Source organism: Levilactobacillus tangyuanensis (assembly GCF_003946545.1).
Lineage (GTDB): Bacteria > Bacillota > Bacilli > Lactobacillales > Lactobacillaceae > Levilactobacillus > Levilactobacillus tangyuanensis.
This window is the reverse complement of record NZ_RHOA01000003.1, coordinates 1-115343: the sequence shown is the minus strand read 5'-3', so window position 1 is coordinate 115343 and position 115343 is coordinate 1. Positions and strand designations below refer to the sequence as shown.

The window sequence follows — 115343 nt, the reverse complement described above, 5'->3', positions numbered from 1 at the left end:
AACAATTTGGGACCCATCCCAATTGAAAATTCACGGACCAGGATGCCGCCGCGCTTGGCAAAATAAAAGTGGCCAAACTCGTGGACAATAACCAAGATTCCGAAAACAATGATAAAGGTAATAATCGTTGTAATCACAGATGTCGTCCCTTCTTCAGTCTTGCAGTGTGCAACAAATTTGTCTGTTCCTTAGCATACCCTAAGCACCCCGGGCGGCGCAAGCACCACCCCTGCCTAAGGCCTAAATCAAACCGAAGAGGTGAATAACTGGTAAGACTAAGAGGAGACTATCGAATCGGTCCAAGATGCCCCCATGACCGGGAAGGATCTTGCCGGAGTCTTTAACCCCGTAGTACCGTTTGAGGGCCGACTCAACCAGGTCCCCAAATTGACCAACGACGGAAAAACCTAACGTCAGGATAATCATGACAGGCAGGTTAAAGTGACCGATTGGGAAGAAGTACCAGAAGACACTCCCAACAATGGTGGCCACTAATGAGCCCCCAATCGACCCTTCCCAGGTCTTATTCGGACTGATGTGGGGCGCCAGCTTATGCCGCCCAATCTTCCGGCCAATCATGTAGGCCCCGGAATCGGTCGTCCAAACAATGAATAAGGCATACAATAATGCCGTTAAGCCAACCCCACGAGCGGCAATAAAGAAATGGAAACCAATCCCAATGTATAACATGCTTAACGTAATGACACTCGCATCATCAAATGAAAAACGATTTCGTGAAACGACCGTCCGCATTAACAATAACAGGATAAACAGGTACACGATGTACCAGGGATCTAAGAAATGGGGTAAGTGATTCCACCAATTCTGTGGGGCGATCACCACAAGAATCCCAACACCAGAGATAATGGCCTCTGGACTCACTAACAATTTCTTTCGCATGACCAAGATTTCTGACAAGGCCACTAATCCCAAGGCAAAGCCGGCGATATCGATCCAGATGCCACCCGCGATGATGATGGGTATGAAAATAATCAAGGCGATAACCGCCGTAATAACCCGTTGTCTCATTTTAATTGCTCCTCAATTCTCTAAATTAACTTTTTTTCGGGGCCAGGCCGCCAAAGCGACGGTGGCGCTGTTGATACTCGTATATGGCACTCTCTAGCGACGTCTGATCGAAGTCGGGCCAATGTTGTTCAGTAAAGACAAATTCACTGTAGGCCACCTGCCAGAGCATGAAATTCGACAGTCTAAGCTCACCACTGGTCCGGATCAATAAGTCCGGATCTCGCAATTCGTCTAGGTCGGCCGTCATCAGTCGGTCACTGATTAATTCGTCATCAATGTCATCAGGTTCGAGCTCGCCGTTCTTTACCTGTTGCGCCAGTCCATGAACAGCCGTCACGATCTCGGCCCGGCCACCATAGTTTAAGGCAAAGTTTAAGACCATCCCCGTGCAATGCGCGGTATCCGCAATGGCCTGGTGAACGGCCTGCTGCGTTGAGGCTGGCAACTGATCCGTGTACCCCATGACCTTAACGCGAATATTGTTTTTCACTAAGTCCGGCACAAAGGTACTGAAGAAATCGACGGGCAACTTCATCAGGTAATTCACCTCTGCCGTCGGTCGTTTCCAGTTTTCCGTTGAAAAGGCATAGAGGGTTAACACCTTAACCCCCAGATGACTGGCGGCCTTGGCCACCGTTTTAACCGTATTCATCCCTTGCTTATGACCAGCAATGCGGGGCAAATGCCGTTGTTGGGCCCATCGACCATTACCATCCATAATGATTGCAATGTGCGCTGGAATCTTAGACTCGTCTAGCGCCTGCTCGGCGACTTCGCCGGTAACTTGATCTTTATTTAAAAATGAAAACACAGTGCACCTCCATTGGTCGCTACAACCCCTAATCATAACAAAAAAAGAACCGGGAAACTATCCCGGCCCTCAAATTGAGCGAAATCTTTAAGATTACTCGATTAGCCGCCATTCCCCACGCTTGGCATCAACTAAGGTCCCGAAGTAGCTCAACAAGTTGTTGGCGTCATCGGCACTAGCATCACCTAACATGTTCAGACCTTCACCGGTTGGGATTGGGTCGGAAAGATCGGTAATTTCGTTATCGTTTTCAATCGTTGCCTTAGAGAAGGCAATAATCCAGTCATCCCCGATTAATTGGGTAACGACGAAGAATAAGTTAAATTCATCACTAACAAAGGCTGGTTGCGCGTATACGCCATCTTGAATTTCTTCAAGTTCTGCCCCGTTGTAGTTTAAGCTAGAAACGTTTTCCGCATTTACTGGGTTGTTTAAACGGAAGACCATCTTGCCAAATTCCTTGGAACCTGGGGTGATTTCAATGTTATCCTGGTTATTTTCTTCTGCCATTCTAAGCACTCCTCACTTTTTAAATGAAAATTTAGTCGGTCATAACTTCTTTTTCTTTGGCTGCGGCGATCGCATCGACACCCTTAATCGCCTTGTCCGTCACCTTTTGAACCTGGTCCTCCAGGTTGTGAAGGTCGTCATCGGTATAATCCCCGTTCTTGTGGCCCTTCTTGATGCTATCCATGGCATCGCGACGAACGTTACGAACGGCAACCTTACCTTCTTCTGCCTTAGCCTTAACGGTCTTAGCAATTTCCTTACGACGTTCCTCAGTCAATTGAGGAATAACCAAGCGGATGGCGGTCCCATCGTTAGCTGGCGTAATCCCGACATCGGATTCCATGATACCCTTTTCGATATCTTCCAAGGCGGACTTGTCGTATGGCGTTACCATCAAGATCCGTGGTTCTGGAATCGTGATTGAAGCCACTTGGTTCAGTGGTGTCGCGGCGCCATAGTAATCCACCATGACCCGGTTCAAGATGCTAGCGTTGGCCCGACCGGCCCGGATTGTCCCTAATTCGCGGGTCAGGGCATCCTCAGCCTTCTTCATCTTATCTTGAGCATTCGTAATTATCTGATCTGCCATTATTATTTACCCCTAACTGTCGTCCCAATATTTTCGCCCTCGACAACTCGTCGGATGTTTCCTGGTTGGTTCAAGTTGAAGACGACGAATGGAATATCATTATCCATTGAAAGTGAGCTAGCCGTCGTGTCCATGACGTCTAAGCCCTTGTTGATGATGTCCAACTGTGTCAGTTGGTCAAACTTAACGGCCTTGGGATCCTTGTTTGGATCGGCTGAATAGATCCCATCAACCCCGTTCTTTGCCATTAAGATGGCATCGGCATTGATTTCTGCCGCCCGCAACGCAGCCGTCGTGTCAGTGGAGAAGTATGGGCTCCCCGTTCCACCGGCAAAAATCACGACGCGTTCCTTCTCAAGATGCCGAATGGCCTTGCGCCGAATATAAGGTTCGGCAATTTGCCGCATCTCAATAGAAGTCTGAACACGCGTTGGCACCCCAATCGATTCCAAGTTATCTTGAAGTGCTAAGGCATTCATGATCGTCGCTAACATGCCAATGTAGTCGGCTTGAGCGCGTTCCATGCCCATTTGCGCGCCAGCTTCACCACGCCACATGTTACCGCCACCAACCACAATAGCGATTTGAATGCCGAGTTCATAGACATCCTTTACTTCTTCCGCTACGGTTTTAATTACTGGCGGATTGATGCCAAATCCTTTGTCACCGGCTAGTGCTTCGCCGCTGAGCTTTAACATAATCCGCTTATACTTTACGTCCGCCATTGTGTTTCCTCCTATTGTATTCTGACAACAATTTTATCATAAACCCCGGATGAGTGATAGTAACGCAACAGGAAAACCCTTGATTTCTAACAAATTACTGTCCAAATCTGGCATTTCACCGTCCCATATCCGACTCCGCCGCCAAATTCACAAAAAAAGCGTGGGTCTCCCAAAGGAAATCCACGCCGTAAAAAGTTTAAATTAGCCGTTGATTTGGTCTTGAACTTCTTGAGCCAAGTCAACCGTCTTCTTTTCGATACCTTCGCCAACTTCGTAACGAACGAAGCTAACTAACTTGCCACCCTTGCTGGCAACAAATTGGCCAACAGTCTGGTCGCCATCCTTAACGAATGGTTGGTCAGCTAAGCTGATTTCTGACAGGAACTTGTGAAGACGACCTTCGACCATCTTTTCAACGATCTTTTCAGGCTTGCCTTCGTTCAATGCTTCTTGCTTCAGGACTTCACGTTCGTGGTCCAAACGGTCGGCAGGAATGTCATCCTTAGAAACGAATTCAGGGTTGATAGCAGCAACGTGCATGGCAACATCCTTGGCAGTGGCTTCATCAGCACCGTCTAAGACAACAACGGCAGCGATTTGGCCACCTTGGTGTAAGTAAGCGCCGAATACTTGACCGTCAGTCTTGTTAACAACGGCGAAACGACGTAACTTAACGTTTTCACTCGTAACTTGAGTGGTCTTGATGATGGCTTCGTTAACCGTGTCCCCATCGGCAGTTGGTAATGCCAAAGCGGCATCCATGTCGGCTGGTTGGTTAGAAGCAATGGTGTTAGAGATAGCATCAACTAAACCGTTGAAGGTATCGTTAGTTGCCACGAAGTCGGTTTCGGAGTTAACTTCGATGATGGCAGCGGTGTTACCGTCTACCTTCACGCGAGCTAAACCGTTAGCAGCAATGTTGCCGCTCTTCTTCTTAGCCTTAGCAATCCCTTTTTCACGTAAGAAGTCGATGGCCTTGTCCATGTCGCCTTCAGAAGCAACAAGGGCCTTTTTAGCATCCATCATCCCAACTTGAGTCTTGTCACGTAACTCTTTAACTTGTGCTGCAGTGATCTTACTTGCCATGTGTAATGGCCTCCTTATTTTCATTTCATTCAAGGCATCAAAAAAGACTGACTCAATATCTCAGGCCATCAACGGTCCTAAACATTAAGCCAGCCTAAGGTGCTTTAAATCTAGTATTTGGAAAGTACCGTTACCGGTACCTTGCATTTAATTACTTGTTGTCGCCTTCAACAGCGTTGACGATGTCTTCCATCGAGTTGTCAGCAGCCTTCTTGTCGCCATCAGCGGCAGCAGACTTTTGACCATCGAAGGTCTTTTCGTCAACTTGGTCTTCACCCTGACGGCCTTCAACGATAGCGTCAGCCATCTTAGAAGTGATCAGACGAACGGCACGGATAGCGTCATCGTTAGATGGGATAACCACGTCAATTTCATCTGGGTCAGTGTTCGTGTCAACCATAGCAACAATCGGAATGTTCAACTTTTGTGCTTCGTGAACAGCGATTTGTTCCTTACGAGGGTCAACGATGAACATAACGTCAGGAAGCTTAGGCATATCTTCGATACCGCCTAAGAAACGTTCCAACTTATCTTGAGACTTCTTAAGCAAGGAAACTTCCTTCTTAGGAAGAACATCAAACGTCCCGTCAGTAGCCATCTTCTTCAATGACTTAAGACGCTTGATCCGCGTTTGGATGGTTTCCCAGTTAGTCAAAGTCCCACCTAACCAACGGTGGTTAACGTAGTATTGACCAGCACGGGTAGCTTCTTCTTCGATAGAGTCTTGTGCTTGCTTCTTAGTCCCAACAAACAGAACAACGGCGCCCTTAGCAGCTTCGTCCTTCATGTAGTTGTAAGCAGCATCGATTAACTTCACCGTCTTTTGTAAGTCGATGATGTAGATACCGTTACGTTCCGTGAAGATGTATTGCTTCATCTTAGGGTTCCAACGACGAGTTTGGTGACCAAAGTGGACACCGGCTTCGAGCAGTTGTTTCATTGAAATAACAGCCATGATAAAATGCCTCCAAATAGTTTTTGATTTCCTCCCCCATGCTCACACGACCAAAGAACTCTTCCGAGCACCCCTTCAGTCATCACATGAGGTGTGAATTGGCGCATACGCACCGAAAGTAATTATACAAAACTAGCCGTCTAAACACAAGTTAAAATCTGACTTTTGTCAAATTTTCATTCAGACAAGCCAAAGGGCCCGAAATGACTGGCTCGGGCCCTTCCTTCAATTAAATAATAGTGTCGTTGATTCAGTGGCTCTAGAACTCGACTTGGTTTTCGGCATGACCCGATTCAATCAATTGCTTATTGTTATTCAAAGCAAATTGAACCATGTTCTTAACGGCCGTCTTGGTGTAGAAAGCGATGTGTGGGCTAACCAGCACGTTATCTCGCCGCATCAAGTTCTTCAGGCGTTCGTCCGGAATATCCTCAAAGCTCTTGAAGTCGGCATTAAAAAGACCAACTTCGTCTTCGTAGACATCCAGGGCCGCCCCGGCGACCTTGCCGCTGTCCAGCGCACGAATCAGGGCATCGGTATCGATTAAGGCCCCACGGGCTGGGTTCAAGATCCAGACGCCGTCCTTCATCTTGGCGAAGGCCGCATCATCAAGCATCTTGTTATTATCCTTCGTTGCGGGCGCGTGTAAGGAAATAACGTCGGCTTGGGCATAGAGATCATCCAGTGAGTCAACGTAAATCCCGGCCTTTTCCAATTCCGGATTGTGGTAAACATCGTAAGCAATCACCTTAGCACCGAAGCCTTGGTAAATCTTCATCGCCGCGCGACCGATCCGTCCAGTAGCCACAATCCCAACCGTCATCGAATTGAGTTCATCGGCAATGTCGGGGGCCCAGGTTAAGTCCCCAGCGGCCTGCTTGCGATCGAAGGTTGGTGTTCGCCGTAACAACCGCATTAATTCCGTCACCGTAAATTCGGCAATGGCAGCTGGTGAATAGGCTGGCACGTTAGTCACCTTAAAGCCATTACGCTTAACCGCGTCGGCATCGACGTTGTCGACCCCCACGTTACGTAAGGACAGGTTAGTAATGCCATTGGCAGCTAACTTATCAAGGACGTCAGCCGTGTAAGGCTTTTGTTGGTAAACCACTGCCCCGTCATAGCCCTTAGCAAGATCCACCGTCGAGTCATCTAATAACTCCCCGACAGCCTTAACCTCAATCCCTTGGTCCTTGGACCATTGATCTAAGTATGGGCGTTCATCGTCACGGATGCCATAAGCAATAATTTTCACAGTAAGCTCCTCCTTAATTAGGTCATAGGTGTTTCATTAATCGGTACCGCTTCATTCTAACACAGCCCGAGTTGTTTGCTTAGTCAAAGACCTACTTGGTTAAGTGAACCCCTTGTTCCGCCAGGAAGGCCAGCTTGCGCTGACGAGTTTGGTGCTTGAATGCCCATTCGGCATGCAGGGCGTCATGCTTGTTATCGAACCCCTGACTGAACAGAACCTTTACTGGCCGGTGAACCCGAGTGTATTTGGCCCCCTTGCCAGCCAAATGAGTGGCAAATCGCTTGGCCACATCGGTGGTAAAGCCGCCATACAACGAGTCATCCTCGCATAGCAACACGTAGAAAAAATAATTATCGGCCTCAATGGTTGCCATAGAGCAACGCCTCCACTTCCGCCGAATACGCCCCTTTCTGGTCATAAACCGTCAGCGGTGACAGGAAGCGCATGCCGCCCGAATGGCCATCCTTAATCGCCTCGACAAGGACCATGTTGGCCTCCTTACCCGGCTTAGGGTGAACCAGTCGAACCCGCTTGGGCGCGAGCCGATTGGCCGCCATCAACTGCGTCAATTCTAAGAACCGGTCTGGCCGATGGACAAAATAAGCCTTCCCGTTCATCTTAAGTAGGCCACTCGTTGTCGCCACAATTGTCGCCAGGTTGGTCGTGATCTCATGGCGCGCGATGGCTAAATATTGATTAGGATTCTTCTGACTATCCGGCAGGTCGGCAAAGTATGGCGGATTACAGGTCACCACGTCGGCCGAGTCCTTGGGAATCCAGTCGTTGACGTTGGCCAGGTCACCCTCATAGACCGTCATTTGGTCGTCCAAATCATTCAGGGTGATACTCCGTCTGGCCATATCGGCCAAGCGTGGCTGTAGCTCCACCTCAGCAATCTTGCCATGCGTTTTCCCACTCATGAACAGGCCCACGGCACCATTTCCCGCACACAGGTCGACCGTTTGGCTGGTTGCTCGGGCAGGTAATGTGGCAAAGTCCGCTAGTAAAACGGCGTCCAACGAGAAGGCAAAAACGCTGGGGCTTTGGATGATTTGAACATCCTGACTATAAAGTTGGTCGATTCGTTCATCGGCTTTTAAGCTGGTCATTCTACTCTTCCTCTCGGCAAACCCTCGCAGATCACTTGCAACGCCAGCATTTTTTTTGCATACTAGTCTAATATAGAAACGCTGCGAGAGGAGTGCACTCATGTTTTATTCGTTTTTGCGCGGGATTATCCGCGCCTTACTCTTTCTAATTAACGGACGGGCCACCTATCAACACCGTGACGATCTGCCCGACGGCCCCTACGTCTTGGTGGGCCCCCATCGGACTTGGTTCGACCCCGTCTACTTTGCGCTGGCCGCGAGCCCGCGCAAGTTTAGCTTCATGGCTAAAGAAGAACTCTTCCAAAATCCAATTTTGCGATGGATTTTGGTTCGCGTCAATGGTTTTTCTGTAAATCGTGATCATCCCGGCCCGTCGGCCATCAAAACACCTGTCCGTATTCTACGCCAGGGCGACCTGTCCTTAATCATGTTTCCCTCGGGGTCGCGTCACTCGGCCGAGCTCAAGGGTGGTGCCGCCGTCATTGCTAAGATGGCCCGCGTGCCCCTCGTTCCCGCCGTTTACCAGGGGCCATTGACCTTCAAGCGGCTCTTCTCGCGCCAACGGGTGACTGTTGCCTTTGGCAAGCCAATCACCATTGACCGGAAGCTCAAGCTAGACGAAGACGGCCAAAAACAAATTGAACAACAGATGCAAGCTGCCTTTGACAGCCTGGATAAAGAAATCAATCCGGACTTTCACTACGTGGACGTCACCGGGGAAGAAAAAGCCGCCAAAGAACAATCTAAGCTCAAATAACCTCAAATAAAAAAGGGAACCGGAGATTGTCTCTGGTTCCCTTTTTGCATACAACAATTAATGGTCATGTGCGGCATTCTGGAGTTGAATCATGTCGTAGTAATAACCCTTTTGGGCCATCAACTCATCATTGGTTCCCCGTTCCATGATCTGGCCTTGGTGCAACACCAGAATCTGGTCGGCATTCTGAATCGTGGATAACCGGTGAGCAATGGCGATGGTCGTCCGGTTCTCTTGAAGCTTGTTGAGACCCGTTTGAATCATCGTTTCCGTCTCGGTATCGACGTTAGCCGTCGCCTCATCCAGAATTAAAATCTTGGGATCGGTCACCACGGTCCGAGCAAAGGTAATCAGTTGCCGTTCCCCGGCAGAATACTCAGTCCCCCGTTCGAGCACGGGCGTTGTATAGCCTTGTGGCAGCCGCTCAATGAACTCGTCCGCTTGAACAAATTGCGCCGCCTGCCGAACTTCCTCATCGGAAATCGAGGTATTATACATCCGAATATTGGTCTGAATATCACCGTAGAACAACTGTGGCTCTTGAAGAACCAAACCGAGCTTTGAACGCAATTCTTCTGCTGGATAGTCCCGAATGTCTCGGTCATCGACCAAGACTTCGCCGGACTGAAATTCATAGAAGCGCATCAAGACATTAATCGTCGAGGTCTTCCCCGACCCAGTCTGGCCAACTAATGCCACCGTCTGTCCGGGTTCAACCACGAACGACACGTCCTTCAGCACTGGATGCTCCTGGTCGTAGGCAAAGGTCACGTGACGAAATTCAACTTTCCCGCGCGTAATCGTTGCCCCGGCAACAGGATGTTGCTTGGGTGCCAGTGTCTGATCATCCACAATCCGCAGAACCCGAGAGCCGGCAACCATCCCATTTTGAAAGTCACTGAGGCTGTCCATCATATTACTCATTGGGCTGTAGAAATTGTTCAGGTACGTGATAAAGGCATAAATGACTCCGGCCGCCACAATTTCATGGAGGCCACGGACACCGAATAACCCCAAGACCAGGGCTGTGCCCAGCGCATAGAACAGATTAATCATTGGGCTTAATAGTAAGGTGTTGGTCTTAATCATGGCCTTGCGCGTGGCGTAATAGGCCTGATTGGTTTTTTCAAATTGCTTCGACGTTCGATCTTCCTGCCGAAATTCCTGAATAACGGTAATCCCAGTAATGGCTTCGGCCAACTTGGTATTCAACTGGCTCAAGCGTTCCCGCATTCGCCGATAGACTTTGGAACTGTAGTGCTGATAATACCAGATCGTCACGACCAGGAATGGCACTAAGACCAGCGTCCACAGCGCCACCTTAACATCGGTGAGGTACATGGCGATGAAGGACGACACGACGGCAAACAGGGCCAGGATCAGCGTGTTCAGTAACGCCCAGAAGTTAGCAAACGTCATGGTGTCGTTCATCAATCGTGACAGAATCGATCCACCTGGCGTCTGATCGAAGTACCGCATCCCCTTCGTGTGGAGCTGGCTAAACAACTTCCGGCGGACATTTTCCAACATGTATTCGGCACCCATCGTACTCGAATAGTTCTGCCAGAATTGCATGATGGCCCGCACCAACATCCCACCAAAGTAAAATCCGGCAAACATCCACATGATTTGAATCGTGGCATTACTGGTTCTCAAGTAGCGGTCCATATAAGTTTGTAACAGCCAAGGAAGAAAAACATTGACCGCGCTGATGGCGGCGGAGAGCACCACCGACCAGATGAAGAACCACTTGTAGGGTCCCGCGAAGCCCATCAGGCGACGGACCACGGTCAGCTGTTCCTTCGTGGTCATGCTCTTGGCCCACGCAGATTGATGAGCTTTATCAGCCATTGGTGATCCCTCCCTTCGCTTGGGTCTCTAACTGTTGTTCAGTAAACATTCTTTGATACCAACCGCCCTTGGCCATGAGTTCTGCGTGAGTCCCACGCTCGGCCACGGCGCCTTCGTCTAATACCAGAATTTCATCGGCGTTCATCACCGAGCTCAGTCGATGAGCCGAAATAATCGTGGTCTTGTTGGCCCGTTCTTCCTTTAAATTCTGTAAAATTTCGGCCTCCGTCTCCGCATCAACCGCGGACAAGGCATCATCCAAGATTAACAATTCCGGGTCAATTAAGAGCGCCCGCGCAATTGCCAATCGTTGTCGTTGGCCCCCGGAAAGCGAAATCCCTTGCTCGCCAACCTGGGTTTCATAGCCATCCGGTAACTGGTCGATTTGCCCGGCCAGGTCACTCTTGGCCGCGGCCGCTTCAACCGTCTCCTTGCTGGCGTCGGGCCGAGCGAAGCGGATATTTTCGAAAACAGTGCTCGAAAATAGAAAACTCTCTTGTGGCACATACCCGATGGCGGGCAGATAGCTGTCTAAGGCATAGTCCTTGATGGAATGCCCACCGAATGAAATATTGCCATCGTATTGATCAAACTCACGTAGCAATAGCTTCATAATGGTAGACTTTCCGGCGCCAACCCGACCGACAATCCCTAAAGTGTGGCCAGCCGGCAAATCAAAATCAATTTGCTTGAGACTAGCACCCGCATTGTCGGGGTAATCGAACCGATTGATATGATAGTCAACCGTCCCGGTTGGCCGAACCGTTAAGCCATTCTTCCGGTCGATGATATGAGTCTTCTGTTCCAGAAGCTCCATGACCCGGTCATAACTGGCATTGCCCCGTTCCATGGTATTAAACAGCATCCCCACGGCAAACATCGGCCACACCATCATGGCCAAGTAACTGATAAAGGAAACCAGGTTCCCAATCGTAATCACGTGATGCGTGACAAAGAGCCCCCCAAGAACGATGGTGGCGACATAGGAAATCGAAATGACCAGTGTGATGGCTGGGTCAAACATGGAATCCAGCCGGTTGACCCGCCGATTAATCTTAATGGTTTCGTCAACCTGTTCATCAAAGTCAGCGACATCGGCCTCACCTTGTCCCAGGGCCTTGATGACCTTAATCCCACTAATACTTTCCTGAGCCTTGTTATTCAGCCGTGAGAAAGCCGCTTGGGAAGCACTGAAGGCCCGATGAATCTTTTGACCTAAGTAACGGGAAATAACCGCTAGGAATGGGAAAGGAATAATAGCTAAAAGTGTCAACCGCCAATCAATCAGCGTCATCATGGCAATCAGTGTCGTCCCACCGGTAATGATGGCATCGGCAAATTGCAAGATCCCACCACCGGCCACCCGCTGGATGGCCTCAAGGTCATTCGTGGCGTGGGCCATTAAATCCCCCGTCCGATACTTCTGATAGAAGACCCGGTCCATTTGCATAAAGTAATTAAACAGCCGGTTTCTGAGGAGCTGCTCCAAATGAGCTGCGCCGCCCCAGATAGCATTGCGCCACATGTACCGTGTGGCATATTGGCCAACGGCCGCCAGAACTATAAAGCCGATGTCGGTGGCTAATTGCCGCCCCGTCATCGATTGGCCGTGAATACCATCGACCAGGTTCCCAATAATCCGTGGCGGGATAATCGCAATGATCGCGGTCAGTAAGAGACCCACGATCCCTACCAGGTATTGCCGCCATTCAAGCCGGAAATACCACGCTAGTTTGCGAAAAATACTCATGTCGATCCCTCCTTAAATTAGAATACGATTAAAATTATTACAGACTTAATAAGTTTACCCAACTTTCTGCAAAATGCAACTAAAAAAGCTCACCGCGCCAGAACTGGCATGGTGAGCCTCAAGAAGTCAACGCCTACTTGTCGTGAGCGTTTTGTTTCATAGCCGTCATCATTTGATGCAGCTTACGTTGAGATGGTTTTTGACCCATCTGCAGCATCATTGCCCGCAGCTGGTCTTCATTAATTGGTGGATTATCTTTTAAGTAATTTTGCATGTACTTACGGGCGCCGAAGAATCCGGCAACCGCACTTGCAATCGCAACCACAATAATAATCAAAATCCAAATCCAAGGTGCAATATTAGCCAAAGCGTGTTCCTCCTCGCTTGAAGTCATTCAACTCCCAATTTTACACAAATCTAACGCAAAATAAAAGAGTGAATCTTCAAAAAAAGACTCACTCAACCATTTAATTGTCGCGAAGTCCCTTGGCCCGCTGTAGATCTTGGACTTTTTTAGGGGTAACTTCATTCCCATCCTTATCAAAGACCGCCATCGTTTCAATCTGACTCTTAAAGCTTTCACGAAAAAGTTTTAGGTATTGTTGACGAAGATCGGCCCGTTCTGCCGTTTCGGCATCCGTTAATCCTTCATCCTTTGCCTTATGTGCCAGTTCGTTAATCCGGACCAACAGGGTATCCATCGTGGTTTCAGCCATCAAATCTACTCCTCTACGTCAAATTTATTATTTTCACTGATTTTTCACTAGCTCATATCATATCAGGGTTGATTCGTGAATTCAACCAATCTACCCGAACATCTGTTTGAAAAAGCCGTAACCCTATGCTACAATTGCTTTAAACCAAACTATGACTGACGAATGAGGTGGCAAAATAAGATGAGCAAAGCTTCAGAAAGTAAACAACTCGCGGTTCTGCGCTTCATTTGGGAACGCGTTAACGAAAAAGGATACCCGCCAACGGTTCGTGAAATTGGCGAAGCCGTTTCCCTGTCTTCGACGTCGACCGTTCACGGTCACATCGCCCGACTGGAAAAGAAAGGCTTACTGACGAAGGACCCCACGAAGCCACGGGCCCTCGAAGTTACCCCTGCCGGTTTGGACGAACTAGGCGTCCACGAAAAGCAAACACAAATTCCTGTGCTGGGGACGGTTACCGCCGGGGAACCCATCCTGGCCGTGCAAGAAGCGACGGACTACTTCCCCATTCCACCCGAATTTGAACGTGACGATGATCAATTGTTCATGCTCACCATTCGCGGTGAAAGTATGATTAACATCGGCATCTTGAATGGTGACCAAGTCATCGTTCGCCGGCAACAATCCGCTGACAATGGCGACATCGTCATTGCCATGACGGAGGAAAATGAAGCAACCTGCAAACGTTTCTTTAAGGAAGCCGACCATTTCCGTCTGCAACCGGAAAACGACACCATGGCGCCAATCATCTTGAACCACGTTAGCGTGTTGGGTAAGGTTGTCGGGCTGTTCCGCGACGACGTCCACTAAATGTAAAAAAATAAGGCTGCTACCAATATGGTAGCGGCCTTTTTAATGACTCGAGTTTAGATAACCTTGCCTTCATAATGGCTTTCAGGCAGCGTAGAAAAGTCATACGTTGCCAATTCAGCAGCATCAGTCAGGTGGGCGTGGAGGCTTTCCGCCAGCATCAAGTTCAGAATTGTTTTCTTCTCATGCAGAAGCACGACCGGCTTCTTACTGTGGAAGGCGTAGCCAATTTCAAAGGCCGTACCGGAATCCACTTGGTCGTCGACGAAATCTGACAAGGCCACGACAACGTCGGCCTTATCGATCTGCGAAACGTCCATTTGGAAGGTTTGCGTGGCCCATTCGGGCGTGCCCATGGTCAGCCCTGGGATCTCGTCTAGACGAGGGCTAAAGACATGGCCGATTGTCGGGTTGGCAGCTAAGGCCTTTTCTACCCGTTCGATTCGCTCAATCTGTTCATCATCAAAGAATGGTCCTGCTAAATAGATATTGGTCACACTAATCTCCTCTTTTCTCTGGTATACGAATATTATACTGGAAAGATTAACTTTTGGCGACAACTTTAACATTAATATTCGGTTATAATTCGCTTAGGCCGTCATAATTACATTTATATTGGAAATAATTCGACTTTAATTCAAATTTACTAACCGAGGGTCTCGCGCTTTATCAACGTGTTATACTTGATTTAAATTGTGTTGTGGGAGGTTTACTATGTTTCTTGGTTTTGCTATTTTTGGGGCGATTATCGCCATTATCGCAGCCTTTTCCCTAATGACTGCCATTCAGCAACATGATTCCTGGATTGGCGCCACCCTGCTACTCACGGTGGCCGTTATCGGCACGGGGCTTTCTATCTGGAAGCTCCCCTACTGGTCGAATTCGGATTCAAAACCGGCGACATCCATGTCGCAAAAGCCATCGATGAGTTCTAGCGGTAGTCAAACCTTTGGCGCCTCATCGAGTTCAACCATGACTCGGCCCGAGGCCGAAAAAATCATTCGTCAGCAACTCGGTAAGGCCTTAAAATCAATCGGAACTATCAGCTTCAACAGCGACAACAAGACCTATGCCATCACCGTGACCAATAAGGATCTGATCAAGACCATCCAAGCACTTGAGAAGGACCCTAGTCAGGCCAAGCAGGCCAAATGGCCCCGCTTCACCAGCAACTTCACAAAGACCAGTAAGTCCATTCAAAAATCACTCGGGGATGGGTACACCTTAACCCTCGGCCTAAAGAACGAATCACCGGTATTGGTCTTTAAAGACGGTGCCGTGACGAAAAACGAATTTGATTAGAACATGACTTAAACAAGGGCGGCCGCGATAAATTCTCAGCCGCCCTTGTTGATCAATCGTTTCATTTAACAAGTTGTTTGTTGCCGATACAACCGTTGTTCGCCACGACGGCCAGCCAGGTAGTACCGTGCATGTTCCGTGCCAACCGGCAAGCGCACGTCCTCAGCATCGTTGGGCAACTGTTCATTGAAGAGTTCCTCATACTCATCGACGGTAACCGCCGTCCGCTGGTCCAGCATCGCCGCAATTTTGGCTTCGGCGAACCCCTTACGATAGGTTGGTTCTACGGTACCGCTAAAGAACTCGCCCTCGGCGCCCGAACCATAACTAAAGAACCCAACCGTCTCGCCACCCTGTAGCTGGCCATGACGCAGCAGGGACAAGAAACTCAAGTACAGAGATCCGGTGTATAGGTTCCCGACATTGCGGTTGTCCTCCTGGCTAGCCTCAAAGTTAGCCGTTAGACTCGCCTGCTGGTCAGCTGATGCGGTGGGCAGAATTTGCCGCAGCCCCTTCCGTCCCATTTTAGTGAATGGTAGATGGAAAACAAAGGCCGTGAAGTCGGCAATGGTTTTGCCAGTCTGACGTTGATAGTCCTGCCAAACCGTCTCGAAAAACTTGAGGTAGACATTGGTCGAGTACCGACCATCGACCAGGGCTTCCGTTCGATAGACTGGCCGCCAAAAGTCCATCACGTCTTCGGTATGGTAACTGCTGACGGCATCCAACGTTAAGACCCGTGGGTTGGCCGTGACCATCATCGCGATGGCACCACCCCCCTGAGTCACCTCACCGGCGCTGTGCAAGCCGTACCGGGCAATATCTGCCCCAATCACCAGCACCTTGGCCGCTGGGTGAACCCGGACAAAGTCCGCCGCAATTTGTAACCCGGCCGTTGCCCCGTAGCAGGCCTGCTTCACTTCGATTGCCCGAGTATTGGTTGGGAGCCCGAGCAAGTGTGCCAGGTAAACGGCACTCGCTTTGGAGTTGTCGACCCCGGATTCGGTGCCAAAAAGCACCATGGCAATTTCAGATTTAGTTGTATCAGACAATATCTGTTCTGCCGCATTTGCCGCCATCGTCACAACGTCCTGAGTAGGCGGAATCACCGCCTGTTTCGTTTGGCCAATGCCAATCAGGTACTTGTTGGGATCGTCTCCCCGAGCCACCGCTAAATCGGCTAATGGTAAATACTGGTCGGGCGTGTAAAACCCAATCTGGTCAATTCCGACCTTGACGCTCATCAACTGACGCCTCCTTGTGCCCAAACGGGCTAACTTCATTAAGGTCAACTCTAGCATTAAAGGCCGGTTCTCGGCAACTGTTCACTAGTTGTAGCTAACAATCTTATTAATTTATCAACATTTGTATTCCTGCTGGTTGGCAAATTGTTAGTTACAATTTGCCGGATTTCAGGTCTTTTAAAATGTCATCCAGCCGCTGCCGTTCATCATCACTCACGGCGGGATATTGCGGGTTCAGGTCCTTCAATCGTTTAACCAGAATGTTAGAAACGATAAGCCGGGCAATGCCCTTGTCGTCTGCCGGAATCAGATACCACGGATTCTTCTTGGTCGCGGTATTCTCTAGCATCTGTTGATAGGCCATTTGATAATCGTCCCAAAACGCGCGTTCCTTCATGTCACTGGGCGAGAATTTCCAATTCTTGCTGGCAATCTGTATCCGGCGTTCGAAGCGCCGGGTCTGTTCTTCTTTCGACAAGTGTAAGAAAAACTTGATTGTCACGAACCCTTGGTGTCGCAAATACTTTTCGAAGTGACGGAGATCATGGTAACGCTTCTGGAAGAAGGCATCGTCCACATCCGTCAACTCATTAACGCCTGGGAGATTTTGGTGTAGCAGCATTTCCGGATGTACGCGGCTAATCAAGACATCTTCATATTGCGACCGGTTGAAGACTCGAATTTCCCCCCGCTCGGGCAGCGCCTGGTTAATTCGCCACAAGAAGTCATGGTCGAGTTGAACCTGCGTGGGTTGCTTAAAGCTGACCACGCTGGTCCCAGAGGGATTCAATCCGGTAAAGACGTGCCGAATTAAACCATCCTTACCAGCGGTATCCATCCCCTGTAAAATGATAATCACGCCAGTCTGTTTCTCCGAATACAGGCGGCCCTGCAAGTCGGCGAGTTTCACCCCATTAGCCTGGAGCGCATTTTCAATAATGGCTTGTTCAGGAACGCGCCCGACCTGGGTGGCCAACTGACTAAGGTCGATGCCTATCTCACCGGTATACCGATAACTTGCTTCCGTGCTCATACCAATCATCTCCTGTTATGCCATAACTGTAGCATGTTCCACCCGACTTGAAAAGGCTTGCATGTTTGAATGATTGACCATTGAAAATTTATGGCAAAAATTTCGCAATCCCGGCGGTGGCTTGCTATACTGAAAGTGGATTCATTGATGAAGTTCCATGAAAGGAAGTCGTTAGGCTATGAAAAAAGTCACTGCGTACTTTGTTCGTCACGGACAAACCATGCTCAATCATTACAATAAAATCCAAGGGTGGATTGACTCCCCCCTAACTGAAAAGGGTCGTGCCGATGCGAAACGGGCCGGCGAACAACTCAGCAACATCCCCTTCGCCGCTGCCTACAGTAGCGATTCCGGTCGAGCCATCGAGACGGCGCGCATCGCCCTTCGCGAAAATCCGAATAATATGAATATTGTGAGTTACCAATACCCCGAGTTCCGGGAACAATGTCACGGTTACTTTGAAGGCAACGATGCCAATCAAATGTGGCAATTCGTCGGTGAACAGGTCAAGATGACCTCCGAATCCGATGTCTTAGGCACCTACGGCCTGGAACGGGCCCGGGATCTCATCCACAAGGCCGACCTGTATGGCGACGCCGAGGATAACGCCATGTTCTGGAAGCGATTGGACCGGGGCTTCGACAAATTACGGGCCAACTCAAAGGATGGCGATGAAGTCTTGGTTGTCTCCCACGGCATGACCATCCGCTCCATCGTGGACCGCTACACACCGGAACTCGATGAAGGCATCGCCACTATCAACGGCAGTATTACCAAATTGGAAATTACTGATGACAATATTCGCGTCATCTTCTTTAACAAGACGGACTTTCAATCCTAGGAGGCGTTCTTATGAAAAATATCCATCGTTCAAAAGATAATCGGATCTTCGCCGGTGTGATTGGCGGCATCGCCGAACACTATGGCTGGAACGTTGGCGTTGCCCGGCTGTTATTTATCGTGCTCGCCATCACCCCAGTTTTCCCTGGCTTAATCGCCTACCTCATTCTGTGGATGATTATGGGTGATCCCGAATAATCCTCACTGGGCGTGCTGGTTAACACTGGCACGCTTTTCTACTGAACATAGTTGACTGTGGAAGCGTTTTCATTTACAATTTAAGATAGCAACTTGTTGAAAGCTAAACGATTGCCTTTGCATTGTTTAAAAATTCAAGGGGGTTTCTGTCATGGCAAATTCTGAAAAAACGTTACTGTTAGTCAAACCGGATGGGGTCGCTGAAGGCCACATTGGTGATATCATCAGCCGTTTGGAACATAAACATTATCAGATTACCGCGCTCAAGGTGGTTAACGCGACTTCCGACCAATTGAAGAAGCACTACGTTGACCAAGTCGACAAACCATTTTTCCACGAAATTGAAACTTACATGCAAGAAGGTCCACTGGTCGCTATTATCGCCACTGGAACCGACATCGTCAAGGCGGTTCACAATCTAGCTGGCAAGACTCGCCCAAACGATGCGCAACCAGGGACGATTCGGGGCGACTACGCCCACTCCTACCCTGACGGTGTTCTCCGTAACGTGGTCCACACGTCAGATAGCCGTGAAAACGCCCACCATGAAATTGCCATCTGGTTCCCTGAATTAGCGGTAGCCGCTCATGAAAAGAGTGCTGGGAAGAAATAAAATAGTGTTGAATGACTAAGGGCGGCCCTGTTGAGGCCACCTTTTTTGTAAGTAGGTTCAAATGATTATAAGTAATTTCATCAAACTCTCCTTGCATTTAGTGTCATTATTGGTAAAATATATTAGTAGTCACTTGGAGAGTTGGCAGAGTGGTAATGCAACGGACTCGAAATCCGTCGAACCGGCTAATACCGGCGCGCAGGTTCAAATCCTGTACTCTCCTTAATTTCTAAAAATAATGATAGATTAGCTTCAGATTTATCCTGATAGAACAACATCTATCAGGATTTTTTATTGATTTTTAGTATGCATCCTAATGCCTAAATATATATTCATTCAAGTCCTCACACTTGAAATGTTTTTCTTACTTACACGCACTAAACCATCTCAAGAAAGATCCTTCTGAAGAAGACTATAACCAGTAATCAAGTTCAACTCTCCTCAATGATAATTTACGAAAATTTCTTAAATAACATTGATTACATAAACTATGGGCCTCGCAAACATACTAGCTAATCCTCTAATCCTGAAGAAACTTGTCCTTATCCTGCGTTAATTACGCAATATTAAAGCCATATCACTTAGACTTAAAAAACTATCTTTGGTTCAATTCGTGGAAAATCTTGAAATAATCGTGTACATTCTGAACAATTATCCTCATGATGATTTTGTTGCACGTTCCTTATTCCTTTACACTCTTCCTTGGATAATCCTGCAAAACTAGTTTTACCGTCCAAAACTGATGACGTAAAAAGCCGTACATAATAAGCGGGGAGAATTTATCATGCACAAAAAAGCAATGAGTTCCATACTCAGTATCCTATTGTTACTAAGTATATTAACTGGCTGTGGTTCAAACAAACCTAAAGCAACCACCAAACTTTCCATTGACGGGACACATCTTGCTGAAATTGCTACAGATGATTCAGGATTTTATACTGTCACGGGTGAAACCAATCCAAACGCTCATGTTAATTATAAATTCGATAAATCAAAACAAATACGTTCTGGGAAAACCAAGGCTAGTTCCAAAGGCCACTTCTCTTTCCTAATCAAACTAGGAGATAAACAAAAGAGTAGCGTAGTCACTATTAAAGTTCAGGCCGATTCAAAGAAAGCTTACGATGACAGTATTCTTGTTACTAACTATTCCACCACATATTTAAAGTATGCTTCTTCGATAAGTAGCAAAGACAGAAAAGCATCTAATAAAAGCACCTCAATTTCCGAATCAAAGAAAAGTTCTGTAAGTAAAAGACACTCCATTGAAGAGTCTAAAACATCCAGTTACCTTTCTAAACAAAGCTCAAGGGATAAGGCCGCAAATGCCGTCTACTCTTCTACCAAGCCAAGCTATCGTTCTCGTTATAAACGTGTCTCCTTAGATTCTTTCATTAATGATCCTGAACATTATAATGGCAAAGATATCAAAACCACAGGAAATGTTTCTTATATCCAACACAAACCCAATGACCGTACCATAGATTATGTTATTCTCAATAATGGGGATTATACCCTTGGCACCGTAACTGAAGTTGAAACGGAAAAGCTGCACACACATCATATTTCAGTTGGTGACAAAGTCACTATCAAAGGTAGTGGTCTGACGAAAACTGTGAAACTTAATGGAAAAACACTTAGGTCGGATATCATTGTCGACAGTATCAGCCAATAGCTTCAGTCTGGTGACTCGCCTAGGTTCGATTCCGAGGTGAAGCATTTAATCTCTAATTTTGAAACTATAAATACTAGAATTTCACAGAAACAAATCATAATAAGTAGGAGGAAACAATTTTGTCAGATTCAAAGCGACGGTGGTTCCTGATCGGCATGATGCTCATTGCTGCCAATCTCCGACTACCCATCACCATTATTCCACCCCTGTTGCCCGCCATCGAGCGCGACCTCGGGTTACCCAGCAGCATGGCCGGTCTAATCACGTCCATCCCGCTGGTGACCTTTGCCATCTGCTCACCCATCATCGTGAAGATTGCCCAACGATGGGGCAACGAGCTCACGGTATTTGGGCTCTTTACGCTCCTGGTCATCGGTTCCTACGTGCGGATTATTCCCACGACACTGGCCCTATTTCTGGGAACCTTCCTCGTCGGTATTGGGATCGACAGCGGGAATGTCCTGGTCCCCGCCCTCATCAAGGACCACATGCCCACGCAATTGCGGTTGGGCATGAGCCTGTACACCTTATCCATGTTACTGGTCGGCGCCATCGGGACCGCCGTGGCCGGCCTGCTTATCTCACACACGTCATTTGGCGTGACCCAAGGTCTACTGGCCACCATCAGCATCGTGGCGTTAGTGGCCTGGGTCCCAAACTTGCGGGCCAACCAACGCGACACCGACCCTGATCATCCGATTGAGCGCCCCCACTATCACAGTGTGTGGACGCAGCGTCAAGGCTGGTTAATCACCCTGTTCTTCGGGTTACAGTCGTTGGTCTACTACGCCATCATCACCTGGTTGCCGGCGATTCTCACCACCCATGGTGTTTCAACCATCGCCGCCAGTAATCTACTCACGTTACTACAGCTCAGCGGCCTGCCATTATCCTTCATGGTGCCACTGCTTTATGGCCAGCGCCACGGCGTCACCATCCTCCTGGGCATCATGAGCCTGGGCTACGTGATTGCGCCATTATCACTCATCATCCACACGCAATCACTGGTCATCCTGACCATCACTGCGTTAGTCATCGGCTTTGGTTCCGGTGCTGCCTTTAATCTGGCCATTCTCTTCTTCACAGAGAAGACCACCAATCCCTATCAAACAGCCGCGGTATCCGGAATGGCCCAATCGGCCGGCTACCTCTTGGCCGCATTTGGCCCACTGGTCTTTGGGTTCATTCACGGCTTCACTCAGTCATGGGTCCTGGTCCTCGCGATCATGGCGGCCTGTGCCGTTGCCCTAACCGCGACCGGCGTGCTGATTCAACGGCATGGTTCAATTACCGAATAAATTTTAAAATAACGCAAGATCGCCAGTGGCTGCCACGCAGCTCTGGCGATTTTTTTGTCAAAAAAAAGACGACCTCCCATCTCTGGGAAATCGCCGTCAACTCATTTTTAGTAATCCATTAAAGTAAAGATATCGTAACCCTTAAGCTTGTCGCGGCCGTGCAGGTCAGCCAATTCGATTAGGAAGGCCGTCCCAACAACGATACCACCAAGATCCTCGACCAATTGAATCGTTGCTTGAATGGTCCCACCGGTAGCCAGAAGGTCGTCGGTCACCAGAACCCGTTGGCCTGGCTTGATAGCGTCCTTATGCATGTACAAGGCGGATTGACCGTATTCCAAGTCATAGGTTGCCTTGACCGTTTCGCGAGGCAACTTCCCTTGCTTACGGGCAGGAGCAAACCCGATGCCCATTTCGTAGGCAACCGGGCAACCAACGATGAAGCCCCGGGCTTCTGGTCCAACGACCATTTCAACGCCCTTATCCTTCGCATAGGCCACAATTTCATCGGTAGCGGCATGAAAGGCCTTACCGTCTGCCATCAATGGGGAAATATCCCGGAACATGATGCCCTTTTCAGGATAGTCCGGAACGCTTGCAATAAACTTCGTAAAATCAGTTGCCATAAGAATGTGTAGCTCCTTTATTTTAGTTCAATGGGGCATGGAGACGCTGCAATAAGTCAGCGCTTGAACAGAGTAATAGATCTTTTTCAGTTTGCATCTGTTGTTGCCGAAGTTGGTAACTCGGTGCCGTGGCCAAATCTCGATGTTCAGGATGGGCCACGCCATTCATCATACCATGATCGATTGTCACAAAACCACATTCAAAGAAGACTTGAATCATGAATACCAACTGGGTTCGCGGAATCTGCAAAAATTTGACCAATTCCGCCAATTGATGCCCCACATCAACCTGTTGATGGGATTCAACGAACTTAAATAGTTTAGCATATTGTTCGCGGGTTGGCATCCCTAATTGCTCAAGACTTTCCTTTTTATAAAGGTAAGCCGTCACCTGTTGCGGTTGTAATTGATTAAGAACCTGTTCCAAATCAGTTGTCGCATCTGGACAATCGACCAAGAACAGCGTCCCACCAGTTTGTTCGGTCAATTGACGACCATCGTATAGAACCGCCTGAGCGCTCGCTGGTAGCTGTTTAACTAATTGCTGATAGATATTGCGATGGAAGAATAAATAGGTCCCTGGTGCTTGAAATAACCCCGCTGAGAGCTGTTTTGTTCTAGCATCCACCACCGGTGGCAAACTTACCTTCAGGTCTTTCACCATCAATTGTAAGGTGTGACGACCTTGCCACACGTTGTCCTCAATCGCACCGACCACGGCCGTCTGACTATTGGCGTCATTGAGTGCCACCACCGCAGCCGCAGCCCCAGCCCCAAATTGAATGGCATTAAGCTGGTGAGTTCCCTCCTGCAATTGAAACTTCAGGTGGGTGTGATCCTTGCCGATGGCCTTTACCTGGGTCACATTAGCCGTTTCAAAGGCAAACAGTGGCTGGTCATTGTCCGTCCCAAAGGGCGCCAATTTGGCCAGCTCCTGATACAGGCTCGTCGTGACCTGGTCAACCTTCAAGGTTGCGGCCACCGTCAATTCGCTGGGACCACTCTCGGTCAGCTTCTGCGTCGCCGCCTCTTGATCTAAGGCGTCCGCTAAGGGACCTAGCTGGTCGCTTGGGACCGTTAGTCCGACAGCCATGTGATGTCCCCCAAACGCCGTCATCAGGTCACGATGGCCGTCTAAGGCCGTAAATAGGTTAAAGGCCGGCACACTGCGGCCAGACCCTTTGGCCCGACCGTCATCGTTCACATTTAAGACCAACGTTGGCTTCCCAGTTGCTTCGACCACCTTGCTGGCGACAATGCCTAAGACCCCTTCGTGCCAGTCATGACCACTAATGACCAAGGCCGGCCGATCCAGGTGATCGGCATCCTGGGCCTGCTCAAGGGCACTCGTACTAATCGACTTGACCAGATCCTGGCGTTGCCGGTTCTTCTGTTCCGTCGTTGACGCCAGTGCTTCGGCCTGGGTATCGTCCAGGGTCGTCAATAGCTCAACTGCAGGACTGGCATCGTCCAAGCGGCCAAGGGCATTCAACCGTGGGGCGATGCCGAAGCCAATCGATTGTTCGGTCAACTCTGCCGGATTCAGTCCGGCCCCCTTCATCAGCGCCTGTAAGCCTGGCCGTTCGTCCTGTTGTAAGAGTTGGAGGCCAAAATGAACCAGCACGCGATTCTCATCGACGAGTGGTACCAAATCGGCCACGGTACCAATGGCGGCCAAATCAAGGACATCCTGGGGAATCTCTTCTCGAATCGCCTGAGCCACCTTGAAGGCCACCCCAGCCCCGGAAAGCCCACCGAATGGATATTCGGCACCCGGATATCGGGGGTGGATAATCGCATATGCCGCCGGTAATTCTGCCGGTAACTCATGGTGATCGGTCACGACGACATCCACGCCGGCCTCATTAGCCGCCGCAATGGCCTCGTTGCCGGCCACCCCATTGTCAACGGTGACAAACAATTGCGTCCCCGCTTCGATGAGTCGCTTAAAGGCCGCCGTATTCGGACCATAACCGTCGGTGAATCGATTAGGAATATAGTAGTTCACCTTGGCACCCATCTCATTCAATGTCTCGTAGAGAATGGCCGTACTGGTGACCCCATCCGCATCATAATCACCATAGATCGTGATCTGTTGGTCATCCCCAATCGCCTGTTCAATTCGTTCAATCCCCTTCTGCATGTCATGCAGTAAGTTTGGGTCATGAAGCTGCTCTGGCCCTGGGTTTAAGAACTCATGTGCGGCGGATTGGGACTGATAACCGCGATTCCACAGGATCTGAGCCACCAACGGCGAAATACTTTCCGCCGTTGCCAATTCTTGAGCCGCGGAACTCGGCTGATCGACATTCTTAATCTGCCAACGGTACTGTGGCGTAATCACCAGCAAAACATCCTTTCTAACTTGAAAGAGTGGTGCTCACCACACCACTCCACGCTTGTTGCCTATTTAGCGGCCAATTGCTCTTTCAAACTGGCAACTTCACTTTGTAATGACTCAATTTGCTTCGTTTGCTGACCGTTAGCCTGCTTGCTCGAAGAATTTTGCAACCGCATCTTTAACCGGTCATTCTCATCCGTCAGGTTGGCAATCTTGGTGTCGGTCGTTTGTTCTAATTCTTTATAGGCCCGATTCCGTTGGACGCTGGTAATGGCCGAGAACAACAGGACCAAGACGGCACCAATCAAAATGGAGACCAGTAGCAATAGAATTAGCGGCCAGCGGACGGTCGTAAAGCCAAAGGAAACCGGCACGCTTTCCACATTAAGAATAGCAAAGATAGCCACAACAATAATTAACAGAATGGTGACGACGATCCGCCATTGATTTTTCATGATTTAGCCTCCTGGGCTGGTGACTTCTGAAATGGCACGGTAACCTCATCAAAGTCCTTCACAACCCGCGTATTCTTAAAGACATCACGGGCTTGCTGCTGGAGCTCAACCGCCATCTTCCCGGTATAACGGGCCGAGATGTGGTTCAGCAACAACATCTTCACGTGCATCCGCTTGGCCAATTCCGCCGCCTGAATGTTGGTAGAATGGTAGTAGGAATGCGCCAGCTTACTTTCACCCTTGGCAAAGGTACTCTCGTGAACCAAGACATCGGCATCCTTCACCAGTCGTTCGGCATTCGGTGTCTGTCGGGTATCACCAAGAATGGCGACAATCCGCCCTGGTTGAGCAGGCCCTAAGTAATCCTGGCCATTGATTTGCCGGCCATCCGGTAACGTTACCGTCTTCCCAGCCTTCAAATCGCCATAGATGGGGCCAGAGGGAACTTGGTCGGCCCGTAACTGGTCAACCTGCAACTCACCCGGATGGTCCTTCTCAACAATGCGGTATCCAAAACATTCAATCCGATGATCTAAGTGTTGCGCGTAGACCCGGAATTTTTGGTCTTCGAAAATCATGCCGTCAGTACTCAACTCTTGATAATGAATCTTATAGGAAAGCTTTGTCTCGGACACCCGTAGGCTGACCTCCACAAAGTTGCGGATTCCCTTTGGTCCGTATATCGTCAGTGGTTCATTGCCGCCCTGAAACGAACGACTACTTAACAAACCGGGCAACCCAAAAATATGGTCACCATGTAAGTGGGTAATAAAAATTTTATCAATCTTTCGTGGTTTTAATGTGGTTCGTAAGATTTGATGCTGCGTTGCTTCACCAACGTCGAACAACCAAACCGAGTTACGTTCGTCAAGCAAACGCAACGCCGTACTGGTCACATTGCGAAACTTTCCGGGAGAGCCAGCGCCCGTCCCTAAAAATTCAATTTCCATATTTTTTCGATCCTATTCTATAATTAAAGTCCGTTCACTATTTTAGGGGATTTCTGCGTAAAGCGCAACTTTTCCCCCGTTTGATCGTTTTGGTCAAAATATCATTAGGGTTCCACGAAAAAATTAGGTATACTTGACCTAGAAACAAGTTCAATTCGGGGGAGTCCCACTATGCAACTAACCGACTTCAATCTCTCAACCATTGACCTGCATCCCAGTCTAAAACTATTCTGGGAGCATGCCGGTCAGCAATTGCCGATTACGGATCTTCAGGTACAACCCGGTCAGCTCCAGCTCTCGACTGACGGTCAGACACCGTTAACGCTCGACCAGTTTCGGGCCCGCGTGCAACAAGTAAGCGGTCACGCTAACCTCTTCATCGCTGGAAGCCCACCGCAACGCCTCTATGGCTATCGTTTGGTCCCCCATCAAATTTTGTTTGGCTGAAAGGAGTTTATTTTCATGCGTTTTTCAAAAGTAATGGTTCTCGCGGGAATTAGTCTCTTGACTCTGGGTTTAACGGCCTGCGGAGACAATGCCGCTAAGAGCACCGCCAGCTTCAAGAATAGTTCCAGCAAAACCAGTAGTAGCTATAAGGCACCGGAACCGGACGCAGCCGTCACCGGGTCATCTTCCAAGAAGGAAGCCCAGACCTATAAGCCAAAAACTTCGGCCACCAAGAGTGCCGAGTACGTTAAGTCCGGTAACCTCAAGAAGACGGGCCAGTATACCTTTGACAAGGTCGGCACCCGGCTACAATTAGCCAGCGTCAGTCACCCTAAGACCACCATCAAGAGTGGCAAACTCACCTACAAGGTAACAACCGTTCGGTTAATCAAGAACACCGCCGAAACGGCCGCTGCCAAGCGAATGGCCGCTTCGGCCCTCAATTTATCCTCGATCAAGAGCCCCTATTACACGATTCAGGTTAAGTTTACCATTTCTAATAGCGGAAATCAGGCGTTGACCACCGATGGTATCAAGACCATCCGGTTAAGCGCCGACCATGACTTGAACGCCGCCGGCCAACTTAGTGATGCCAGCGCCGGCAAGACCATCCCAGCTAATGGCAAGCTAAACACCTTCGCCACCGGGTTGGCCAATGAGAAGACGAAGCCCAACTTTAAGACGATCAAGATTGCCTTTGCTGCGGCCTTCGACAGCAAGCATCAACAAGTGGTTAATCCCACTGGCTGGTTAAAATTAACGCTTTAAACACAAAACGACGATGACCGCGGTCATCGTCGTTTTTTTTAGTTAGGCTAAATATTCAAAGACAAAGTCATCAATTTGAACGGAATCCCCGTTCTTGGCGCCCTGCTTACGCAAGCCGTCATCGACGCCGAGTCCCCGCATTTGCCGAGCAAACCGTAAGAGACTTTCATCATGATTGATGTCCGTCATCTTAAACAACTTCTCGAGCTTTTCGCCACCAAGAACCCAGGTCCCATCCTGATCACGATCAATCGTGAAGGCTGGGGCTTCCTTAAATTCATAGGAGGCCTCCGTGGAAACTTCTTCTTGCTTGACTGGGAACTTAGGTGTTGCAGACAACACTTCAGCAGTCCGTTGCATTAATGGCGTTAGGCCATCGTGCGTCAAAGCCGAAATCGCAAAGATTTCTGGTTCTTCTGCTAGCAATTGGTCTTGCTTCAGATCTTCCTTAAACTTCGCCAGGTTGTCTGCCGAATCCGGCATGTCCATCTTGTTGGCAACCACAATCTGGGGCCGCTTCAAGATATCTGGATCATAGGTTGCCAACTCATGGTTGATCTTTTCAAAGTCATCATAAGGATCGCGGCCCTCAACACCACTCATGTCGATCAGATGCAGGATAACCCGCGTCCGTTCAACGTGCCGTAAGAACTGGAAGCCCAGTCCAACACCGGTGGCGGCCCCTTCGATCAGCCCAGGTAAATCGGCCATCACAAAGTCTTGACCATCGGGTAACCGCACCATCCCCAGGTTGGGAACCAACGTGGTAAAGTGATATTCGGCAATCTTAGGCTTAGCACTCGTCACCGTGGACAACAGCGTCGACTTCCCAACTGAAGGGAAGCCTACCAGCCCAACGTCGGCCAAGACCTTTAGCTCTAGCCGAATCTCTTTTTCCTCACCGGGTTCACCGTTTTCAGCGATTTCGGGAGCGGGATTCTTTGGGGAAGCAAAATGAATATTCCCCCGGCCACCACGACCACCATGGGCTACAATGACAGAATCACCATTGTCCACCAGATCACCAATGACCTGGCCACTCTCATCATCCATCACCGTGGTCCCTTGAGGAACCTTGATAATCGTGTCATCGGCACCACGACCGGTCATGGACTTAATTGCCCCGTTGCCACCGCTCTTGGCCTTGAACTTCCGTTGGTACCGGAAGTCCATCAGGGTCCGTAGGCCTTCGTCGACGACAAAGACAATGTCACCACCACGGCCACCGTCACCGCCGGCTGGGCCACCGTTGGGCACGAATTTTTCACGCCGGAAGGCAACCATCCCGTTACCACCATTCCCGGCCTTTACATTAATTTTCACTTGGTCTACAAACATATTAATTTTCCTCGATTTCTAAGACGGTCATCCCCGTCTTCGCGCTGAGACTCCTGTTTGACAGTATACCGGCAAAGACCCGGCACGTCAAAGGTTCGTTGGCGTCCGAGGACTCTTAACCTCGGCCGGATCGGCCTGAAGGCTCAGGCGAATGGTCTGCGCCACCGTCTTACTGATTCCTAAAGCCTGAAGATCCTCCAGATTCGCATCGCCGATCTTCTTCATCGACCCAAACTTCTTCAATAACTTGTTGCGTGTCTTGGGTCCAACCCCAGAAATCCGGTCGAGCCGGGAACCTAGGGAATGCTTTGAATGGACCTGTCGGTGGAACGTGATGGCAAAGCGGTGGACCTCATCTTGAACCCGTTGAACCAGGTAGAACCCCTGGCTCTTAGGATCGAGATGAATATGGTGATCGTCCTCACCAAATAGGAGATCCGCCGTCTTATGGTGGTCATTCTTGACCATCCCGGCAACCGGAATATGGAGGTCCAATTCGTTCTCTAAGACGTCCTTGACGGCATTCATTTGAATGTCGCCCCCATCCATTAGAATGAGGTCCGGCATGGCCGCATGTTCCTTTAAAAGCCGCGTATAGCGCCGCCGTATGACCTCGATGGTACTGGCTGTTTCGTCGGCATGATCCACCGTCCGTAATTTATATTTACGATATAACTTCTTATTGGGTTGTCCATCAACGAACACCACCATTGCCGAAACCAGGTCAGCCCCTTGAATATGGGAGTGGTCAAAGGCTTCGATCTTATGCCCCGGCTGAATTCCCAGGGCGTCGGTGATTTCCTTCATGGCTCCCGTTGTCTTGCTTTCATCAAGCTCCAGCAGACGGAACTTCTCCTCGAGGACTAGTCGGGCATTCTTCCCGGCCATCTCCAACAGGTCCCGTTTGGTCCCCCGTTGTGGTGTCCGCACCGGGACATGCAACAACTCTTCGATGACATCCCCATCCACACTGGCCGGTACCAGAATTTCTCGTGGTAACACCGTATTCTTCCGCTGGTAGAACTGCACAATAAAGCTGGCAATTTCTTCTTCCGCCGTGTTAACAATCGGGAAGAGTCGCTTCTCGCGCTTCATTAGCCGCGCCTGGCGAATAAAGAAGACCTGAATCGACAGCCAACCCTTATCCAGATAAAAGTTGAAGATGTCTCTTGGTGTGCTGTCGTTGGAAATAATCTTTTGCTTTTCAACGGTGGCCTCGATGTAACGAATCTGATCGCGCAAATCGGCGGCCCGTTCGAATTCCATCGTTGCCGCGGCCTTTTCCATCCGGGTCGTCAGTTCCTTCTCGGCACGACCCACGTTTCCATTTAGAAACGACTTAATCTTCGTAATCTGCCGCTCGTAATCTTCCTCGGGAACCTCTTTAAAACAGGCCCCCAGGCATTGGCCCATATGATAATACAAGCACGGCCGGCCTTGAAAGCCGGTACACCGGCGCAAAGGATAAACCTTCTGGATAAAGTGAATCGTCTCCTCGGCGGCGTAGACATTCGGGTAAGGGCCAAAATAATAGGCCCCGTCCTTACGAATATCACTGACTAAAAGGATTTGGGGGTCGCGCTCCTTGGTTATCTTGATGTAGGGATAACCGGTCCCCCGCTTAAGCTTAATATTGAAATACGGTTGATGCTTCTGAATTAGCGTGATTTCTAGCAAGAAGGCTTCCTTGTCCGTCGTGGTAATAATCGTCTCAAAGTCGACGATTTCACTCACCAGTTGAGCGGTCTTACCGGTATGGCTACTCTTGAAGTAGGAACGCACCCGGTTCTTTAAATTCTTGGCCTTACCCACATAAATAATCTGACTGTTAATGTTTTTCATCAGGTAACAACCGGGCAGTCCCGGTAACAACGCCAATTTATGTTCTAAATATTCTGATGCCACGGACAATCCCTCCTGTTCAAATCGTTAATTAGCCTATAAAGTATAGGCCGAATGCGTGTTTGGTGCAAGCAATTCACTCCCACCCCTCGAGACTTGACCAATCCATGACAAATGCCAAAAATTCTGCTATGATTACTGGAAATGGCAAGGAGGTGGCTGAATTGGCTTTAAAGGTTAAACGGCAAGACGACCTGGATTCCATGTTTGGTAAATTTGCCGAAATGGACCCCACCGATGTTAAGCGTGACAAGTTTCTCAAGCGCGATGACGCTCACAAGGATAACAAACGTTCCAAGGGCCTCATCGATGATGACAAATCAAAACACGCATCCAAAAAGAATGACTAAAAAAACTTGGCGCAATTGCGCCAAGCTTTTTTTTATTAATGATTAGGTTGATAGCCATCTGGGTAACGGGCATTCAAACGTTTGATGTTGTCTTGAGCAATTTCATCAAAGTCAATGTCGGCCCATTGGGCAATTTGGCTCAGGTACCAGAGCACGTCGCCCATTTCCTTAACAATCGCTTCATGGTCCAAGTCTTGGCCGTGGAACGTGTAGCGCTTAACGAGGTCAACGACCTGACCCGTTTCACCGGCCAGCCCCAAAGCACAATTGGTTAAGACTTGTTCATTGCCGTATAAGGTCCGGTTTGCCGCCTTTTGATAATCATTAAATTCCACTATTCTTGCCCCCCGAAAGCCTGTTGTTCAATCCAATCCCAAACCTGGTCATTCCCAATCTTCTTGGGTGCTGAGAAGACCACGATGTTGTCCGTATTAGGCAAATCCATGGTCTTCTTGATCTGACTCATGGTTTGGTTCCACTTACCTCGGGCGACCTTATCACCCTTGGTGGCAACGATCAACGTTGGCAAATCATAGTAAGCCAGCCATTGATACATTTGAACATCTGCTTCGGTTGGCGCGTGACGAGCATCGACCAACGAAACGACCCCACGCAGCTGCTCACGTTGCGTTAAATAGGTTTCGATCATCTGGCCCCACTTTTCACGTTCCGCCTTAGACACCTTCGCATAGCCGTATCCGGGCACGTCCACAAAATACAGCTGATCCTCGACGTTATAAAAGTTCAACGTCTGGGTCTTCCCGGGCTGACTAGATGTCCGCGCATAGGAATGCCGATTGATTAAAACGTTGGTCAAGGACGACTTCCCAACGTTTGACCGCCCAACAAAGGCAATCTCTGGGTACCCCGTCGTTGGGTACTGGGCGGGATCAACCGCACTCATCACTAATTCAACATGATTGACTTCCATTCGTTCGTGTCATCCTCTCCAAAATATCTTTCATCATTCTAACACAGAAAAGCCAAAAATCCGGGGATCATTTTTCACCCGAGATGCTAAAGCCACTCGCGACACGCCTTCACCCCATAAAAAAAGATCGGCTCACGCCGATCTTTTTTGTTGATTATAGGAAACTTTTTATGAAGCCTTCTGGTCCTTTAGAACCAATTCTGGTTCCGCATGATCCGTCACAGTCTTAGCGGTCACAATGACCTTGTCCACGTCGTCACGACTTGGCAGGTCAAACATAATGTCCCGCATAACGTCTTCGATGATCGAGCGCAACCCACGAGCCCCGGTGTTGCGTGAAATCGCCAGCTTAGCCATTTCGCGTAATGCATCAGGCTGGAACTGTAGGTCGACCCCATCCAACGACAGCAACTTCACGTACTGCTTAACCAGCGCGTTCTTAGGTTCAGTTAAGATCCGAACCAGGTCGTTTTCATCGAGCTTTTCAAGGGCAGTTAAGATAGGTAACCGACCAATGAATTCTGGAATCAAACCAAATTGTAAGAGGTCTTCGGGAATGATGTGTTGCATCAGGCTATCGCCAGATGCCAAGACATCTTGTTCCTTGGAGTCGGCACCGAAACCAATCGTTTGGTCACCCAAACGCCGTTTAACGATACCATCAATCCCATCAAAGGCCCCACCAACGATGAACAGGATGTTCGTCGTATCAATTTGAATAAATTCCTGTTGGGGATGCTTCCGTCCACCCTGAGGTGGAACGTTGGCAATTGTCCCTTCCAAGATCTTCAAAAGAGCTTGTTGTACCCCTTCGCCGGAAACGTCCCGCGTAATCGAAACGTTTTCTGCCTTCTTGGCAATCTTATCGATTTCATCAATATAGATAATCCCCTTCTCAGCCCGGTCAACGTCGTAATCGGCGTTTTGCAGCAACTTCAAAAGGATATTTTCAACGTCTTCACCCACATAGCCGGCTTCGGTTAAGGTCGTGGCATCCGCAATCGCAAATGGCACATTCAAGATTTTAGCAAGGCTTTGAGCCAAGTAAGTCTTCCCAGAACCGGTAGGCCCAATGACAGCGATGTTACTCTTCTGTAATTCGGGACCGTCTTCGGCGTCGGCCTTGGCCATTTCGTTAACTCGTTTGTAGTGGTTATAAACCGCCACAGAAAGCGTTCGCTTGGCTTCAGTCTGACCGATGACATAGTCGTCTAACGTGTTAACGATGTCGGCAGGCTTAGGCACTTCCAAAGTCTCCTGGGCATTGTCTTGGTTAAACTCTTCATCAACGATTTCTTTACATAGGTCAATACATTCATTACAGATGTAAACACCTGGGCCAGCAACGATCTTCTGAACTTGATCTTGTGTTTTACCACAGAACGAGCAGGTTACTGTGCCATCAGTTTCGGTGTTTTCGAACAATAAACTCACCCTTTCTCATTCGGCTTAAAAAATCGGATTAGTTTGCCTATAATCTAGTCAGTAAGCGCGGCAAACTAACCGATTTCCCTGTCAATCGTGTACTATACCACAACTGACGCTTTTAGAAAATCAATTGGCCTCGTTGACTATTTCTCTAGACTAGCCAAAAAGAAAACCGGGACAACTGACTGTCATCCCGGTTTCAGATTCATTCAACTTGGAATTAGTCCTTGTCGTCAGCATCTTTCTTCTTGTCTTGCTTAGCAGAATCGGCAATCAAGTCAACGGCGTGCTTAACTGTGATGTCATGCTTCAACATGTCGTCTGAAAGGGCACTGCGAACAGCACTTTCTTCCATACCGTATTGGCTAGCTAAGTCCTTGATTTCTGCGTTGATTTCGTCTTCCGTTGGTTCAATCTTTTCAGCTTCAACAACGGCTTCCAGAACCATGTTCGTCTTAACGCGCTTTTCAGCACCGTCAGCGAATTGCTTCCGCAAATCATCTTGGGTAGTCCCAGTCAATTGGTAGTACATCTTTGGTTCAATCCCTTGTTGTTGCATGTTAGCAAGGTATTGTTCGACTTGACGGTTGATGTCGGCTTCGATCATGGTTGCAGGAATTTCGCCGATTTCAGCGTTGTCAGTGGCTTCACTAACTGCTTCGTCTTCGATGGCTTCACGGGAACCGGAAACCTTTTCTTCCTTCAAACGGTCTTTAGTCTTGGCCTTTAATTCGTCTAAGCTGTCAACTTCTTCGTCAACGTCCTTGGCAAATTCATCGTCCAATTCTGGTAATTGCTTTTCCTTAACTTCGTGCAGGGTAACCTTGAAGGTTGCTTCCTTGTCACGTAAGTCTTCGGCTTGGTAATCCTTAGGGAAGGTTACCTTAACTTCAACGTCTTCGCCAGCCTTGTGACCAACTAATTGGTCTTCAAAGCCAGGAATGAAGGAGTTAGACCCTAATTCAAGGGAGTAGTTGTCAGCTTGGCCGCCTTCAAATGGCTTGCCATCAACGTAACCTTCAAAGTCGATAACAACCGTATCGCCCTTAGCTGCTGGTTCGTCTTCCTTAAGAACCAATTCAGCTTGTTGTTGACGTTGCTTTTCTAATTCAGCGTCAATGTCCTTTTGGTAAACGCGGGTGTTTTGCTTAGTAACGCTCAAGCCCTTGTATTCACCAAGCTTAACTTCTGGTTCAACCGTAACAACGGCCTTCAATACCCAAGGCTTGCCCTTGTCCATAGAAGAAACGTCGACTTGTGGTTGGTCAACTGGCTTGATGTTCGTTTCCTTGATAGCTGCATCATAAGCATCTGGTAAAACAATGTTTAAAGCATCTTCGTACAATGCTTCTTCGCCGTACATCCGGTTAAAGATTTGGCGAGGTACCCGGCCCTTACGGAAACCTGGTACAGATAAGTTCTTTTTAGTCCGTTGGAAGGCTTTGTCTAAACCTTCACTGATTTGTTCAGGGGCAATTTCAAAGGTTAATTCGCCTTTGTTGCCTTCCTGTTTTTCCCACTTTGCAGTCATTGTTTTCCCTCCGAAATGAAAGATATTACTATTTACAATTCTAGCAATTGCATACTGTATTAGTGTACCTTATACGGCCAAAATTGTAAAATGATTTTTGCTGAAATGCCGTGAATGGCGCGGTTTCCCGTAATTCCGTCCCATAAATTCACGTTCAATCTGACCGCAACGTTCTCGTCAGATTACGGTTGACCCAACCATCTTCTTTTACTGACAATGTCAGGCCAACAAAAAAGGACCAAGAAGCATAGCTTCTCGGTCCCTCTTTAAGGTACAACTAATTAATCGAGTTAATTAGTCGTCGATTACCGTAACAGTACCGGCACCAACAGTGTGGCCACCTTCACGGACAGTAAACTTAGTACCCTTTTCAATGGCAGCTGGTTGGATCAGTTCAACAGTGAACGTCACGTTGTCACCAGGCATAACCATTTCAACGCCATCAGGCAATTCAATAACACCAGTGATATCAGTGGTGTGGAAGTAGAATTGTGGACGGTAGTTTGAGAAGAATGGCGTATGACGGCCACCTTCTTCTTTGCTCAAGATGTAGACTTCACCCTTGAACTTCTTGTGGGTTTGGATCGAACCTGGCTTTGCAAGTACTTGGCCACGAACAACTTGTTCACGGTTAATACCACGAAGTAAGGCACCGATGTTGTCCCCAGCTTCACCAAGGTCAAGCGTCTTACGGAACATTTCAAGACCAGTAACAGTCGTCTTCAGTACGTCGTCATGTAAACCAACAACTTCAACTTCGTCACCAACCTTGACTTCCCCACGGTCGATACGACCAGAAGCAACAGTCCCACGACCAGTGATCGTGAAGACGTCTTCAACTGGCATCAAGAAAGGCTTGTCGTTTTCACGTTCTGGCGTTGGGATGTAATCATCAACAACATCCATCAAGTGAAGGATAACCTTTTCTTGTTCTTCGTCGCCTTCAAGAGCCTTCAAAGCAGAACCGCGGATAACAGGAATGTCATCACCAGGGTAATCGTATTCTGAAAGCAACTCACGGACTTCCATTTCAACTAAGTCAACCAATTCGTCATCATCAACTAAGTCGGTCTTGTTTAAGAAGACAACGATGTAGTCAACACCAACTTGGCGAGCAAGCAAAATGTGTTCACGAGTTTGAGGCATAGGACCATCAGTTGCGGCAACAACCAAGATAGCACCGTCCATTTGGGCAGCACCGGTGATCATGTTCTTGATGTAGTCAGCATGTCCTGGGGCATCGATATGCGCATAGTGACGCTTCTCAGTTTCGTATTCAACGTGGGCAGTGTTGATCGTGATACCACGTTCACGTTCTTCTGGAGCTGCATCAATATCAGCGTAATCTTCGGCCTTTGCTAAACCTTTGCTAGCAAGTACCTTAGTGATTGCAGCAGTTAACGTCGTTTTCCCATGGTCAATATGGCCAATAGTACCAATATTTACATGGGGTTTAGTTCTTTCATAATGTTCTTTTTCAGCCATTAATGAAACCCTCCTGTATTTTATCGCAAGGATAACTAGTCATCGTAAGAAAACTAACTACCCTTTGCGTAAAATTATACTACTTCTTTTCGGAAAGGGAAAGCTGGAGCCCTCTCAAAAAAGAATCCTTGACCAGTATATATGCTGAAGAATTATTTGTAAACTAAAAAATCAATGAATTTACGGTTTTTCGGGATTTTCAGCACTTTCCGGCCCCATTTGCCCTAATAAATCGGCAATCAGCCCTTCCAATCGTCGCTGCCAGTCGCAAATCGCTTTTAATTCGCCACTGGTGACCTCTGGATCAAGTGGTCGCCCTGCTAGATTTTGAATCCAGGCTAAGGGACTTGTGATCACGCGATCAATGTAAGGATACAACATCATCAGTTGCAGTGTCACGGTCTGTTGCAGCCCAGCCGCCTTGACCGGATCCTGCTGCCCCAATTCAACCTGAAGATACCGTTGAATAGTCTGGGCGGCTTGGCTCTTTCCCACCGGTTCCAAGTCATTCGTGGCCACGCTGGCCGTTGTCCCATCAATCCAGGTTAGCTGGACCGTATCCGCGACCCGCAACCGCATAAGTTCTTCCAGTAAGGTCGCTTTCATCAATGGGTGTAGGAACGGATCAACCAATAAGAATCTGAGTCCCTGCATGAATTCCTTAAGTGGAAGCTGCTTTGCTCGCTCATAGCGTCGTCGCTGTTCACCAAACGATACATCCCCCAAATGAGAAAATTGTTTGGCAATTACCCGTTGCTTAGCGGCCAACGATTGCCGTGTCACTTGCTCCTCAGCGGCAATCTCTGCAAGTCCCTTGGCACGCCACGATTTGACTGCCGGAAGATTCACAAACTCACGAGCAAAGATAAACTGTTGATTCGCCAAGGCCACCTGTAACCGCAATTCAAATAACCGCTGGGAACTCAGGTAACTGGCATCCGTTTCCGCCGCATACTGTTCGGCCGCCAAAAACTGCTGGTCATGATAGAGGCTCGCCACCAGATAATGATTGAGACTCGTCACCTGCTGCTCCTGATATAAGGCCTCAAAGGCGGCGCTGGCCTCTGAATAATGCTCACTCTCAAAGGCGCTGACGGCTTTTTTAAAGGCCGCTTGGTCCATGAACTTATCTGGTTGTTCTTGCACGTCAATTTCCTCCTTATGTTCCTCGCTGATTGCAGGGATCAAAATGGACCGACGGCCTAATCGGCTCTCGGTCCATGAAATTATTTCTTTTGGTCGGTTGTTTCAGCCTTTTCTGGCCGATGATGTTTACGGTTACGATGAGCCTTGTGACTTGGTTTGTTGGCTGGTTTGTTAGCAGCCTTACTTTCCTTAGCCTTGGACTCCTTAGCTGGTGTCGCTTCCTTATCATCTTTGCCCTTACCCTTAGGCGTGGTCCGACGATGATGCTGGTTCACTTCCATGATAACTGGCAAGATCACTGGACGCCGATGCGTTTGGTCAAAGAGATAATGGCTCAAATGTTCCCGCACATCCTGTTTCAAGTGGCCCCAGTCAAATTCCTTGTTATCCAAGTTATTTTGAACGGCCTTACGGATAATTTGGGCACTCTCTTGCATCAAGTCCTTATTAGCCTTCACGTAAACGAAGCCACGAGACGTAATCTTAGGCTCTGCGACAATCTGTTTCTTCTTACGATCAATCGTCACAACGGCAATGAAGATCCCATCATCTGCCAAGACCTTCCGATCCCGCAAGACAATATTACCGATATCACCAACGCCGATACCATCAATCATGGTGTCACTGACGTCAATACCATCACCCAGGCCCATTTGCCCGTTAGCATAGGTTAAGACATCGCCCTTAGCCAAGATAAAGATATGGTCAGCCGGAATGCCTAATTCCATTGCCGCCTGAGCATGAGCATTCAGTAGGCGATACTCCCCTTGAATAGGAATCAAGTATTGGGGCTTTAAGAGATTCAACATCAATTGCAAGTCGCGCTTGTAGGCGTGACCCGATGAATTCATCTCATCAGAAATGGCCTTAACCTCACCACCAGCACGGTAAATCATATCCCGTGTCTGAGCAACGGTCGTGTCCATGGCGTGTGAAGGCGTCGTGGTAATGTAAACCAAGTCACCTTTTTGAATATTAATGGTTTTTTCCTGTTTGTTAGCCATTCGTTGAATAGCCTTAATGGGTTCACCCATCTTACCCGTTTGTAAGATCACAATCTGGTTAGGTGCCAGGCTATCAAGTTGTTCTGGCGTCACCAAAAGGTCATCGTCAAATTGTAGCTTGCCCAACTTCATCGCCGTATTGACAATCTTTTCCAGGTCTTGCCCGGTCAAACAAACCTTCCGGCCAGTCTCTGCAGCGGCATCAAATACCTGTTGAATCCGTAAGATGTTGGAAGCCACACAGGCAACGACCACACGACCTTCTTGATAGTGGAAGGTCTCCTCAATTGACTCGGCAATCGCTTGCTCAGAAGCGTTCATGGTTGGATTCTCAGCATTTGCCGAGTCCCCAAGCAAGGCCAGGACGCCTGCCTGACCAATGGCGCCTAAACGCGCATAATCGGTTTGATACCCAGGCTTTGCCGTTTGATCGAACTTGAAGTCCCCGGTGTAAATGATCTGGCCTTCGTCGGTCTTCAAATCAATCCCAAGTGATTCTGGAATCGAATGGGTTGTTGAGAAGAAAGAAACGGTCACGTCACCAAAGTCAATTTCAGTCTTTTCATCGACGACATGGAAATCGTCGTAATTCTTCAATTTATCTTCTGACTGAACACCCAGCTTGGCCAGTGCAATGGTCATTTCCGACCCAAACACAGGAACCTTAAATTCGCTGAGGAAGTAAGGCAAGGCGCCGATTGCATCGGCATGCCCATGGGTCAAGAAGACCGCAACAATTCGCTCTTTATTTTCCCGTAAGTAGGACCAATCTGGAATAACCACGTCAATCCCTAATAATTCGTTTTCAGGGTACTTCAACCCACAATCTAAAATATAAATACCGCCGTTAATATCTACAGCGTACAAGTTCTTCCCGTTTTCGCGGACACCGCCAAACGGAATGATTTTAATATTTGCACTCATAAGTTCACCTCAAGTATCTTCGATAGTTTCAATTTATTTTTCGACTAGTTTATTCGTCGAAAGAATCTTCAGAGCTTAAAAAAAGCCCCAGTCGTCCGTGATCAAGCTTTCTTTAGTGTACCCCATTTGGCTCACTTTTAAAACCATTGTTGACTCTATTGCCGTTATTCAGTCAATCTACAAAGTCTTGCGACCACTAAATGCCCTCAGTTACTCGTGGCTAGACAGCTCTCACCGGCATCGCAGAGGGTCGTCATCCACACTTCCCCATACATCACACCAAGGCAAAACGGCCGTCTCTCACGTATGGAAAATCAAGAAATAAAGGGTGGCCCACATTTATTTGTGAGCCACCCTTTAAGATTTTCCTATCGCATCGAGTATAATCAGGCAGATAAAAGCCCGTTGGCAAAAAAATTTTGACACAAAAAAACCCACCCTCCAATGAGAATGGGTTCGAGCAAGGCAGTCGATTAACGACGAAGGCCCAAGCTCTTGATTAATTCACGGTAACGTTGAACGTCAGTCTTCCGTAAGTAAGCCAAAAGGTTACGACGGTGACCAATCTTCTTCATCAAACCACGTTGTGAATGGAAGTCTTTCCGGTGAATCTTCATGTGGTTGTTGATTTCGTTGATATCAGCAGTCAATACAGCAACTTGGACTTCGGTAGAACCGGTGTCGCCTTCGTGACGTGCGTATTGGTTGATGATTTCGTTTTTCTTTGCTTGACTAATAGCCATGGTAAATGTACCACCCTTCAATATAAGTGCCTCAAACTGAGTAAGTCGTCGGTGGCCGGCGAGCGAACTAAGTGAGAGGTTTGTGCTTAGCACAGTTATCTATCATACTGAAGTTCGCCTCGAATAGCAAGGATTTTTAGCAAACCGCCTATCAAGTAAAATTACTTTACATTTATCTGCCAAAAGTATTGCATTCAGTCTTTTCGTTCTGTATAATTACATACGTTGAAATTAAGATTTCCGGTACCAGGATTTCTCATTCGGAGGTGAAATTTTCATGCCAATTATCAAATCTGCTATCGAACGTGCCAAGACTAACGTTAAGGCTAACGAACGGAACTCCGCACAATTAAGCACGATGCGGACTGCTGTTAAGCGTTTCGAAGCTGCTAAGACTGCCGGTGCTGACAACGCGGAAGAATTATACCGCCAAGCTAGTGCTGCCGTTGACAAGGCTGCTTCAAAGGGCTTAATCAAGCGGAACAAGGCATCTCGTGACAAGTCACGGATGGCTGCACGTTTAGCAAAATAATCAATTAATCAAACGATTAGATGATACATTCAGGGCGTCAACCAATATGGTTGACGCCCTTTTTGGTTACGATTAAGCCCGAACGGTTTGTCCGGCGAATTGTGTCATGAAGAGTGAGAATAGCATTTCTGGGTCGAGTGGCGTTGATTTCATTTGTTTCTCGACCCTAAAGAGCCCGAGGTAAGCTCGATTAAGATCCGTTAGCTGGAACCGACGTTGTGATTGTAAGGCTAGCTTGATTCGATAAGGATGAACCTTTAGGATGCTGGCCAGCTTTCCCTGACTATAGCCCTGCTTGGCCAAGACCTTAGTCTGGATTAGCAGTCTGAACTGGCCTTGAAGAATCGCATTAATCTTGAGTGGCTCCTCTTTTGCCTGAAGCAGCTCACGATACAGGGTCACGGCGCCGGCCGTATCCTTTGCTAGAACCTTATTGACCAGGTCAAAAACATTTTGTGTCAGGGTCTGCGTCACCAACCCCTGAACCGCGATCAACTTAATCTCTTTATCCGGTAACGAAAAGAGCTCAAGTTTTGGCAACTCACTCATCATCAAGGTCAGATCGGCATCCGTCCTTTGAATGAGCTCATTGAGTGCTGCTTCCGCCAGGGTATAGCCATCCGCCTTGAGTCGTGACTGAATAAACTGGCGTGTGTCCCGTTCATTGAATTTTCCTAAGTCGATGGTCGTCGCAATCTTCTTCAATTGTTTAACCACTTTTTTTCGACCATCTAATTTGTCATATGGGGCAAAGAAAGTCAAAATCGTGCTGGGCATCGGCGATTCTAGATATTTCTGCAAACTATCGATATCATGCGTGACCTTTTGCTTTTTCGTCTCTCCAGTTAAAAATTGTGGATTATCAATACAGACCACCCGGCGTTCACCAAAAAACGGTGCCGCCATAGCATCATCCAAGGCGACTGCTAAGGGAACCGTGTCCATATCGTAACTGGCAAAGTTCATGGTTTGTTCCTCTGCTGGAACCAATTGCTTTAGACCCGCTTTAATCCGTCGTTGTAAATAGTCCGCCTGTCCTAAGATAAGATAAACCGGCGTTAGTGATTTCTGATCCTGTAGGCTTTTTAAAAGTTCCGTAATTGACACGCTTATGGTCTCCCTCCAAGTTTGGTTTGCCACTGCCCCCGTTCGCCACGATAAACATAGCGAATCATCCCACTGGTTTGGGTGCTCAGGGCGGGCAAATGAGCCTGTGCCAACGTTGTTAACGTCTCCGGATTGGGATGCCCATAACGGTTATCCCGACCGGCAGAAATGATGGCCAGACGTGGCTGAAGCTGTTGAATAAATGCTGGAGCCGATGCGGTTTTACTCCCGTGATGTCCTAATTTTAACACGTCAGTCTGCAACTGGGAATCGGCCGTCATCATCTTTTGTTCTCCCGGCCGATCCAGGTCGCCCATGAACAAGAAGTTCAAGCCGCCGGCCTGGGTCTGTAACGCTAAGGAGTTCCCATTTTCGGCGGGAGCCGACTCATACGGATGGCGAACCAGCACCGGCAGGGGCATCCCCACTTTAATCGGCAATAACTGGACGCCCTGTAGATTCAGCCCCCGCTGCCAGCTGGGTTCTCGCTCCATTCCTGCAGGAACCAGAATTCGTGTCACTTGCATCTGGTTTAAGAAGGCCGGCAAATCACCAATATGGTCGGTATCATGATGGGTCAGATACAAGTCATCTATCCGATGAATGCCCCGACTATGTAAATAATTAATCGACGTCGTCTCTGCACCATATCGTTTTGGGACCCGTTTAGCCCATGACGGTTGTGGAAACGCTAATCGTCCGCCAGTATCAATTAAACTCACCCGGCGATTAAAGGGCTCACGCAATAGAATACTGTCGCCCTGGCCAACATCAAAGTACGCCACCTCACCCGTCAGCGGCCAATGATTCCAGCCAAACATTCCGGCATAGGTCACAATCAGAATGCCAACCCACATTTTTCGTGCCTTGACGGGTCGGCTGAACAGGTGCCAGGTCAGCACGACCCACAACCAGGCCACCCACCAGATGGGCTTCCCCACGAGCAGATTACCCGGCAGTTGCCCAACTAACCGTAGGAGGCTGTCAAAACCACCCAACAGGCGACTACAGGCCCAACTCACCCGTGGAAACCAGGGAAAACTAACCGTCCCCACCACCGTCAGTGGCAAAATAACCGTCGGAAATAAGGGGACGACCAGCCAGTTTGCGACCACCGTTAATAGATGCCACTGAAAGAAAGCGGTCAGAATCCCTGGCAGGCTTAGCAAGGTAAGCCCTAACTGTCGCCAAAAAAGTGATTCGTGTTCCCATAGAATTAGGCCAAGCGACAAACCATAGCTTAGCTGACCACCTAATTCAAACAGCAACCCTGGATTGACGACTAACCCAATGACCAGCGCCAGCGACCAACTGGTTAACCGATCAAGACGAAAGCCAAGTCGCTTCCCCATTAATCGACTCCCATGCATCAGGCACGCCCGCAAAACACCGCTACCACTGCCCGCCAAGATTAGATAGCCTGGTAGACTCGCCACAAGTCCCCATTCCCACCATTCTCGGGGCAGCCGACCGTGCACGGCCAACCATTCCAAGGCCCCTAGAAATAGGGCCACATGGAGCCCGGAGATGGCAAATAAATGGAGTAATCCTAGGCTCTTCATCCCCTGCATCTCCTCGACAAAGGCGCTGCTCTTGCTGCCAGGAAATAGTCCCAGCGCATAGACGGATAAGGCGCTAGGAAGCCGCTCACAGTAATGGATGAGCCTGGCCCGCCAATGATGCCATGTATCTGGCCATCGTTGCCAGATCGTCTGCACGCTTGCTTGTCGCCGATCTATCGCGGTTAGTTTTACCGATCGCACAATGCCTCGATGAAACCAATAACGCGCTGCATCAAATTGATTAAAATTAGTGGCCGGCAACAAGCCCGTGACTTCCCCCGTTACCTGCCAGGTCTGCGGGCGGTCGACCGCTTGGAGACTCATCTGTTCACTAGCCGATCGTAATTGACCATGAACGGTTACCCAGTCATGACTGGTCATATCCTGCCCCACAAAATAATACCCGGTCCCTCTCAAAACAATCGCATCCGGTTGTACCCGAATTTTCATTGACTGAACCTGTTTGACGCCAAGAGCTAATTGACGGTGACTCAATCGTTCCTGATGGACCCAAAGCCAACCGCCAAACAGGCCACCACCAATAACGGTCACAATTAAAACTAAGCGAGACTTCAAGGTCAAAACGCGGAATAGCACCACCAGCAGGAGGACCAGCCCGCCCCAAAGGTGACCACCGGCCAAAACACTAATCGCCGCGAGCGTTAGGCTTAGAAAGAAACACGCCAGCGTCACTAGTCGTCCGTTGGCAAATCAGCCTTCAATTGGTTTAAAAGTTGGGGATCAACGGACACTTGATGTAAGTCCACCTGCTTAAGGGCAATTAATTTTTCCGCATAGGGATCGTTATGATAATTCCGCAGATAACTGATCTTCCTAATTCCCGCCTGTAGCAGCATCTTGGTACATGGCAAACATGGAAAGTCCGTCACATAAATTTCAGCGCCATCAGTCGCCTCGCCAAACTTAGCACATTGCAAGACCGCATTCATTTCGGCATGAATCGTCCGAACACAATGGCCATCAACTAAATAACACCCTTCGTCTAAACAGTGATCATCACCGGACACCGATCCGTTATAACCGGCCGCGATGATCCGCTTGTCACGAACCAGCGTCGCGCCCACTGACAAACGGTTGCAGGTGCTCCGCGTCGAAATCACCAAAGCCTGCAACATAAAATATTGATCCCATGGAATTCTTTTCTCTGCCACCGTCATGACCCCATTTCATTTATTTTTATTGGCTAGTATACCACGCGCTAGGTGGTTAACTGATCGGCTAGATTGGCCACCGTCTTATCACCAAAGCCAGGCACCTGGGCCAAGTCCTTCACGGATTGAAAAGAGCCGTGATCGTTTCGATAAGCCACAATTTTTTCGGCCTTCTTCTCGCCAATACCGGTGAGCTGCTGAAGCTCCGTGACTGATGCCGAGTTCAGATTAACTACCGTTGTGGTACTCTCACTGGTCGTCTTCGTGCCAGTCGTCTGAGTCGCCGCCGCGGGAGCCTTTTCACCCTTCAGTGGCAAGTATAATTGCTGCTGGTCGGTCAGTCGCGCCGCCAAATTCACCTGACGGCGATCGGCTCGCGGTACCAGCCCGCCGGCCGCCTTTAAGGCATCAGCGACTCGCATCTCACTGGTAAACTGGTAGAGCCCTGGATGGTTAACTGCTCCCTGGATATCGACAAAAATCCGGGTGGGATGGCTCACCTCACTTCCCGAATGCGACTCTCCACTCTTGAGTGGGGTGCGTGCCCCAGTCTGGTTGTTGCCAGTCGCAGAGCTCGATCTCATCGTTGGTACGACGCCAGGCGGGCTGGCCTTAAGGGGTGTCAACAACCCCCACCCCATTAAAACAACTGCCATGCCAACCGCTACCCCTATCCCTATCTGCCATATTCGCGGTAATCGCCGCCACCAATCGCTGATTCGCTGCACATCCTCGCCTCCTATACCTCTTAGCTCCGTCAGCGACGCTTAAAAACTTTTCCGACAACAAAAAAGATTGCCATCACTGGCAATCTTTTTATTTTTCCAAGTATTTAACGGCATCATTAAAGTTCTTAACCGGAACGACTTTCATATTTGGGGCATACTTCTTAGCCGTTGACTTGGCCAACTGATAATTCGTCTGATGATGTTCTTCATACTTCAAGAGTAGCTTGGTAGGCTTCACGTATGGCGCAAAGAAAACCGTGGCCCCCGCTCTTTTGGCGGCAATAATCTTCTTATCAATTCCACCGATTTCACCCACATCACCGTTGCTGTCGACGGTACCGGTTCCGGCAATCTTCCGTCCCTGGCGCAGATTCTTTCCGGTCACCTGGGTATAGATCTGTAGGCTAAACATCAGTCCACCGGAGGGTCCCCCAATATTTCCCGGATTAACCGTGACTTTGGGCTTGGCCGTGACTTTGACGTTATCCGTCAGAGTAATCCCAATTCCTGCCTTCTTGGTACCTGGTAAGGTCATCAGCTTGGCCGTTGCCTGACGGGTATGACCATTATGTTGGTAGGTCACCGTCGCCCGTTGGCCAACCTTCTGCTTCTGAATGTAGTGTTGGTATCCCACCATCGAATTGAAATGCCGGCCATTCACCTTGGTAACTGTATCGCCAACCTTCAGCGACTTGGCAAACGGTGAATTTTTGGCCACATTAAGGACATAGATGCCTAGATACTGCCGACTAACCGTCTTATTTGCGGCCTTATAAGCCGTATAAATAGATTCGTTAATGGCGCTCTGCATATAGAAGTTCTGAACCCGATCATAGGTCGCATTGCTTTCCCCACCGGTGACCGCATCCGCACTTTCAACACTAAAAGTGGGATTGAACTTAGCGTACAAGTAGGAAGCCGGTCGCGCCTGAGCCAAGGCAACCGATGTGATCATGAACTTCCCGCCGCGCTTGTCGGCATGACCTGGCATGCTAACGAACGACTTCAAATCATCGGCGCTACCTGGGCCTTCGATGTATTTGGGCAATGGCCAAAAGAAAAAGGCCAAGACCGCCACAACAAGGGCAATGGTGATTAAAATCTGCCGACCTGCTCGCTGCCATACTCGTTTAATCACGTGTCCGCCCACTTTCTAATCGATCCACCAAGGCCGTTGCCACAGCCGGTGGCACTAGCTTGGATAAATCGCCACCAAACTTGGCGACCTCTTTTAACAGACTGGACGAGACAAACTGATAGCGACCATCTGCTAACAAACAAACGGTCTCAATCTCAGGTGCCAAGGCCCGATTCATCCCCGCGATGCCCTGTTCATACTCAAAGTCCGTTGCGTTTCGCAAGCCCCGAACCAAAGCCGTGGCATGCACTTGCTTCATGAAGTCGACGGTGAGACCAGCTTCAATCCGAACCTGCACATTGACCAGATCTTGAACGCTGGCTTCAATGAAGGCAACCCGTTCGGCCGGTGTAAACACGCTGGCCTTACTGGTATTCTGACCAACCACCACGATCAGCTGATCGAAAAGGCGACTGGCCCGTTGAATCAGGTCCAGGTGGCCATTGGTTAAGGGATCAAAACTTCCCGGAAAAACAGCGAGTGTCATCCCACATCACTTCCTAGTTCATAAATAGTGATTTCAGTAATGCCATAGTCCCGGCGTTCAATCAGGTTGAACCCAGCAATGTCGTCAGGCAATTGTGCCTGCTGGTCAGTCTCACAGATAACTCGGGCGCCGCTATTCAACAATCCGAGCTCCCGCAGACGATCCATTTCGGCCATGATCTTTTGCTGAGCATATGGTGGGTCAAAGAAGACTAGGTCAAATTTGTCCCCTCGATCGGCCAATTCGGGGATAGCCCGATTGGCATCACGTTTCAAGATTTCAAATTTTTCTGGCGCCTTGGTCACCGCGACGTTGTCCTTAATCGTCTTGATCGCCGCATATTGCCGGTCAATCAGGACGGCCTCAGCAACACCCCGGGAGACCGCTTCAATACTCAGACCGCCTGAGCCAGCAAATAAGTCCAGACTCCGACCACCATCGAAATAGGGGCCAATCATATTGAACAGCGCTTCCTTAACCTTATCGGTCGTTGGTCGAGTTGCCATGCCAGGGACCGCCTTTAATCGCCGTCCGCCATACTCTCCTGCAACAATTCTCATTCTTCCTCATCCTTTAAATCTGGGGTTTGTAAATCTTCCGCGACACCATTAAAAGTTTCTCTAATGTCCGGGCGTTTTGAAGCCACCACGCGCTTAACAAAGCGTAGATGGCTCAGTTGTTCCGTCAACGCCGGAACTGCATCACGGTTCACGTAAAGCACCACGTAGCGCATCTTCTTGGAGACGTACATGACCGTTCCGTAACGCTTTAACTGCCGTGTTTGTTTGAGACTATAGGTGTAAACAACTAAGCTTTGTCGTTCTTGCATTTCAAATGCCATTGGTCCACCTCCTAATGGGTCAATCGATAATGTTTCTGACGCGTACTAATATTAAGGACAACCCCCATGACCAGGGCCAGCGTCCAAGTACTGGACCCCCCGTAACTGATAAATGGGAAGGTAACCCCGGTAATAGGTAGCATTCCCAGCACCCCACCTAAATTAAACAGCGTTTGAACGGTCAGATACGTGGCGGTACCGTAACAAATCAATGATTGATACGTTGAATTACTCCGAATACCAACCAGAACCGTCCGGAGAATAATCAGGAATAAAAGGGCGATGATTCCCAGGGCCGTAATGAGTCCCAGTTCCTCGGCTAAAATCGCCATAATAAAATCGGTGTTGGGTTCAGGTAGATAGCCTGTTTTTTGAATACTATTTCCCCAACCCACCCCAAAGATCCCCCCATTGCTAAGCGCATAGTAGGAATTAACCAGTTGTTGGCCAACCGATTGGGAATGTTCGAACGGATTGATGAAAGCCACAATTCGTTGTAGTTGATAATTATTTTTGGCGAAGCCCATTTCCGAAACCTTGACGACAATTGGGAAAAGAACCCCAACCACCGCAAGAAAGGCCGCCCCAAAAATCAGCATGGCCCCTTTCCAATTGAAGCCACTCGCCAAGACCATGACGAAAATAATGCTGGCATTAATCGTTGCCCCACCAAGGTCCGGTTGCAAGAAGATTAGGCCAACGATACCCAGGCAGATGATCAGTGGCCACCGCATCGTCGCCCACCAACCCTCGAGTTGAATCTCATCCTGCCGTTTGGCATTGACGTTGGCCAGCCAAATAATCACATAGAATTTCACGAATTCGGCGGGTTGGATACTGATAGGTCCCAGGTGGAACCAACCGGCCGCCCCATTGATCGTCTGTCCCATGACCAACAAGAGCGCCAAGGATCCTAACGCAACATACCCGGCATACTTCAAGACATTTTTATTGCGGAGTTTATTAATGTTCATCATCGTCATAAAGGCCAGAATGCACAGCCCCATGATAACGTAAATGGTCTGCTTAACCAGGTAGCTAAATGGGCTACCGCCATTTTGACTACCGATATCCGCACTCGCGGAATATACCATAACAATCCCGAAGATACTCAATATCAGGTACGGGACTAATAACCAATAATCTAAATATTTTAACTTTCGCATACGATCAGTTCGCTCCAAATCTACCGTTTCTTACGGTAATCGAATGTTTATATTATAGCATAGCTCCGCGGCCATTTTTGGATAAAAAAACCGGTAACACCCGTGGTTGACCACGTTTGTTACCGGTAAAGTTTTATTTAAAGTTAAGATTACTTACGAGCAGCGGTCCGGCGCTTCTTAGCAGCCTTTTCACGTTCACCCGTGTTCAGGATAGTCTTCCGTAAACGAACATGTTCTGGGGTGATTTCACAGTATTCATCTTCGTTGATGAATTCAAGTGATTCTTCCAAGGACATCTTCAATGGTGACTTAACCTTAGCAATATCTTCAGACCCAGCGGCCCGGACGTTGGTTTGGTTACGACCACGCGTAATGTTAACGGAGATATCGTTATCACGACTGTTTTGGCCGACGATCATCCCTTCGTAAACTTCGGTCCCAGCATCGGTAAAGATTAACCCACGGTCTTGAACGGCCATGATGGCGTACGTGGTAACCTTACCAGAGTTGATGGAAACTAAAGTCCCGTTGTGACGACCAGGGTTCCAGTTCTTGATAACAGGGAGGTACTTCGAGAAGGTATGGTTCATGATCCCGTAACCACGAGTCAAGGACAAGAATTCAGTTGAGTAACCGATTAACCCACGTGAAGGTGCTAAGAAAGTCAAACGAGTTTGACCGTTCCCAACGGCTTCCATGTTCTTCATTTCACCCTTACGTTGAGAAAGTGTGTCAATGATTGAACCGGTGTATTCGTCAGGCGTATCGATTTGAACGGATTCAAATGGTTCGCAACGAACATTGTCAATCGTTCTGTAGATAACTTCTGGGCGAGATGCTTGTAATTCGTAACCTTCACGACGCATCGTTTCGATCAAGATGGACAAATGAAGTTCACCACGACCGGATACGACCCAGGCACCAGGATTGTCGGTGTCATCAACTCGTAAGGAAACGTCGGTATGAAGTTCACGCTTCAAACGTTCTTCGATTTGACGAGACGTCACAAACTTACCTTCACGACCAGCAAATGGTGAGTCGTTGGTCCGGAAAGTCATCTGCAAGGTTGGTTCGTCAATCCGCAGAACTGGAAGTGGTTCAAGATGGTCAGGCGCAACCACCGTTTCACCAACGTTGATTTCTTCCATCCCGGAAACGGCAATCAAGTCACCCGCTTGGGCTTCGTTGATTTCCAAACGCTTCAAACCGAAGAAACCAAACAACTTGGTAACCCGGAAGTTTTGCTTAGAACCGTCAAGCTTCATAACAGTAACACTGTCACCGACCTTGATCTTCCCACGGAAGATCCGGCCAATCCCGATACGACCAACGAAGTCGTTGTAGTCCAACATAGCAACTTGGAACTGTAATGGTTCGTCGCTGTTATCAATTGGTGCTGGGATGTGCTTGATGATGGTTTCAAAAATTGGCTTCATAGTGTGTTCTTGTGAAGAAATTTCTGGTTCGTAACTAGAGGTCCCGTTCATGGCAGAAGCATAAACAACTGGGAAGTCTAATTGGTCTTCGTCAGCACCCAATTCGATGAAGAGGTCTAAGACTTCATCAACGACTTCGGATGGACGAGCGCCTTCACGGTCAACCTTGTTAATAACCACGATTGGGGTTAAATGTTGATCGAGGGCTTTCTTCAGAACGAAACGAGTTTGTGGCATCGTTCCTTCGTAGGCGTCAACGACAAGCAAAACGCCGTCAACCATGCGCATGATCCGTTCCACTTCACCACCAAAGTCGGCGTGTCCTGGGGTATCCAAGATGTTAACTTGTTTGTCGCCATAACGGACGGCAGTGTTCTTGGACAGGATCGTAATACCCCGTTCCTTTTCGATAGCATTAGTATCCATGGCACGGTCTTCAATAGACGCGTGTTCGTCTAACGTATCGGACTGTTTGAGCATTTCGTTAACCAAGGTGGTCTTACCGTGGTCAACGTGGGCAATGATGGCAATGTTGCGGATATCATCTCTGATTTTCAAGTGTATTTCTTCCTTTCGTGCTTGGTGAATTAGATGGAATCACGGCATGCTTACTGAGTAAGTACGCTTAGTGTAGCGTCTATAACTGGTAAAGTCCATCCGTACCAGCCGGCCGCATAAAAAAACTGTGACAGTGTCACAGTGAGACGTCATCTTCTTCAATTTGGAGAATATCACGTTGCGCCTTTTCCGTCGCTACTAGTACAAGGTTAGATGATAACATATCGAGCGGTTGCCCGTCAATAGTTGTTACTTGACACCCTAACGCTTCCAGTAGGACTTTTCCGGCCGCAATATCCCAGGGCTTGAGATAGGAAATATAGCCCAGCGTCTTACCTAACATGATATTAATTAATTCAATCCCGGCACTACCATAGACCCGCATTCCGGCACTGGCATGGACAATGGCCTGCATATGACTGACGTCATGGACGACCAACGGGCCGCTGGCCCCAATTAACCCATCAGCCAAGGCAATGTTGGCCGGCGCTTCTAAACGTCGTTCATCGGCATAGACACCGCCTAAGGCCGGTCCGCCATGGTACAAGACGTCTTGCATGACATCATAAATGTAGCCTAATTGGCCAACTCCATCCTGATAAATCCCAATCATAATGGCAAAATTGTCACGTTGCTTAACAAAATTCATCGTCCCATCGATGGGATCGACAATCCATACACGACCCTTCAGGTCCTGAAGGGCATCACCAAAGCCCTCTTCACCTAAAACGCGGGCGGTCGGATCGATTTGGTGAATCTGCTTAATTAAGAATTGCTCGTTTGACTTGTCGACGTTAGTCACAAGGTCTTTACGATTGGTCTTCTCGTTGACGGTCAATGGTGCCTGCATCTTTGTCAGAACCTGTTCTCTGGCCGTTTTCAATAGATCAGTTACCTGTTTATTCAGTTGCTGCCATTCCTCTGCCATTAGTTGCGCTCCTTCATTTTGATCTGACCATCGTTCTGTCGTGCAGCCTTAACCGTTCGATAAATACTGTATCCCGATGCCGTCTCAAAATCGCGGTCCAGCTGCTTTTCTTCAAATTTTTGTGGAACGACCTTCTGAAAATCACGATAGGCCCTCACTAAGTCGTTGGCTGCCACGCCATGCCCATCTTCATAGGCTGCTTCAACCAATTGATAAAGATTGGTCACCGCCACGATATCAGTCGTTGACCAGTCTGGAAATAATGGATACTCATAGTTTGAACTCGTTGCCATGCCTTACTTTCCCTCCGTTTGTTGGCCTTCAATGGCCGTAATGGTTGTTTTTAATTCACTAATTCCGGCCGCATAATCCTGTTGTTCGTCTTCGGACAGCACGAGATTTGTTAGCCGATGCACGCCCGTGGCATTGACCAGGATTGGTGTAGCCGCCGCATACGTCTCTTCACCCGGCTGAATATTAGTCACGGTCTCAATAACGGGTTGCTCGGCTAAAATGGCCTGTAAGAGATGAATGAGCCCGAGTAGCCGTAACGTTTCTAATTGTTCAGTCGCCTCACGACGTAACCAATTCCCCACCTTGCTGAGATCGTCACCACTAAACTTGGCGTCCTCATTGGCCAGATACATCAGAATTGGCGTTGGCCCGACATAGGTTCGACTCCAGGCCACCGTTGGATTGGCGGCACTACCGACCACCGTTGCTCGAATCGCTGCGGCTCCTAGCCCCAATTGATCGGCCAATCGATGAGCCAATAATCGCGTTAATGGATAAGTCCCCAATCCCCATATTTGTTCCGTCGGTAATCCTGAAAAATGACTCGCAAAGCTGGTTAATACGTCATCCTCGCGGCCAGCAAAGACCAGTTGGCCCTTGAAGCCATTCTCAACCATGTGATTCAACAGACGTCGAAGTTCAGCAACCCGTTCAACCTGAGGTGTATGTTCTTCGGACCGGTCAAGAATCACCACCCAATGGGCTTGCCCATAGTCAGCCGCCGTTCCCACGCGGAGACTCAAATGAGCACACACCGTGCTGGCAACAACCAACGACTGATAACGTGGTGTGTCGTCCAGAGTATTGGGCATAACCACACAGTCCACCGGCAAATCTGCAACTAATAATAATTGAATCAATTGACTCGCTTGTTCTAAATTACCTTGAATGATTAACGTCGGTTTCATGATGGGCCCCCTTTTTTACGTAAAATTCTCACATAGACTTATTATAGGTGAACCATCAGGGATAGCAAGCTGGAACGCTCACTCAACCCAAAAAGGAGTCACTCCGAAGAGTGACCCCTTAAGACTGCTCGCAACTGCCCGTCACACTAGATGTGTGTTGGGAAGCCCATTGCGATGTCAGCCGCTTCTTGAATTGGTTCGTTTAATGTTGGGTGTGGGTGAATGGTCAACGCAACGTCTTCAACGTTTAAACCGTCGTTAACAATGGTTGAGAGTTCACCAGCCATGGTGCTGGCTTCAGGGCCAACCGCTTCGGCACCCACGATGTTCTTGTTGTCATCATCCGTGTAGATGAAGCGAACAAAGCCATCAGGTGAGTCCAGAGAAACCGCCCGCGCATTCCCAGCAAATGGGAATTTCGCCGTCTTGACCTTGATACCCTTGTCTTTAGCAGCTGATTCACTGTAGCCAACAGTGGCAATTTCAGGATCAGAGAAGCAAACCGCAGGAACACTCAGCCAGTCGTTAGCCGTCTTCTTACCGGAAATGGCACCGGCAGCCGTCTTGCCTTCTGCAAAGGCCTTGTGAGCCAAGGCAGCGCCAGGAACAACGTCACCAACGGCCCAGATGTGTTCTGAGTCGGTCCGACCTTGGTTATCCACCTTGATCAGCCCATGGTCATCCAATTTAACTTTGGTGTATTCCAAGCCTAAGTCATCGGTATTTGGCCGGCGTCCAACAGTTACCATGCAGTAATCGGCTTTAATCGTAGATTCCTTGCCATCAACTGCATAGGTCACGCTGACACTGTTGTCATCTTGAGTAGAACCCTTAGCCATCGCATTCGTGATGACGTCAACGCCCTTCTTCTTCAGCTTCTTCAGAACAACAGAAACCATGTCCTTTTCAAAGTTAGGTAAGATCGAGCCCGTTCCTTCAATGATCGTCACGTGAGCACCTAAGCTGGCATAGGCACCAGCCAATTCGGTTCCAACGTACCCACCACCAATGACAACAAATTCCTTAGGAACTTCTGGCAAGCTCAGACCACCGGTGGAATCGACCACCCGACCATCGAACTTGAACCCAGGGATTTCAATTGGGTGTGAACCAGAAGCGATAATGATGTTGTTAAACTCAAAGGTTTGACCGGTATCGGTGGACATAAATTGCTTTTCACCGGTAGGCATGACCCGAAGTTGAGTGTCACTAAGGAAGACCGCTTCACCATTGACAACGTCAACGTGATGCTTCTTCATCAGCATCTTAACCCCACTCGTCATCCGGTCAACCACTTTGGTTTGCTTCCATTCTTGCGTCTTCTTGAAATCAATGACGGCAGAGGAAGTCGAAATCCCATAAGTGGATCCATCCTTGGCTTGTTCTAAACGGTGACCAGCTTGAATCAAGGCCTTGGAAGGTACACAGCCAACATTCAAGCAGACACCACCCAAGGTATCGGATTTTTCTACTAAAGTGACCTTTTGGCCTAATTCAGAAGCCCGAATTGCGGCAACGTAGCCGCCGGGTCCGGCACCGACGATGACGGTGTCCTTTTTTTCAACATCTGCCATATTATTCCTACCCTTCCATTAACAGCATTTCTGGATCATGAAGCAATGCCTTTAATTCGTTTAAGATATTTTGAGCTAGGGCACCGTCGATTAACCGGTGGTCGTAACTCAGGGAAAGCTTCAGCATCCGGCCAACCACGATGTCGCCATCATCGTTAACGTAAGGTGCCTTTTCAATCCGCCCAACACCTAAGATAGCCACTTCAGGTTGGTTGATAACTGGTGTGAACCAGCCACCACCGATGGAACCAACGTTACTGATGGTAATGGACCCACCAGACATTGCGTCAGGCTTCAACTTATTGTCGTAAGCAGCTTGGGTGTTTTCGGTAATTTCCTTGGCAATTTCGAACATGCCCTTGGAATCAGCGTTCTTAATGTTAGGAACGTAGAGTCCATGTTCAGTGTTCGTCGCAATCCCGATGTTGTAGTAATGCTTCGTGACAATTTCTTCAGTCGTGTCGTCAATGGATGCGTTCAGGTCTGGGAAGTCCTTCATAACAGCAACTAAGGCCTTAACGATGTATGGCAAGAACGTCAGATGAATGTCCCGGTCAGCAGCGGCTTGCTTGTACTTCTTGCGGTTAGCCATTAAGGCTGATACTTCCACTTCGTCGAATGAGGTGACGTGAGGTGAAATGTCCTTTGAAGTTCGCATGCTCTTAGCAATAATCTTCCGCATTGCTGACATCGGTTCGCGAGTTTCAAGGTCAGGGCGGTCAGCCTTCCAAGGCTTGATAGCACTGCCACCGGCACTCTTAACGGCACCAGTGTCACTGGCAGCGGCTGCGGGTGCAGCAGCTGGAGCGGCAGCCCCATTAAAGTTATCGATGTCGGCCTTCAAGACTTGACCATGGTTACCAGTTGGGGCAACCAAAGTAATGTCAACACCCTTGTCCCGTGCGTATTGACGGACAGAAGGCATCGCCATAACTAGTTTATTTGGATCAGAAGCAGCCGGAACGCCTGCTGGTGCAGCTGGGGCTGCGGCAGGTGCTGGCGCTGGTGCAGCGGCTGGTTCTGGAGCTGGAGCAGGTGCCGGAGCGGCATCTTCAGCAGGAGCAGCATCGGCGTCGCCGCCCTTAGCCAAATCAGGAGCAGCGGCTGAACCATCGTCAATCACAATCAATGGGTCACCAATTTCAACGGTGTCGCCTTCCTTAGCAACAATTTGTGAAATAGTACCAGCAACTGGTGATGGTAATTCCGAAACAGACTTATCGTTTTGGATTTCAACTAATGTGTCGTCTTCCTTAACCGTGTCTCCTTCTTTTACTAGCCATGAAGAAATTTCGCCTTCAGCCATTCCTTCACCAAGCTCTGGGAGTTTGAACGTATAAGCCATGGGAAAACTTCCTTTCTTTCATCTAATGCAGGGTGTCTCCCACATTGTTAATTTTCATTTTAGTTAATTGATGTTTTAGTAGTTGAAGATTTCACGTGCCTTGGCTTCAATGTCATCGGCATTTGGAATCCAATCGTTTTCGGCCTGAGCAAATGGGTAAACGCTATCTGGCGCTGCAACCCGGCCGATTGGGGCATCCAAGGACATGATCTTGTCTTCAGCAATGTCGGAAGCAACCACGGCACCAACACCAGCCATCCGTTGAGCTTCTTGAATGACAACAACCTTGTGGGTCTTATCAATAGAAGCATAGATGGTGTCTGTGTCAATTGGTGACAAGGACCGCAAGTCAATAACTTCGGCAGAAATGTTGTCCTTTGCCAATGCATCGGCCGCCGTCAAAGCTTCATTAACTTCGGCACTGTAGGCAACCAACGTGATGTCAGTTCCTTCACGAACGACCTTAGCGGAGTCTAATGGAACCGTGTACTTTTCATCAGGAACTTCATCCTTCATTGAACGGTACAGCTTCAGGTTTTCCATAAATAGAACCGGATCGTCACTTTCAACAGCCGAGATAACTAAGCCCTTAGCGTCGTATGGGTTGGCAGGTGTAACCACCCGTAACCCTGGGGTGCTAACGAAGTAGTTTTCCAAGTTATCTGCATGCATTTCGGCGGTATGAGTCCCACCACCAAATGGTGTCCGTACCGTAACTGGGAAGTTCTTTTGGCCACCGAACCGGTAGTGATCACGGGCTAATTGGCCAACAATCCCATCCATCGCTTCGAACGTGAACCCCATGAATTGGATTTCTGGAATTGGCCGCCAACCGGTTAAGGATAACCCGATTGCCAAGCCTAAGATCCCGGATTCAGCCAATGGCGTATCGAAGACCCGGTCTTCACCGTATTTGTCTTGTAAGCCAACCGTAGTCCGGAACACACCACCGTTTTTACCAACGTCTTCACCGAAGATCAGGGTCTTAGGGTCATCGCCTAGGACTTGATCTAGACCAGAAGTGATCGCTTTAATATACGTCATTTTAGCCATGATTACTTCGACTCCTTTGCTTCAAATTCGGCAATTTGCTTCTTAACAGCTGGAGTAGGAACGTTGTAAGTCCACTTCAAGAAGTCAGAAACCTTTTGTGCCGGAGCTGCTTCAGCATCCTTCATTGCACTCTTGAATTCGTCTTTGTATTCTTCGACTAACTTGTCTTCTTGGTCTTGTGACCAAACACCCTTGTCAGTTAATACTTTCCGCATCCGAATCAATGGGTCGGCATCGAACCAAGGCTTTGTTTCTTCGTCGGTCCGGTAACGAGAAGGATCGTCACCAGCTGAGGAGTGAGCACCGTAACGGTAAGTCAGCGTTTCAATCACGACTGGCCCGTTACCGGCAGCAGCAAATTCACGAGCTGCTTTGGAAACTTCGTGAACGGCCACGATATCCATCCCATCAACTTGGACGGAAGGAACACCCATGGCAACCGCCTTTTGTGCCAAGGTTTCGGCAGCGGTTTGCTGGTAGCGTGGAACTGAGATTGCCCAGCCATTGTTTTGAACGAAGAAGACAGCTGGTGCTTGATAGGCACTGGTGAAGTTAACCCCTTCATACCAGTCCCCTTGAGAAGTCCCACCATCACCGGTGTAGACAAAGGCAACGCGATCTTCGTCGCCATTCTTCTTAATCCCCAATGCAACCCCTGCGGTTTCAACGTATTGGGCACCAATGATAATTTGTGGGAACATCATGTTAGGATTTTCATGTTGATTACCTTCAACATGTCCTTTTGACCATAAGAAACCTTTGGCAACGGTAGTCCCGTGTTGAATCATTTGTGGTAAATCACGGTAGGCTGGCAATAGGAAGTCTTGCTTCTTAAATGCGGTAACACTTCCCATTTCACTAGCTTCCTCACCGGCCGTTGGAGCATAAAAACCGAGACGACCCTGACGGGAGAAGTTCATTGTTTGTTCGTGTAGCGTACGCTCCCAAACCATTTTCTTCATGAAGTCGACAAGTTGGTCATCTGAATATTTTGCCAACGTGTCTGGATCGACGACCTTGCCTTCCCGATCAATCACTTGTACCGGGTGTTTGTATGGATCGGCCATCGTAGCTTTGATCTTGGCAAAGTCTACAATCTGTTTGCTTCCATTAGCCATAAGTAACACTTTCCTTTCACTAAATATGAAATTGTTAACTAAAAGTGAGTTAACGTTGCGTTTCCTGACTACGCTTATAAAGTACCATTTTTTCACAACGCTTGCAAGCCCTTTCATAGCGATAAATAAAGGGATTGGACCAAATCGCTTGAGCCACTTGTGATTGTTTGTTTTCCTACTTTCCTGAAAGCCGCAACCGTTTTCTTTTCATTTCATATTTCACAAGGGGTATGTTACAATTAGTGATAATTATGATTAAAATGTGGAGGTAATGCGCTTGTTTCTCATGAAAGATATTGTCCGCGACGGCGACCCCGTTTTACGACAGGAAGCGGCTGATGTCGCCTTTCCCTTGTCAGCGGAAGACCAACAGTTAGCAAAAGACTTAATGGAATACCTGGTTGTTTCACAGGATCCAGAACAATGTAAGAAGTACGGTTTACGAGCAGGCGTTGGTTTAGCGGCTCCCCAAGTCGGCGTGTCCAAAAAAATGGCGTCCGTCTTAGTCCCTGCCCCAGAAGAAGGCGGCAAGTCACCCTTTACCGATGTAATTATTAACCCCGTCATCGTGTCCGAATCCGTTCAGGCCGGTGCCCTGACGGAGGGTGAGGGTTGCCTTTCCGTCGACAAAGACGTTCCTGGCTTTGTTCCCCGCCACGACCGCATCACCCTGCGTTACTTCGACGTCAACGGTGAGAAACATCAGGTTCGGCTAAAGAACTATCCGGCCATCGTCTGCCAACACGAAATCGACCATCTCCACGGCATGCTGTTCTACGACCACATTAACAAGGACCATCCTTTCGAAACCAATGAAGATATGATTATGATTGAGTAATCTAAAAAGAAGCTCCGACTTTTGACGAGTCGGGGCTTCTTTTTTATCATTTTAGTCTCAAGTAAGAATTTATATCTTTATATAGAAGAAACTAACGCACGGCTGGATCGTTTAACTTCTTTAAGTCCTTCAAATATTCAACCGTAGATTCATTCGTCAGATAAGCCACATCAACGTGCAGCCGTCCTTCGTAGACCCAGATGTCACTGACAACAAAGGCTGGGCCGTCGTTAATCCCCTTCAGGTCATGGTCGGCACCAAAGCTAGCCAAGGCGTCGTTAAAGGCCACTTCCAATGCCCGCAGACGATGCTTTGCATCCATCCCCACCGGCAAGACGTATTCGAAGGCCATGACACCACGCCCCCAAACATCGGCTACCGTTTCAATCGAGCTAATTTGGCTTTCCGCGTCAGTCAACACGTCGTCATTGACTAACCGACGAATGGCGGCCTTCACGGCAACGTCCGTGTCATCCTGGGCAGAACGCCGAACCATCCGCGTTGCCCGCTGGACAATGGAACGGTGAATCAGTTCATAAACAACTATGGCAATGAGTATCCCGATAATTATCTCAATAATTAATGATGGGGCCATCTTGATCCCTCCGTTCACTACACTCTAGCATAATCATAGCATGTTTTGCCGTCTAGGGGTAATTCTATACAATCATCAGAAACTATGCTAAAATTGTGCTAATTGTTGTGTGAGCAACCCGCAGTTCGGAGGGACATAAATGATTCGTCACCTGTTCAACAGGCCGAATTAAATTAGTAATTTAAAAGGAGTTTTGCCACTTGATTTATAAAGTCTATTTTCAAAACGATCAGAAGCGTAATCCTAAGCGCGAGGATACGCATTCACTCTACGTTGAGGCGGACACCGAGGTTGAAGCCCGTGCCCAAGTAGAAGCACACACGGAACATAACATCGAATTCATTGAAGCCATCGAAGGAAATTCTTTAGCTTACGAACAACAGAATCCGAATTATAAGGTGACGGAGTTCGGTGAATGAACAAGCTAAACGTCAAAAATAATGAAACGGCGATTTTTGGCGTGGGTGGACTGGGTGAAATCGGGAAGAACACCTATGGTATTCAATTCCAGGATGAAATCATCCTGATTGATGCCGGGATTAAATTTCCAGAGGACGAACTATTAGGAATCGATTACGTTATCCCCGATTACCAATACCTCGTTGAAAACCAGGCCAAGATCAAAGCGCTAGTGATCACCCACGGCCATGAAGACCACATTGGGGGTATCCCCTATCTGTTAAAGGCACTGAACGTTCCTGTGTACGCAGGTCCCCTTGCCTTAGCACTGATTAAGAACAAGCTTGAAGAACACGGATTACTTAAATCAACTGAGTTACACACAATTGACGATGATACTGTGCTTAAGTTTCGTAAGATGAGTGTTTCCTTCTTCCGGACGACCCACTCCATTCCTGATACCTTAGGGATTGCCGTGCATACGCCGGTCGGAACAATCGTCGAAACGGGGGACTATAAGTTCGACTTAACCCCTGTTACGAACCAGCCGCCTGATCTGCAAAAGATGGCTAAGCTTGGTGCCGATGGCGTCCTTTGCTTGATGTCAGACAGTACCAATGCCGAACGACCAATCTGGACGAAGTCAGAGAAATGGGTAGGTAAATCCATCCGTAAGATCTTTGACCAAGTCGAAGGCCGGGTTATCTTTGCCACCTTCGCTTCTAACATTTCACGGATCGAAACGGCCTGTGAAACGGCCCTGGCCCATGGACGGAAAATTGCCGTCTTTGGCCGGTCAATGGAAGCCGCAATTATTAACGGCCGTGAGTTAGGCTACCTGAACATCCCTAACGAAGCGTTAGTCGATGCCAATACCATTCGTTCCCTACCCGCTAACAAGGTTATGATTCTTTGTACCGGGTCACAAGGGGAACCAATGGCCGCCCTCTCACGGATTGCTAATGGCACCCACCGGCAAATTTCCATCCAGCCGGATGATACCGTTGTCTTCTCGAGTAACCCAATCCCTGGGAACACGATTTCCGTTAACCGGGTGATTAATGAGCTAGAAGAAGCCGGTGCCAACGTTATTCACGGTAAGGTAAACAATATTCATACGTCTGGTCACGGTGGTCAGGAAGAACAAAAGTTAATGTTACGGCTCATGCAGCCTAAGTTCTTCATGCCAATTCACGGTGAATACCGGATGCTGAAGATTCATACCGAACTCGCTGAACAATGTGGCGTGCCATTAGACCACAGTTTCATTCTACAAAACGGGGACGTCCTAGCCTTGACCAAGGACTCCGCCCGAGTTGCTGGTCACTTTACCGCTGGCGATGTTTACATCGACGGCTCTGGTATTGGTGATATCGGTAACGTTGTTCTTCGCGACCGGCAGTTACTTTCCGAAGAAGGCTTGGTTGTGGTGGTTGCCACGATCGACCTGAAGAATCAGGAAATCAAGGCCGGCCCCGACCTCTTATCTCGTGGATTCGTCTACATGCGTGAATCCGGTGAACTATTAAATGAAGGACGTCGTCGGGTCTTCCAGACCATTCGACGGGCCATGCGCAATCCCAAGGCTACCGAAGCTTCGATTCGTAACGCCGTCATTGATGACCTGCAAAACTTCTTATTTGAGAAGACTGAGCGTCACCCAATGATTCTGCCAATGTTCATCATGACTAAGTAATTGAAGATTAATCAGGGATGTGCAAGTTGCACATCCCTTTTTCTTATGACAATGCTAAGTTCTCATGGAAATACTAGGCAGGCTGAACGATTTCGATTATAATAAAAAGGATTAAAATTTGTGAGGTGCAGTCTGTTGAGTGTCCGGTTCTATATTATCTTAAATAAACACGCTGGGAGTGGTCAGGCGGGAACGCTTTGGCCTCAAATCCGGCAGCGACTCGTGGCGGCCCAAGTCCAATATGAGGTCGTCGTTTCAGAGTACGCTCAACATGCTGTTCTCCTCAGCGAACAGTTCGCCAAGCGACTCCCTGACAAGCCGCGGCAGAATTGGGTTGTTCTCGCCTTGGGTGGCGATGGCACCCTGCATGAGGTCCTTAACGGCCTTAGCAGTCAACATCGCGACTACCCAATTCCCGTGACCTACCTGCCCATCGGATCGGGTAATGATTTTGCTCGCGGTGCCGGTCTCTCCCTCAATTGGGAGAAGGCCCTTGACCAAGTCATCCAGTGTACCCATGCCACGAACTACGACATTGGCACCTATAATGAGACCATCAAAAAGGAACGCGGCGTATTCACGAATAACCTCGGGATTGGCTTTGACGCGGCCATTATTGCCCAGGCCAATCAGTCGCGCTCTAAGGTTTGGCTGAATCGGCACCACTTGGGTTCCCTTTCCTATCTGGCCTCAGCACTAAGCGTCTACTATAACCAGAGTGGCTTCACCCTGACCGTTCACGTCGGGAACAAGCGTGACATCTACCCGAATGCCTTTCTCGTGACCACGACCAATCACCCCTACTTTGGCGGTGGCGTCGGGATCGCCCCAGATGCTAACCTGAAGGATCACCGACTTCACCTCGTGGTCATCGAGAAGCCGAATTTCTTCAAGCTGTTGTGGCTTGCCATGCGGCTGGTCTTTAAGAAGCACCTGACCTCGAAGTCCGTCCACTATTATCAGGCCGAGAAACTCCATCTAACGGTTCCTGCCATCGAGTATGGTCAGTTAGACGGAGAAGAGATGGGCGGGCGCTTCTTCGACGTTTATGCGGGTCTCACGAGCTATCCCTTCTGGTTCGACACGACTATTTAAAAATGAGTTGATAAAAGGCCTTACCACTTCTGTGGTAAGGCCTTATTTTAGGTTTAATTTAGTTAATCTTCTGAAGCTTCCATAGCCTCGAGAATCATGTCTAGCTGGGCGCACTTACTGGACAACGCATTCATCTCGTTGCCGAAGCGTGGTTCAATCGTCACGGTGGCAGAACTTGACTGGACGCTCGCAGATTCTTCCTGTTTCAGGGTAGCAAGTTGTGCATTGGCTTGACGGTATTCTTCTAAAATCTCAGTTCGATTACTCAACATTAACAACTCCTTCGGCTATTATGCTGCGGTTTTCAAGTCGGCTAAGACGTTTTACCAGCGCGACTCGAATCAGCTCTACTTTGCTCAAATTTAAGCTTCTTAAGGCAACCGCAACTAATGAGACTACGTTATCACCCCGGCCAGCTATTTTCAATACCCACTTTCAAATAAAACGCTTCCATTTTCAAATATTGTGAATTTCTCATGACCTTTTAATGGTTTAGGGAGCGACCAACCTCAAGACAATAAAAAACCAGCACCGCTAAAAAGTGGGTGCTGGTTTTAAATCTCATTAAGCTCTAAACCGATAATCTATTGAGCGGCTTAGTCATCTTCCTACTTAAGTGTCCCGGCAAATGAAGGCATAAAGTACTTACTGATCGAAGCAACACTGACATTTTGTCCAGGTGCTGGTGCAGCAACATACTGATTATTACCTAAGTAGATGGCATCGTGATAGCTCGACCCCTTGCTTCCCCAGAAGAGAATATCCCCTGGCTTGGCTGAACCAACGGAGTGCGTGGTTACGCGAGCTTCTTGTGCAACGGTACTATGTGGCAGGCTGACACCCATGGCGTGTTGGTAAACATAGGCTACCAACCCTGAGCAGTCCATCCCACTAAGAGAGGACCCACCCCAAACGTATGGGATCTTGGCAGAAGCTAACTTCAAAGCCAGGCTGGTGACGGAACCACTGGTCAAACCAGCGGTGTTCGTCTTACTCGTTGACGAGGCGTTGGTCGTCACATTAGCCGTAGAAGTCGTCTTGGTCGCCTTCTGTGCTGGCTTAGCGGCTGGCGTAGTCGTTTGGCTCGTACTGTTTGTGCTGGTCGTCGCCGTAGCGTTTTGTGAGCCAGTTGCTGGTGTAGCCGCCTGACTGCTTGCGCTTGAAGAAACGCTCGAGGTCGTCGATGGTGCAACGGCTCTGGTCGTCTTAGTAACCGTTGATGACGCTGATGAGCGCGGTGCTGACGAGCTAGACACGGTCCGACTGACCGTACTTGAACTCGTCGTTGTCGAGTTAGCAGACACCGAACTCGATGGTGCTGAGCTGGCTGGTGCAGAAGCAGCTGGTGCTGAACTTGATGCGGCCGGCGTTGCCGAACGCGTCAATGAAGACCGTGAACTCGTCACATTGGCATTCTCGTGATTTTGCTTACCAACCACTGAACTGCTTGAGCTGGTGGTACTTGATTGGCTCGTACTGCTGGTCGATGTGCTTGTGGAAGCCTTGGCTTGGTTAGCCTTTTGCTTGCTGGCAGCCGCCTGTTGGGCCGCCACGATTTGTGCTTGAACAGCATTGGCCTTATTAGTCGCTTGCTGGTTGGCACTAGTCGTGGTGGTCGTTGAAGGGTTACTGCTGCTGGTCGTTGTCTTAGTAGCGGTCGACCCAGCCTGTGGAATCACCAGCGTTTGACCAACGCTCAGCATATCGCCACTCAAGTCGTTAGCCTTTTGCAGTTGTGCCACCGTTAAATGATAGGTTTGTGCCAGGTCCCAAAGCGTGTCACCAGACTTAACGGTGTAACTCTGTGTGGCCTTTGACGACTTAACCTGGAGCTTTTGCCCGACAAAGATTAAGTCAGTCTTGGCATCAATCGAATTCTGTTGTTCTAAATCCTGAACGGAAACCCCTAATTTTTGTGAAAGGTCCCAAACTGTGTCGCCTTGTTTAACTTGGATACTATCAGCGTTTGCCGTGATTGTTGCACCGGCGGCAAAAGCTCCAATGGCACCGACGACGCCAACGACTGCTTTGGTTGTTCGTTGTGCTTTACTCATCTTCACCAACACGTCCTTTTATGACAGAAATTTTTTAGCTAAAACGTTCGGAAACATTGATGACCTCCAGCCATCGCTCCGTTGGTTTATAGTAAATACGAATTACAAATTAATACTAACACACGTTTTCCCAGTTTCTTGTGAAATATTAAGTAATTATTAACGGATTTCGGCCATTGAACACTTGTTCTACCTGTTCGGTCCAAAAATGAAAGCCCTTACCCAGACCGACCGCCCTCACTAGTCTTAGCGCCCTTATTCACTTGAAAACATTTGTTCTGTTTCTATCCATTTCACAAAAATTGTGTGATACCGCCATTTTTTGAAAACGTTGATTTGACTGATATATGTATCTTACAAGTGATTATTGACTTCGCTTTCTGTATCCTACAAGTGACCAGTTTACCGGCTCACTTGTGAAATTTAAAAAAGATCACAAAAAAAGGCGGCTTTTTTAGCCGCCCTTTGTTATTTCATTGTCTTAACTAGTTGGTCCCGCTAAATAATCCCTGGAAGAAGCTTGTAATGCTGTTCCAGATTCGCACGATAAAGTTCTCGGCTTGCTTGGCATCGGCACTATTGGCGAAATCCTTTAGACTAGCCATCTTGTTTCCGACACTGTTGGCCAGATTATTGGCAACATTCGTGACATTACTGATATACGTCTTTGATGTCGAGACCGGCGCCTGTTGAACCTTGCTCAGGGCAACCGCGATGTTTGTCACCTGTGTTGAATTGGTCTTGTCGTCAATACCTTGCTTAGCCAAGGCCTTTTGCAACATCGCTTCGATGTCCGCCTTCGTGGCTAAGTCATCCCCGTTTTGACGTTGCTTAGCCAGGTCGGACGAAACCGACCCAACGGCAGACATCAACTTACCAGGATATTTCTTGTCATTGTTGTTGGAATCGATAGCTGGTTGGGTGGCATCCAAGACGCTATTGGCAGCCTGGGTGTTTTCCGAGTTCAGCGTTAAGCCGTCCGTAGCCAAGGCCTTGTAAACACCCGTCAGAGCTGATTCCCCTGACACTGACTTATCGGCAGTCACGGTAATGATGACGTCCTTAACCCCGGCCATCGTCGCAACCATCGCATATTGCTGAGAAGTAACTTCTGTGATGTTATTGTTCCCATCGTAGTCAGCGATGTTAACCTTAACGCCAGTACCGGGATCAGCCGGCGCCAAGGCAACGGAACTAATCATGCTAGCATCCGATGTCCCGGCAGAGTTCAAGTATTTGGCGTAATCACTACCTGTTGCGGATAAGGTGGTGTAGTTGGACTTAACGCCCAGCGCCGAAGCCACCTTGTCCTTATCTTCACTGGCCAGGCCAGCACCGTAGACCACATAGGCCTTGGACAGGGCTTTCGTCTGAACGGTACTGCCGCTTGAAGCGGAGTCACTATCCGTCGTGGCACTACTATTCGTGGAATCAGTCGTGTCCGCAGCCGCCCGAGTCAGCGTGCTGCCGACCCCGACAACCATCATTGCTGCAGCGAGTCCTAAGACAATCTGTTTAATTTTCATGAATTTTCCTCTTCTTTCACACAAGTTCTTTCCCCCACAAAGATTATAGCATCTCTAGGTTTGGTCAACTCATTCACCCATTGACCTTAGAGAATTCTTCAATAATCGGGTTACCAGAACCGCCGTGCACCAACGTATTCAGCTGCATATTTAGGTGTCGCCATTGGTGTTAATTGCACATTTTCACCCGGCTTTGGGGCATGCAGCATTTGACCGTCACCGGCGTACATGCCAATGTGATGCACCGTACCTGTGCCGTGTTTTTCGGCAAAGAAGACCAAATCGCCAGCCGATAATTGTTCAGGGGCCACCGGGTAGCCATTAGCAAATTGATCCTGCGCGTCCCGCGGAATCCAGACGCCCACGGCACGGTGTAAGGCATAAACCAATCCTGAGCAGTCGAAGCCTTGGGGCGTCAACCCACCCCAGAGGTATGGGGTATCAATGAATTTCTTGCCAATTGTGAGTAACAGGTCCCCCCGGTCGGCACCCGTGGCGCTCAACTTGGCGGCGGAGGCCGTCACCCAGCCCTTACCCAGGGGCGTGACCACCTGTAACCACTCTGGCGTTTGACCAGTCGTCGTTAACAAGGCCCCCAGTGGTAAGTTCATGACCGGCTGTCGATCCTGATCTAATAACGGTGTTGAGACCTGAACTAACCGAACAGTCGTTGTCGGGTAATCCAATTCCTCATCACTATCAGTTAATTGACTAAGTGGTAACCAGCCCGGATAGCCTCTGCGCTCCATTCGGTTGGCCTGCCGCCGAACAAAGACGTGAGCCCACTGGCCTTCAATCCGGTCCAAAACGACTTGGTCGTTGAATAATGCTTCTGTAACGACCAAGTCCTCATCGGCTAATTGTTCCCGATCCGCAGCACTTAGGTCCACTAACCACTGGTCTAAGTCCCCGGTCTTCAGAAATGTCTGGTCATTCTTAGTTACCGTCTTCGGTTGTGCCCAAACGAGGGCCGTTGCTACCTTAACTCGCCGAATATCCACTAAAACCGCCTCCAATTTACGTTTACCTTCAATATACCAATAAATGAACAAACTTACTAGATTCTACGGCAAGTTTGCCGTTCTGGAAGGAAAAACAGGGATTGAGACCCGCTGGCCCCAATCCCTGTTCTGCTTATCATTATTTTAATTGAAGGTAGGATTGGACAACATTCTCTGGTGTGAAACCGGCCATGGCCACAACTTTACCGCCATTACCACTCGCACCAAATTGTTCTTGGGTAATCATTGCCCCGTCGAGTCCAACATATTGACACCAGCCCAGACCGCTAGCCATTTCGATGGCCACGCGTCGCCGGAGCTTCGCTGGCAAGACAGCATCGCGATATTCGGCCGATTGGGCGTTAAACTTCTCGAAGCTTGGGACCGAAACCACCCGAACGTCATGGCCCAATTCAAGGAGTCGAGCCTGTGCATCCAAAGCCAGTTGGACTTCGGAACCGGAGGCCATCAGAATACCTTCAGCCTCATCTTGGGCATCGGCCACCACATAGCCACCGCGATGCACACCGGTGTGAACTTGGGCCGCTGGTTTTGGCAGGGTTGGTAACCCTTGACGTGTCAACACGATCGCCGTCGGATGATCGGTCGCGTGTAAGGCTTCTTGCCAAACAGCCGCCGTTTCATTGCCATCGGCTGGACGGTAAACCGTCAGGCCTGGGATGGCCCGTAATGCGGCCAGTTGTTCCACAGGTTCATGGGTTGGTCCGTCTTCCCCAACGGCTAAAGAGTCATGAGTGAAAACATAAATCACTGGCAATTGTTGCAGGGCCGCCAGACGAATAGCTGGCTTCATGTAATCAGAGAAGACGAAGAAGGTTGATCCGTAAACCCGGGTCCCACCATGTAAGGCGATCCCGTTCATGGCAGCCGCCTCGGCAAATTCCCGAACACCAAACCAAAGGTTACGGCCAGTTGGATTCTCTGAACTAAACCGGTCATCATCGGCAATTGCCGTCTTATTGGAGCTGAACAGATCGGCTGAACCACCCCAAAGGTTTGGGCAATCCTCACTCATCCGTTGCAGAATTTCATGGCCACTCGCACGAGAAGCCAAGGCATCCTTCTTGTAGTATGTTGGTAAGTCATCATCCACATTAACTGGCAACGTTTGACTAATACCTTGAGCAAATTGAGCCGATAATTCTGGCTCTTCATTGGAATAGTGAGCAATCAAGTTCGACCATTCCTGATGACCAGCCCACCCACGGGCCTTAATCGTCGACATGAACCGGTCGGTAACCGCTTCAGGAACCGTGAAGGGATCGTTATCCCAGTCATAATAGTCACGCGTGGCAGCCAGGTCGTCCTCGTTTAAAGGTGCCCCATGGACCTTGTTCGTCCCTGCATTAGGACTCCCTGCACCGATGACCGTCTTAACCTCGATTAAGGTTGGGCCGGTTTGATTGTTTTTGGCCGTGCAGATGGCCTCATCAATTTCGGTTAAATCATTCCCATCGGCAACCCGAAGGTAATTCCAGCCATAACTCTCAAAGCGCTTCGCAACATCATCATGACAAGCATTGGTCAATGGACCATCCAAAGAAACGTCATTTGAATCATAGAGCACGATTAACTTGTTGAGTTTCAATTGACCAGCCAGGCTAGCGGATTCTGCGGCAACCCCTTCCATGAGGTCCCCGTCACCACAGATAGCATAGGTATAATGGTCAACCACGTTAAAGTTTGGTCGATTGTATTGCGCAGACAAATGCATTTCTGCCATGGCCATCCCGACGGCCATCCCAACCCCTTGGCCCAATGGACCAGTGGTGGCATCGACACCAGGCGTCACGCCATATTCCGGATGACCGGGGGTCTTGCTACCTAATTGGCGGAAGTTCATCAGGTCATCACGACTCAAGGCAAAGCCACTAAGATGCAACAAACTGTAGAGCATGGAAGATCCATGGCCCGCCGATAAGACGAAACGATCGCGGTTGAACCATTGTGGGAAAGATGGGTCAACCCGCAGGTGCCGTGAGAACAAAACGTAAGCCATTGGTGAAGCCCCTAAAGGTAATCCCGGGTGACCTGACTTTGCTCGCGAGATCATGTCCATACTTAACATTCGGACGGCGTTCACTGCCTTGGTATCAACTGCATCGAAACTCGTTTGATCACGTACTACTTCTTCATTCAACATCTCAATTAACCTCGCTTATTTTGGCCAGACCTTTGTCGGCCACCGTTTATGGTTGATGGTTTATTTGTGTTCATTTTACCGGTAGAATCGACATCACTCATCGACTTTTCTAACTATACCAATTGCTTTTATTTTTTGCAACCCCTCAATAGATTGCTTTAACGGCGGCGATTGTTTGTTAGAACAGCTGCCGTACGTCTAATATACCGATTTTGTTGAGTTGCAACCGGTTGTCAAAATAAGCAAAAAAAAAGCAATCTTTTCCGAAAAAATTCGAAAAGATTGTTTTTTTTGAAGAAGCTTTCTGAAAATTATTTTTCGCTAGCCGCTTTGATCTGATCGTACGTTGGAATTGATGGCATGGCACCCAACCCCTGTACCGTCAATGAGCTGGCCCGCTGAGCAAAGGTTAACGCTTCAACGATGTTGCTGAAGTCTGCCTTTAATTGGGAGCTTAGCGCACCAATGAAGGTATCGCCAGCCGCCGTCGTATCCACAGCCTTAACCTTAAACGCTGGAACAAAGCCAGATTGTTTTTCGGTGGCGTAGTACGCCCCTTTACTCCCAACCGTGATAATCAGGTTCTTAACGCCGAGTTCCTTGAACTTCTTGGCATTAGCATCCATCGAGGCCTCATCGGTCACTTCAATCCCGGTCAGTTCAGCACTTTCCGTCTCATTAGGAACCACTAAGTCCGTGACCTTCAGGATTGCCGGATCCATTTCGGCAGCTGGTGCTGGATTCAAGATCGTGATGACATTGTGTTGCTTAGCCACCGTAAAGGCTGCCAGAGTGGCCGCCTGTGGCGTTTCGAATTGGGCAATCAGGATATCTGCCTTGGCAATTTCATCCTCACGAGCAGTGACCTCATCAGCCTCTAACTGCTGGTTAGATCCGCCATAGACCAAGATACTGTTCTGACCGGCTTCATCTAAGAGAATGAAGGCAGAGCCAGTCCCAACAACGGGGTCCGTAATGATCGCACTGGTATCGATTTGGTCATTCTTTAATGATTCGACCATGAACCGGCCGGCATCATCATTCCCGACCTTACCAATAAAGCTAGTGTCAGCACCGGAACGGGCAGCGGCAACAGCTTGGTTTGCCCCTTTACCCCCTGCAGCACTGGTTTTATTTTCAGTTGACAGCGTTTCACCAGGTTGTGGCATCCGCGCCACGCGTAATGTCGTGTCCACGTTTAAACTACCCAGCACCGTTACTTTGTTTGACATGATTAACCTTCACTCCTTAACCGGTTTTTGGTTATTCGTAAAACGTTTTACCTTGTATTGACACACCGAGGCAACCGTTTTTCATTGCTCTAGCGTATCATTTTTCGAAAAGGCTTACAAGCCCCATCTAAACTTTTTTAATTGGACTCGTACTCTCCCGTTGACGCAGGGTTACCGGCAATGCCAAGCTCTGTGCCGCCTGATGCTGATCCTGAATTCGGTTGATCAGCATCTCGGTGGCCTGTTGGCCCATCGTCACCATCGGTTGGTGGATACTACTTAGCTTAGGAACCACGTATTCATCCAGGTCAATGTCATCATAGCCCAGGACGGAAATGTCATTCGGCACATTAAGGCCCTTCTCGTGAAGTCCCCGAATCAATCCGAGCGCGGTTTCATCATTGATGGCAAAAACAGCGGTAGGATGTTGATTCAAGACCGCATCGGTGGCCTGGTAGCCCCCCAACTTGGTCATTGGTGAATGAATGATGGCCTCATCCGGCAAATCGACGCCTGACGCAGCCAGTTTTTCCTTGAATCCATTCAACCGGATAACCAGGTTTTGTGTAGGTTTGTCGGGCATAACAACCGCCAGTTTGCGGTGACCCAGGTACAACAGGTGGTTCGCCGCTAATTGACCCCCCTGTTCATCATCCACGTGAATTCGGTCCAGACTAGGACCACCATTTTGGTCGATCAACAGATAAGGAATCCCATTCTTTTTTAAAATGTTGTCGATGGCTTCCCCAGTAATCGATGCACTGGCAATGATTAAGCCATCCACTGCCCGCTTAATCAACTCCTGGAGATAGTATCCCTCGAGCTCTTCATCATGATTGGCGCCAAAGATCAGCGGAATAAAATGGCGTTCCCGACTCGTCTCTTGAACACCGCGAATAAACATACTAAAGAAAGGGTTCCCCAGATTAGGCACCAGCACGCCGATGGTCTGGGCGGATTTCATAATCAGGTTCCGCGCATTGAAGTCCGGCACGTAGCCCATCTCTTCTTGCAATTGATGAACCCGTCGCCGCGTATCCAGACTAAAGCGTTCACCCTTACCATTTAAGATCTGTGAAACTGTTGTCACCGAAACGCCTGCTGCTTCTGCGAGATCTCGAATCGTTACTTTGCGTGTCATAGTACCCTCCACAGTCATTTATTCCTATTCACTATTATACCCCATCATAGAGATTTGCAACCGGGATTTTCGACAAAATAAAAAGGCCTCCCGCAGAACGACACCTGCGACAGGCCGCCAAACGGCTTACGCCTTTAGGATTTTGTCGATTTTTGCCAATTGTTCGTCATCAAAATCTAGTTGTTGCACCGCCTGAATATTTTCCTTCAGGTGTTCTGGGCGTGAAGCCCCGGTAATCACACTCGTGACCACGGGATCGTGAAGTAACCAGGCCAAAGCCATGTCGGCCAGCTTTTGCCCCCGACTCTTGGCAACCTCATTCAGCGCCTGGAGCTTAGCAACCATTCGTTGCCGACCATCCTGACCATCGAGCAAGGATTGGTTTGACCAATGAATATTAACATCTTCAGGAAGACCATCCAGATACTTATCCGTCAGTAAGCCTTCGGCCAGCGGACCATAGGCCACAACCCCGGCGTTATTTTCCCGTAAACGGTCAAATAAACCGTCATCGGCCGCGGACTGATTCAATAGGTTATACGAGACCTGGTCAACCACAAACGGCGTGTGCAATTCCTTAAAAATTTTGATCATGGCCAAGGATTGCTCTGCCGTGTAATTCGAGATCCCCACGTAAAGGGTCTTCCCTTGGCGAACCAAGTCGTTTAATGCCACCGCCGTTTCTTCCGGATTTGTATCCGGATCAAACCGATGACTATAAAAGATGTCGACGTAATCTAACCCCATGGCTTGCAGGGAACGGTCCAACGATGCCATCAAGGTCTTTCTCGAGCTCATCTGCCCATAAGGCCCTGGCCACATGTGATAACCGGCCTTACTACTAATCACCAGCTCGTCACGATAGGGCTTCAATTCATGGGCATAGACCTGTCCAAATAAACTTTCTGCTGCGTAGGACCCTGGACCGTAGTTAGCCGCCAGGTCAAAACTAAAAATGCCTGCGTCAAACGCCGCCAAAATGACGTCGCGCGCATCGGCATAGTTGGCCTGTTCGCCAAAACTATGCCACATTCCAAAAGAAATAGCCGGTAGCTGGAAGCCGGTGTTACCCGCCCGCCGTACCGGCATTTTATCATATCGATGTTCATTTGCAAGATACATGACGCCACATCCCTTTCTCTTATGCCTACAGGTAAGTATAAGAAATTGGTGTGGACCAGTCAAGTTATCCGCTGGCTAATGCCGAGAGTCACTCAGCTTAACCGCTTGTGAAACGTGACCATTGGTGGCCGCTAAGAGCTCCTTAGCCTCAGCAATGGTGCCCTTCGTCTCAATCAACACGATCGCTAATGGGACATTGTTGCCCGCCCGGTCGAGTGCTCGTTCTGCTGCCAAGGTCGAGGTCTGAGTCGCCTCGGCGATAATCTTCTTGGCCCGTTCAAAGGTCTTACCGTTCGTTGGCACCACATTAATCATCAGGTTCTGGTAAACCTTCCCTGACTTGATCATGATCCCGGTTGACAACATGTTCAGGACCATCTTTTCGGCAGTACCAGCCTTTAGCAACGTGGCCCCCGTAATAATTTCGGGCCCCACTACGGGCGTTATTGGATAGTCCGCCAATTCGGCTAACGGACTGCCCTCGATACAAGAGAAGCCAACGCCGATGGCCCCTTGCTCCTGCGCAAATCTTAAGGCCGCCAACGTATACGGCGTTTGCCCAGAAGCAGCACTTGCCACAACAATATCCTTATCCGTCAAATGAACGGCAGTCATATCCTCGTGGGCCAACTCAACCGAGTCTTCGGCGGATTGAACCGTTTCGGTTAACGCGGATTGCCCCCCGGCAATTAAGCCAAAGGTTTGGTCCGAAGTTAAACCATAGGTTGGTTGTAGCTCCGTCGCATCGATGACCCCCAGTCGACCGGAAGTCCCGGCCCCGACATAAATCAAGCGCCCGCCCTCATCAAACAGTGGGAACGCGGCATCAATCGCCGCAGCTATCTGGGGTAACTGTTTCTGAACCGCCCGGGCAACGCGGTGGTCCTCACGATTAATGGTCGCGACCATCTCAAGCGTTGATTCACGGTCAATGTGCATTGACCGATGATTGCGCTGTTCTGTTAGTAAGTCTTCAAATTGCATAATGTCGGCCTCCAACTTCCATTTCATGCATGCTATGTATTCGCTTTCATTGAGTCTACTCTAGGTATACCATCTTTCATGAATAATTTCAATCGTGTTTTCTTTAAAAGACCAAATTAGATTTATTTTCGTTTCTTAATTTCAAAGATAACATCGACCCACATCCTATTTTCAGGAAATCTATCCTGAAAACTTTGGGGTGACTTGTCAACCCAATAAAAAAGAGCCAACCTTTCCAGGTCAGCTCTCAGTCACTCTTATTGTCCTTGACGGTGAGGAACTCGTCCAAACAGCTTATCGACTGGTTGGTCATGGTAAATCAGGTCGATGGCATTGCCAAACAGTTCACCCACGGATTCAATCACGAATTTATCGGATTGTTTATCTTCGGGCAACTGAATCGAGTCCGTAATCACGACCTTCTTCAACACGGAGTCGTTAATCCGTTGCGTGGCATCACCAGAGAGAACGGCATGCGTGGCACAGGCATAGACATCCGCTGCCCCGGCATTCTTCAGGGCGTCCGCCGAAACGGTGATCCGAATCGCGGTATCAATAATGTCATCAACGAGGATGGCATGCTTGCCCCGAACATCCCCAATCACGGCTTCCGGTTGCGCGACATTTTCAGTATCGCTTCGGTTGTCCACAATGGCGATAGGTGCCCGCAGTAACTCGGCCAGGCGACGGGCCCGACTGACACCCGCATGATCGGGTGCGACGACAACGATGTCTTCATTCGCCAAGTTAGGATTCTTTTCAAAGTAGCTGATCAACAGCTGGTCACTTTGTAAATGGTCCACGGGAATGTCAAAGAATCCTTGAAGTTGGGCGGCATGCAGGTCTAAAGCGATCACCCGATCGACCCCGTCCATTTGCATCAATGAGGCAATCAACTTGGCCGTAATGGGTTCACGGGCCCGGGCTTTACGGTCAGCCCGTGAGTAACCGTAGTAAGGAATCACCACGTTAATCTTCGCAGCACTAGCTCGGCGTGCTGCATCCACCATGATCAATAATTCCATCAGATTGGTGTTGACCGGATCCGAGACTGATTGAATCAAGAAGAGTTCGTCGCCCCGAATGCTTTCATCAATACTAATTTGAATTTCACCGTCGCTAAAGTGATTAATCGTCGCTTTACCCAATTCAACCCCAGCAGCCTTAGCAATTTTTTCTGCCAACGGTCGATTAGAATTCAGAGCAAAAACTTTCATATTGCCAGCTTCGACGTTTTCCATAACAGCCTCCCAGTGGACTATCCACAATCGTTAATATTTTTCTGTCTTTATTATCGCAATCTTTGCTACGAAACGCAACGCTCACGCGACCAAATTAGGACGAATGACTAAATTGTTCCGGCGTGACGCCCTGCATCCCAATCATGGGGTCAATTGCCCCCGCCAAAACCAACGCCGTCGTCAACCGATAATCATGTGGCTCGGATACCGGTTCTGGGTCCTGCGTCACAGGCTCAGTTTCCGATGGCGTTGCCATCGCGTCACCGGTATCAGTCGCGGGAGCTGCCGGAACCGGCACCTCTTTGGCCGGTTCGTCCGGTGCCAGAACCTTCTGAATCCGCCCGGTGAGCGTGGTACGCCGGTTGACGGACAGATTGGTCACACAGGTCTCAAAGGCCTGCGGTTCTCCAACCAGAATCAACATGTCTGCCGCCCGCGTCACCGCGGTATAGAGCAGGTTACGCTGAAGCATGCGTTGAAATTGACTAACCATGGGCAGGATGACCAGCTTAAATTCGGACCCCTGCGACTTATGAATCGACATACAATAGGCCAGGGTTAATCGAATCCAATCTTGACGAGAATAAGTGACCTCAGTCTGTTCAAAGGCGATGGTTAATTGGTCCGTCTTCACATCGTTGTGCTTGTCACTAGCCAGATCAATCCCGGTAATGACCCCGATGTCACCGTTAAAGACATTATTTTCTGGGCTGTTAACGAGGTGCAGCACCTTGTCGCCAATCCGAAATTTTTGATTTCGAAACTCTACTTGCTTTTGCCGGTCATTTTCATGGGGATTCAGAATGTCCTGCAACATCTCATTTAACCGGTCGATCCCGGCGGCTCCCCGATACATGGGTGCCAGCACCTGAATGTCACTGGCCGAGAAGCCCTTGGCGTGGGCCTTCTGCACCACCTGTTGGATGACCGTCGCCACCTGACCAGCATGACAGGCGAAGAACGACCGGTCCGGTTGATTCTTCGTGAAGTCGGCTGGCAGGGTCCCCGCCTTAATGGCGTGGGCCAACGGAATAATCGATGACCCATCCCCTTGACGATAGATCGTTTCGAGTTGAATCTTCGGTAACTGATCGCTGGCCAGCAAGTCATGGAAGACCTGTCCAGGTCCCACCGATGGGAGTTGATCTTTATCCCCCACAAAGATCACTTGCATCCCAACCGGAACGGCTCGGAGCAAGGTCTTCATCAGATATACATCGACCATGGAAACCTCATCGACAATGAGTAACCCACCTTCCAAATCATTGGTCGCCGCCGCATCCAGATCGGTCTCCCGCCCGGTTAGGCCGAGCAATCGATGAATCGTACTGGCTGGAAGATTGGTTGTCTCACTCATCCGCTTGGCCGCCCGACCTGTCGGTGCCGCCAACAAGATTGGAAACGGTTGATCCTTGTATGAATTAATATCCAACGACACATCGTGAACCTTAGCGTAAAGGTTCACCAGACCACGGATAATTGTCGTTTTCCCGGTACCGGGCCCCCCGGTGAGTAACATCACCCTCGCCTGAATGGCCGCCTTGAGTGCCGCCATCTGTGAGTCATCATAATCGATTTCTAATTGTTTCTCAACGACCCGTAACTGCTTAGTCAAGGCCTTATCGGAGAAGCTCAGCGGCTCATCTGGGGCCTTTAACAGCCGTTGTAGGTGCTCGGCAATCTGCCATTCGGCATCGTATAGGCCCTTTAGGTAAATCCGCTGGTCGTCACCGACCACCTTCTGTTGTTTGGCCAGCGTTAACAGTTGGTCCGCCAAAATCTGGGGATCAAGGGCAACATTCCGGGAGTTTTCTAACAGCGCGAGGGTTTGACCTAGCAGAGGCTTGGCCGTTGTATAGGTATCCCCATTGGCCGCCGATAAATCCGTCAGCGTTTGTAGTAGCCCGGCCTGTAATCGTTCCGGCCGATCGGCCGCGTACCCCAGTTGGGTGGCAATCTGATCGGCTCGTTTGAAGCTCACCCCGCGAATATCTTCCGCCAACTGGTACGGATTCTCATGAATGACGTCTAGCGTTTTCTCTTCGTAACGGGCGTAAATCTCTGCCGCCAAACTACTCCCAAAGCCATAACCATTGAGCCCAATGATGATCTGTTCCATCCCATTATTAGTCTGCAGCTGGCTAACCAACATTGTCGACAATTTGCTCGATAAATGAAGTGGGGCTAAAACCGAACTGTCGGCCAAAATTTTATCGATAGCCTCGGCCCCCAGAGCAGTCACAATCTTGGTAGCCGTCTTCTTGCCTAAGCCAGGAAAATCATCCCCACTGAGGTAGGCAATCAACCCCTCCTTAGAGGTCGGGGTTTCATTTTGATAATTATCAGCCTGGAACTGCACCCCATACTTAGGGTGCTCAACGCGCTTACCGGTAAAGCGGTACTGCACGTCATCCTTTATATCCGCGAAGTTCCCGGTAACCACGATTTCATCCTCATGCCAATCGAGACTGGTCTCAGCAACCTTGACTAACATCACTTTATAAAAGCTATCATTGCTAGCAAAGAAAACCGCACTGACGGAACCCACCACGTAATCCGCTTGGTGGCCGTCGTCGCCCGCAAATAGATTGAGTGATTCGGTTGCCATAAACTGTCCCTCCTATTCTTTATCCGGATGTCGTTGCGTCTGCACAAATTTTTCAATATCGGCGAGACGTTTCTGTCCTTTTTCAAAATAACTTGGATCTTGTTGCTTGGCTAACGTGAAATAGTGGTTATACGCTTCGCCTTGAACCATCGCGACGAGGCCCCGGTCAAAGTTAGCGGCGCCGTTAGTGGGTTGTAACTGTAATAGCTGGTCGTAATACGTTGCTGCTTGGGCCATATTTCCCACTGCCAATAGATTACCAGCAACCACTTGCAGGGTCGCTGGATCTTCTGGTTGATTGGCTAAAGCGGTCAGCGCAAATGCCAATGCCCGCTTATGGTCACCGCTACCCATATAGCTCTGGGCAACCATCAGGTAGCCGGCGGCCTTTAAGTCCTGGCTCAACTGATCAAACTCGGCAATGGCCTTACCATAGTCCTGGGCGGCATAGTACACATTGCCCAGTCCATAGTGCAACCGCTCAACCACTTTTGGCTGGGCCTGAAAGAGTCCCAGCGCCTTCATCAGCAATTCCTCTGCTTGTGCGTAGGAATTGAGATCGACAAGGACCGTTGCCAATTCATAATAGGCTTCACTATTGCCTGGTTCTAACGTAATTTTCTGAACGAGTTCGTGAACCAATTGTTCAGAGCGTTGTTTATCTTGTTCACGACCATTGTTATTTTTATCTGTCATAACGTCTCCTATATCGTATCCGTGGGATCTGCGGCTTCTGTCAGAAAGCTGGTATCATTCCAGTCAATGAGCTGATAGGGCTTCCCCGGTGCCGTTTCTAAAATGGTCACACTCGTGTTTCGCAGGCCACCGCGGTGCCGCAGGTCGGGCAGCGGCGTGCCTAGCAAGGCATTGACCTCCGCATTTAGTGCTGCCCCATGACTGACCACTAACACATTATCTTTAGGATCGGGATTAGCCGCCACGATCGCGTCAATTGCGGGGGTCATGCGCTGAATCACCTCATCAAAGGTTTCCCCACCGATTCGGTCCGTGCTGTACTGGTCGGGATGATTGCGAAACCCATCGAGTTCCGCCGAAAACTGGGCTTGAACATCATCAAAGCGCATTCCCTCTAATTTTCCCAGATGAAATTCTTCGAGCCGACTCATCAGGGTTAAGGGAATCGTTTGGTCGAGTTCTGTTAGAATATGTTCCGCCGTCACTCGCGCCCGCTTAATCGGACTCGAGTAGACGTGTTGAAACGGCACTGCACGTAGGAACTGCCCCACTTGGACCATTTGCCGATAACTCTCATCGAGCAATGGTGAATCGCCGCCAGCCCCCTGAAAACGACCTTCTAGGTTCCACTGCGTCTTGCCGTGACGCACAAAGTATAATTTCAATTTAAAACAGCTTCCTTTCCGCGTCATACATACAGTCTATTATGCCAGTTTTACCCCGGATTTCAAAGAATTCTCGGTCAAAAAAAGCCCGGCAACGACGTTCATCGTCCCCGGACCCGTTTAAGTTAAATTAATTGTAATTCGCGTTCCCTGTTGTAGGCAGCGTCGATAATGGCGCTCCCAAGGCACTCGTCACCACTGTAGAAGACAACGGCTTGGCCCGGCGTAATTGCCCGAGCAGGGTCATCAAATTCCACCGTGACCTGTTGGCCATCCTCACTCAAGTGAACGGTCACGCCCGTATCCTTTTGCCGGTAACGGAACTTCGCCGTGCAATGGAAATCGGAACCGCGGTCAATCGTGTTCACCCAGTGAATGTCAGAAGCGGACAGATGGGTGGCATACAGGTGTGGGTTATGGTAACCCTTGCCGACGTAGAGCACGTTCTTCTCCAAGTCCTTACCGATAACAAACCAAGGCTCGTTATCAATACCGTCACCACCAATACCGAGGCCCTTACGTTGGCCAATGGTGTAATACATCAGGCCTGCGTGCTGGCCCTTCACTTCGCCATCAACGGTCATCATCTTACCAGCCTTGGCAGGTAAGTAATGGTTCAGGAAGTCCTTGAAGTGCCCCTTTTCACCGATGAAGCAGATCCCCATGGAATCCTTCTTCTCAGCGGTTGCCAGGCCTGCTTCCTTAGCAATTTCCCGAACCTGTGGCTTAACCAAGTCACCAATTGGGAACATTACCCGGTCTAATTGTTCCGTTGATAATTGACTCAAGAAGTAGGTTTGGTCCTTGTTCTGGTCAACGGCACGCATCAAGTGAGCATGACCATCTTCATCGCGAGTCAATTGTGCATAGTGACCCGTTGCAATGTAGTCAGCACCTAACTCGATAGCGTAGTCGAGAAAGGCCTTGAACTTGATTTCCTTGTTGCAAATAACGTCAGGGTTCGGCGTCCGCCCCTTCTTGTATTCATCCAAGAAGTAGGTAAACACACGATCCCAGTATTCCTTTTCGAAGTTGACTGAGTAATAAGGAATCCCAATCTTCGCTGCAACTTTCGCAACGTCCTTGTAATCCTCGGTAGCGGTACAGACACCATTCTCGTCCGTATCGTCCCAGTTCTTCATGAAGACGCCGACCACATCGTAACCCTGTTGCTTTAACCGCAAGGCCACGACGGAGGAATCGACACCACCACTCATACCAACGACAACCCGAATCTTACTGTTGTCCTGCATGGTATCACCATCATTTCTATCAGATTCTGGAGAATCTACGATTTGAAGGTCGCATAAATCCAGTATGGTTAATTTTACCCATTATACCGGTGTTTTGCAAGCCTGGTGTTCCCTCCCCACGAGCAAACAAAAAGCCCAGAAATTAATCCCGGGCTTAAGCAATTAGTCTTTAATTTGTAAGATTTCGCGATCGATTAGGTTCTGGAGAATAAAGTGATATTGTTCCACATTACCTTCAGCATGCGTCCCCTTGAAGATGTTGACACGGCTATTACCGGAGGCGTTCGTCGTGGCCATCTTGAAGCCACTCAGGTCCTTGGCAACCGTCACGCGTAACATCTGATTCTTATTATAGGGTGACGTTGGGTCCACGGAACGTGCCAACACGTAGTTGCCGGCATTCGAGATTTGAAACCCGACATCCTTCAAAGCATAGGACTTAATGTTGGGATGGAGTTCATAAGTATCCGTGTCACCATCGATTTTCATGGTTTTACCAAATAACATTCTACTTCACCTCGCTGTGAGAAAGTCTAGCCACAATTGCGGCCACATTGTCGACAAATGCCGAGATTTCGGCGCTCGTCGTCTGCCGGCCAAAGGACAACCGAATTGATTCGGCAATCCGTGGACTGTCGGCACCAAACATGGCGGTCAGCACGTGTGAGGGTTCAATTGACCCGGCCGTGCAAGCCGAGCCACCGGAAACGGCGATGCCCGCCAGGTCCAGGTTGGTCTGCATGACATAGGTCGAAATACCCTTGATCCACAAATTCAGGACGTGCTCGAGGTTCTCCCCTTCGAGAGAGCCGTTAATCTCAAAGTCCACGCCTTTATCGCGTAGGCCTTGCACAACCTGGTTCTTGAAACCATGGAACCGTTCGCGCTTCTCAGCCTTAGCCTCGGGCGTTAAGATCTTAGCGGCAGTCGCAAAAGCAGCAATAGCAGGCACGTTCTCGGTCCCAGCACGCCGCTTCTCTTCTTGGTCGCCACCCTTGATCAAGCTTGGGAAGTTAACCCCTTCGCGCTTATACAGGAACCCAATCATCTTGGGCCCATTGATCTTGTGAGCGGACGTTGACAACATGTCAATATGGTCGCGGTCAACATCAATGTCTAGCGATCCATAGGCCTGAACGGCATCCGTATGGAACCACGCTTGATGGTCCTGCAAGATTTCACCGATCTCATGGATCGGCATGCGACTCCCGACTTCATTATTGCCCATCATGATCGTCACCAAAATGGTCTCGTCATCGAGGGCTGCCTTGAAGTCGTCAAGGCTGATCCGACCGTACTCGTCAACCGGCAGATAAGTCACGCGGAATCCATCTTCTTCGAGGGCATGAAGCGGCCGTAGCACGGCCTCATGTTCGATTGCCGTGGTAATAATGTGCTTCCCCAACGCCTGGCGGGTATGCGCCGTTTGGGTAATCGCCGTGTTATCGCTCTCACTCCCACCACTCGTGAAAATAATCTCCTCATCGCTGTCGGCATGAATACTGTCGGCAATGACCTGACGACTGTTTTCCATGAGCGTGTGGGACTGACGGCCAAGACCGTAAAGGGTTGACGCGTTGCCATAGACATTGGCCAACTTATCCGTCATCTCGGCCAAAACCTCGGGCGCCATGGGCGTCGTGGCAGCATTGTCCAGGTAGATCTCCTGGGCAGTCTGATTGTTATCTACATGAACCTCTTGCACCTTTAAAACCTCCTGAATGAGCCCGCTAGTTCTGATCGGCTAGCAGGGCCAGTAACATCTGTGCGGAACGGTGGCCCGCATCAATAATAAAGTCATCAAAATCAACGCCAGAATTGTTATCGGCATTGTCAGACATGGCCCGAACAACGACGTAAGGGATGTCAAATTGGTGGGCAACTTGACCAACGGCGGCCCCTTCCATTTCACCAGATAAGGCATCTGGGAAGTGTTCAAGGATCGTCTTGGCCGCGGTTGGGCCATTAAGGAATTGGTCACCGGAAACGATCAAGCCTAACTTGGTCGTCAGACCCGTTTCACTCGCCGCTGCCACAATCGCTTTGCCCCATTTTTCGGAAGCCGTGAAGCGAGCGGGTTGTTGGGGTAATTGGCCATATTCGTAGCCAAAGGCCCGGGCATCAGCATCGTGATACGCCGTCTCCGTAGAGACCACAACATCCCCGATCTTGAGACCGCCGGCTAAAGCCCCGGCAGACCCGGAATTGATGACCAGATCAACGTTGAATTGCGTAATTAATAAGGCGGTCGTTAAGCCAGCCTCAACTTTACCAATCCCAGAGCGAACCATCACAACTGCTTGGTCGTTGATGGTACCTGAATAAAAAATGATCCCGTGAATATCTGTCGTTTTAGGGTCGTCAAGGGCTTCACGGAGTTCCTTGATTTCTTCTTCCATGGCGCAAATAATGCCAAATGTCATGCTAAATTTCCACTCCTCTTAGTCCACAAAAAATAAAATCGCGTAGACCACAATAATTAATAGTACCAGCCAAAAAATGGCCCAGTTCAACCGTCGGCCCAAGCGCTGTTGCTTATTGTCAACGGGCTTTACCCGTTGATCGCTGTCGCCTGAGTCATCAGCCGGCAGCGAACCGCCGTGGGTCCGCGCATACTCCTTTTCAACCTGAACCCGCTTTCGGTCCCGTTCTTGAAAGTCTTTCTCCGCTTGTTCTTGTTCACGCCGATAGTCGGCCCGGGTCTTTGGCCGGTCGTTGTCACGTTCATCATCTGAATGCATTGCGCTCACCTACTTCTGTAATAGCCAGTAATAGATGGCCGTAATTGTTTTGGCATCGTTAATCTCACCACTCGCGATCATCGCTTGTGCTTGATCCTTGGTGACGGTTAACAACTCCAGATTTTCCCCTTGGTCCCGGGGCAACTTCGTGGTAACGGGCGTTAAATCCGTCGCCAAAAATAGCGTCATGTATTCATCGGAAAAACCGACGCTAGAATAAAAACCAGTAATTCGTTTTAATTGGCCGGGTTGGTAACGAATCTCTTCGTTTAATTCACGAATCACGGCGTGTTCCACATCATCGGCATCCCGGCTGTCCAACTTTCCTGCTGGGATCTCCAAGGTTGCGGCCGCGATCGGTGCCCGCCATTGTCGTTCCAAAATCATTTTATTATCGGCCGTCAATGCCAAGACACCCACGGCGCCAGAATGACGGACAATTTCTCTGGCGGCTTGGTCACCATTTGGTAAACGGACTTGTTGGCGTTCTAGTTTGACAATCACGCCGTCATAGAGGACTTCGGTTGATTCAACGTGTTCTTCTAAGTCCATGTTAAACCTCCTCGGTCGACCCAGTAACCACTGGTGTTACCTTTGCCGCTTGGGGGCCACGTTTGCCTTCGACAATCACGAACTGGACCGTTTGACCAGCCTCTAATTTACGGAAACCTTCGCCTTCACCAACGATGCCAGTGTAATAGACAAAAATGTCGCCATCTTCAGGGGTGGTGATGAAACCAAACCCCCGTTGTTCGTTATAACTTTTTACTTTACCGGTTAACATGGTATTCCCTCCCATACATAGCACAAATTATACTCGCTTGACTGGTCGACCGCAAACGATGGTTCTCACAACTCTTTTCCGACAGTGATCGAAAAAAAGCGGCCAGGACAATGTCCTGACCGCTCGCCCAAAAATTTGGGTCGGTTACATTATTTTTCTTCAAAGCCTTCGGTCGCCGTTTCAGGATAATTTTCCCGAACAATCGCGGCACAGCGGGCACAGAAGTGAGGGTAATCCGAATCGCTCCCCACGTCTTCCTTCGTCAAACGACAGCGTTCACAAACCTCACCAGCCGCTGACGTTACCTTAACGGCTAGGTGATCAAAGCTTAGGGCATCTGCTGGTGCAGCGTCTAAGTCAGCCACATCCAAGCCAGAAACCAATAAGATTTGTTGCACATCAACGTTCAAGGTGTTCAGCAGGTCCTTGGTTTCAGCATCTAGATACAGGTCCAGGTGAGCTTCGGCAGCCTTCCCAATGAGCTTAGCATCCCGTGCTTCTTCCAGCGCCTTCAGAACGTGACTCCGTAAGGTCATGAAGTGATCCCAGGCGGACTTGTGGTCATCGTCTTCAACTTCCACACTGTCACTCATGTCCAATACAACTGGCATCTCTGCTAATTGAACGAAGTCTTCTGGTTCCTTCAAGAAGCCCCAGATTTCTTCCGCAGTATGTGGCAAGATTGGCGTAATCAGCTTCGTCAATGACACGGCGATTTGATAGAAGACCGTTTGCATAGACCGACGAGCTGGACTGTTTTCGGCCTCGATGTACAAAACATCCTTGGCGAAGTCCAGGTAGAACGCAGACAGATCCGTCACAACAAAGTTGATCAATTCCTTGTAGATGTTCAGGAAGTCAAAGTTGTCGTAATGGGCCTTCACACTCTTGGTGAACTCGTTAAGCTGATACAACATGTGACGGTCAACCGTTGTCAATTGGTCGAAGTCGACGGCGTCCTTTTCAGGATCGAAGTCACTGGTGTTGGCCAACAGATAACGCATCGTGTTCCGGAGTTTCTTATAGCTATCGGAAATCTTAACGAAGGCCTCGGTTGAAACCCGGATGTCGGCCGATGAGTCCACGGAAGCGACCCAGAGACGAACGATGTCGGCCCCCATCTTGTCGATGATTTCTGAAGGCGCAATCGTGTTGCCGAGTGACTTGGACATCTTGTGGCCGTCCTTGTCCAAGGTGAACCCTTGGGACACGATTTGCTTGTATGGTGCCTTACCAGTAGCGGCAACACTCGTAATCAAACTAGAGTTGAACCAGCCACGGTATTGGTCGGAACCTTCAAGATAAAGATCGGCTGGGAAGTCGAGGTAATCCCGTTCGGCCAAGACACCTTGATGTGAGGAACCGGAATCGAACCAAACGTCCATGATGTCGGCTTCCTTGGTGAATTCACCATGAGGTGAGTGTTCACTTGTGAAGCCTTCTGGTAATAGATCCTTAGCTTCACGCTTGAACCAAATGTTGGACCCATACTGACCAAATAAGTCAGCCACGTGGTTGACCGTTTCTGGTGTGATGATTGCCTCGCCATCTTCACCATAGAAGATTGGTAGCGGCACGCCCCAGACCCGTTGACGGGAGATAACCCAGTCGCCACGGTCCTTAATCATGTTTTCCAAACGACGCTTGCCCCAATCTGGTTGGAACTTCACATCCTGTAAGGCATCTAAAATTTCGTCCCGCATCTTATCAACCGAGGCAAACCATTGTGGTGTCGCCCGGAAGATCACGGGCTTCTTCGTCCGCCAGTCGAATGGATAACTGTGTTCATAAGGCATGTACTTCAGTAAGGCGTTCGAATCCTTCAGCTTGTCCAAAGCAATTTGGTTAGCATCTTCATAGAAGACACCATCAAAGTCGGGACCAGCTTCCTCGGTCATATACCCTTGGTCGTTGACTGGTACGATGACTGGTAAGTGATATTGTGCACCAACGTTGAAGTCATCTTCACCAAGACCTGGCGCGGTATGCACCAAACCCGTCCCTGAGTCAGTCGTGACAAAGTCACCAAGCATAACCAGTAGCTTACGGTCAGCAATGAATGGGTGTTGGGCCGTAATGTTTTCCAAATCTTGACCCATGACCGTCTTCAAGACTTTAACGTCTTCCCAGCCAAACCGCTCAGCATTCTCGTCAACCAATTCCTTAGCCAGAAGGAACTTACGGTCTTCGCCGGCTGGTTGAACAACAGCATATTCAATCCCAGCATCGATCGTGATTCCTTCTGAAGCAGGGATCGTCCATGGGGTCGTCGTCCAAACGACCATGTAGGTGTCATCATCTAAGACACCCTTGCCGTCGACCACTTTTTCACCATAAAAAGCAGATGGTGACGTCACATCATGATATTCCACTTCGGCTTCCGCCATTGCGGATTCGGATGACCATGACCAGTAAACAGGCTTCTTACCCTTGTAGATCAAGCCACGTTTGGCAAATTCACCAAACACCCGAACTTCGGCGGCCTCGAACTCTGGCTTCAGCGTTAAGTATGGATTATCCCATTCGGCGGAAACACCCAGGCGCTTGAAGCCTTCGCGTTGTAAATCAACCTGTTTCAACGCATATTCACGACAGAGATCACGGAAATCAGCCGTAGACATCTTCTTTCGATCGTAACCAGCCTTGGTCAATTGTTGTTCGATTGGCAAACCATGCGTATCCCAGCCGGGAACATAAGGAGCCCGAAAGCCATTCATAGACTTGTACCGAACGATGATATCCTTAGAAACCTTATTCAACGCATGACCCATGTGGATAGGACCATTGGCGTAAGGAGGGCCATCGTGCAGAATGAAGGTTGGCTTCCCCTCATTTAATTTTTGTCGGGCTTCATAAAGCTTGTTTTCTGCCCACAGACTTTGCCGTTCAACTTCCTTAACCGGCAAGTTACCGCGCATTTTGAATTTGGTCTTACCCAAGTTCAACGTGTCTTTTACTCGCATACTGTTTGTCCTCCTTGAATTTTTAATCGGTTGGTGAACCGGTGAGCTCAGGTTGTTACTTGCCTCAGCTCACCGGTCAACCGGACCTGCTTAACTATCTATGTTCTTGATTCTTTTCGACTGACCATTTACAGCTTCATGATGACTTCCGGTCTAACAACAAACAAAAAGACTCCGCCCCAGCAGGGACGAAGTCATTCGTGGTACCACCCAAATTCGGAAAGTGTCGCAACACCTTCCCTCGGACGCCGTAACGGGGCAGACCGTGACAACTTAATTTGTTCAGTCATCAACTCATGAGAATGATACCAGATTAAAAAGTTACGGTGTCAGCCTTGCACTGTCGCTGACTCGCTCGAACCGTCTTTTTAAGGGCGCGTTTCTCTAGCTTTATTTATCGTTATTGTGGTCGAAATGGGGATCATCGTTGTCTGGGAAGATAACGACCGTTTCGCCATTGTCGTCGGCAGCATCCGTAACCGGTGCTTCAGCAACCGGTTGGTCTGTGACGTCAGCTGTCGCTGAATCAGAGTCTACGCCTTGAGCAGCCGCATTGTCAAGCCGGTCACCAACGACCTTCTTGATTTCTTCGTAGCTCGACATGGACCCTTCCTTCAACAGGCTGTCCCAATCGTTAGACTTAACCACTTCCAACTGGCTTTCAAGCATCACTTGGAGCCGTTGACGGAAGACCCGCGTACTCTTCTTCAAGTCGTCGGTTTCAACGGCCAACTTCTTAGCCCGCTTGGAAGCTTCTGCCATAATTTGATTGCCCTTGTTCGTGGCTTCGGAAACGATGTCGGAACTTTGCTTTTGGGCTTCACGAATGATGATTTCGGATTCCTTTTGGGAATTAGCCTTAACCTTATCTGCGGCTTCTTGAGCAACCAAGATTGATTGATTCAAGGAGTCCTTCAGATCGTTAAAATACTTCAACTTTTCGTTGGCAGCATCGAGCTGTTCTTCCAAATCCTTGTTGTTATTTAACGTAATTTGGTAGTCCTTGATGACTTGATCCAAGAAATCATTGACCTCGTCAACATTGTAACCCCGCATCTTAGTTCCAAATTCTTTATTATGAATATCTAATGGACTTAATACCATAACCCTGTTACCTCCGCATCTATTTCTTCAGCACCGCTAAGGTGACCCGAATCTTATCTTTTTTGGTTTTGCCTGCGACTTCATCCAACCGAATTCGACCGAACCCACGGACGGAAACGATATCCGCCACGTCAAGGTCGTAATCTGGCTTCTGAGTCTCGGCCCAGTTGATTCGTACTCGGCCCGCCTCAATTAACTCCTTGGAACGGTGCCGGGACAAATGAAATCCGGTCCCAACAATATTGTCTAACCGTAATGACGTTAGGGTCGCACTCTCACTCTCCCACTCATTCATGGGCACGACCAAGTCCGCCAGGGCCATCGGCTTCAGTCGGGATTTAACCTTTCCGATCCGATCGACCTGACTCACCAGGTAATCCGCCATGGATTGTTCGGTGATCACTTGCCACCCTTCACCATCGGTCAAAATATCGCCTAAAACTTCACGTTCAATGCCAGCACCCAGTAAGGTTCCCAGAACCTGACTGTGATGCAGTCGAGCAAACTTCAGTGGATAATCCACCTTTAGAGCCGCCAGTTCAAAGTCGGCAGCCTCCGGTTCATAGTAATCCGGGTAAAATAATCCACGCCGCATCTCGGCACCAGCATGTCCACCATCAAAGCGAATATGTAAGTCGGCTCGATGAGCCAACGTGGTTGCAATATAAATCTGACGAGGATTCAAGAAATGGGTAAGAACGGGGCGATATTCATCTTGAACCTGTTGAATCCAACCACCGACAGCATCAATAAATGGCCCTTCATCCGGCCGGAAATGCTGTGTAATATTCTCATCCAATCAAGACACCCCCTCACTGATATCACATGTGTGTTATGACAATTTGTGCCAAAAATCTTAGGCCATTCTGAACGATCGACAGCACGATAATGGCCGCGATCGGCCCAAGGCCAATGGGACCAACCGAAATAAAATCAAAGTATTGCAAGAACGGCAGGACTAGCCGCCCGACGATTTGACCAAACTTGGATTGATACCCCCCTGGCAACCAGCTGAGCAAGGCCCAAATCACGATAAGCACCGTATAAGCGCTCACCAGCCAGATCAGTGCCTGAAAGATTAAACCTACAATTTGTACCACAACGTCGCTCCTTTATTGCTTGAACTGAGTGCCTAAGTTAGCTGCAACGTCTCCGCTAACCTCAAAGTTATGCGGCGCACAGAGAAAGATTTGTTCTCCAATCCGCTGGATTTCGCCACCCACGGCATAGGCCGTGCCGTTTAAGAAATCCACGATTCGTTGGGCCTGGGTTTCATCAACCCGGGCGAAGTTCACGATAACCGCGTCTCCCGCCGTGATTCGCTTGGCGATGGACTTGGCATCCGAATAGATTCGTGGTTCGCAAATTGCAATGTGACTCGTGTTGGGCTTGGCTGAATGCATCGCAACCACCTTCCGACTATCAACTGGTCGACTAGGAGCTGCCGGTGCTGGCTTCGCTACCGGAGCTGGATCGTCCTGGTAGTCTTCGTCATAATCATCGTTCATTCCAAAAAACTTGCTTAGACTAAACTTCTCCGCCATCGTTAGCCACTCCTCTCAATACGCATTCAAGCAAATGAATTACTTACGGCGCCGTTTGAAGAAAGGTGGGGTATCCTCACCCTTCTGATCATCTGCGGCACTCGTGTCATTAGAACTTGGATTAAAAATATTAAAATCTGGCTTATCAACGCCAGCAAACTCATCGCTGCTAGAACTCTTCTTGGGTTCTGGACGATGCGCTGGTTCACGAATATCCCAGTTGCCAAATGGATCTTGGTCTTGGCTCTGATCGCTGGCAGCGGCTTGGTCGTCATTGGAAGCAACCCGTTGTTGGCCTTCACGGCGAGCAACTCGACTGTGTTGAGCAGCCTCGCGTTCTTCCTTCTTCTTATCAATCCCGGTCGCAATAACCGTAACCCGAACTTCATCACCCAGGTCTTCGTCAATCGACGTCCCGAAGATAATGTTGACGTCGCTAGTGGCAGCGTCAGAAACGATTTGAGAAGCAGCTTGCGCTTCAAACAGAGACAGGTCTGGGCCACCCGTGATGTTCAAGAGGACTTGTTCGGCACCATCGATAGAAACTTCTAACAGTGGTGAAGAAATGGCCTTCTTGGTAGCATCTTCGGTTCGGTTTTCGCCGTTGGCAGACCCGATCCCCATCAAAGCAGAACCTTGGTCCTTCATAACGGTCTTCACGTCAGCGAAGTCCAAGTTAACATAACCGGGACTCGTGATCAGATCAGAGATCCCTTGGACCCCTTGACGTAAGACGTTGTCGGCTTCTTGGAAGGCTTCCATCATCGGCGTTTTCTTGTCGACAATCTCTAACAGGCGGTTGTTAGCAATGACGATCAACGTATCCACGTTCTCCTTCATTGCAGCAACGCCTTCAGCGGCGAAACGACCACGCCGTGGGCCTTCAAAACTGAATGGCCGGGTAACAACCCCAACAGTCAGTGCACCGCTCTCCTTGGCGATTTTAGCCACGATAGGAGCGGCACCGTTACCGGTACCCCCACCCATTCCGGCGGTAACAAAGACCATGTCGGCACCTTCAAGTGCCTCGGTGATTGCTTCTTCGCTTTCTTCGGCGGCCTTGGCACCAACCTCAGGGTTAGCACCAGCGCCAAGCCCCTTGGTCAGTTTCGGCCCGAGTTGAATCTTGGTTTCGGCCTTTGAGGCCTCCAGGGCTTGAACATCCGTGTTAGCCACGATAAATTCGACACCCTTAACATCTTCAGCAATCATCCGGTTAACGGCGTTATTGCCACCGCCACCGACACCAATCACCTTGATGACTGCGCCATTATTCTGTGCAGAATCTAGTGAATATTCCATTTGTCTTATTCCTCCATCTCGCGTTAGTCGAAGAAGTCACTGAAGAACTTCTTGAACCCTTCGGACCGATTCTTCTTAGGTTTGCTTGCCTTTGCTTTAGCCTGTCGTGGTTGCTCGGACGAAGTCGTCGCAGCCTCATTGGCTTGTTCACGCTGACGAAGCTCATCAGTTTCGTCGGCTAATTGGGTGGAGCCGGTCAACGCGCTCTTGATGAGCAGATCGATCTCACTCAGCCCCCCAAAGTATTTAACGAGCGCCAAGGCCAAAGTGAATGACGGATGACGTAAGCCCATTTGGTCCGGAACATACGCCCGAACGTGGGTGCCAAATTCCTCGGTTGCGAGTTCTGTGATGCCTGGCAAGGCCGAAACCCCACCGGTCAAGACGATCCCACCGGGTAATTCCAAGGCTTGAACCTCATCCAAGTTTGTGCGTAAACGCTCAAACACTTGGGTCAGCCGCGCCTCAATAATTTCTGCTAAATATTTTTCGGAGATTGGTGTTGGTTGGCTTTGGCCCACAACATCGACTGGGAACTCGTCCTCTTCGCTAGCTTGCGTTGAATCCGCGTAACCATAATCGCGCTTGAGCTTTTCTGCACTATCCAAGGAAGTATTCAACACAACGGAGATATCCTTCGTGATAAATTGGCCACCTTCTTGGTCAACATCAATGTACTTCAGCTGATGATCATGGATAACGGCAGCCGTTGATTGACCTCCCCCGAGATCGATCAGAACGGTTCCGAAATCTTGCTCACCATCGTTCATGACCATCATCCCTTGAGCCATTGGATTGATGACCGTTCCCCGCAGGTTCAGGCCAGCCTGTTCAACGGCCTTACGAGTATTGTGCATGATAGTCTTAGGGCCGGTAAATAGGGTCCCGTGTAATTCAAGCCGCACGCCGACCATTCCGCGAGGGTCTTTAATCCCATCGAAACCGTCGACGACAAATTCATCGGCTAAAATATCCACAACTTCCCGTTCTGGCGGTAAGTTCTGAATCAAAGCCGCCGTTGCGACACTCCGAACATCTCGTCCCGTAATTTCACGTGACTGATCATCGATAGCAATCATGCCGCTACAAGGCTCAATTTTTAACATATTTGCGGGAATTCCCACAATCACATCATGAATCTCGATACTAGCCTTTTCTTCGGCCTGACGAACGGCCCGCTGAATGGCTTCAGCTGCCTTGTCAATGTCCACGATAACACCGCGGTTGACACCACTTGAGCGCTCGTTACCCACACCAATAACGTTCATTTGCCCTTTAACATTCTCAGCAACAATGACTTTTATTGAGGTGGTTCCTATATCGAGACCTACGTACATCCCTGAATTATCCATAGAAAAAGGAACCTCCTAAGTTAATCTATACTATCAACACTGCATGAATTCGCTTTTTCTCCTAATTATTTTTCAGTTTACCACATTTACTAGGACTTGAAAAAGCCTAATTGACGCTTTTTCCCCACTGCAATCAAAATGAATTATTTCTTAAAAGGATACGAGTAAGCGCCCACTTCCAGATTGACCACACCTTTTTGTTTCATTTTGGCAGCAATGCCCGGGTAATAGGCCATTTTTGTTGAGAAATTGGTAATGGTTGCATACACTTCATTTCCATCATTCATGAACAAATGCAGGCGGTTCGGATTCGATTTGGTTGGTGACGCTTGAATCTCACTAATACTACGTTTGATGTCCGCATCCAGCTTGGCATACTGCAGAATCATCTTATGCAGGCTCTTCGAACTCTTGAAGTTGCCATACACTGGTGTCCCACTCTTAGGCTGAGACACGGACTGATGGCTAACGATACCGTTCTCTAACACCTCATCGTAACGATTGTCTCGCATCACATAGCCAGCCGTTTCATACTCCACCACGCGAATGGTGAGATGATTGGGCTTAGCAAATATAACGCGGGCCTTCTTAATTCGGGAGTTATTTTTCACGGCTCGTTTGGCCACCTTACTTTCATGGCCCGTCACACTGAAAATCGAATCGCCGGGACGAACACCTGCCGCTTGTTGAACCTGTTTGGCGGACAGGGCCTCGGCCCCACGAACAGTAATCTTCTGAAAATGACTGAGCGGCGACACCAGGTACACCATCGCCAGAATAACGACCGTGAAGACGCCAAGCAGCAGGCCTAGTCGACGATATAGTTTCAGATTCCGCTGATGCTTTAACTTCGGAAGTTTGTCGCCAATTCGTTTGGCCCGATGAACCCAGTTCGGCGTTTTCTTTTGTCGCTTCTGCTCATCCTGTTGCTCCTGATACTTTTCCCAAGGTGTCAATGACTTCTGCTGCTTGTCGTCATGACGATTTAACCGAAACTTCACGTGGCAGACCTCCCGCCGTTTAGATTAGCGCTAGCCACGCTTGAGTGATAAAACCACGTCCAAGACGCGGTCGGCAGCATCCGGCACACCGAGCCGCTTAGAAGCGGCCGCCATGTCTTGACGCAAGCCATCATCGTTCATCAACTGATCAGCCTTAGCCAACAGAGTGTCGGCAGACAAATCGGCTTCGGTAATGATCTCGGCCGCACCCACAGTCGCTAACGATTGGGCGTTCTTAGTCTGATGGTCCGCCGTCACATAGGGACTCGGAATCAGAATAGATGGAATGCCGTCCGCCGTAATTTCAGCCAAACTGGTAGCACCGGCTCGGCCCACAATCGCTGCAACCTTAGGCAAAACCTCCGGCATGTTGGCAATATAAGGCTTAACCACAACGTTAGCGGCAACCTCGACGTGTTTCAACTGGTCCATAACACCGTCATACCGCTTCTGTCCAGTAACGAAGACGACCTGGTAATCTCGTTCATTGAAGGCCGGAATTGCCGCCACCGTGGCTGCATTAATCTTCAAGGCCCCTTGGGAGCCCCCAAAGATTAACAGCGTGGGGACATCATCCTTCAGTTGATATTCAGCCCAGCTGAAGTGACTGACAACCTCTGCAGCTTCTTGAGCCCGTGGATTACCGGTCTTAACCATCTTATTGGCTGGAAGCTGGTCGAGGGCCGCGTCAAAGACGTAGGCAATGCGATCAACGTATCGGCTCAGGAATCGATTGGTAATCCCAACGACACTATTCTGTTCATGAATCATCGTCGGCACATGCAGCTTCGCCGCCGCATAGACCACGGCGCCAGACACATAGCCCCCGGTACCAATGACAACATCCGGTTTGAAGTCACGAATCATTTTTTTAGCGGCATGGACGCTCTTCAAGAAGAGCCACACCGTCTTGAAATTCTCTAAGGACAGAGATCGTTTGAAACCTTGAATCTTGGTACTTTGGAAGGGAATCCCCTTCGCAGGAACGATGGAACTCTCAAGGCCCCGTTCGGAACCGACGTACATGACTTCGGCCTGCGGATCCCGTTTCTTTAAAGCTTTGATTAGCGCCAGGGCCGGATAGATATGCCCCCCGGTTCCACCGCCCGAAACCATTAATCGCATGTTATGCTTCCTCCTGTTTACCCGTTAATTTTTCGACGGCCTTGATAAAGCGGTCACCCCGAACTTCGAAGCTAGGATATTGGTCCCAACTAGCATTCGCTGGTGAAAGCAAAATAATGTCGCCTGGGTCACTTAGTTCATAGGCCAATGGTACGGCCGTTTCAACATTTTCAGACATTTTGATCGTCTTAATGCCGGCTTCCTTCGCCGTATCTTCCAGCAATTTAGCCGTTTCCCCGAAGAGAATAATCGCCTTGACATGGGCCTTAAAGGCCGGAATCATCTTCTCAAAGGTGTACCCCCGGTCCAAACCGCCTGCCAAGAGAACGACTGGCGCCTTGAAACCCTTCAGGGCCATTTCAGTGGCCTCCATGTCCGTGGCCTTGGAGTCGTTGTAGTATTGACGACCATCGGCCTCCAGAACGTATTGCGTCCGATGTCGAACACCGCCAAAGCTCCGTAACACGCCAACAATCGCTGCGTTGCTGACCCCTTCAAGCTTGGCAACCGCAATGGCGGCCAACACATTTTCAATATTATGGTCACCAGGAACTTTGACCTCGCTGGCTGGCATGATGGCCTCGCCACGGAAGTAAAGCGTGCCGTCCTTCTCATACGACCCCTCTTCGGAATTGTTTTCCCGTGAGAATGGCACCACTTGGGCCGCCGACTTCTTGCTGAGGTCGCGCCATTCAGGATTATCGAAGTTCACGACAAAGTAGTCATCGGCCGTTTGATTAGCCGTAATCTTCATTTTGGCGGCAACATAGTTGGCTCGCGTCTTGTGATAGTCCAAATGATTGGAGAAGATATTCGTTAACACCGCAAAGTGTGGATGGAAGGTGGTTGTTTCGGTTAACATGAAACTTGAAATTTCTAAGACCAACGTGTCATCGGCCGTCACCTCTTGGGCAACCTTCGAGGCTGGTACCCCAATGTTCCCTGCGTAAACGGCTTTACCTGCTTGCCGATCATGATCCAACATCTTTTGAATCATGGTCGTCGTCGTGGTCTTCCCGTTGCTCCCGGTGACCGCCACTAATTCAGCATCAGCCACTTCACTGGCTAATTCCATTTCCCCAACGATTGGAAGCTTCAGCTCTAAAGCACGCTTAACAATGGGAATATCATATGAAATTCCAGGGTTCTTAACCATCAGATCAAAGCCCGCATCTAGTTGGTCGGGGGTTTGTTCACCGGTAATCACCTTGCAACCAGCGGCCTGTAGCTCTTGAGCCTCTTTATTTTCAGCTAATGGCTTCAGGTCGCTGACCGTGACGTCGGCACCCAACCGCATTAACAATTTAGCAGCGCTGGCACCACTCATGGCTAACCCTAAAACAAGTACCTTTTTCCCAGTATACGTTGTCACTTGCTTCATAACGTTCACTCCATTCTGAAAGTTTGTAATGATTAAAAAAGGACCCACTCCACCCCAATAGGCAAGTCGGCCCATCAGTTGACGATTATCTTGCTAAGATGACCCAGACACCGCTTAACGCGGTAATCAACCCAATTGTCCAGAAGGTGAAATCAATCTTCCACTCGCTCCAACCGAGCATTTCAAAGTGGTGATGAATGGGGCTCATCAAGAAGATTCGCTTTCCAGTTAACTTGAATGAGGCTACCTGCAACATAACGCTCGCCGTCTCAATGACGAAAACCAACCCAATCCACAGCAATGATAATTCATGGTGCAACAGAATGGCTACCGCTGCCAAGGCACCACCTAAAGCTAACGATCCGGTGTCCCCCATAAAGATTTTCGCTGGTTTGTGGTTAAAGATTAAGAACCCGAGCAGACTGCCAACTACGGCAAAACAAAATAGTGCAATGTTCATTTGCATTTGATGCCAAGCAACAATGCCGTACGCCGCAAATGCAATGCTTGCTAACCCACTGACCAGTCCATCTAAGCCGTCGGATAAATTAACGGCGTTGGAGAACCCAACCAGCCAAATCACAACAAAGATGGCATACCAGCCACTCATCGTCCAATCGCCCATGCCTGGAATGTGCAGCGCCATTGGCAAGTGTTCGTGAGTGTAAACCCAAAATAGAATTAATGCCCCGACAATCTGGCCCAAAAGCTTTTGCCAAGCCTTGAGACCTTCATTTTGCCGGTGGAATAACTTGATGCTGTCATCCCAGGCACCCAATCCACCATACAAAACCAAGATAAATAATAAAATCCAAGTTGTGGACAACATGTGATGGGGTGAAACGCCCCAGCTGGTTGCCAGCGTCATGACGACGATGGCGATAATGAAGAGGAGTCCCCCCATTGTGGGCGTCCCCGACTTCTTCTCGTGCCAAGTTGGGCCTTCCTCCCGAATCATTTGTCCCTCATGACGGGCCCGGAAATACCGGATTAGTGCGGGCATAAATGCCACCGTTATTATAAATCCACCCAAAAGGGGCAAAATCACATTCATCATTGTCTAGTCAATCCTCATTCTCATTTATTTTGTTTCAAGGTGACCGAGAGTGTCGACCCACTGGTCAGGACTGATCCCGCCTTCAAGCTCTGCTTGGTGACGTACCCATCCCCACTGACGGACAGCTTCAAATCTTCTAACTGTGCTAATTTTACCACATCACCCTTCGACCAACCGGTCAAACTTGGTAAAGTGACCTTGCCACCAGTCAATAAGAAGACTCGTTGGTCATGATACAGACTCGTCCCGGTCGTTACAGACTGCTTAACCACCTTCGAACCAGAACCCAATGTGGTCACAGTCGCCCCCGCCTTCGTCAAACTCGACGTTGCGGCAGTGATTGTCTTCCCTTGCACATTTGGCATCTTATTCGTGGACGTCGTTTTCGTTTCGGTTTCTTCTTGTAAGGCACGAGCCATCACTGGTTTCATGATGGAAGACAACAACTGAGTTGCCGTCTTGCTTCCAAGATGAGGTTGCTTCATCGTGATATACATCACGTATTTAGGATTGCTAGCCGGAACCATTGCGGCAACCGAGTAGAGATAGTTATCGTCCCCAGACAGGTAACCACTCCCGTTACTAACTTGGGCAGTACCGGTCTTAACGGCCACCCGTTGGCCACTCATCTTGTAGTCACTCCCAATACCGTAGCTCTTGTAGACCACGTCCTCCATATGCTTACGAACGTCCTGTGCCGTCTTGCTGGAAATGGGATTACCCACCACCTTAGGTGAATACTTTTTGACGGTCTTATTGGTGTTCGGATCGGTGACCTTACTAATGACGTAAGGCTTCATCATCTTCCCATTGTTGCTGACGGCCGTTAGGCCCTGCAACATCTGGAAGACAGTGACCTGAATCCCTTGGCCAAATGACGTGTCAGCCTGTTCGATTGGTCGCTTGAAGGCAATGCTTCCTTGCAGTTCTCCCGGTAGACCCGAGTTGGTGCTTTGTAAGAAATGGAATTTCTTGATGTAAGACTTCCAAGTCTTCGCACCCATCTGCTGTTCAAGATGGGCCATGGCCACGTTACTAGAAACCGCAAACCCTTTGTTATAGGTAATGGTCCCCCAGCCGGAGGTATTCCAATCGGGGACCGTTTGGTTACCGATGGTGTACTTCCCGGACTGATAGGTGGCGTTCCCATTGTAATTCCCGCTGTTGATCGATGAGGCTAATGTGAAGATCTTCATCGTTGACCCAGGTTCGTAGGCATCCTGTACCAGGGTGTTCCGCCAGACCTGGTTCAGGCCCGACTTGGTCGTGGCATTAAACGTTGGTCGTTGCGTGGCGGCCAGGATGGCCCCCGTTTTCGCATTCATCAGGACGGCATTCATCGAATTGGCCTTAACCTGACTCTGAACGCTACTCATCTCGGTTTCCAGCAGGGTCTGCAACCGTGTATCTAAAGTTGTGTAGACATTGTCCCCGTTCTTGGCCTTCTTCGCCTTCTGCTTAGTTCCGGGCAACTGATACCCGTACATATCCTTCTTAATCTTCTGTGATCCGTTAGTCCCCGTTAATTCCTTGTTAAAGGCCTGTTCAATTCCCATTGACCCAATCAACGTGGTCTGCCCATTCTTGGCGGTTTGCGCCTGAGCCAACCCAATCAGGTGGGAGGCGAAGGTTCCGTTAGGATAAAGCCGCGCCTCTTGCTGAACAAAGTTCACCCCATTGAGGTGTGCTGCTTGAATCTTCTCCTTAGTGGTTAACGATATGTTCTGCCCCGCCGTCCCAAATTCAACCTGGAACGGCTGACCGGAAGATGGATTCAACGTGGCTAAAACCTTCTTACGGCTGATCGGTAAGTTCTTAGCTAAAACGGTCGCAATCTTTTCCTTGTTAGTGGCATAGAGCTTCTGCCCATTCAACCCAACTTGGCGTTTGTCCAAGACAACATAGACCGAGTAAACACTGGTATCTTCGGCAATCGCCTGGCCGTTGGCATCATAGATCGAGCCTCGCTTTGCCTTTAACGTTTCATTCGCCGTGTACAGCTGTTGCGCCGCGGCACTCAAATTAACGTTTTGGACCTTCTTACCAATCGATATATACGAAAAACGACCAACAATCAGGATAAAAACGCCGAGGAAAAGGAAAAACAGAAACTGGCCGACATGCTTCCGGTTTCTGCGGGGCGTTCTATTCGATGTTGGTTGCTTTTGGGAATCATTCATTATTTGTTAACATTCCTTATTCTGGCATTCTGCAAGGTTAAACCTTGTTTCTTGGCAATTTTATCAAGTCGTGTCCGACTCTGCAACTCGTTAATCTCTTGTTGCGTATTGGTATTACGATTCGTATATGTAGTGACCTGATTATTCACGCTTTGCAACTCGTGCTGGGCGTTACTCATCGCGATCTTTGCGGAGACGACACTAACCATGAGAACAGCAAGAATAAGGCCACAGGCCGTCATCAAACACTTCTCAAATTTAGATACCGGCAACCGGTGTTTTTGAGGGCTTTGTTGGGGCTGCTGTTGTGGAGTTGGTTGTGGCTGGACCTTTGGGCGGCGGACGGGTTCCTGAATGAGAGGAACAGCTTCAGCTAAACTATTTTGCGCCATAAATGATCATCTTCCTATGTCGATTTTTAGTGGTTGTTTGACTACTTAATTTTTTCTAAAATTCTCAACTTAGCACTGTGTGCCCGATGATTGACGGCTAATTCCGCCTCAGAGGGCAAGATCGGTTTGCGATTAACTAACTGATAATCTGGCTGCAAATTATCAGGAATGACCGGGATGCCATGTGGCAGATCCGGCAAGGATGAATGTTCACGGAACATGGTTTTGACTAGCCGGTCCTCGAGGGACTGGAAGGTAATGACACTGACGCGACCATTTAACCCGATCAAGTCAATGGCTTGTTCCAAGGAGTCTTCTAACGCCCCTAACTCGTCGTTGACGGCGATTCGGATAGCTTGAAAGACCTTCTTAGCTGGATGGCCCCCATGCCGTCTAGCGGCCGCTGGGATACCTTCCTTGATGATTTCAACTAACTGGCCAGTTGTATCGATGGGTGCCGTTGCCCGGTGCCGTTCAATGGCTCTGGCAATTGGCTTCGCAAACTTCTCTTCACCATAGCGCCGGAAAATCCGCATTAGATCGTTAAATTCCCATTCATTGACGACAATCCAAGCCGTTAATTTCTGGTCCTGATCCATCCGCATATCCAAGGGCGCGTCGTGTTGGTAACTAAACCCACGATCGGCCTCATCAAACTGCGGTGAGGAGACTCCGAGGTCGTAAAGCACACCATCGACCTGGTCGATACCCCGCTCCGCTAACTCGGCTTGAATATCGCGGAAGTTAGCCTTGATGAACGTTAGTTGCCCAGCATCTAAGTATTTCTTCAAATGATCTTCGTTATAGGTAATTGCCGTTTGGTCCTGGTCGAAGGCGTACAGGTGACCCGTCGTCAGCTGTTCCAAAATCTGCTGACTATGGCCGCCTCCGCCGAGAGTGCAGTCAACATAGATTCCCGTTGGCTTGATGGCTAATCCGGCGACGGCTTCTTTTAGTAGGACCGTAACATGATGAAAGTCTTCCATAAACACTCTCCCTTCCCAAACTTACATGCCGAAATCAATGAGATTCTCAGCAATGTCATCAAAATCTTCTTCAGCAGTGGTAGAAAAGTCCTGCCACCGATCGCTACTCCAAATTTCAAAACGGTTAGCCACCCCGACAATCACACATTGTTTGCTCAACGCCGCGTGGTCGCGTAATGACTTGGGCAGGTTAATCCGCCCTTGTTTATCGAGCTCACATTCAGTTGCGGCTGAATAGAAGAACCGGACAAACGCCCGGGCATCTTTTCGGTTGACTGGCAAGGCTTTCAATTTCTCCTGCAATGCCGACCACTCGGTCATCGGATAGCCAAACAAACAGCCATCCATTCCTCGAGTAACCACAAACTGGTCGCCCAGTTGATCACGAAATTTGGCGGGAATAATGAGCCGGCCTTTGGTGTCGATTGAATGTTCAAACTCGCCCATAAACATAGCCATTACCCCCTATTTGTAACTATTTCCAAGTTTACCACATCCCCCCACCTTCTACCACATTGTTTCCGAATTTTTATAAATTTCCCCACAAAGCACAAAAAAGCCACGGCGAACAAGTGTTCACCGTGGCTTAGCGCCCTTTTTGAGCGGATAAATTACTGAGTCTATAATCAAATGCGTTTATAGTTATGCATAAGCATTCAGCTAATTGAGACGATCAAGCACCCGACGAAACCGACCGTCCAGTATAAGTCGGTCAGGCGCCAGAAGGTGCGAATGAAGGTGCTATACAATAATTCATGGTTATGAATGGCTTGCACTAGGGTAACAATGACCCCAATAATCATCCATCCCATGACTAACCAAGGGAGGATTCTACCTGCGCCATCCCCAATTAGGATGACCGAACAGATGATTAATAGTGGTGTCATGAGATCCCAGGTTAGTAAGTTATGTGGCCAATGCCGCCTTAAAACTTGCTTGACGAGTCGAATAACCACCCAGCCAATCGCTAAAATTGCCAATTGTCCCCCAGGAGATGTCCAAAAGTCCATTTGTGTTGCCCCTCCTCTTTCATATCCGTTTTATTATAAAGATTTCTCTGACGAGTTGCAATTGCCTTTTATGACAGGTTATTGACAAGTTACGCTCCCCGGTTGCAATTATCGCAGGGCCACGGTAAACTAATTGAGTATAATTGGAAGCGAAGAGGTGGCTAATCCCGCATGGCAAAAAAGAAAAAATCAACTTTTCAAAAAATTACCAACGTTTTTGTATGGGTCATGATTATCGCAACGATCGGTTCACTTGTATTCGGTGCAATCACGGCCTTCATTCAATAGACTAAAAAGTCCCGCAACGCCTTGAGCGCTGCGGGACTTTTCTTTTGGTCTCATTTTTATTCCGATTGATGACTCCCCGAATCGCCAGTCGCTTCACTGGTGGGTTGTTTATAAACCTGACGAGGTTTACTGCCCTCTTGCGGGCCAATATAGCCTCGTTGTTCCAGGTCATCCATAATCCGGGCGGCCCGATTATACCCAATCCGGAAACGCCGCTGGAGAAGTGATGTGCTGGCCTTTTGTTGGTCAACCACAAAGTCCAAAGCGTCATCGAATAGTTCATCGTCGCTATCGCCCGCCGCTTCTTGTTGAACTTCCTCGTCGCTCACCATCATGTCCTCATCGTAATCGGCCGTCTGTTCCGCCTTGATGAAGTCCACCACATTGCTGACATCTTCATCCGGGATGAAGGCCCCTTGGACCCGCACCGGAGAGTTGGCATCGACGGGTTGATACAACATGTCCCCTCGTCCCAGCAGTTTTTCCGCCCCATTCGTGTCGAGAATGGTTCGAGAATCAATCCCACTAGAAACCGCAAAGGCAATTCGTGACGGCACGTTGGCTTTAATCAGCCCGGTAATCACATCGACCGATGGCCGTTGCGTCGCCAGAATCATGTGCACCCCGGCCGCTCGACCCATCTGCGCTAACCGAATAATGGCATCCTCGACTTCATTCGAGACCGTCATCATCAGGTCAGCTAATTCATCGACAACGACCACAATATACGGCAGGGTTGGTCGCGCTTGATCGTCGGCCTGATTGGCCTTCTGCACCATCGCATTGTACCCGGAGATTTTTCGTTGACCGAATTGAGAAAACAATTCGTAACGCCGTTCCATTTCAGCGACCACCTTTTGCAAGGCCCGGGCCGCCTTTTTTGGTTCAGAAACCACCGGCGTTAACAGATGGGGAATGCCATTGTAGACACTGAGTTCAACCTTCTTCGGGTCAATGAGCATCAATTTTACCTGATCGGGCCGGGCATTCATCAAAATACTGGTGATAATGCCGTTAATAGCCACCGACTTCCCACTACCCGTGGCACCGGCAATTAGCAAATGCGGCATCTTGGTCAAATCCATGCTGACCACTTGCCCCGTGACATTACGCCCAAGCGGCACCTCAAGTGGCCGGTCTGGGTGAACCGGCTGAGCCTCAATGACATCCCGAAACGCTACCGTGGAAACCTTCTTATTGGGAACTTCAATCCCAATTAAGGATTTGCCCGGAATTGGCGCCTGAATCCGAATCCCCTTGGCAGCTAACGCCAGGGCTAAGTCATCGGCCAAATTGACGATTCGTGACACCTTGACCCCAATCGCCGGGTGAAGTTCATACTCGGTGACGGATGGCCCAAGACTCACATTCTTGACCTCGGCATCGACGCCAAAACTATCCAGCGTTTGCTTTAATATCTTGGTATTGGCATCGATCGCGTTGACCTCGGCCGTTTGATCCGTTGGTGGCACTTGTTTCAGCAGGTCCGCCGTTGGTAGCTTGTAATTAGGATCGACCGGTGTGCTATTTGCCAGCAATTCCGTCTCGGTCGGTGAATCTGCCACCTCAGGTTCAGCCGTTGCCGCCGAAGCTGCTCGTGGCTTAGGCACCTCATTCGCGGCCACCGTTATGTGGTAGCTGGGTTCCTCAGCGACAGGGTTCGCCGGTTCTGACGGTGTCACCGCTGTCGAAGTTGGTGCCGTCGACGTCACCGCAGGCTTTGCAGGAGCGGATGACGCCGCCTCCTGTTGACGGGCCGCATGTTTTTCTTTGGCCAACTCGCTACCGCGCTTAATTGCTGAACCACTGGCCTGCATCCCCTTGGTGAGACCCTGCCAGGTCGCCTGAAGGGCCTGTTCAATCTTGGCGAGGGGAATCTGAAAGAAGACGATAACCCCAACCAACATGACCAGCCAGGCCGCAATCTGGGCACCAATTAGGGCAATGAGCCAAGCGACAACACTTAGTTCCAGCGCACCGACTAATCCGCCACCCAGTTGCGTGGTCAGCCCACCGGTGAACAGATCAGCTAGGCCGCCATGCCAGATGGTGGCCATGAATTGACAATGTTGGTCCACCTGAACAAAGTGCGTTGCCGTGACCCACAACAGCCAACCCCCATAGATTAGGCCACTGCCGATAAGATAATGTCGCTTCAAGTGGGGCCAGGTTCCAGTAAATGTCAGAGCGATGCCCAAGGCCCCAATTAGGATTAGCCCAAATTCATAGGTATCCCCTACGACTAGCCGGACCAGATTGGCACACAACGTCCCAATGAACCCCAGGTTGAAGGCTCCCAGCCCAGCCAAAGCAACCAGGATTAGTCCTAAGAGGTTACTCGTATATGGAAATGGCTGTTTCCGACGGGGTGTCTTCCTGGCCGGCGTCTTACGCCGAGCCGGTCGCCGCCGGGTTGTTTTTCTTTTTGTTGCCACCGACTGCTCCCCCTTTCGCTAGCCTATTTTAATTTATCGTGTGGATAACGGTGAACCCGTTCCAGATTCAAGAATGATTGTTGCCGTAAGACTTCGTAAATCACGATAGCTGCACTGTTCGATAAGTTAAGTGCCCGAATATGTTCGTCATCCTGTGGAATTCGAATACACTGTTCCATGTGCGCCCGCATAAAGGGTTCAGGCAGTCCCGTTGTTTCCTTGCCAAACAGGAAGAAGTGGTCATGATCGTTAACTTGATAATCGGGCTCCGTGTAATCTCGTTCGGCAAACTTTGAAACCAAGTAAAGTTGCTGGGGATCCGTGACGGTTTCTAGGAATGCCGGTAGATTTTCGTGATACCGAACATCCACCTTGTCCCAGTAATCCAGTCCGGCACGTTTCAAATGGGCATCGTCAACCGAAAAGCCTAAAGGCTTGATCAGGTCTAGGACGGTATCCGTCCCGGCACAGGTCCGGGCAATATTACCGGTGTTGGCAGGAAATAAGGGTTCAAATAAAGCAATATGGTTGGTCATCTATCAGTCTCTCCGTTCTCTTCGGCAAACTGCCGTTCTGTTCATTCATTATAGCCGTTGGGCCGGGGCTTTGACAAGCATGGCCCAACGGTTTTCACGCCACAAAAAAAGCAGTTCCTCGGTGTGGGCACGGCGAGGAACTACTCTAGTGAAGTGCTACTTGTCAGCCGCTAACAGTTACTAGCTGATGTCGACCGCCAAACGATTTCTCATTGGTCAATATAACACTGCCCTGTCAGTCGATCAAGCCTTTTTCATAAGATTCTTAAACGTTTTACTTAATGCCCTTGTGCGGTAAGCAAGGTCACATCAACTGTGATCTCGGTAAATGGATTGGCCTTGACCTCCGCCAACCGTTCTGGCGTAGCGCCCCAATGCATCGGCGTCATCAACATTAGGTCGGCGAATCGTTGCGCCGAAACGGGAACCTGGTAACGAATGCGTTCCGCCGTGGCGTCAGGATAGTGTTCTTGGAACAAGCCGAGAACCTTGCCGTTGTCATAGGTGGCGTGAGCACTGTCGGCCGGGAAGATAGCCTGACGCAACTCGATCAGGTAGTCACTATTGGGAATGACCTTCAGCAATTGTCCTTCTGGCGCCAGCACCCGGTTGAATTCCTGATAGGCCGATGGGGAAAACAAATCTAGAATTGTGGTGAATTGGCCATCTGAAAATGGCATTTGGGCCAGATCGGCCACGCAGAAGAAAGCCTGATTGTCCAACTGTGTGGCCAAGTTAATTCCCGGCTTCGATAGGTCGAAGCCCACGGCGGCATCCTCTTTAATCCCCCGTTTGGCCAACACGTCATTCAGGGGCGTTCCTTCGCCACAACCTACATCCAGAATAGTCTGTGGCGTCGTTGGCATCTTAGCCACAAAGGCATCCGTGATGCCGGCAAAGAGTCCCGCCTGAAGCATGCGCCGTCGTGCAGCCAGCATAGCGTCATCATATTCACTGGCCACCGCGCGCTGCATGAAATAGACCGTTCCCTTCTTAGAGATATCGACATTATGGCCATTAGGACAAACTAGACTCCGGTCAACGACCTGGTCGTAAGGTTCCAGGCAAACTGGACACCGGAAGAGCTCTGGCCGGGCCTGCAAGAACTGGCGTGCTTGATCAATTTTCTTCATGTGTTCCCCCATCTAATGTAGTCGGTTGCTCGTAGCCCCCGACGAAGTTCTGATACCAATGAAAGATTTCTGTGACGATAACCCGTAAGACCGCGTAGCCGGGAATCCCCAGGACGACGCCCAAGACCCCAAAGGCCTTACCGGCAATTAATAAGATAAAGATAATGGTTAACGGATGAATCTTGAGCGAACTGCCTAAGACTAGCGGGGAAATAACCCGCCCTTCTAATGTCTGTTCAACGATAAACACGATCAGGACCTTGACTAACATCCATGGCGACACGAAGGCGGCCACAACCACGGCCGGTATCATGGCCAAGAATGACCCAAGATATGGAATCAAGTTTAATACGCCCGCAACGATGCCTAACAACAAGGCAAATCGCAGCCCAACAATTAAGAAACCAATATAGAATAAAATAGCAACGATAAAGGCAACCACTAACTGTCCCCGGACATAGTTACTAACCTGTCGATTCATTTCAATTAACAATTTCATCATGGGTTCACGCTTCTTGGTCGGTAGAAGTCGCGAAAGATATTCCGGAAGTTGATGGCCATCGCGCAGCAGGTAGAAGAGAATAAACGGCGCCGTGACAAAGGCGACCACGATCGCTGTAATCCGGCTCACAATGCCCCCTACCGAAGACCAAGTATTCTTGGCAAAGTGCGACAAGGCACTTGAAGATCCCTTACTGAGCTTCTGATTAAACTGGTCTAACTGATCCCGAATCCCACTCAGACGGTCATCACTGAGCCAGTGCGTAAATTGGTCCGATACCTGGCGCCAGTAATGCGGCCATTCGGCAATCAACATGGTCGTTTGGTGCTGGACCATGGGAATTAGCCGAATAATTCCCCAGGCAATCAAGAGCGCGACCACGATGAACAACCCAATGATTGACCAGGTTCGTCGAACATGGCGCTTCTCTAACCAGTCAACGACTGGATTCAAAAGATAATAACCCACACCAGCCAACAAAATGGGCATCCCCAAGATTTGCCAGACTAGAATAAAGGGTGTTGCCAGCCATTGAACTTTACTTAGCACTAGTAAAATGAGTAGAATAAGTAAGGTGATGGTTAGGATTGAAACCAGACGATTATTAACCACCCAGTTCCAGAACCACGAACGGTGCTGCTTATTTTCCGGTTTCAAATGCTTCACTCCTAGATAAATAATGCGTATATTGTAACATACCGTCACTCTTTACGGGTGATGGCAAAAGAAAGGATGACAACTTTGATCTTAACAGAACCCCTAATTGAAAATTATACGGACTTGGCGGCCACTATCCAAGCCGGACACAAACGAATTGCCTTAGCCAATAACCTTGCTGATGGTGGCAGCACCGTCAGTAAAGGCGTCATGGCCGAGGCCGTACGCTATGCGCACGACCACCAGGTGACCCTAGACCTACTCATCGCACCTCGTGGTGGCAAGCCGGTCTACAACGATGTTGAACTCAAGATTATGGAAGCCGATCTGCTTGAAGCCCAACAATTAGGCGTCGATGGTGTCATCCTGGGCGCTTTGACCACCGATAATGCACTCGATGTTGAAGGCCTTCAACTGATCATTGCGGCGGCTGGTGGCATGACCTTAACCTTCAGCACCGCCTACGATGCCATTGCCCCTGAACACCGGGAAGCGGCCCTTAATTGGCTCGCTGAACAAGGCTTCGATTACCTCTTAAGTCATGACGATGAGGCCGGTTTACTGGCCACTCATCAATTGGTACAAAAGGCCGGCCTAATCCTGATTCCAGCCAGCCTAACGGCAACGGAAACCCAATCCGTCACAACTAAATTAGGCCTAAACCTGGTCTTCAATTCACAGATCTAAACAATCAAAAGCCTCGGCAAAATTGCCGAGGCTTTTTTTAATCCAATCATTCTGCTAAGACGTCATCCACAACGGTTTCCCATCGCTTCAGAACGGCCTTTTCCGAGAACCGCTGAGCCAGCTTAACGCTCTGCGCACTCAACGTTTTTTGTAATTGTGGCGAACGAAGAACGCGCCGTAAGCGTTCATATAGGGCATCCTGATCGTTTGGCTTGATAAGGAACCCATTGACGTTGTCGTCAATAATTTCACGAGGTCCGTACCGAATGTCATAACTAATGACTGGAACGCCGTAATTCTGGGCCTCCAGCGTGGCCAATGAAAAGCCTTCTTCAATACTCGTCAACAAGGAAACGGTACCCTTTTGGTACTCCTCACTGAGATCATTCAAGAAGCCACGGAAAATAATGTTCTTTTCCAAATGATTTTTGGCCACAAAGTCCCGGAGCTCTTTCTCACCTTTACCATAACCAAATAAGTGTAATTCAACATCTGGGAATTCGGGAACCAAACGTTTGATAACCTCTGCCTGCTGCATGATCTGTTTTTCAGGAGAGAACCGTGCCACACACATGACACGGTTGGTTAGGCGCTTGCTTGGATCGATCTCCACCGGCGTCGTAAACCCTACTGGGATCGCAACAAACTTGTCTTTCAGATCTGGGAAACGGTTCACCAAATCCCGTCGTTGGTAATCCGTCGAACAGATAATCTTTGAAAAATGATCAGGGTGCTCAATCATATAACGATAGTGTGACTTGATTGGTGAGTTGGCCACATCCGCCTGCTTCTGCGCATGTGTACTGTGAATCACCCCACAAATTTTGACGCGATCATCCGTCTTGTCCAGTGGCTCAGCCAGCTTTAGATTCCGGTCACTAATATAGAGGTCACCATCTTCATAGAGTTGATTGAAGAAGAATGTCCGTAACGCCGTTTGTGAGTCGAAGAAGTAATCGCGGCCACGGAAATTTCTCACCACCGTCTGAGTCCACTTAGACTCCAAGTCTGGCGATGAATCATAAAGATCTTCCATGACACGCTCGCCCTTGCGGTTCAAATAGACCTTTGAAGCGACCTTTTGCTTATTCGTGAGATAGACAATTTGACTACAGAATCCACGAGTATCGTAGATTTCCCGCATCGTCTTCACGTGATGCGTGTCGAAGTAATTCACATAATCCAACGTCTTGTAGTCCTTGTCCATGAAGTGGGCATACATCCGAAAGTTATCGCCGTCATGAATCCGGACATCCGTGGTCTTGGGTAAATATTGAACTCGGAAATGACACACATTCTCCCAATAATCAATCCAACCACGGTCAACGACCTCTTCGTCGTCCTTAGTTCCTTGGAAAAAATCGTACATCGAGAAGTATCGACCGTGCACGTCAAAGGAATCGGCATAAAGATGCAACTGCGTATTGTAGTGCATTGTGACACCACGTGCCGCCAGACCCCCCTGTTCAAAAAGGTGGATACGGTTGATCTGGGCTTTTTCGATCCCAGTTAATTTGCTTCCTAGGTTTTCATCGATAAAGTAATTCACAGAGCAACTTCCTTTCGGCTAGATAATTCGTCAAAGTAGGTTAGCAGTGTTTGCCATTTTTCAAATACAGCGTCTTCAGAATACCGGTGAACATTCCGATAAGCGGCCTCACTAAATTCAGCCAACTTTTCTTGATTCCCCAGTAGATCGATAATGGCATCGGCCAGCTCATCAACGTTACCGTTAGTCGTTAACGTCCCACTAACCCCATCCTGAATAATATCGCTTGGCCCGTACTTCACATCGTTGGCAACCATAGGCAGGCCATGCGATTGTGCTTCCAACAGCATCAACGAGAAGCCTTCGGCACGACTAGGGAGCAACCCAATCTGGGCGCCTTCATAGACGGCATTGATGTCATGGGTATATCCCTTGAATTGTACGACGTCTTCTAGATGAAGCGTCTCAACCAGTTGATGCAATGACTTGTCAATATCGCCGTTAGCGTAGCCCCAGAGCTCAAGGTGCGCATTCGGAAATTGTTCATGAACCTTGGCAAAAGCTCGAATCGAGTGGTCCTGTTGCTTTTCAGGTGCCAACCGGGCAACATGAACGACCCGGCCCACTTCACGTTGACTGAATGGCTTTTGCTTCATGGCCAACTCTTCATCGGTCACATAACCAACCGGGATGGTGAATGCCGGAATAGACGTTCCAAACCGATCAACCACATCCTGACTTTGTTCAGGTGTTGCTGAAATAACGGCATCCCATTGGTCCCAGTTCATCAAAGCATTTTGATAATTGTTGTTCAAAGGTGAGTGAATCATATCACTAGGATCGGCGACATGGTCGTTATGAAGATGTAGAACCTTGAAGGCCGGGGTCTTCATATTAAATAGAGCCCAATCACATTCAACAGTTCGGTCACAGATATAAACATTTTTTTCGCCAGTATCATTAAGCTCATCATAAAAGAATCGTGTCAGCGCATTCATTCCGTTGAACACCCAATTTTGTCCACGATAATTCAGGACTCGCCAGGACAAGTGTTCTTTGCCCGCCCGATTCAACAAGTGGCACTTCTCCACATGAACCTGGCCATCCGGGCCAAAGTACTGTTCGGCCACAATCTTACCACCCCAGTCAAAGAGTTGTTCCAGGCATTTGAAGCCCCGAATATCCCACCAGGCCATCTTTAATGTGCGGCCATTAACATCGAAATATTGAATGTTGTGAATCTCATTACTATTCTCGCGAAGGTAGATGATCATCAGCATCTTCCCTTGGGCAAAGACCTGCACCTGATTATCCTTCCGCGTTTGAGTGGTATTAGCAGGTAAGGAAATATCATTCATGCTGAATGACTTTCGATCACTACCCGTAGAGCCACAAAAGTATTCGAAAAGGTTAACAAAATTCATTCGATTGATGCCCGCTTGTTCCAAGACTTCCGTTAAGTCCATCGTAAACATCCGGGTCACAATTTTTGCCGGCACTTGATTCTTTTGGAATAAATGGAGTCGCTTAATCTCCGCGTGTTCAATCCCAGACTTTGAAAACTGCATGTTATCGTTCAAGAAGTAGTACATTCGTTAGTCGACCCCCTAATCTTTCAGAAATTTCTGCCAACGGTTCCAGACCTTTTGCCGAGTCCAACTCTTGTGGGCCGTTGCGTAGGCTCCTTCACTCAGCGCGGTTAATTTCTTGGAGTCTGTGAACAAGTCGACAATCTTATCGGCCATTGCCAGCGTATCCCCTGGTTTGCAGAGATACCCATTAACACCGTCTTGAATATAGTCTTGCGGGCCATAGTTAAATGGCGTACTGATTGCTGGAATACCGTGAGCCATAGCCTCTTGCATACCCATTGGTCCCCCATCGACAAATGACAGGTTGATCAGTACTTGATAGTGATCATATTGCTTATCAATATCTGGATAGTAATCCTTGAGGGTCACACTAGATTGTAGTTGCAGTTCCGCTATTAAGTCTGTCATTTGCTTGACAAACGCCGGGTCTCCATAACCGTAAAGGTCAAACGTTGCATGTGGAACTCGCTGCTTTATTAAAGCAAACAGCCGAATCTGTTGTTCAATCTGTTTATCTGCGGAGATGCGCCCAACATACAATAGACTGCCTGCCAATCGATTAGCCATGGGTTTCAGACTCGTTTCATCCTTCACTAATGGGGTCGTGGTAACCGCTGAAATCGCCGTTACCTCAGCCTTAGGGAACCGTTGCTTCAAGTCTGCCGCCTGTTGTGGCGTGGCCGTTATGAAGCCATCAAAGGAATTAAAGTGATCAAAGGCGGGTTGTAAGAATCCATCAAGCTGTCCAAAGATCGGGTCAGCTTGTTTGACCACATGATTAATTGGCACATACACATACTTGTGTGAAGCATCCCTCAACGCTAAGAGTGGCCGCACACCCGTCCCGGGCCGATCACTGATAAACGTCGTCGTATCAGGGTCCTGCTTGCTTAATTCAGCCAAGAAGAAGTCAAATAAATCGTCGGGATTCTGGAAGAACTGGTCACCCTTCCCCTGATAATCTTTCAAAATCATTCTAGAAGCCAACGGATTACCATTCGTATCCGGAGCAAAGTATTCTTCAAGCACAATCTTGCCATCCGTTTGGTAATACCTTTGCATAATTAATTTACCGTCTTGACCAAAGTATTGTGTTGCCGACTTAAACCCACGCCAGTCCCAAAGGTCCGTTTCAATAGGATTACCCTGACTATCCACGAACTCTTGATAAAAGACTCGGCCAATCGTTCCAGGGATGAAGCCAACGTTTCCCGTTGGAATATCCCCCACTGACACCCCACTAAAATTGGCTCCAACACTAACTTCCGACTCCACGGGAAGCCGCAGATCATCCGTATGCATAACTTTAGTTTCTGCCAATTCAGTTGTTCCTTGGAAGAAGTCAAACATGTTGACCACGTCATCATCCTTCAATCCAAAGGTCGTCAGCGTTTGGTGAAGTAACCGATCATAAATCTTAGTCACGATTTTTGCCGGCCGTTGGAAATGGTTGAAGAGCTTCACACGATTCATCGCCGTGTGTTCAACACTTGAGTTCTTTTGCAAGATATATTCATTCACGAAATAGTACATCAGGACACTCCCATCTAACAACTAGACTTTAATCATTATCTTTTATTTCCCAAGGGTACTTTCCATCCTTGTCTTTTTCAGTGTGCTTCATCATATATTTAGTCCGCTCATCCATTCGCTTTCGTGTCTTCTTACGGTGTAAGAATCTGAACACCATAACCAACGACCACATGAAGAAGTAAATCATTAGTCGGAGAAACAGCTGAATATTATGGTAGGCAAATATTGACGTTAGAATGACCACAAAACCACCCTTTCATTTGATATTGTACCGCTCATTATCAATCAAGACAGCTTATCACTACCTAAAATTTAATAACAAGAAGCACTATTTTTTGAGAAACCTTCTCAATCTGAGTCATAACTTTAATTAAGTTATGTAAGAACCACCACAATTTTACTTGTGATGGCCCGCTAGGCGTTGTTCCTGCCTACTTTTGTTCCTATTTGATGCTATTTGGGACTGTTGTCATCGTCCGTCCCTTGGTCCGTGCCTTTCTTACGACGCTTACCAAAGAGGAAGAGCCATGCCCCACCTGTAGCGGCGGCAATTGCTGCTGCAATGGAACTCAAGATTGTTGGAGAACTTGTATCTTCACTGTTCTTGTCACCAACAATTTGATCACCATCGCCGCCCTTTGCGACAGTACTCTTGCTTGAATCGCTGGACTTATCATCTGACTTGTCTTTGTCAGTATCAGATGAATCGTTACCATTATCATCCACCACTGCAGAATCGTTATTATCGGCCGTTAGGTCAACTGTCGATGCTGAAGCTGGTGTTGCATTACTACTACCGTAAGACAGGTTGGTTGCCGTTATACTGCCAGTACCATCACCGGAATTGCTTCCTGAGGTCGAAGTACCAGACCCAGTACCTGTTGAGGAAGAACTGCCAGAGCCCTTCCCTTTGTCGCCAGTTGAACTTGAAGAAGAGTCAGACGAGTTAGCGTTGTCACCTGCATCAGATTCTGAGGTGCTTTCGGAACCATCAGAGTCTGAGTCGGTTACGCCCTCAGATCCAGAGTTAGCGTCAGAACCTGAGTTTCCATCAGAACCTCCAGTGTTGTTGCTATTGGATTCTGATTCACTGCCTGATTCAGACTCACTATCGGAATCAGAACCATCTGAACCTTCACTTCCACCGTCTGAATCGGAATTATCTTCCGATTCAGATTGTTCTTCTGATTCAGAAGCTGCTTCAGATTCACTTGCTGCTTCAGATTCGGATGCAGCTTCGGATTCGGATGCGGCTTCTGATTCACTTGCGGCTTCTGATTCAGATGCTGCTTCGGATTCAGACGCGGCTTCGGATTCGGATGCAGCTTCAGATTCGGATGCTTCCGACTCAGCTTCAGATTCGGATGCTGCTTCGGATTCAGACGCTGCTTCAGATTCGGATGCGGCTTCGGATTCAGACGCTGCTTCGGATTCAGACGCTGCCTCAGATTCTGATGCTTCTGATTCAGCTTCAGACTCAGATGCTGCTTCAGATTCGGATGCGGCTTCGGATTCTGATGCTTCTGATTCAGCTTCAGACTCGGATGCGGCTTCAGATTCGGATGCTGCTTCGGATTCAGACGCTGCCTCAGATTCTGATGCTTCTGATTCAGCTTCAGACTCAGATGCGGCTTCAGACTCAGATGCGGCTTCAGATTCACTTGCTGCTTCGGATTCAGACGCTGCTTCGGATTCAGACGCTGCTTCGGATTCAGACGCTGCTTCAGATTCGGATGCGGCTTCAGATTCACTTGCTGCTTCAGATTCGGAAGCTGCCTCAGATTCGGATGCTTCTGATTCAGCTTCAGACTCAGATGCGGCTTCGGATTCAGACGCGGCTTCAGATTCAGACGCTGCTTCAGATTCGGACGCTGCTTCAGATTCGGACGCTGCCTCAGATTCGGACGCTGCTTCAGATTCGGACGCGGCTTCAGATTCGGACGCGGCTTCAGATTCGGACGCTGTTTCAGATTCGGACGCGGCTTCAGATTCGGACGCGGCTTCAGATTCACTTGCGGCTTCGGATTCGGATGCTGCTTCGGATTCTGATGCTTCTGATTCAGCTTCAGACTCGGATGCGGCTTCGGATTCAGACGCTGCTTCAGATTCGGATGCGGCTTCAGATTCACTTGCGGCTTCAGATTCGGATGCGGCTTCGGATTCTGATGCTTCTGATTCAGCTTCGGATTCACTTGCGGCTTCGGATTCAGACGCTGCTTCAGATTCACTTGCGGCTTCGGATTCAGATGCTGCTTCAGATTCACTTGCGGCTTCAGATTCTGATGCGGCTTCGGATTCGGATGCTTCTGATTCAGCTTCAGACTCGGATGCGGCTTCAGATTCACTTGCTGCTTCAGATTCACTTGCTGCTTCAGATTCACTTGCTGCTTCAGATTCACTTGCTGCTTCAGATTCACTTGCTGCTTCAGATTCACTTGCTGCTTCAGATTCTGATGCTTCTGATTCAGCTTCAGACTCAGATGCGGCTTCGGATTCGGATGCTTCTGATTCAGCTTCAGACTCAGATGCGGCTTCGGATTCGGATGCGGCTTCGGATTCAGACGCTGCTTCAGATTCACTTGCTGCTTCAGATTCGGATGCGGCTTCAGATTCGGACGCTGCTTCAGATTCGGATGCGGCTTCAGATTCGGATGCGGCTTCGGATTCTGATGCTTCTGATTCAGCTTCAGACTCGGATGCGGCTTCAGATTCGGACGCTGCTTCAGATTCAGACGCTGCTTCGGATTCGGATGCGGCTTCAGATTCGGACGCTGCTTCAGATTCGGA

The 115343-nt window shown here is 49.0% G+C and carries 111 protein-coding genes, 1 tRNA gene and 1 pseudogene (1 of these 113 running past the window's edge); 19 read left to right on the top strand and 94 right to left on the bottom strand.

Annotated features, from left to right (window positions below; genetic code table 11):
• The 11 genes from rseP to EKM96_RS03755 all read right to left on the bottom strand — a co-directional run.
• Window positions 1-137: the 5' end (the start) of an RIP metalloprotease RseP gene (gene rseP, locus EKM96_RS03805; protein WP_125639951.1), read on the bottom strand. 1141 nt of this gene lie to the left of the window's left edge; 137 of the gene's 1278 nt are visible here — the first part of the coding sequence; it begins with the start codon at window positions 135-137; the stop codon falls past the left edge of the window.
• Between the two features lie 103 nt (window positions 138-240).
• Window positions 241-1029 (bottom strand): phosphatidate cytidylyltransferase, encoded by a 789-nt coding sequence (locus EKM96_RS03800; protein WP_125639948.1) that lies wholly within the window; start codon window positions 1027-1029, stop codon window positions 241-243.
• A 25-nt stretch (window positions 1030-1054) separates the two neighbouring features.
• Window positions 1055-1840 carry an isoprenyl transferase gene (locus EKM96_RS03795; RefSeq protein WP_225417584.1) on the bottom strand — a complete coding sequence of 262 codons (786 nt, stop codon included), beginning with the start codon at window positions 1838-1840 and terminating at the stop codon, window positions 1055-1057.
• Window positions 1841-1933: 93 nt separating this feature from the next.
• A complete protein-coding gene (locus tag EKM96_RS03790; protein WP_125639942.1) occupies window positions 1934-2350 on the bottom strand; it encodes a hypothetical protein in 417 nt (138 codons plus the stop codon).
• 31 nt (window positions 2351-2381) lie between these two features.
• On the bottom strand, window positions 2382-2939 hold the full coding sequence (gene frr / locus EKM96_RS03785; RefSeq protein WP_125639939.1) for a ribosome recycling factor: 558 nt from the start codon (window positions 2937-2939) through the stop codon (window positions 2382-2384).
• Window positions 2940-2941: 2 nt separating this feature from the next.
• Complete coding sequence (gene pyrH / locus EKM96_RS03780; RefSeq protein WP_125639936.1) at window positions 2942-3664, bottom strand: UMP kinase; 723 nt, start codon at window positions 3662-3664, stop codon at window positions 2942-2944.
• A 201-nt stretch (window positions 3665-3865) separates the two neighbouring features.
• The gene (gene tsf / locus EKM96_RS03775) at window positions 3866-4750 is read right to left on the bottom strand and encodes a translation elongation factor Ts (protein ID WP_125639933.1); all 885 of its coding nucleotides are present in this window, start codon (window positions 4748-4750) and stop codon (window positions 3866-3868) included.
• Window positions 4751-4901: 151 nt separating this feature from the next.
• The gene (rpsB, locus tag EKM96_RS03770) at window positions 4902-5705 is read right to left on the bottom strand and encodes a 30S ribosomal protein S2 (protein ID WP_125639930.1); all 804 of its coding nucleotides are present in this window, start codon (window positions 5703-5705) and stop codon (window positions 4902-4904) included.
• A gap of 259 nt (window positions 5706-5964) precedes the next feature.
• The gene (locus EKM96_RS03765; RefSeq protein ID WP_125639927.1) at window positions 5965-6960 is read right to left on the bottom strand and encodes a D-2-hydroxyacid dehydrogenase; all 996 of its coding nucleotides are present in this window, start codon (window positions 6958-6960) and stop codon (window positions 5965-5967) included.
• Window positions 6961-7051: 91 nt separating this feature from the next.
• Complete coding sequence (locus EKM96_RS03760) at window positions 7052-7333, bottom strand: GIY-YIG nuclease family protein (RefSeq protein ID WP_125639924.1); 282 nt, start codon at window positions 7331-7333, stop codon at window positions 7052-7054.
• A complete protein-coding gene (locus EKM96_RS03755) occupies window positions 7320-8069 on the bottom strand; it encodes a tRNA1(Val) (adenine(37)-N6)-methyltransferase (RefSeq protein WP_125639921.1) in 750 nt (249 codons plus the stop codon). Before EKM96_RS03755 ends, EKM96_RS03760 begins: the two co-directional genes overlap by 14 nt.
• A 100-nt stretch (window positions 8070-8169) precedes the next feature.
• On the opposite strand from EKM96_RS03755, the gene EKM96_RS03750 reads away from it, so the two are divergent.
• A complete protein-coding gene (locus tag EKM96_RS03750; protein ID WP_125639918.1) occupies window positions 8170-8826 on the top strand; it encodes a lysophospholipid acyltransferase family protein in 657 nt (218 codons plus the stop codon).
• Window positions 8827-8883: 57 nt separating this feature from the next.
• On the opposite strand, the gene EKM96_RS03745 is transcribed toward EKM96_RS03750, so the two are convergent.
• The 4 genes from EKM96_RS03745 to EKM96_RS03730 form a co-directional block, all read right to left on the bottom strand.
• Window positions 8884-10677 (bottom strand): ABC transporter ATP-binding protein, encoded by a 1794-nt coding sequence (locus tag EKM96_RS03745; protein WP_125639915.1) that lies wholly within the window; start codon window positions 10675-10677, stop codon window positions 8884-8886.
• Complete coding sequence (locus EKM96_RS03740; RefSeq protein WP_125639912.1) at window positions 10670-12427, bottom strand: ABC transporter ATP-binding protein; 1758 nt, start codon at window positions 12425-12427, stop codon at window positions 10670-10672. The genes EKM96_RS03745 and EKM96_RS03740 overlap by 8 nt, the downstream gene beginning before the upstream one ends.
• A gap of 133 nt (window positions 12428-12560) precedes the next feature.
• Entirely contained in the window at window positions 12561-12785 is a 225-nt protein-coding gene (locus tag EKM96_RS03735; RefSeq protein ID WP_125640346.1) for a YneF family protein, read from the bottom strand.
• Window positions 12786-12894: 109 nt separating this feature from the next.
• On the bottom strand, window positions 12895-13143 hold the full coding sequence (locus EKM96_RS03730; protein ID WP_125639909.1) for a DUF896 domain-containing protein: 249 nt from the start codon (window positions 13141-13143) through the stop codon (window positions 12895-12897).
• Between the two features lie 180 nt (window positions 13144-13323).
• On the opposite strand from EKM96_RS03730, the gene lexA reads away from it, so the two are divergent.
• The gene (gene lexA / locus EKM96_RS03725; RefSeq protein ID WP_061775946.1) at window positions 13324-13953 is read left to right on the top strand and encodes a transcriptional repressor LexA; all 630 of its coding nucleotides are present in this window, start codon (window positions 13324-13326) and stop codon (window positions 13951-13953) included.
• A gap of 56 nt (window positions 13954-14009) precedes the next feature.
• Here the strand turns inward: lexA and EKM96_RS03720 are convergent, their stop codons facing one another.
• Window positions 14010-14450 carry a nucleoside 2-deoxyribosyltransferase gene (locus EKM96_RS03720; RefSeq protein ID WP_125639906.1) on the bottom strand — a complete coding sequence of 147 codons (441 nt, stop codon included), beginning with the start codon at window positions 14448-14450 and terminating at the stop codon, window positions 14010-14012.
• 217 nt (window positions 14451-14667) lie between these two features.
• On the opposite strand from EKM96_RS03720, the gene EKM96_RS03715 reads away from it, so the two are divergent.
• Window positions 14668-15255: a hypothetical protein gene (locus EKM96_RS03715; RefSeq protein WP_125639903.1), complete on the top strand. Its 588-nt coding sequence runs from the start codon at window positions 14668-14670 to the stop codon at window positions 15253-15255.
• A 65-nt stretch (window positions 15256-15320) separates the two neighbouring features.
• Here EKM96_RS03715 and EKM96_RS03710 read toward each other — a convergent pair whose 3' ends face one another.
• Together EKM96_RS03710 and EKM96_RS03705 are read right to left on the bottom strand one after the other, a co-directional pair.
• Window positions 15321-16499: a hydroxymethylglutaryl-CoA synthase gene (locus tag EKM96_RS03710; protein WP_125639900.1), complete on the bottom strand. Its 1179-nt coding sequence runs from the start codon at window positions 16497-16499 to the stop codon at window positions 15321-15323.
• A 151-nt stretch (window positions 16500-16650) separates the two neighbouring features.
• Complete coding sequence (locus tag EKM96_RS03705; RefSeq protein ID WP_125639897.1) at window positions 16651-17532, bottom strand: PPK2 family polyphosphate kinase; 882 nt, start codon at window positions 17530-17532, stop codon at window positions 16651-16653.
• A gap of 178 nt (window positions 17533-17710) precedes the next feature.
• Between EKM96_RS03705 and EKM96_RS03700 the strand changes: the two genes are divergently transcribed.
• The 6 genes from EKM96_RS03700 to EKM96_RS03675 all read left to right on the top strand — a co-directional run bounded on the left by EKM96_RS03700 (window position 17711) and on the right by EKM96_RS03675 (window position 22156).
• Window positions 17711-18373, top strand: a complete 663-nt coding sequence (locus EKM96_RS03700) for a histidine phosphatase family protein (protein WP_125639894.1) — start codon at window positions 17711-17713, stop codon at window positions 18371-18373.
• A gap of 11 nt (window positions 18374-18384) precedes the next feature.
• Entirely contained in the window at window positions 18385-18570 is a 186-nt protein-coding gene (locus tag EKM96_RS03695) for a PspC domain-containing protein (RefSeq protein ID WP_125639891.1), read from the top strand.
• 151 nt (window positions 18571-18721) lie between these two features.
• A complete protein-coding gene (gene ndk, locus EKM96_RS03690) occupies window positions 18722-19183 on the top strand; it encodes a nucleoside-diphosphate kinase (protein WP_125639888.1) in 462 nt (153 codons plus the stop codon).
• Window positions 19184-19318: 135 nt separating this feature from the next.
• Window positions 19319-19406: transfer RNA gene (locus EKM96_RS03685), tRNA-Ser, on the top strand.
• Window positions 19407-19967: 561 nt separating this feature from the next.
• Window positions 19968-20858, top strand: coding sequence for a hypothetical protein (locus tag EKM96_RS03680; RefSeq protein ID WP_125639885.1), 891 nt, complete (start codon window positions 19968-19970; stop codon window positions 20856-20858).
• A 119-nt stretch (window positions 20859-20977) separates the two neighbouring features.
• Entirely contained in the window at window positions 20978-22156 is a 1179-nt protein-coding gene (locus EKM96_RS03675) for a CynX/NimT family MFS transporter (protein WP_225417583.1), read from the top strand.
• A 107-nt stretch (window positions 22157-22263) separates the two neighbouring features.
• Here the strand turns inward: EKM96_RS03675 and EKM96_RS03670 are convergent, their stop codons facing one another.
• From EKM96_RS03670 to rnz, 4 genes are all read right to left on the bottom strand, one after another.
• Window positions 22264-22782, bottom strand: a complete 519-nt coding sequence (locus tag EKM96_RS03670) for an adenine phosphoribosyltransferase (RefSeq protein WP_125639882.1) — start codon at window positions 22780-22782, stop codon at window positions 22264-22266.
• 22 nt (window positions 22783-22804) lie between these two features.
• Window positions 22805-25126: a single-stranded-DNA-specific exonuclease RecJ gene (gene recJ, locus EKM96_RS03665; protein ID WP_125639879.1), complete on the bottom strand. Its 2322-nt coding sequence runs from the start codon at window positions 25124-25126 to the stop codon at window positions 22805-22807.
• Between the two features lie 62 nt (window positions 25127-25188).
• Window positions 25189-25578, bottom strand: a complete 390-nt coding sequence (locus EKM96_RS03660) for a LapA family protein (protein WP_125639876.1) — start codon at window positions 25576-25578, stop codon at window positions 25189-25191.
• A complete protein-coding gene (gene rnz / locus EKM96_RS03655; protein WP_125639873.1) occupies window positions 25575-26528 on the bottom strand; it encodes a ribonuclease Z in 954 nt (317 codons plus the stop codon). Before rnz ends, EKM96_RS03660 begins: the two co-directional genes overlap by 4 nt.
• Before the next feature lie 171 nt (window positions 26529-26699).
• Between rnz and EKM96_RS03650 the strand changes: the two genes are divergently transcribed.
• Both EKM96_RS03650 and EKM96_RS03645 read left to right on the top strand, forming a co-directional pair.
• Entirely contained in the window at window positions 26700-26975 is a 276-nt protein-coding gene (locus EKM96_RS03650) for a hypothetical protein (RefSeq protein WP_125639871.1), read from the top strand.
• A 15-nt stretch (window positions 26976-26990) separates the two neighbouring features.
• A complete protein-coding gene (locus EKM96_RS03645) occupies window positions 26991-27743 on the top strand; it encodes a hypothetical protein (RefSeq protein ID WP_125639868.1) in 753 nt (250 codons plus the stop codon).
• Window positions 27744-27785: 42 nt separating this feature from the next.
• On the opposite strand, the gene obgE is transcribed toward EKM96_RS03645, so the two are convergent.
• Window positions 27786-29081 (bottom strand): GTPase ObgE, encoded by a 1296-nt coding sequence (gene obgE, locus EKM96_RS03640; protein WP_125639865.1) that lies wholly within the window; start codon window positions 29079-29081, stop codon window positions 27786-27788.
• Between the two features lie 87 nt (window positions 29082-29168).
• Window positions 29169-30986: an excinuclease ABC subunit UvrC gene (uvrC, locus tag EKM96_RS03635; RefSeq protein ID WP_125639863.1), complete on the bottom strand. Its 1818-nt coding sequence runs from the start codon at window positions 30984-30986 to the stop codon at window positions 29169-29171.
• Window positions 30987-31147: 161 nt separating this feature from the next.
• Here uvrC and EKM96_RS03630 point away from each other — a divergent pair, with 161 nt between their 5' ends.
• Window positions 31148-31333, top strand: a complete 186-nt coding sequence (locus EKM96_RS03630; protein WP_125640340.1) for an SPJ_0845 family protein — start codon at window positions 31148-31150, stop codon at window positions 31331-31333.
• Between the two features lie 35 nt (window positions 31334-31368).
• Here EKM96_RS03630 and EKM96_RS03625 read toward each other — a convergent pair whose 3' ends face one another.
• The 8 genes from EKM96_RS03625 to rpsO all read right to left on the bottom strand — a co-directional run bounded on the left by EKM96_RS03625 (window position 31369) and on the right by rpsO (window position 40525).
• On the bottom strand, window positions 31369-31668 hold the full coding sequence (locus EKM96_RS03625) for a nucleoside triphosphate pyrophosphohydrolase family protein (protein ID WP_061775927.1): 300 nt from the start codon (window positions 31666-31668) through the stop codon (window positions 31369-31371).
• Window positions 31668-32264 carry a ribosome biogenesis GTP-binding protein YihA/YsxC gene (gene yihA, locus EKM96_RS03620; RefSeq protein ID WP_125639860.1) on the bottom strand — a complete coding sequence of 199 codons (597 nt, stop codon included), beginning with the start codon at window positions 32262-32264 and terminating at the stop codon, window positions 31668-31670. Before yihA ends, EKM96_RS03625 begins: the two co-directional genes overlap by 1 nt.
• Window positions 32265-32432: 168 nt before the next feature.
• The gene (gene clpX / locus EKM96_RS03615) at window positions 32433-33689 is read right to left on the bottom strand and encodes an ATP-dependent Clp protease ATP-binding subunit ClpX (protein WP_125640337.1); all 1257 of its coding nucleotides are present in this window, start codon (window positions 33687-33689) and stop codon (window positions 32433-32435) included.
• Between the two features lie 223 nt (window positions 33690-33912).
• Complete coding sequence (gene tig / locus EKM96_RS03610) at window positions 33913-35223, bottom strand: trigger factor (RefSeq protein WP_125639857.1); 1311 nt, start codon at window positions 35221-35223, stop codon at window positions 33913-33915.
• A 294-nt stretch (window positions 35224-35517) separates the two neighbouring features.
• Window positions 35518-36708: an elongation factor Tu gene (gene tuf / locus EKM96_RS03605; protein ID WP_125639854.1), complete on the bottom strand. Its 1191-nt coding sequence runs from the start codon at window positions 36706-36708 to the stop codon at window positions 35518-35520.
• A 180-nt stretch (window positions 36709-36888) separates the two neighbouring features.
• Complete coding sequence (locus EKM96_RS03600) at window positions 36889-37854, bottom strand: hypothetical protein (protein ID WP_225417582.1); 966 nt, start codon at window positions 37852-37854, stop codon at window positions 36889-36891.
• An 80-nt stretch (window positions 37855-37934) separates the two neighbouring features.
• The gene (locus EKM96_RS03595) at window positions 37935-39782 is read right to left on the bottom strand and encodes a ribonuclease J (RefSeq protein ID WP_125639851.1); all 1848 of its coding nucleotides are present in this window, start codon (window positions 39780-39782) and stop codon (window positions 37935-37937) included.
• A 473-nt stretch (window positions 39783-40255) separates the two neighbouring features.
• The gene (rpsO, locus tag EKM96_RS03590) at window positions 40256-40525 is read right to left on the bottom strand and encodes a 30S ribosomal protein S15 (RefSeq protein WP_061775921.1); all 270 of its coding nucleotides are present in this window, start codon (window positions 40523-40525) and stop codon (window positions 40256-40258) included.
• 277 nt (window positions 40526-40802) lie between these two features.
• Between rpsO and rpsT the strand changes: the two genes are divergently transcribed.
• Window positions 40803-41057 carry a 30S ribosomal protein S20 gene (rpsT, locus tag EKM96_RS03585; RefSeq protein WP_061775920.1) on the top strand — a complete coding sequence of 85 codons (255 nt, stop codon included), beginning with the start codon at window positions 40803-40805 and terminating at the stop codon, window positions 41055-41057.
• A 72-nt stretch (window positions 41058-41129) separates the two neighbouring features.
• Here rpsT and holA read toward each other — a convergent pair whose 3' ends face one another.
• From holA to pdhA, 17 genes are all read right to left on the bottom strand, one after another.
• Window positions 41130-42164: a DNA polymerase III subunit delta gene (holA, locus tag EKM96_RS03580; protein WP_125639848.1), complete on the bottom strand. Its 1035-nt coding sequence runs from the start codon at window positions 42162-42164 to the stop codon at window positions 41130-41132.
• Window positions 42165-42166: 2 nt separating this feature from the next.
• Window positions 42167-44419, bottom strand: a complete 2253-nt coding sequence (locus EKM96_RS03575) for a DNA internalization-related competence protein ComEC/Rec2 (RefSeq protein WP_225417581.1) — start codon at window positions 44417-44419, stop codon at window positions 42167-42169.
• Window positions 44419-44898 (bottom strand): ComE operon protein 2, encoded by a 480-nt coding sequence (locus EKM96_RS03570; protein WP_125639845.1) that lies wholly within the window; start codon window positions 44896-44898, stop codon window positions 44419-44421. The genes EKM96_RS03575 and EKM96_RS03570 overlap by 1 nt, the downstream gene beginning before the upstream one ends.
• A 47-nt stretch (window positions 44899-44945) precedes the next feature.
• Complete coding sequence (locus tag EKM96_RS03565) at window positions 44946-45554, bottom strand: ComEA family DNA-binding protein (RefSeq protein WP_125639842.1); 609 nt, start codon at window positions 45552-45554, stop codon at window positions 44946-44948.
• A gap of 160 nt (window positions 45555-45714) precedes the next feature.
• On the bottom strand, window positions 45715-46761 hold the full coding sequence (locus EKM96_RS03560; RefSeq protein ID WP_125640328.1) for a SepM family pheromone-processing serine protease: 1047 nt from the start codon (window positions 46759-46761) through the stop codon (window positions 45715-45717).
• Entirely contained in the window at window positions 46757-47251 is a 495-nt protein-coding gene (gene coaD, locus EKM96_RS03555) for a pantetheine-phosphate adenylyltransferase (RefSeq protein ID WP_125639839.1), read from the bottom strand. The genes EKM96_RS03560 and coaD overlap by 5 nt, the downstream gene beginning before the upstream one ends.
• Window positions 47248-47811, bottom strand: a complete 564-nt coding sequence (gene rsmD / locus EKM96_RS03550) for a 16S rRNA (guanine(966)-N(2))-methyltransferase RsmD (protein WP_125639835.1) — start codon at window positions 47809-47811, stop codon at window positions 47248-47250. Before rsmD ends, coaD begins: the two co-directional genes overlap by 4 nt.
• Complete coding sequence (locus tag EKM96_RS03545) at window positions 47808-48092, bottom strand: YlbG family protein (RefSeq protein WP_125639832.1); 285 nt, start codon at window positions 48090-48092, stop codon at window positions 47808-47810. The genes rsmD and EKM96_RS03545 overlap by 4 nt, the downstream gene beginning before the upstream one ends.
• A gap of 11 nt (window positions 48093-48103) precedes the next feature.
• The gene (locus EKM96_RS03540) at window positions 48104-49258 is read right to left on the bottom strand and encodes an FtsW/RodA/SpoVE family cell cycle protein (protein WP_125639830.1); all 1155 of its coding nucleotides are present in this window, start codon (window positions 49256-49258) and stop codon (window positions 48104-48106) included.
• A gap of 149 nt (window positions 49259-49407) precedes the next feature.
• Window positions 49408-51252 (bottom strand): translational GTPase TypA, encoded by a 1845-nt coding sequence (gene typA / locus EKM96_RS03535; protein ID WP_125639827.1) that lies wholly within the window; start codon window positions 51250-51252, stop codon window positions 49408-49410.
• A 136-nt stretch (window positions 51253-51388) separates the two neighbouring features.
• Window positions 51389-52180: an inositol monophosphatase family protein gene (locus EKM96_RS03530; protein WP_125639824.1), complete on the bottom strand. Its 792-nt coding sequence runs from the start codon at window positions 52178-52180 to the stop codon at window positions 51389-51391.
• Window positions 52180-52473 (bottom strand): UPF0223 family protein, encoded by a 294-nt coding sequence (locus tag EKM96_RS03525; RefSeq protein ID WP_125639821.1) that lies wholly within the window; start codon window positions 52471-52473, stop codon window positions 52180-52182. Before EKM96_RS03525 ends, EKM96_RS03530 begins: the two co-directional genes overlap by 1 nt.
• 3 nt (window positions 52474-52476) lie before the next feature.
• Entirely contained in the window at window positions 52477-53382 is a 906-nt protein-coding gene (locus EKM96_RS03520) for a Rossmann-fold NAD(P)-binding domain-containing protein (RefSeq protein ID WP_125639818.1), read from the bottom strand.
• 146 nt (window positions 53383-53528) lie between these two features.
• Entirely contained in the window at window positions 53529-54956 is a 1428-nt protein-coding gene (gene lpdA / locus EKM96_RS03515) for a dihydrolipoyl dehydrogenase (protein ID WP_125639814.1), read from the bottom strand.
• A gap of 7 nt (window positions 54957-54963) precedes the next feature.
• A complete protein-coding gene (locus EKM96_RS03510) occupies window positions 54964-56301 on the bottom strand; it encodes a 2-oxo acid dehydrogenase subunit E2 (RefSeq protein WP_125639811.1) in 1338 nt (445 codons plus the stop codon).
• Between the two features lie 75 nt (window positions 56302-56376).
• Window positions 56377-57354 (bottom strand): alpha-ketoacid dehydrogenase subunit beta, encoded by a 978-nt coding sequence (locus EKM96_RS03505; protein WP_061775906.1) that lies wholly within the window; start codon window positions 57352-57354, stop codon window positions 56377-56379.
• A gap of 2 nt (window positions 57355-57356) precedes the next feature.
• On the bottom strand, window positions 57357-58472 hold the full coding sequence (gene pdhA / locus EKM96_RS03500) for a pyruvate dehydrogenase (acetyl-transferring) E1 component subunit alpha (protein WP_125639806.1): 1116 nt from the start codon (window positions 58470-58472) through the stop codon (window positions 57357-57359).
• A 277-nt stretch (window positions 58473-58749) separates the two neighbouring features.
• Between pdhA and def the strand changes: the two genes are divergently transcribed.
• Window positions 58750-59310, top strand: coding sequence for a peptide deformylase (def, locus tag EKM96_RS03495; protein ID WP_125639803.1), 561 nt, complete (start codon window positions 58750-58752; stop codon window positions 59308-59310).
• Window positions 59311-59401: 91 nt separating this feature from the next.
• Here the strand turns inward: def and EKM96_RS03490 are convergent, their stop codons facing one another.
• Window positions 59402-59905, bottom strand: a complete 504-nt coding sequence (locus EKM96_RS03490) for a hypothetical protein (protein WP_125639801.1) — start codon at window positions 59903-59905, stop codon at window positions 59402-59404.
• A gap of 200 nt (window positions 59906-60105) precedes the next feature.
• Between EKM96_RS03490 and EKM96_RS03485 the strand changes: the two genes are divergently transcribed.
• The 3 genes from EKM96_RS03485 (at window position 60106) to EKM96_RS03475 (ending at window position 63095) form a co-directional block, all read left to right on the top strand.
• Window positions 60106-60324, top strand: a complete 219-nt coding sequence (locus EKM96_RS03485) for a DNA-directed RNA polymerase subunit epsilon (protein ID WP_125639798.1) — start codon at window positions 60106-60108, stop codon at window positions 60322-60324.
• Window positions 60321-62000 (top strand): ribonuclease J1, encoded by a 1680-nt coding sequence (gene rnjA, locus EKM96_RS03480; RefSeq protein ID WP_125639795.1) that lies wholly within the window; start codon window positions 60321-60323, stop codon window positions 61998-62000. The genes EKM96_RS03485 and rnjA overlap by 4 nt, the downstream gene beginning before the upstream one ends.
• Window positions 62001-62120: 120 nt before the next feature.
• On the top strand, window positions 62121-63095 hold the full coding sequence (locus tag EKM96_RS03475) for a diacylglycerol/lipid kinase family protein (protein WP_225417575.1): 975 nt from the start codon (window positions 62121-62123) through the stop codon (window positions 63093-63095).
• Between the two features lie 62 nt (window positions 63096-63157).
• On the opposite strand, the gene EKM96_RS03470 is transcribed toward EKM96_RS03475, so the two are convergent.
• From EKM96_RS03470 to EKM96_RS03295, 36 genes are all read right to left on the bottom strand, one after another.
• A complete protein-coding gene (locus EKM96_RS03470) occupies window positions 63158-63364 on the bottom strand; it encodes a hypothetical protein (RefSeq protein ID WP_125639793.1) in 207 nt (68 codons plus the stop codon).
• A gap of 339 nt (window positions 63365-63703) precedes the next feature.
• Window positions 63704-65149 (bottom strand): LysM peptidoglycan-binding domain-containing protein, encoded by a 1446-nt coding sequence (locus tag EKM96_RS03465; protein ID WP_125639790.1) that lies wholly within the window; start codon window positions 65147-65149, stop codon window positions 63704-63706.
• Between the two features lie 485 nt (window positions 65150-65634).
• Complete coding sequence (locus EKM96_RS03460) at window positions 65635-66675, bottom strand: DUF1002 domain-containing protein (protein WP_125639787.1); 1041 nt, start codon at window positions 66673-66675, stop codon at window positions 65635-65637.
• Between the two features lie 110 nt (window positions 66676-66785).
• Complete coding sequence (locus EKM96_RS03455) at window positions 66786-67676, bottom strand: C40 family peptidase (RefSeq protein WP_125639784.1); 891 nt, start codon at window positions 67674-67676, stop codon at window positions 66786-66788.
• A 139-nt stretch (window positions 67677-67815) separates the two neighbouring features.
• Window positions 67816-69840 (bottom strand): transketolase, encoded by a 2025-nt coding sequence (gene tkt / locus EKM96_RS03450; protein ID WP_125639781.1) that lies wholly within the window; start codon window positions 69838-69840, stop codon window positions 67816-67818.
• Window positions 69841-70151: 311 nt separating this feature from the next.
• The gene (gene rbsK / locus EKM96_RS03445; RefSeq protein ID WP_125639778.1) at window positions 70152-71072 is read right to left on the bottom strand and encodes a ribokinase; all 921 of its coding nucleotides are present in this window, start codon (window positions 71070-71072) and stop codon (window positions 70152-70154) included.
• Between the two features lie 127 nt (window positions 71073-71199).
• Window positions 71200-72213: a ribose utilization transcriptional repressor RbsR gene (gene rbsR, locus EKM96_RS03440; protein ID WP_125639774.1), complete on the bottom strand. Its 1014-nt coding sequence runs from the start codon at window positions 72211-72213 to the stop codon at window positions 71200-71202.
• A gap of 126 nt (window positions 72214-72339) precedes the next feature.
• Window positions 72340-73335, bottom strand: a complete 996-nt coding sequence (locus EKM96_RS03435; RefSeq protein ID WP_125639771.1) for an aldo/keto reductase — start codon at window positions 73333-73335, stop codon at window positions 72340-72342.
• 75 nt (window positions 73336-73410) lie between these two features.
• Window positions 73411-74319, bottom strand: coding sequence for an N-acetylmuramic acid 6-phosphate etherase (gene murQ, locus EKM96_RS03430; RefSeq protein WP_125639768.1), 909 nt, complete (start codon window positions 74317-74319; stop codon window positions 73411-73413).
• A 257-nt stretch (window positions 74320-74576) separates the two neighbouring features.
• A complete protein-coding gene (locus EKM96_RS03425; protein ID WP_125639765.1) occupies window positions 74577-75560 on the bottom strand; it encodes a ribose-phosphate diphosphokinase in 984 nt (327 codons plus the stop codon).
• 94 nt (window positions 75561-75654) lie between these two features.
• Window positions 75655-78168, bottom strand: coding sequence for an SF1B family DNA helicase RecD2 (recD2, locus tag EKM96_RS03420; RefSeq protein ID WP_125639762.1), 2514 nt, complete (start codon window positions 78166-78168; stop codon window positions 75655-75657).
• A gap of 12 nt (window positions 78169-78180) precedes the next feature.
• Window positions 78181-78864: a tetratricopeptide repeat protein gene (locus EKM96_RS03415; protein WP_125639759.1), complete on the bottom strand. Its 684-nt coding sequence runs from the start codon at window positions 78862-78864 to the stop codon at window positions 78181-78183.
• A gap of 8 nt (window positions 78865-78872) precedes the next feature.
• Window positions 78873-79556, bottom strand: coding sequence for a histidine phosphatase family protein (locus EKM96_RS03410; RefSeq protein WP_125639756.1), 684 nt, complete (start codon window positions 79554-79556; stop codon window positions 78873-78875).
• Window positions 79557-79654: 98 nt separating this feature from the next.
• Complete coding sequence (mnmA, locus tag EKM96_RS03405) at window positions 79655-80782, bottom strand: tRNA 2-thiouridine(34) synthase MnmA (protein ID WP_125639753.1); 1128 nt, start codon at window positions 80780-80782, stop codon at window positions 79655-79657.
• Between the two features lie 162 nt (window positions 80783-80944).
• The gene (locus EKM96_RS03400) at window positions 80945-81289 is read right to left on the bottom strand and encodes a DUF1831 domain-containing protein (RefSeq protein ID WP_125639750.1); all 345 of its coding nucleotides are present in this window, start codon (window positions 81287-81289) and stop codon (window positions 80945-80947) included.
• 1 nt (window position 81290) lies between these two features.
• Window positions 81291-82415, bottom strand: coding sequence for a cysteine desulfurase family protein (locus EKM96_RS03395; protein WP_382336239.1), 1125 nt, complete (start codon window positions 82413-82415; stop codon window positions 81291-81293).
• A gap of 97 nt (window positions 82416-82512) precedes the next feature.
• Complete coding sequence (locus EKM96_RS03390) at window positions 82513-83205, bottom strand: 5'-methylthioadenosine/adenosylhomocysteine nucleosidase (RefSeq protein ID WP_125639744.1); 693 nt, start codon at window positions 83203-83205, stop codon at window positions 82513-82515.
• Window positions 83206-83223: 18 nt separating this feature from the next.
• Window positions 83224-83523: a hypothetical protein gene (locus EKM96_RS03385; RefSeq protein ID WP_125639741.1), complete on the bottom strand. Its 300-nt coding sequence runs from the start codon at window positions 83521-83523 to the stop codon at window positions 83224-83226.
• 9 nt (window positions 83524-83532) lie between these two features.
• Entirely contained in the window at window positions 83533-84075 is a 543-nt protein-coding gene (locus EKM96_RS03380; protein WP_125639738.1) for an NUDIX hydrolase, read from the bottom strand.
• A gap of 1 nt (window position 84076) precedes the next feature.
• The gene (locus EKM96_RS03375) at window positions 84077-84307 is read right to left on the bottom strand and encodes a cold-shock protein (protein WP_061775882.1); all 231 of its coding nucleotides are present in this window, start codon (window positions 84305-84307) and stop codon (window positions 84077-84079) included.
• A gap of 149 nt (window positions 84308-84456) precedes the next feature.
• A complete protein-coding gene (gene ileS / locus EKM96_RS03370; protein WP_125639736.1) occupies window positions 84457-87270 on the bottom strand; it encodes an isoleucine--tRNA ligase in 2814 nt (937 codons plus the stop codon).
• A gap of 390 nt (window positions 87271-87660) precedes the next feature.
• Entirely contained in the window at window positions 87661-88374 is a 714-nt protein-coding gene (locus tag EKM96_RS03365) for a DivIVA domain-containing protein (protein ID WP_125639733.1), read from the bottom strand.
• A gap of 19 nt (window positions 88375-88393) precedes the next feature.
• Window positions 88394-89173 (bottom strand): YlmH family RNA-binding protein, encoded by a 780-nt coding sequence (locus EKM96_RS03360; protein ID WP_125639730.1) that lies wholly within the window; start codon window positions 89171-89173, stop codon window positions 88394-88396.
• A 22-nt stretch (window positions 89174-89195) separates the two neighbouring features.
• Window positions 89196-89474, bottom strand: a complete 279-nt coding sequence (locus EKM96_RS03355; RefSeq protein WP_125639727.1) for a YggT family protein — start codon at window positions 89472-89474, stop codon at window positions 89196-89198.
• A gap of 12 nt (window positions 89475-89486) precedes the next feature.
• Window positions 89487-89918 (bottom strand): cell division protein SepF, encoded by a 432-nt coding sequence (locus EKM96_RS03350; protein WP_125639724.1) that lies wholly within the window; start codon window positions 89916-89918, stop codon window positions 89487-89489.
• A 39-nt stretch (window positions 89919-89957) separates the two neighbouring features.
• Complete coding sequence (ftsZ, locus tag EKM96_RS03345; RefSeq protein ID WP_125639721.1) at window positions 89958-91220, bottom strand: cell division protein FtsZ; 1263 nt, start codon at window positions 91218-91220, stop codon at window positions 89958-89960.
• Between the two features lie 23 nt (window positions 91221-91243).
• The gene (ftsA, locus tag EKM96_RS03340) at window positions 91244-92572 is read right to left on the bottom strand and encodes a cell division protein FtsA (protein ID WP_125639718.1); all 1329 of its coding nucleotides are present in this window, start codon (window positions 92570-92572) and stop codon (window positions 91244-91246) included.
• A 143-nt stretch (window positions 92573-92715) separates the two neighbouring features.
• Window positions 92716-93573, bottom strand: a complete 858-nt coding sequence (locus tag EKM96_RS03335; protein ID WP_125639715.1) for a cell division protein FtsQ/DivIB — start codon at window positions 93571-93573, stop codon at window positions 92716-92718.
• Window positions 93574-93603: 30 nt separating this feature from the next.
• On the bottom strand, window positions 93604-94698 hold the full coding sequence (gene murG, locus EKM96_RS03330; RefSeq protein ID WP_125639712.1) for an undecaprenyldiphospho-muramoylpentapeptide beta-N-acetylglucosaminyltransferase: 1095 nt from the start codon (window positions 94696-94698) through the stop codon (window positions 93604-93606).
• 1 nt (window position 94699) lies between these two features.
• Window positions 94700-96079: a UDP-N-acetylmuramoyl-L-alanine--D-glutamate ligase gene (gene murD, locus EKM96_RS03325; protein ID WP_125639709.1), complete on the bottom strand. Its 1380-nt coding sequence runs from the start codon at window positions 96077-96079 to the stop codon at window positions 94700-94702.
• Between the two features lie 85 nt (window positions 96080-96164).
• Entirely contained in the window at window positions 96165-97136 is a 972-nt protein-coding gene (mraY, locus tag EKM96_RS03320) for a phospho-N-acetylmuramoyl-pentapeptide-transferase (RefSeq protein ID WP_164510967.1), read from the bottom strand.
• 20 nt (window positions 97137-97156) lie between these two features.
• Window positions 97157-99316 (bottom strand): penicillin-binding transpeptidase domain-containing protein, encoded by a 2160-nt coding sequence (locus tag EKM96_RS03315; RefSeq protein ID WP_125639706.1) that lies wholly within the window; start codon window positions 99314-99316, stop codon window positions 97157-97159.
• On the bottom strand, window positions 99316-99708 hold the full coding sequence (gene ftsL, locus EKM96_RS03310; RefSeq protein ID WP_125639703.1) for a cell division protein FtsL: 393 nt from the start codon (window positions 99706-99708) through the stop codon (window positions 99316-99318). The genes EKM96_RS03315 and ftsL overlap by 1 nt, the downstream gene beginning before the upstream one ends.
• 41 nt (window positions 99709-99749) lie before the next feature.
• Window positions 99750-100694, bottom strand: coding sequence for a 16S rRNA (cytosine(1402)-N(4))-methyltransferase RsmH (gene rsmH, locus EKM96_RS03305; RefSeq protein ID WP_125639700.1), 945 nt, complete (start codon window positions 100692-100694; stop codon window positions 99750-99752).
• Window positions 100695-100715: 21 nt separating this feature from the next.
• Window positions 100716-101147, bottom strand: a complete 432-nt coding sequence (gene mraZ / locus EKM96_RS03300; protein WP_125640321.1) for a division/cell wall cluster transcriptional repressor MraZ — start codon at window positions 101145-101147, stop codon at window positions 100716-100718.
• A gap of 203 nt (window positions 101148-101350) precedes the next feature.
• The gene (locus EKM96_RS03295) at window positions 101351-101704 is read right to left on the bottom strand and encodes a DUF3397 family protein (protein ID WP_125639698.1); all 354 of its coding nucleotides are present in this window, start codon (window positions 101702-101704) and stop codon (window positions 101351-101353) included.
• Window positions 101705-101875: 171 nt separating this feature from the next.
• Here EKM96_RS03295 and EKM96_RS03290 point away from each other — a divergent pair, with 171 nt between their 5' ends.
• On the top strand, window positions 101876-101992 hold the full coding sequence (locus tag EKM96_RS03290) for a DUF4044 domain-containing protein (protein WP_082622315.1): 117 nt from the start codon (window positions 101876-101878) through the stop codon (window positions 101990-101992).
• A gap of 56 nt (window positions 101993-102048) precedes the next feature.
• Here the strand turns inward: EKM96_RS03290 and EKM96_RS03285 are convergent, their stop codons facing one another.
• From EKM96_RS03285 to EKM96_RS03270, 4 genes are all read right to left on the bottom strand, one after another.
• Window positions 102049-104427 (bottom strand): DNA translocase FtsK, encoded by a 2379-nt coding sequence (locus tag EKM96_RS03285; protein ID WP_125639696.1) that lies wholly within the window; start codon window positions 104425-104427, stop codon window positions 102049-102051.
• A 23-nt stretch (window positions 104428-104450) separates the two neighbouring features.
• Window positions 104451-104963, bottom strand: coding sequence for a tRNA (cytidine(34)-2'-O)-methyltransferase (locus EKM96_RS03280; RefSeq protein ID WP_125639693.1), 513 nt, complete (start codon window positions 104961-104963; stop codon window positions 104451-104453).
• 278 nt (window positions 104964-105241) lie between these two features.
• Window positions 105242-106096, bottom strand: a complete 855-nt coding sequence (locus tag EKM96_RS03275; RefSeq protein ID WP_125639690.1) for a methyltransferase domain-containing protein — start codon at window positions 106094-106096, stop codon at window positions 105242-105244.
• Entirely contained in the window at window positions 106083-107255 is a 1173-nt protein-coding gene (locus EKM96_RS03270) for an AI-2E family transporter (protein WP_125639687.1), read from the bottom strand. Before EKM96_RS03270 ends, EKM96_RS03275 begins: the two co-directional genes overlap by 14 nt.
• Window positions 107256-107330: 75 nt before the next feature.
• Here EKM96_RS03270 and EKM96_RS03265 point away from each other — a divergent pair, with 75 nt between their 5' ends.
• Window positions 107331-107942, top strand: coding sequence for a copper homeostasis protein CutC (locus tag EKM96_RS03265; RefSeq protein WP_225417573.1), 612 nt, complete (start codon window positions 107331-107333; stop codon window positions 107940-107942).
• A 46-nt stretch (window positions 107943-107988) separates the two neighbouring features.
• Here the strand turns inward: EKM96_RS03265 and EKM96_RS03260 are convergent, their stop codons facing one another.
• From EKM96_RS03260 to EKM96_RS10545, 4 genes and pseudogenes are all read right to left on the bottom strand, one after another.
• Window positions 107989-109491 (bottom strand): glycosyltransferase, encoded by a 1503-nt coding sequence (locus EKM96_RS03260; protein ID WP_125639681.1) that lies wholly within the window; start codon window positions 109489-109491, stop codon window positions 107989-107991.
• Window positions 109488-111023, bottom strand: coding sequence for a glycosyltransferase family 4 protein (locus EKM96_RS03255; RefSeq protein ID WP_125639678.1), 1536 nt, complete (start codon window positions 111021-111023; stop codon window positions 109488-109490). The genes EKM96_RS03260 and EKM96_RS03255 overlap by 4 nt, the downstream gene beginning before the upstream one ends.
• A 15-nt stretch (window positions 111024-111038) precedes the next feature.
• Window positions 111039-112556, bottom strand: a complete 1518-nt coding sequence (locus tag EKM96_RS03250; protein WP_125640318.1) for a glycosyltransferase — start codon at window positions 112554-112556, stop codon at window positions 111039-111041.
• A gap of 453 nt (window positions 112557-113009) precedes the next feature.
• Window positions 113010-115343 (bottom strand): annotated as a pseudogene (locus tag EKM96_RS10545) (hypothetical protein); the annotation flags it as partial.

Excerpts from the sequence above, each read along its gene's own strand:
- EKM96_RS03365 (WP_125639733.1), bottom strand. The coding sequence starts at position 88,374 with ATGGTATTAAGTCCATTAGATATTCATAATAAAGAATTTGGAACTAAG.
- rnjA (WP_125639795.1), top strand. The coding sequence starts at position 60,321 with ATGAACAAGCTAAACGTCAAAAATAATGAAACGGCGATTTTTGGCGTG.
- EKM96_RS03650 (WP_125639871.1), top strand. The coding sequence starts at position 26,700 with ATGCAACTAACCGACTTCAATCTCTCAACCATTGACCTGCATCCCAGT.
- EKM96_RS03510 (WP_125639811.1), bottom strand. The coding sequence starts at position 56,301 with ATGGCTTATACGTTCAAACTCCCAGAGCTTGGTGAAGGAATGGCTGAA.
- EKM96_RS03250 (WP_125640318.1), bottom strand. The coding sequence starts at position 112,556 with ATGTACTATTTCGTGAATGAATATATCTTGCAAAAGAACTCAAGTGTT.
- EKM96_RS03280 (WP_125639693.1), bottom strand. The coding sequence starts at position 104,963 with ATGACCAACCATATTGCTTTATTTGAACCCTTATTTCCTGCCAACACC.
- rpsB (WP_125639930.1), bottom strand. The coding sequence starts at position 5,705 with ATGGCTGTTATTTCAATGAAACAACTGCTCGAAGCCGGTGTCCACTTT.
- EKM96_RS03460 (WP_125639787.1), bottom strand. The coding sequence starts at position 66,675 with ATGAAAATTAAACAGATTGTCTTAGGACTCGCTGCAGCAATGATGGTT.
- EKM96_RS03385 (WP_125639741.1), bottom strand. The coding sequence starts at position 83,523 with ATGCATTCAGATGATGAACGTGACAACGACCGGCCAAAGACCCGGGCC.
- tuf (WP_125639854.1), bottom strand. The coding sequence starts at position 36,708 with ATGGCTGAAAAAGAACATTATGAAAGAACTAAACCCCATGTAAATATT.
- EKM96_RS03660 (WP_125639876.1), bottom strand. The coding sequence starts at position 25,578 with ATGAAAAATCAATGGCGGATCGTCGTCACCATTCTGTTAATTATTGTT.
- obgE (WP_125639865.1), bottom strand. The coding sequence starts at position 29,081 with ATGTTTGTAGACCAAGTGAAAATTAATGTAAAGGCCGGGAATGGTGGT.
- EKM96_RS03435 (WP_125639771.1), bottom strand. The coding sequence starts at position 73,335 with ATGTATCTTGCAAATGAACATCGATATGATAAAATGCCGGTACGGCGG.
- rpsT (WP_061775920.1), top strand. The coding sequence starts at position 40,803 with ATGCCAATTATCAAATCTGCTATCGAACGTGCCAAGACTAACGTTAAG.
- EKM96_RS03755 (WP_125639921.1), bottom strand. The coding sequence starts at position 8,069 with ATGACCAGCTTAAAAGCCGATGAACGAATCGACCAACTTTATAGTCAG.
- recD2 (WP_125639762.1), bottom strand. The coding sequence starts at position 78,168 with ATGGCAACCGAATCACTCAATCTATTTGCGGGCGACGACGGCCACCAA.
- frr (WP_125639939.1), bottom strand. The coding sequence starts at position 2,939 with ATGGCAGATCAGATAATTACGAATGCTCAAGATAAGATGAAGAAGGCT.
- EKM96_RS03390 (WP_125639744.1), bottom strand. The coding sequence starts at position 83,205 with ATGACATTTGGCATTATTTGCGCCATGGAAGAAGAAATCAAGGAACTC.
- EKM96_RS03380 (WP_125639738.1), bottom strand. The coding sequence starts at position 84,075 with ATGGACTTAGAAGAACACGTTGAATCAACCGAAGTCCTCTATGACGGC.
- EKM96_RS03425 (WP_125639765.1), bottom strand. The coding sequence starts at position 75,560 with ATGGAAAACGTCGAAGCTGGCAATATGAAAGTTTTTGCTCTGAATTCT.
- EKM96_RS03740 (WP_125639912.1), bottom strand. The coding sequence starts at position 12,427 with ATGAGTATTTTTCGCAAACTAGCGTGGTATTTCCGGCTTGAATGGCGG.
- EKM96_RS03255 (WP_125639678.1), bottom strand. The coding sequence starts at position 111,023 with ATGTACTACTTCTTGAACGATAACATGCAGTTTTCAAAGTCTGGGATT.
- EKM96_RS03530 (WP_125639824.1), bottom strand. The coding sequence starts at position 52,180 with ATGGCAGAGGAATGGCAGCAACTGAATAAACAGGTAACTGATCTATTG.
- EKM96_RS03290 (WP_082622315.1), top strand. The coding sequence starts at position 101,876 with ATGGCAAAAAAGAAAAAATCAACTTTTCAAAAAATTACCAACGTTTTT.
- EKM96_RS03565 (WP_125639842.1), bottom strand. The coding sequence starts at position 45,554 with ATGGCAGTTGTTTTAATGGGGTGGGGGTTGTTGACACCCCTTAAGGCC.
- mraY (WP_164510967.1), bottom strand. The coding sequence starts at position 97,136 with ATGATGAATGTGATTTTGCCCCTTTTGGGTGGATTTATAATAACGGTG.
- EKM96_RS03705 (WP_125639897.1), bottom strand. The coding sequence starts at position 17,532 with ATGAGCACGGAAGCAAGTTATCGGTATACCGGTGAGATAGGCATCGAC.
- EKM96_RS03410 (WP_125639756.1), bottom strand. The coding sequence starts at position 79,556 with ATGACGCGGAAAGGAAGCTGTTTTAAATTGAAATTATACTTTGTGCGT.
- EKM96_RS03315 (WP_125639706.1), bottom strand. The coding sequence starts at position 99,316 with ATGAATGATTCCCAAAAGCAACCAACATCGAATAGAACGCCCCGCAGA.
- EKM96_RS03545 (WP_125639832.1), bottom strand. The coding sequence starts at position 48,092 with ATGGCATTTGAAATGCAAGAACGACAAAGCTTAGTTGTTTACACCTAT.
- mnmA (WP_125639753.1), bottom strand. The coding sequence starts at position 80,782 with ATGCAGGACAACAGTAAGATTCGGGTTGTCGTTGGTATGAGTGGTGGT.
- EKM96_RS03700 (WP_125639894.1), top strand. The coding sequence starts at position 17,711 with ATGAAAAAAGTCACTGCGTACTTTGTTCGTCACGGACAAACCATGCTC.
- ftsA (WP_125639718.1), bottom strand. The coding sequence starts at position 92,572 with ATGGATAATTCAGGGATGTACGTAGGTCTCGATATAGGAACCACCTCA.
- EKM96_RS03710 (WP_125639900.1), bottom strand. The coding sequence starts at position 16,499 with ATGAGCGTCAAGGTCGGAATTGACCAGATTGGGTTTTACACGCCCGAC.
- lpdA (WP_125639814.1), bottom strand. The coding sequence starts at position 54,956 with ATGGCAGATGTTGAAAAAAAGGACACCGTCATCGTCGGTGCCGGACCC.
- EKM96_RS03265 (WP_225417573.1), top strand. The coding sequence starts at position 107,331 with ATGACAACTTTGATCTTAACAGAACCCCTAATTGAAAATTATACGGAC.
- pdhA (WP_125639806.1), bottom strand. The coding sequence starts at position 58,472 with ATGGCTAATGGAAGCAAACAGATTGTAGACTTTGCCAAGATCAAAGCT.
- EKM96_RS03790 (WP_125639942.1), bottom strand. The coding sequence starts at position 2,350 with ATGGCAGAAGAAAATAACCAGGATAACATTGAAATCACCCCAGGTTCC.
- EKM96_RS03595 (WP_125639851.1), bottom strand. The coding sequence starts at position 39,782 with ATGAGTGCAAATATTAAAATCATTCCGTTTGGCGGTGTCCGCGAAAAC.
- EKM96_RS03715 (WP_125639903.1), top strand. The coding sequence starts at position 14,668 with ATGTTTCTTGGTTTTGCTATTTTTGGGGCGATTATCGCCATTATCGCA.
- tig (WP_125639857.1), bottom strand. The coding sequence starts at position 35,223 with ATGACTGCAAAGTGGGAAAAACAGGAAGGCAACAAAGGCGAATTAACC.
- EKM96_RS03490 (WP_125639801.1), bottom strand. The coding sequence starts at position 59,905 with ATGGCCCCATCATTAATTATTGAGATAATTATCGGGATACTCATTGCC.
- murQ (WP_125639768.1), bottom strand. The coding sequence starts at position 74,319 with ATGCAATTTGAAGACTTACTAACAGAACAGCGCAATCATCGGTCAATG.
- coaD (WP_125639839.1), bottom strand. The coding sequence starts at position 47,251 with ATGACACTCGCTGTTTTTCCGGGAAGTTTTGATCCCTTAACCAATGGC.
- EKM96_RS03350 (WP_125639724.1), bottom strand. The coding sequence starts at position 89,918 with ATGGCGGAGAAGTTTAGTCTAAGCAAGTTTTTTGGAATGAACGATGAT.
- EKM96_RS03400 (WP_125639750.1), bottom strand. The coding sequence starts at position 81,289 with ATGTTATTTGGTAAAACCATGAAAATCGATGGTGACACGGATACTTAT.
- rpsO (WP_061775921.1), bottom strand. The coding sequence starts at position 40,525 with ATGGCTATTAGTCAAGCAAAGAAAAACGAAATCATCAACCAATACGCA.
- rsmH (WP_125639700.1), bottom strand. The coding sequence starts at position 100,694 with ATGGAAGACTTTCATCATGTTACGGTCCTACTAAAAGAAGCCGTCGCC.
- EKM96_RS03465 (WP_125639790.1), bottom strand. The coding sequence starts at position 65,149 with ATGAGTAAAGCACAACGAACAACCAAAGCAGTCGTTGGCGTCGTCGGT.
- EKM96_RS03670 (WP_125639882.1), bottom strand. The coding sequence starts at position 22,782 with ATGGCAACTGATTTTACGAAGTTTATTGCAAGCGTTCCGGACTATCCT.
- ftsL (WP_125639703.1), bottom strand. The coding sequence starts at position 99,708 with ATGGCGCAAAATAGTTTAGCTGAAGCTGTTCCTCTCATTCAGGAACCC.
- EKM96_RS03375 (WP_061775882.1), bottom strand. The coding sequence starts at position 84,307 with ATGTTAACCGGTAAAGTAAAAAGTTATAACGAACAACGGGGGTTTGGT.
- rbsR (WP_125639774.1), bottom strand. The coding sequence starts at position 72,213 with ATGACACGCAAAGTAACGATTCGAGATCTCGCAGAAGCAGCAGGCGTT.
- EKM96_RS03540 (WP_125639830.1), bottom strand. The coding sequence starts at position 49,258 with ATGCGAAAGTTAAAATATTTAGATTATTGGTTATTAGTCCCGTACCTG.
- lexA (WP_061775946.1), top strand. The coding sequence starts at position 13,324 with ATGAGCAAAGCTTCAGAAAGTAAACAACTCGCGGTTCTGCGCTTCATT.
- murG (WP_125639712.1), bottom strand. The coding sequence starts at position 94,698 with ATGCGATTAATGGTTTCGGGCGGTGGAACCGGGGGGCATATCTATCCG.
- pyrH (WP_125639936.1), bottom strand. The coding sequence starts at position 3,664 with ATGGCGGACGTAAAGTATAAGCGGATTATGTTAAAGCTCAGCGGCGAA.
- ftsZ (WP_125639721.1), bottom strand. The coding sequence starts at position 91,220 with ATGGAATATTCACTAGATTCTGCACAGAATAATGGCGCAGTCATCAAG.
- murD (WP_125639709.1), bottom strand. The coding sequence starts at position 96,079 with ATGAAGCAAGTGACAACGTATACTGGGAAAAAGGTACTTGTTTTAGGG.
- EKM96_RS03750 (WP_125639918.1), top strand. The coding sequence starts at position 8,170 with ATGTTTTATTCGTTTTTGCGCGGGATTATCCGCGCCTTACTCTTTCTA.
- ndk (WP_125639888.1), top strand. The coding sequence starts at position 18,722 with ATGGCAAATTCTGAAAAAACGTTACTGTTAGTCAAACCGGATGGGGTC.
- EKM96_RS03800 (WP_125639948.1), bottom strand. The coding sequence starts at position 1,029 with ATGAGACAACGGGTTATTACGGCGGTTATCGCCTTGATTATTTTCATA.
- mraZ (WP_125640321.1), bottom strand. The coding sequence starts at position 101,147 with ATGTTTATGGGCGAGTTTGAACATTCAATCGACACCAAAGGCCGGCTC.
- rbsK (WP_125639778.1), bottom strand. The coding sequence starts at position 71,072 with ATGTCAAACAAAGTAACGGTGCTGGGTAGTTTAAACGTGGACACGACA.
- EKM96_RS03520 (WP_125639818.1), bottom strand. The coding sequence starts at position 53,382 with ATGAAACCGACGTTAATCATTCAAGGTAATTTAGAACAAGCGAGTCAA.
- EKM96_RS03760 (WP_125639924.1), bottom strand. The coding sequence starts at position 7,333 with ATGGCAACCATTGAGGCCGATAATTATTTTTTCTACGTGTTGCTATGC.
- EKM96_RS03505 (WP_061775906.1), bottom strand. The coding sequence starts at position 57,354 with ATGGCTAAAATGACGTATATTAAAGCGATCACTTCTGGTCTAGATCAA.
- tsf (WP_125639933.1), bottom strand. The coding sequence starts at position 4,750 with ATGGCAAGTAAGATCACTGCAGCACAAGTTAAAGAGTTACGTGACAAG.
- rnz (WP_125639873.1), bottom strand. The coding sequence starts at position 26,528 with ATGGAAATTGAATTTTTAGGGACGGGCGCTGGCTCTCCCGGAAAGTTT.
- EKM96_RS03695 (WP_125639891.1), top strand. The coding sequence starts at position 18,385 with ATGAAAAATATCCATCGTTCAAAAGATAATCGGATCTTCGCCGGTGTG.
- EKM96_RS03525 (WP_125639821.1), bottom strand. The coding sequence starts at position 52,473 with ATGGCAACGAGTTCAAACTATGAGTATCCATTATTTCCAGACTGGTCA.
- rsmD (WP_125639835.1), bottom strand. The coding sequence starts at position 47,811 with ATGAGAATTGTTGCAGGAGAGTATGGCGGACGGCGATTAAAGGCGGTC.
- EKM96_RS03645 (WP_125639868.1), top strand. The coding sequence starts at position 26,991 with ATGCGTTTTTCAAAAGTAATGGTTCTCGCGGGAATTAGTCTCTTGACT.
- EKM96_RS03730 (WP_125639909.1), bottom strand. The coding sequence starts at position 13,143 with ATGGCTGAAACCACGATGGATACCCTGTTGGTCCGGATTAACGAACTG.
- EKM96_RS03745 (WP_125639915.1), bottom strand. The coding sequence starts at position 10,677 with ATGGCTGATAAAGCTCATCAATCTGCGTGGGCCAAGAGCATGACCACG.
- EKM96_RS03680 (WP_125639885.1), top strand. The coding sequence starts at position 19,968 with ATGCACAAAAAAGCAATGAGTTCCATACTCAGTATCCTATTGTTACTA.
- yihA (WP_125639860.1), bottom strand. The coding sequence starts at position 32,264 with ATGGAAGTCAATCATGTTGAATTAGTGATGAGTGCGGTTGATCCCGCC.
- EKM96_RS03295 (WP_125639698.1), bottom strand. The coding sequence starts at position 101,704 with ATGGACTTTTGGACATCTCCTGGGGGACAATTGGCAATTTTAGCGATT.
- ileS (WP_125639736.1), bottom strand. The coding sequence starts at position 87,270 with ATGCGAGTAAAAGACACGTTGAACTTGGGTAAGACCAAATTCAAAATG.
- EKM96_RS03415 (WP_125639759.1), bottom strand. The coding sequence starts at position 78,864 with ATGACAGATAAAAATAACAATGGTCGTGAACAAGATAAACAACGCTCT.
- EKM96_RS03275 (WP_125639690.1), bottom strand. The coding sequence starts at position 106,096 with ATGAAGAAAATTGATCAAGCACGCCAGTTCTTGCAGGCCCGGCCAGAG.
- tkt (WP_125639781.1), bottom strand. The coding sequence starts at position 69,840 with ATGTTGAATGAAGAAGTAGTACGTGATCAAACGAGTTTCGATGCAGTT.
- EKM96_RS03395 (WP_382336239.1), bottom strand. The coding sequence starts at position 82,415 with ATGGCGCCCGAGGTTTTGGCCGAGATGACGGATAAGTTGGCCAATGTC.